This is a genomic window from Vibrio sp. TAP-3B (assembly GCF_057784735.1).
Window position 1 is genome coordinate 922,466 of record NZ_CM173496.1, and the last position, 115,343, is coordinate 1,037,808.

At 44.4% G+C, this 115,343-nt stretch carries 96 protein-coding genes, 2 pseudogenes and 1 riboswitch (1 of these 99 cut by a window edge); of the genes and pseudogenes, 46 read left to right on the top strand and 52 right to left on the bottom strand.

Annotated features, from left to right (window positions below; genetic code table 11):
• Nucleotides 1-1,312, bottom strand: the 5' portion of a protein-coding gene (locus AC3D28_RS18660) for a fructose-specific PTS transporter subunit EIIC (RefSeq protein WP_488536281.1). Its footprint begins 596 nt before the window's first position; only the first 1,312 of its 1,908 coding nucleotides appear in the window; its start codon is at nt 1,310-1,312; its stop codon lies beyond the left edge, outside the window.
• 381 nt (nt 1,313-1,693) lie between these two features.
• Here AC3D28_RS18660 and AC3D28_RS18665 point away from each other — a divergent pair, with 381 nt between their 5' ends.
• Nucleotides 1,694-2,536, top strand: a complete 843-nt coding sequence (locus AC3D28_RS18665; RefSeq protein ID WP_488536282.1) for a helix-turn-helix transcriptional regulator — start codon at nt 1,694-1,696, stop codon at nt 2,534-2,536.
• Between the two features lie 18 nt (nt 2,537-2,554).
• Here AC3D28_RS18665 and AC3D28_RS18670 read toward each other — a convergent pair whose 3' ends face one another.
• Together AC3D28_RS18670 and AC3D28_RS18675 are read right to left on the bottom strand one after the other, a co-directional pair.
• The gene (locus tag AC3D28_RS18670) at nt 2,555-3,331 is read right to left on the bottom strand and encodes a PTS sugar transporter subunit IIA (RefSeq protein WP_488536283.1); all 777 of its coding nucleotides are present in this window, start codon (nt 3,329-3,331) and stop codon (nt 2,555-2,557) included.
• A gap of 8 nt (nt 3,332-3,339) precedes the next feature.
• Entirely contained in the window at nt 3,340-3,642 is a 303-nt protein-coding gene (locus AC3D28_RS18675) for a PTS fructose transporter subunit IIB (protein WP_098413682.1), read from the bottom strand.
• A 281-nt stretch (nt 3,643-3,923) separates the two neighbouring features.
• On the opposite strand from AC3D28_RS18675, the gene AC3D28_RS18680 reads away from it, so the two are divergent.
• Nucleotides 3,924-5,801, top strand: a complete 1,878-nt coding sequence (locus AC3D28_RS18680; RefSeq protein ID WP_488536284.1) for a PTS fructose transporter subunit IIBC — start codon at nt 3,924-3,926, stop codon at nt 5,799-5,801.
• A gap of 82 nt (nt 5,802-5,883) precedes the next feature.
• The gene (locus AC3D28_RS18685) at nt 5,884-6,762 is read left to right on the top strand and encodes an NAD(P)-dependent oxidoreductase (RefSeq protein WP_488536285.1); all 879 of its coding nucleotides are present in this window, start codon (nt 5,884-5,886) and stop codon (nt 6,760-6,762) included.
• A 61-nt stretch (nt 6,763-6,823) separates the two neighbouring features.
• Here AC3D28_RS18685 and AC3D28_RS18690 read toward each other — a convergent pair whose 3' ends face one another.
• The 5 genes from AC3D28_RS18690 to malK form a co-directional block, all read right to left on the bottom strand.
• Complete coding sequence (locus AC3D28_RS18690; protein ID WP_488536286.1) at nt 6,824-7,441, bottom strand: glutathione S-transferase family protein; 618 nt, start codon at nt 7,439-7,441, stop codon at nt 6,824-6,826.
• A 20-nt stretch (nt 7,442-7,461) separates the two neighbouring features.
• Nucleotides 7,462-8,496, bottom strand: a complete 1,035-nt coding sequence (locus tag AC3D28_RS18695; RefSeq protein WP_488536287.1) for an NADP-dependent oxidoreductase — start codon at nt 8,494-8,496, stop codon at nt 7,462-7,464.
• 131 nt (nt 8,497-8,627) lie between these two features.
• Nucleotides 8,628-9,227, bottom strand: coding sequence for a TetR/AcrR family transcriptional regulator (locus tag AC3D28_RS18700; protein ID WP_488536288.1), 600 nt, complete (start codon nt 9,225-9,227; stop codon nt 8,628-8,630).
• 50 nt (nt 9,228-9,277) lie between these two features.
• Nucleotides 9,278-9,598: a N(4)-acetylcytidine aminohydrolase gene (gene yqfB, locus AC3D28_RS18705; RefSeq protein WP_488536289.1), complete on the bottom strand. Its 321-nt coding sequence runs from the start codon at nt 9,596-9,598 to the stop codon at nt 9,278-9,280.
• A 361-nt stretch (nt 9,599-9,959) separates the two neighbouring features.
• Nucleotides 9,960-11,078: a maltose/maltodextrin ABC transporter ATP-binding protein MalK gene (malK, locus tag AC3D28_RS18710; RefSeq protein WP_098413689.1), complete on the bottom strand. Its 1,119-nt coding sequence runs from the start codon at nt 11,076-11,078 to the stop codon at nt 9,960-9,962.
• A 672-nt stretch (nt 11,079-11,750) separates the two neighbouring features.
• Here malK and malE point away from each other — a divergent pair.
• From malE to malG, 3 genes are all read left to right on the top strand, one after another.
• The gene (malE, locus tag AC3D28_RS18715) at nt 11,751-12,929 is read left to right on the top strand and encodes a maltose/maltodextrin ABC transporter substrate-binding protein MalE (RefSeq protein WP_488536290.1); all 1,179 of its coding nucleotides are present in this window, start codon (nt 11,751-11,753) and stop codon (nt 12,927-12,929) included.
• A 78-nt stretch (nt 12,930-13,007) separates the two neighbouring features.
• A complete protein-coding gene (gene malF / locus AC3D28_RS18720) occupies nt 13,008-14,582 on the top strand; it encodes a maltose ABC transporter permease MalF (RefSeq protein ID WP_098413691.1) in 1,575 nt (524 codons plus the stop codon).
• Nucleotides 14,583-14,594: 12 nt separating this feature from the next.
• Nucleotides 14,595-15,485, top strand: coding sequence for a maltose ABC transporter permease MalG (malG, locus tag AC3D28_RS18725; RefSeq protein ID WP_098413692.1), 891 nt, complete (start codon nt 14,595-14,597; stop codon nt 15,483-15,485).
• A 434-nt stretch (nt 15,486-15,919) separates the two neighbouring features.
• Here malG and AC3D28_RS18730 read toward each other — a convergent pair whose 3' ends face one another.
• From AC3D28_RS18730 to AC3D28_RS18740, 3 genes and pseudogenes are all read right to left on the bottom strand, one after another.
• Complete coding sequence (locus AC3D28_RS18730; RefSeq protein WP_488536291.1) at nt 15,920-16,165, bottom strand: hypothetical protein; 246 nt, start codon at nt 16,163-16,165, stop codon at nt 15,920-15,922.
• Between the two features lie 180 nt (nt 16,166-16,345).
• A complete protein-coding gene (locus tag AC3D28_RS18735; RefSeq protein ID WP_488536292.1) occupies nt 16,346-16,831 on the bottom strand; it encodes an acyl-CoA thioesterase in 486 nt (161 codons plus the stop codon).
• Nucleotides 16,832-16,977: 146 nt separating this feature from the next.
• A pseudogene (locus AC3D28_RS18740) lies at nt 16,978-17,884 on the bottom strand (DMT family transporter).
• A 98-nt stretch (nt 17,885-17,982) separates the two neighbouring features.
• Here AC3D28_RS18740 and AC3D28_RS18745 point away from each other — a divergent pair.
• The 4 genes from AC3D28_RS18745 to AC3D28_RS18760 all read left to right on the top strand — a co-directional run bounded on the left by AC3D28_RS18745 (nt 17,983) and on the right by AC3D28_RS18760 (nt 24,066).
• Nucleotides 17,983-18,771, top strand: a complete 789-nt coding sequence (locus tag AC3D28_RS18745) for an AraC family transcriptional regulator (protein WP_098413696.1) — start codon at nt 17,983-17,985, stop codon at nt 18,769-18,771.
• Nucleotides 18,772-18,954: 183 nt separating this feature from the next.
• Entirely contained in the window at nt 18,955-20,595 is a 1,641-nt protein-coding gene (locus AC3D28_RS18750) for an ABC transporter transmembrane domain-containing protein (RefSeq protein WP_488536293.1), read from the top strand.
• Nucleotides 20,592-22,760 (top strand): ABC transporter transmembrane domain-containing protein, encoded by a 2,169-nt coding sequence (locus AC3D28_RS18755; protein WP_488536294.1) that lies wholly within the window; start codon nt 20,592-20,594, stop codon nt 22,758-22,760. The genes AC3D28_RS18750 and AC3D28_RS18755 overlap by 4 nt, the downstream gene beginning before the upstream one ends.
• A complete protein-coding gene (locus AC3D28_RS18760; RefSeq protein WP_488536295.1) occupies nt 22,753-24,066 on the top strand; it encodes an HlyD family type I secretion periplasmic adaptor subunit in 1,314 nt (437 codons plus the stop codon). The genes AC3D28_RS18755 and AC3D28_RS18760 overlap by 8 nt, the downstream gene beginning before the upstream one ends.
• Nucleotides 24,067-24,152: 86 nt before the next feature.
• Here AC3D28_RS18760 and AC3D28_RS18765 read toward each other — a convergent pair whose 3' ends face one another.
• The 3 genes and pseudogenes from AC3D28_RS18765 to AC3D28_RS18775 all read right to left on the bottom strand — a co-directional run bounded on the left by AC3D28_RS18765 (nt 24,153) and on the right by AC3D28_RS18775 (nt 33,066).
• The gene (locus AC3D28_RS18765) at nt 24,153-27,410 is read right to left on the bottom strand and encodes a VCBS domain-containing protein (protein ID WP_488536296.1); all 3,258 of its coding nucleotides are present in this window, start codon (nt 27,408-27,410) and stop codon (nt 24,153-24,155) included.
• Between the two features lie 66 nt (nt 27,411-27,476).
• A pseudogene (locus AC3D28_RS18770) lies at nt 27,477-27,563 on the bottom strand (cadherin-like domain-containing protein); the annotation flags it as partial.
• Complete coding sequence (locus AC3D28_RS18775; protein ID WP_488536297.1) at nt 27,547-33,066, bottom strand: VCBS domain-containing protein; 5,520 nt, start codon at nt 33,064-33,066, stop codon at nt 27,547-27,549. The gene AC3D28_RS18775 and the pseudogene AC3D28_RS18770, both read right to left, overlap by 17 nt.
• Before the next feature lie 333 nt (nt 33,067-33,399).
• On the opposite strand from AC3D28_RS18775, the gene AC3D28_RS18780 reads away from it, so the two are divergent.
• Nucleotides 33,400-34,230, top strand: a complete 831-nt coding sequence (locus AC3D28_RS18780; RefSeq protein WP_488536298.1) for a sulfurtransferase — start codon at nt 33,400-33,402, stop codon at nt 34,228-34,230.
• Nucleotides 34,231-34,251: 21 nt separating this feature from the next.
• Complete coding sequence (locus AC3D28_RS18785) at nt 34,252-36,531, top strand: bifunctional diguanylate cyclase/phosphodiesterase (RefSeq protein WP_488536299.1); 2,280 nt, start codon at nt 34,252-34,254, stop codon at nt 36,529-36,531.
• A gap of 72 nt (nt 36,532-36,603) precedes the next feature.
• Here the strand turns inward: AC3D28_RS18785 and AC3D28_RS18790 are convergent, their stop codons facing one another.
• On the bottom strand, nt 36,604-37,524 hold the full coding sequence (locus tag AC3D28_RS18790) for a M14 family metallopeptidase (protein WP_488536300.1): 921 nt from the start codon (nt 37,522-37,524) through the stop codon (nt 36,604-36,606).
• A gap of 172 nt (nt 37,525-37,696) precedes the next feature.
• Between AC3D28_RS18790 and AC3D28_RS18795 the strand changes: the two genes are divergently transcribed.
• Nucleotides 37,697-38,605 (top strand): DUF808 domain-containing protein, encoded by a 909-nt coding sequence (locus AC3D28_RS18795; RefSeq protein WP_488536301.1) that lies wholly within the window; start codon nt 37,697-37,699, stop codon nt 38,603-38,605.
• A gap of 85 nt (nt 38,606-38,690) precedes the next feature.
• On the opposite strand, the gene pyrC is transcribed toward AC3D28_RS18795, so the two are convergent.
• A complete protein-coding gene (gene pyrC / locus AC3D28_RS18800; RefSeq protein WP_488536302.1) occupies nt 38,691-39,719 on the bottom strand; it encodes a dihydroorotase in 1,029 nt (342 codons plus the stop codon).
• A 157-nt stretch (nt 39,720-39,876) separates the two neighbouring features.
• Complete coding sequence (locus AC3D28_RS18805) at nt 39,877-40,041, bottom strand: YqaE/Pmp3 family membrane protein (RefSeq protein WP_098413702.1); 165 nt, start codon at nt 40,039-40,041, stop codon at nt 39,877-39,879.
• 340 nt (nt 40,042-40,381) lie between these two features.
• Between AC3D28_RS18805 and AC3D28_RS18810 the strand changes: the two genes are divergently transcribed.
• A complete protein-coding gene (locus AC3D28_RS18810; RefSeq protein WP_488536303.1) occupies nt 40,382-42,199 on the top strand; it encodes an MOSC N-terminal beta barrel domain-containing protein in 1,818 nt (605 codons plus the stop codon).
• An 83-nt stretch (nt 42,200-42,282) separates the two neighbouring features.
• On the opposite strand, the gene nadE is transcribed toward AC3D28_RS18810, so the two are convergent.
• Nucleotides 42,283-43,113: an NAD(+) synthase gene (gene nadE / locus AC3D28_RS18815; RefSeq protein ID WP_488536304.1), complete on the bottom strand. Its 831-nt coding sequence runs from the start codon at nt 43,111-43,113 to the stop codon at nt 42,283-42,285.
• Between the two features lie 191 nt (nt 43,114-43,304).
• On the opposite strand from nadE, the gene AC3D28_RS18820 reads away from it, so the two are divergent.
• Together AC3D28_RS18820 and AC3D28_RS18825 are read left to right on the top strand one after the other, a co-directional pair.
• The gene (locus tag AC3D28_RS18820; protein ID WP_488536305.1) at nt 43,305-43,838 is read left to right on the top strand and encodes a nicotinate-nicotinamide nucleotide adenylyltransferase; all 534 of its coding nucleotides are present in this window, start codon (nt 43,305-43,307) and stop codon (nt 43,836-43,838) included.
• Between the two features lie 14 nt (nt 43,839-43,852).
• On the top strand, nt 43,853-44,335 hold the full coding sequence (locus AC3D28_RS18825) for a hypothetical protein (protein ID WP_488536306.1): 483 nt from the start codon (nt 43,853-43,855) through the stop codon (nt 44,333-44,335).
• Nucleotides 44,336-44,433: 98 nt separating this feature from the next.
• Here AC3D28_RS18825 and AC3D28_RS18830 read toward each other — a convergent pair whose 3' ends face one another.
• On the bottom strand, nt 44,434-45,042 hold the full coding sequence (locus AC3D28_RS18830; RefSeq protein ID WP_488536307.1) for an AraC family transcriptional regulator: 609 nt from the start codon (nt 45,040-45,042) through the stop codon (nt 44,434-44,436).
• A 189-nt stretch (nt 45,043-45,231) separates the two neighbouring features.
• On the opposite strand from AC3D28_RS18830, the gene AC3D28_RS18835 reads away from it, so the two are divergent.
• Nucleotides 45,232-46,347 carry a 1-acyl-sn-glycerol-3-phosphate acyltransferase gene (locus AC3D28_RS18835; RefSeq protein ID WP_488536308.1) on the top strand — a complete coding sequence of 372 codons (1,116 nt, stop codon included), beginning with the start codon at nt 45,232-45,234 and terminating at the stop codon, nt 46,345-46,347.
• Between the two features lie 69 nt (nt 46,348-46,416).
• Here AC3D28_RS18835 and AC3D28_RS18840 read toward each other — a convergent pair whose 3' ends face one another.
• Nucleotides 46,417-47,016 (bottom strand): hypothetical protein, encoded by a 600-nt coding sequence (locus AC3D28_RS18840; protein WP_488536309.1) that lies wholly within the window; start codon nt 47,014-47,016, stop codon nt 46,417-46,419.
• Between the two features lie 203 nt (nt 47,017-47,219).
• Between AC3D28_RS18840 and AC3D28_RS18845 the strand changes: the two genes are divergently transcribed.
• Nucleotides 47,220-47,492, top strand: coding sequence for a YnjH family protein (locus AC3D28_RS18845; protein WP_488536310.1), 273 nt, complete (start codon nt 47,220-47,222; stop codon nt 47,490-47,492).
• Nucleotides 47,493-47,567: 75 nt separating this feature from the next.
• On the opposite strand, the gene AC3D28_RS18850 is transcribed toward AC3D28_RS18845, so the two are convergent.
• The gene (locus AC3D28_RS18850) at nt 47,568-47,867 is read right to left on the bottom strand and encodes a YfcZ/YiiS family protein (protein WP_098413711.1); all 300 of its coding nucleotides are present in this window, start codon (nt 47,865-47,867) and stop codon (nt 47,568-47,570) included.
• Between the two features lie 496 nt (nt 47,868-48,363).
• Between AC3D28_RS18850 and AC3D28_RS18855 the strand changes: the two genes are divergently transcribed.
• Complete coding sequence (locus AC3D28_RS18855) at nt 48,364-48,825, top strand: TetR/AcrR family transcriptional regulator (protein WP_098413712.1); 462 nt, start codon at nt 48,364-48,366, stop codon at nt 48,823-48,825.
• A gap of 177 nt (nt 48,826-49,002) precedes the next feature.
• On the top strand, nt 49,003-49,350 hold the full coding sequence (locus AC3D28_RS18860) for a helix-turn-helix domain-containing protein (RefSeq protein ID WP_098413713.1): 348 nt from the start codon (nt 49,003-49,005) through the stop codon (nt 49,348-49,350).
• Nucleotides 49,351-49,439: 89 nt separating this feature from the next.
• Here AC3D28_RS18860 and lldD read toward each other — a convergent pair whose 3' ends face one another.
• Complete coding sequence (lldD, locus tag AC3D28_RS18865; RefSeq protein ID WP_488536311.1) at nt 49,440-50,579, bottom strand: FMN-dependent L-lactate dehydrogenase LldD; 1,140 nt, start codon at nt 50,577-50,579, stop codon at nt 49,440-49,442.
• A 316-nt stretch (nt 50,580-50,895) separates the two neighbouring features.
• The gene (locus tag AC3D28_RS18870; RefSeq protein ID WP_488536312.1) at nt 50,896-52,587 is read right to left on the bottom strand and encodes an L-lactate permease; all 1,692 of its coding nucleotides are present in this window, start codon (nt 52,585-52,587) and stop codon (nt 50,896-50,898) included.
• Nucleotides 52,588-52,749: 162 nt separating this feature from the next.
• Between AC3D28_RS18870 and AC3D28_RS18875 the strand changes: the two genes are divergently transcribed.
• From AC3D28_RS18875 to AC3D28_RS18895, 5 genes are all read left to right on the top strand, one after another.
• A complete protein-coding gene (locus AC3D28_RS18875; RefSeq protein ID WP_098413716.1) occupies nt 52,750-53,649 on the top strand; it encodes a LysR family transcriptional regulator in 900 nt (299 codons plus the stop codon).
• Nucleotides 53,650-53,779: 130 nt separating this feature from the next.
• The gene (locus AC3D28_RS18880; RefSeq protein WP_488536313.1) at nt 53,780-56,140 is read left to right on the top strand and encodes a Lon protease family protein; all 2,361 of its coding nucleotides are present in this window, start codon (nt 53,780-53,782) and stop codon (nt 56,138-56,140) included.
• 234 nt (nt 56,141-56,374) lie between these two features.
• Nucleotides 56,375-58,003: a methyl-accepting chemotaxis protein gene (locus AC3D28_RS18885; RefSeq protein ID WP_488536314.1), complete on the top strand. Its 1,629-nt coding sequence runs from the start codon at nt 56,375-56,377 to the stop codon at nt 58,001-58,003.
• A gap of 197 nt (nt 58,004-58,200) precedes the next feature.
• Nucleotides 58,201-58,476, top strand: coding sequence for a GNAT family N-acetyltransferase (locus AC3D28_RS18890; protein WP_098413719.1), 276 nt, complete (start codon nt 58,201-58,203; stop codon nt 58,474-58,476).
• 2 nt (nt 58,477-58,478) lie between these two features.
• Nucleotides 58,479-59,447 carry a phosphotransferase gene (locus AC3D28_RS18895; RefSeq protein WP_488536315.1) on the top strand — a complete coding sequence of 323 codons (969 nt, stop codon included), beginning with the start codon at nt 58,479-58,481 and terminating at the stop codon, nt 59,445-59,447.
• A gap of 323 nt (nt 59,448-59,770) precedes the next feature.
• On the opposite strand, the gene AC3D28_RS18900 is transcribed toward AC3D28_RS18895, so the two are convergent.
• From AC3D28_RS18900 to deoD, 6 genes are all read right to left on the bottom strand, one after another.
• Nucleotides 59,771-60,901, bottom strand: coding sequence for an HlyD family secretion protein (locus AC3D28_RS18900; protein WP_098413721.1), 1,131 nt, complete (start codon nt 60,899-60,901; stop codon nt 59,771-59,773).
• On the bottom strand, nt 60,901-61,281 hold the full coding sequence (locus AC3D28_RS18905; protein WP_098413722.1) for a DUF3302 domain-containing protein: 381 nt from the start codon (nt 61,279-61,281) through the stop codon (nt 60,901-60,903). The genes AC3D28_RS18900 and AC3D28_RS18905 overlap by 1 nt, the downstream gene beginning before the upstream one ends.
• Before the next feature lie 216 nt (nt 61,282-61,497).
• A complete protein-coding gene (locus AC3D28_RS18910; protein WP_488536316.1) occupies nt 61,498-63,081 on the bottom strand; it encodes a GGDEF domain-containing protein in 1,584 nt (527 codons plus the stop codon).
• On the bottom strand, nt 63,065-64,549 hold the full coding sequence (locus AC3D28_RS18915) for a hypothetical protein (RefSeq protein ID WP_488536317.1): 1,485 nt from the start codon (nt 64,547-64,549) through the stop codon (nt 63,065-63,067). Before AC3D28_RS18915 ends, AC3D28_RS18910 begins: the two co-directional genes overlap by 17 nt.
• Before the next feature lie 166 nt (nt 64,550-64,715).
• Nucleotides 64,716-66,203 (bottom strand): transposase, encoded by a 1,488-nt coding sequence (locus tag AC3D28_RS18920; RefSeq protein WP_488536318.1) that lies wholly within the window; start codon nt 66,201-66,203, stop codon nt 64,716-64,718.
• A gap of 62 nt (nt 66,204-66,265) precedes the next feature.
• Nucleotides 66,266-66,976 carry a purine-nucleoside phosphorylase gene (gene deoD / locus AC3D28_RS18925; protein ID WP_488536319.1) on the bottom strand — a complete coding sequence of 237 codons (711 nt, stop codon included), beginning with the start codon at nt 66,974-66,976 and terminating at the stop codon, nt 66,266-66,268.
• 392 nt (nt 66,977-67,368) lie between these two features.
• On the opposite strand from deoD, the gene AC3D28_RS18930 reads away from it, so the two are divergent.
• Genes AC3D28_RS18930 through AC3D28_RS18945 form a run of 4 tightly spaced genes read left to right on the top strand, consistent with a single transcriptional unit; the run spans nt 67,369 to nt 71,481 of the window.
• Complete coding sequence (locus AC3D28_RS18930) at nt 67,369-68,319, top strand: YbgA family protein (RefSeq protein ID WP_488536320.1); 951 nt, start codon at nt 67,369-67,371, stop codon at nt 68,317-68,319.
• The gene (locus AC3D28_RS18935) at nt 68,309-69,112 is read left to right on the top strand and encodes a MerR family transcriptional regulator (RefSeq protein WP_098413727.1); all 804 of its coding nucleotides are present in this window, start codon (nt 68,309-68,311) and stop codon (nt 69,110-69,112) included. Before AC3D28_RS18930 ends, AC3D28_RS18935 begins: the two co-directional genes overlap by 11 nt.
• Nucleotides 69,113-69,132: 20 nt before the next feature.
• Entirely contained in the window at nt 69,133-70,548 is a 1,416-nt protein-coding gene (gene phrB / locus AC3D28_RS18940; protein ID WP_488536321.1) for a deoxyribodipyrimidine photo-lyase, read from the top strand.
• 6 nt (nt 70,549-70,554) lie between these two features.
• Nucleotides 70,555-71,481 carry a L,D-transpeptidase family protein gene (locus AC3D28_RS18945; protein WP_488536322.1) on the top strand — a complete coding sequence of 309 codons (927 nt, stop codon included), beginning with the start codon at nt 70,555-70,557 and terminating at the stop codon, nt 71,479-71,481.
• A gap of 26 nt (nt 71,482-71,507) precedes the next feature.
• On the opposite strand, the gene AC3D28_RS18950 is transcribed toward AC3D28_RS18945, so the two are convergent.
• On the bottom strand, nt 71,508-71,762 hold the full coding sequence (locus AC3D28_RS18950) for an Lpp/OprI family alanine-zipper lipoprotein (RefSeq protein WP_488536323.1): 255 nt from the start codon (nt 71,760-71,762) through the stop codon (nt 71,508-71,510).
• A 545-nt stretch (nt 71,763-72,307) separates the two neighbouring features.
• Between AC3D28_RS18950 and AC3D28_RS18955 the strand changes: the two genes are divergently transcribed.
• The 4 genes from AC3D28_RS18955 (at nt 72,308) to secF (ending at nt 77,317) form a co-directional block, all read left to right on the top strand.
• On the top strand, nt 72,308-73,651 hold the full coding sequence (locus AC3D28_RS18955) for a DEAD/DEAH box helicase (RefSeq protein ID WP_488536324.1): 1,344 nt from the start codon (nt 72,308-72,310) through the stop codon (nt 73,649-73,651).
• Nucleotides 73,652-73,929: 278 nt separating this feature from the next.
• On the top strand, nt 73,930-74,409 hold the full coding sequence (locus AC3D28_RS18960; protein ID WP_488536325.1) for a hypothetical protein: 480 nt from the start codon (nt 73,930-73,932) through the stop codon (nt 74,407-74,409).
• Nucleotides 74,410-74,573: 164 nt separating this feature from the next.
• Nucleotides 74,574-76,412 carry a protein translocase subunit SecD gene (gene secD / locus AC3D28_RS18965; protein ID WP_488536326.1) on the top strand — a complete coding sequence of 613 codons (1,839 nt, stop codon included), beginning with the start codon at nt 74,574-74,576 and terminating at the stop codon, nt 76,410-76,412.
• 2 nt (nt 76,413-76,414) lie between these two features.
• Nucleotides 76,415-77,317 carry a protein translocase subunit SecF gene (gene secF / locus AC3D28_RS18970; RefSeq protein ID WP_488536327.1) on the top strand — a complete coding sequence of 301 codons (903 nt, stop codon included), beginning with the start codon at nt 76,415-76,417 and terminating at the stop codon, nt 77,315-77,317.
• Nucleotides 77,318-77,379: 62 nt separating this feature from the next.
• Here secF and AC3D28_RS18975 read toward each other — a convergent pair whose 3' ends face one another.
• The 14 genes from AC3D28_RS18975 to yjeH all read right to left on the bottom strand — a co-directional run bounded on the left by AC3D28_RS18975 (nt 77,380) and on the right by yjeH (nt 90,362).
• Entirely contained in the window at nt 77,380-77,646 is a 267-nt protein-coding gene (locus AC3D28_RS18975; protein ID WP_098414491.1) for a hypothetical protein, read from the bottom strand.
• Nucleotides 77,647-77,662: 16 nt separating this feature from the next.
• A complete protein-coding gene (locus tag AC3D28_RS18980) occupies nt 77,663-78,283 on the bottom strand; it encodes a LysE family translocator (RefSeq protein ID WP_098413735.1) in 621 nt (206 codons plus the stop codon).
• Nucleotides 78,284-78,817: 534 nt separating this feature from the next.
• Nucleotides 78,818-79,249 carry a YccF domain-containing protein gene (locus tag AC3D28_RS18985; RefSeq protein WP_488536328.1) on the bottom strand — a complete coding sequence of 144 codons (432 nt, stop codon included), beginning with the start codon at nt 79,247-79,249 and terminating at the stop codon, nt 78,818-78,820.
• A gap of 277 nt (nt 79,250-79,526) precedes the next feature.
• A complete protein-coding gene (locus tag AC3D28_RS18990; RefSeq protein WP_488536329.1) occupies nt 79,527-80,459 on the bottom strand; it encodes a Gfo/Idh/MocA family protein in 933 nt (310 codons plus the stop codon).
• Between the two features lie 140 nt (nt 80,460-80,599).
• Nucleotides 80,600-80,767 carry a hypothetical protein gene (locus tag AC3D28_RS18995; protein ID WP_488536330.1) on the bottom strand — a complete coding sequence of 56 codons (168 nt, stop codon included), beginning with the start codon at nt 80,765-80,767 and terminating at the stop codon, nt 80,600-80,602.
• Nucleotides 80,768-80,800: 33 nt separating this feature from the next.
• Nucleotides 80,801-81,097, bottom strand: coding sequence for an isoamylase early set domain-containing protein (locus AC3D28_RS19000; protein ID WP_488536331.1), 297 nt, complete (start codon nt 81,095-81,097; stop codon nt 80,801-80,803).
• Between the two features lie 228 nt (nt 81,098-81,325).
• Complete coding sequence (locus AC3D28_RS19005) at nt 81,326-81,769, bottom strand: DUF3429 domain-containing protein (protein ID WP_488536332.1); 444 nt, start codon at nt 81,767-81,769, stop codon at nt 81,326-81,328.
• 10 nt (nt 81,770-81,779) lie between these two features.
• Complete coding sequence (locus AC3D28_RS19010) at nt 81,780-82,325, bottom strand: glutathione peroxidase (RefSeq protein WP_488536333.1); 546 nt, start codon at nt 82,323-82,325, stop codon at nt 81,780-81,782.
• A gap of 108 nt (nt 82,326-82,433) precedes the next feature.
• Nucleotides 82,434-83,090 carry a 3,4-dihydroxy-2-butanone-4-phosphate synthase gene (gene ribB / locus AC3D28_RS19015; RefSeq protein WP_488536334.1) on the bottom strand — a complete coding sequence of 219 codons (657 nt, stop codon included), beginning with the start codon at nt 83,088-83,090 and terminating at the stop codon, nt 82,434-82,436.
• Nucleotides 83,091-83,201: 111 nt separating this feature from the next.
• A riboswitch (FMN riboswitch) is annotated at nt 83,202-83,343 on the bottom strand.
• A gap of 108 nt (nt 83,344-83,451) precedes the next feature.
• Nucleotides 83,452-84,069, bottom strand: coding sequence for an esterase/lipase family protein (locus tag AC3D28_RS19020; RefSeq protein ID WP_488536335.1), 618 nt, complete (start codon nt 84,067-84,069; stop codon nt 83,452-83,454).
• Between the two features lie 231 nt (nt 84,070-84,300).
• Nucleotides 84,301-85,542, bottom strand: coding sequence for a cytosine permease (gene codB, locus AC3D28_RS19025; RefSeq protein ID WP_488536336.1), 1,242 nt, complete (start codon nt 85,540-85,542; stop codon nt 84,301-84,303).
• A 614-nt stretch (nt 85,543-86,156) separates the two neighbouring features.
• Complete coding sequence (locus tag AC3D28_RS19030) at nt 86,157-87,503, bottom strand: magnesium transporter (RefSeq protein WP_488536337.1); 1,347 nt, start codon at nt 87,501-87,503, stop codon at nt 86,157-86,159.
• Between the two features lie 115 nt (nt 87,504-87,618).
• Nucleotides 87,619-88,941: an ABC1 kinase family protein gene (locus AC3D28_RS19035; RefSeq protein ID WP_488536338.1), complete on the bottom strand. Its 1,323-nt coding sequence runs from the start codon at nt 88,939-88,941 to the stop codon at nt 87,619-87,621.
• Nucleotides 88,942-89,099: 158 nt separating this feature from the next.
• Nucleotides 89,100-90,362, bottom strand: coding sequence for an L-methionine/branched-chain amino acid transporter (gene yjeH / locus AC3D28_RS19040; protein WP_488536339.1), 1,263 nt, complete (start codon nt 90,360-90,362; stop codon nt 89,100-89,102).
• 356 nt (nt 90,363-90,718) lie between these two features.
• Here yjeH and AC3D28_RS19045 point away from each other — a divergent pair, with 356 nt between their 5' ends.
• The 3 genes from AC3D28_RS19045 (at nt 90,719) to AC3D28_RS19055 (ending at nt 92,842) form a co-directional block, all read left to right on the top strand.
• Nucleotides 90,719-91,174 (top strand): Lrp/AsnC family transcriptional regulator, encoded by a 456-nt coding sequence (locus AC3D28_RS19045; protein WP_488536340.1) that lies wholly within the window; start codon nt 90,719-90,721, stop codon nt 91,172-91,174.
• A gap of 43 nt (nt 91,175-91,217) precedes the next feature.
• Complete coding sequence (locus AC3D28_RS19050; RefSeq protein WP_488536341.1) at nt 91,218-92,132, top strand: LysR family transcriptional regulator; 915 nt, start codon at nt 91,218-91,220, stop codon at nt 92,130-92,132.
• A 95-nt stretch (nt 92,133-92,227) separates the two neighbouring features.
• Nucleotides 92,228-92,842 (top strand): LysE family translocator, encoded by a 615-nt coding sequence (locus AC3D28_RS19055; RefSeq protein ID WP_488536342.1) that lies wholly within the window; start codon nt 92,228-92,230, stop codon nt 92,840-92,842.
• Between the two features lie 108 nt (nt 92,843-92,950).
• On the opposite strand, the gene AC3D28_RS19060 is transcribed toward AC3D28_RS19055, so the two are convergent.
• Both AC3D28_RS19060 and AC3D28_RS19065 read right to left on the bottom strand, forming a co-directional pair.
• Nucleotides 92,951-96,010 carry an efflux RND transporter permease subunit gene (locus tag AC3D28_RS19060; protein ID WP_488536343.1) on the bottom strand — a complete coding sequence of 1,020 codons (3,060 nt, stop codon included), beginning with the start codon at nt 96,008-96,010 and terminating at the stop codon, nt 92,951-92,953.
• Nucleotides 96,011-96,012: 2 nt separating this feature from the next.
• Nucleotides 96,013-97,104, bottom strand: coding sequence for an efflux RND transporter periplasmic adaptor subunit (locus AC3D28_RS19065; protein WP_488536809.1), 1,092 nt, complete (start codon nt 97,102-97,104; stop codon nt 96,013-96,015).
• Between the two features lie 259 nt (nt 97,105-97,363).
• Between AC3D28_RS19065 and AC3D28_RS19070 the strand changes: the two genes are divergently transcribed.
• Complete coding sequence (locus tag AC3D28_RS19070; RefSeq protein WP_488536344.1) at nt 97,364-97,960, top strand: TetR/AcrR family transcriptional regulator; 597 nt, start codon at nt 97,364-97,366, stop codon at nt 97,958-97,960.
• 495 nt (nt 97,961-98,455) lie between these two features.
• On the top strand, nt 98,456-99,805 hold the full coding sequence (locus AC3D28_RS19075; protein WP_488536345.1) for an alpha-amylase family protein: 1,350 nt from the start codon (nt 98,456-98,458) through the stop codon (nt 99,803-99,805).
• 93 nt (nt 99,806-99,898) lie between these two features.
• Here the strand turns inward: AC3D28_RS19075 and AC3D28_RS19080 are convergent, their stop codons facing one another.
• Nucleotides 99,899-100,192: an ArsR/SmtB family transcription factor gene (locus tag AC3D28_RS19080; RefSeq protein ID WP_488536346.1), complete on the bottom strand. Its 294-nt coding sequence runs from the start codon at nt 100,190-100,192 to the stop codon at nt 99,899-99,901.
• A 239-nt stretch (nt 100,193-100,431) separates the two neighbouring features.
• Between AC3D28_RS19080 and AC3D28_RS19085 the strand changes: the two genes are divergently transcribed.
• On the top strand, nt 100,432-100,725 hold the full coding sequence (locus tag AC3D28_RS19085) for a hypothetical protein (RefSeq protein ID WP_488536347.1): 294 nt from the start codon (nt 100,432-100,434) through the stop codon (nt 100,723-100,725).
• Nucleotides 100,726-100,829: 104 nt separating this feature from the next.
• Here the strand turns inward: AC3D28_RS19085 and AC3D28_RS19090 are convergent, their stop codons facing one another.
• The 3 genes from AC3D28_RS19090 to AC3D28_RS19100 all read right to left on the bottom strand — a co-directional run bounded on the left by AC3D28_RS19090 (nt 100,830) and on the right by AC3D28_RS19100 (nt 103,995).
• Entirely contained in the window at nt 100,830-102,788 is a 1,959-nt protein-coding gene (locus AC3D28_RS19090) for a monovalent cation:proton antiporter-2 (CPA2) family protein (RefSeq protein WP_488536348.1), read from the bottom strand.
• A complete protein-coding gene (locus AC3D28_RS19095) occupies nt 102,785-103,402 on the bottom strand; it encodes an NAD(P)H-dependent oxidoreductase (RefSeq protein ID WP_488536349.1) in 618 nt (205 codons plus the stop codon). Before AC3D28_RS19095 ends, AC3D28_RS19090 begins: the two co-directional genes overlap by 4 nt.
• 167 nt (nt 103,403-103,569) lie before the next feature.
• Nucleotides 103,570-103,995 (bottom strand): universal stress protein, encoded by a 426-nt coding sequence (locus tag AC3D28_RS19100; RefSeq protein WP_098413757.1) that lies wholly within the window; start codon nt 103,993-103,995, stop codon nt 103,570-103,572.
• Nucleotides 103,996-104,298: 303 nt separating this feature from the next.
• Here AC3D28_RS19100 and AC3D28_RS19105 point away from each other — a divergent pair, with 303 nt between their 5' ends.
• The 4 genes from AC3D28_RS19105 to AC3D28_RS19120 all read left to right on the top strand — a co-directional run bounded on the left by AC3D28_RS19105 (nt 104,299) and on the right by AC3D28_RS19120 (nt 108,216).
• A complete protein-coding gene (locus tag AC3D28_RS19105) occupies nt 104,299-104,964 on the top strand; it encodes a helix-turn-helix transcriptional regulator (protein ID WP_179885569.1) in 666 nt (221 codons plus the stop codon).
• A 24-nt stretch (nt 104,965-104,988) separates the two neighbouring features.
• Nucleotides 104,989-105,372, top strand: a complete 384-nt coding sequence (locus AC3D28_RS19110) for a RidA family protein (protein ID WP_488536350.1) — start codon at nt 104,989-104,991, stop codon at nt 105,370-105,372.
• A 37-nt stretch (nt 105,373-105,409) separates the two neighbouring features.
• On the top strand, nt 105,410-106,816 hold the full coding sequence (locus AC3D28_RS19115; RefSeq protein WP_098413761.1) for a cation:dicarboxylate symporter family transporter: 1,407 nt from the start codon (nt 105,410-105,412) through the stop codon (nt 106,814-106,816).
• Nucleotides 106,817-106,893: 77 nt separating this feature from the next.
• The gene (locus AC3D28_RS19120) at nt 106,894-108,216 is read left to right on the top strand and encodes a CoA-disulfide reductase (RefSeq protein ID WP_098413762.1); all 1,323 of its coding nucleotides are present in this window, start codon (nt 106,894-106,896) and stop codon (nt 108,214-108,216) included.
• A 368-nt stretch (nt 108,217-108,584) separates the two neighbouring features.
• Here AC3D28_RS19120 and AC3D28_RS19125 read toward each other — a convergent pair whose 3' ends face one another.
• Nucleotides 108,585-109,037: a septal ring lytic transglycosylase RlpA family protein gene (locus AC3D28_RS19125; RefSeq protein WP_488536351.1), complete on the bottom strand. Its 453-nt coding sequence runs from the start codon at nt 109,035-109,037 to the stop codon at nt 108,585-108,587.
• 406 nt (nt 109,038-109,443) lie between these two features.
• On the opposite strand from AC3D28_RS19125, the gene AC3D28_RS19130 reads away from it, so the two are divergent.
• On the top strand, nt 109,444-109,938 hold the full coding sequence (locus tag AC3D28_RS19130; RefSeq protein WP_488536352.1) for a YcxB family protein: 495 nt from the start codon (nt 109,444-109,446) through the stop codon (nt 109,936-109,938).
• A gap of 150 nt (nt 109,939-110,088) precedes the next feature.
• On the opposite strand, the gene acnA is transcribed toward AC3D28_RS19130, so the two are convergent.
• A complete protein-coding gene (gene acnA, locus AC3D28_RS19135; protein ID WP_488536353.1) occupies nt 110,089-112,851 on the bottom strand; it encodes an aconitate hydratase AcnA in 2,763 nt (920 codons plus the stop codon).
• A 427-nt stretch (nt 112,852-113,278) separates the two neighbouring features.
• Between acnA and AC3D28_RS19140 the strand changes: the two genes are divergently transcribed.
• Together AC3D28_RS19140 and AC3D28_RS19145 are read left to right on the top strand one after the other, a co-directional pair.
• The gene (locus AC3D28_RS19140; protein WP_488536354.1) at nt 113,279-114,307 is read left to right on the top strand and encodes a phospholipase A; all 1,029 of its coding nucleotides are present in this window, start codon (nt 113,279-113,281) and stop codon (nt 114,305-114,307) included.
• 435 nt (nt 114,308-114,742) lie between these two features.
• On the top strand, nt 114,743-114,946 hold the full coding sequence (locus AC3D28_RS19145; RefSeq protein ID WP_098414496.1) for a cold-shock protein: 204 nt from the start codon (nt 114,743-114,745) through the stop codon (nt 114,944-114,946).
• Nucleotides 114,947-115,343: the final 397 nt, after the last annotated feature.

The following is a 115,343-nucleotide window of genomic DNA, read 5'->3' on the forward strand; positions in this document are numbered from 1 at the left end:
TAACAAAGATAAACAGACCTGCGATGAACAGGGAGCCGGTGATTGGCGCAATCATGATGGGCACTAAAGGTCGAATGAATTTGTGGTAGTTAATCGACGTAATCCACTTCACGAAGTAACCCACCAATAAACCGGCGATGATGGCACCGATAAATCCAGTCCCAGCTTCTGCGCCGTAGAAAGAGCCATTATTGGCAATCCAACCCCCGATCAAGCCCGGAGTCAGGGCTGGGCGGTCAGCAATCGCGTAAGCAATATAGCCCGCTAAAATTGGGATCATCAGGGTAAAGGCCACCACACCCACATTGAGGATTTGGGTCCACATGCTGCCTTCTGGAATGGCCATGCCTGCTTCACTTGGCTCTCCACCCACAGCGAGTGCAAGGGCAATCAATAGACCGCCCGTGACTACGAATGGGATCATGTGAGATACACCGTTCATCAGATAACGGTATAGGTCTGAACGAGCTTGAGATGCTTTGTTGGCAACCGAAGTTTGAACGGTGCTGTTTGCTTCAGCTTGATAGGTTGGTGCGCTTAACGCCTCATTAATCAGCTTTTTTGCGTCGCGGATTGGAGCTTTTACGTTGGTCTTGACTACACGCTTGCCCGCGAAACGGCTCATGTCGACTTGTTTATCACATGCAACGATGATGGCATCAGCACGCTCGATGTCTTCTGCCGTTGGGCTGTTTTTCACCCCGATTGAGCCATTGGTTTCCACCTTGATGTCATAACCCATAGCCGCCGCCCCTTTTTCTAGCGCTTCAGCTGCTAAGTATGTGTGGGCAACCCCCGCAGGACAGCCTGTCACACCAATGATGAAACCTTGGTTTTCTTCTCTATTCATTGCAGGTTGCGGCGCTGGTTCTGCGAGCAGTATTGCCAGTGCTGCTGCGCTGTTTGGTGCGCTTAAGAACGCGTCGATAAAGCCGTCTTCAATCAGTTTGGAGGAAAGTTCAGCAAGCACTTCAATGTGATGGTTATCGCCACCGTCTGGTGATGCGATCATGAAGAACAGCTTGGAAGGCAACCCATCTTCTGCGCCGTACTCGATCCCCGATTTGCTCACGCCGATCACTACCGCGGGTTCAATCACGGCAGCGCTCTTTGCGTGTGGTATTGCAACGCCATCTTCAAATCCGGTATTACCTAATTCTTCGCGTGCATTTATATCGACTAAAAATTGTTGTTGATCAGAAATACGGCCTTGGGAATGGAGAACGGCAACCAGTTCTTTAAATACGTCTTCTTTTGAAGTCGCTTGAAGATCAAGCTTGATTAAATTTTCATTTATTAGTTTGGTGATCATTGGCGAACCCTTATAAAAACACTTTTTATTTAAGGGCTATTTTGAAATCAGCTTGAAAGAGACTGTAGTGAAGAAAAAATGCATTTGCTGGAGGATTGTAACGCTCTAACTATAGTGTGATTTAGATCGTTTGAGGGAGCAGGTTAACTGCATATCTGTGACATCGTAAATGACCGTTGATTACAAAGGTAGATTTATTTTTATCTTATTTTTAATTGGCTTAGACAAGTTTTTGGTCTCTACTTAACTAGAGAATTGGTGCGTTATCTGGATTTTTGTATCATTTGTTCGGAAGTGTGACTCGACTCAATAGCGAAAAATACTGGTCCAGTGTATACCGTTAGCCAATAGTAACCATCATGCATAGTTAGAGTGTTGTAAATGATTTTCCATGATTTAATTTCAGTAGTACTACATGAAAGAGAGCCATTTCATAATATTTGGTTTGCTGGAGATTTCCATTCACCACCTGAATTTAGCTATCAAGTGAATTTTCCTCGTTTAGAATTAGTACTCGATGGTGAATATATTAATGAAATGGAAAGTCATGATAGGAAGGTCACCCATATCGTTGCTAAAAAAGGTGATGCGATATTTATTCCGCCAAACTGTTGGAATAAGCCAGATTGGGATACGAATTGCTCTGTTGTCAGTATTCTATTTGGACGTCGACAGCTTGGGTTTAGCTTGGTGAGTAAACGCAAAGGTGAAACCAGCTTTTACGACATCCAGAAGCACAGCATTCAAACTCGTTCAGGATTTGCTATTGATAATATTTTAGAGGCGCTCAGTGCGTTGGCTCGTGAGAACACCAAGAAGCCGATGGATGAACTATTACTACAAGCGTTGCTGCAATACGTGAGGTCGATGTTAGATACGCCCATCGAACAGCAATCGCATAATCGTGTGCAAGATCTCTATCAAGGTATGTGTATCTATATTCAAGAGAACTTCCACCGTCCAATTACGCGAGACAGCATTGCGTCGAGGTTCAGTATTTCTTCAAACCATTTATCGCGCCTTTTTCGTCAGCAAGGTCATATGACGTTGGCCGATTACATTACTTGGGTAAGGGTGGATCGTGCGAAGTTTATGCTGAAGAAATACAACTTCAAACTGAATGAAGTCTCGGTGCGTTGTGGGTTTAAAGATGTGAACTATTTCTGTCGGGTATTTAAGAGCCGCACGGGCAGAACACCCACGGAGTATCGCGGCTCAATTTAAGGCTTTATTTTTCACGCTTTATGCCATCAGTCTCGACATGGCATACATCAACAGAGCCTGTAAGTCGACACTGCATTTTGTTAGCAGCAAACGTTCTGCCATTTGGTCAGTAAGCAGGTTTCGGGTGAGGTTGGTAGCGGCGATGATCTGTTCGCGAGTTGGTTTTTCTGGCATCACCAGTGCTATCGCGAGATGCACATTTCCCATTTTGGATGCCCAGTCCATTGGTTTTTCGTTGGCGATGACGGCGACGGAAATATGGTCGATTCCGGCAAACATAACATGAGGTAGGGCGATTCCCGGAGTGACGCAAGTCGAGGAGCGTTCCTCTCGTTTAATGAAAGCTAGGATCAGTTCGTCAGGATGGATGGGGTGGATCAGTTGAGCTAACCCTTTCAAACACTCAAATTTTGTGAGTTCGGTGTGCGCTTTGGCGTAATGCCACTTGATGTCGCAAGGGGGGCAAATTTGCGGTAAACGCTCTACCAGTTGGCTAGAAAACTCGTAGTTGATTTGAGAGCCAACCACAGTGAAGTGTTCGGCAATGATGTCTTTGATAACAAAACAGGCCAGCTCTGCATCAATGCCGATGGCGGTAATTTGACACAGATCGCCTTGTCGCAACCCTACTTGCAACACTGCCACGGACTTGGTGAGCTCTGCAATACGATTTTGCGTTATATTAATGATATGTAAGGTACTTTTGAATTTTTTTGCCACACGATTAAGCGGCTGAGCCACATGCGCACTCGCGTTAGCATGGTCGACAAAAAAAGTGATTTGGTATTCGTTCATCAGCAAATTTAATCGCGGCAGTGAACGAGAAACACTTTGTCCACGTTGAGCAATACATCTTCAATTGGGATTTGAATTTTATGTGTACCTTCGAACCGGGCTGGTTGTTCAATCTCAATATCGGACACAATTAAGACTCTGTCTGCTTGGGCGATATCATGAGGCGTGAGCGGATTTTCAATCCCCATCGCACCTTGCGTTTCGACTTTAATGTGCACCTTATGTTTTGGGGCTGTTTTTATTAAAGCATCTGCTGCCATATAAGTATGAGCGATGCCTGTAGGGCATGCTGTCACCGCTACGATTTTCATGTTCTATCCATTCTATTTTTTGTGGATACTAGCACAGCGAGAGTCGATTGAATTGATCTATACCGGATAAACGCAAGAGCTCTATCACAGTTTGCCTCTCATGTTACATTAATCCAGTTAATGCATTTTTAGTCCTATATATCAAAAGGAAGGTACTGATTAATCTATGCCCAAATAAATGATCAATAATGGACACAACCCAAGCAAGCTTGCCCAACGGGAGCCTATGTCTCAAGCTCAGTAGGGGGTATATTCGAGCGTGAATATTAGAAGGTACAACAATGGATATCACAACCCTGATTGAGCTGGAAACAATCTGTCTAGATTTAAAAGCTCAAACCAAAGAAGAAGCGCTTAAAGAGCTGGTTGATATGCTCGACGCAACCGGAAAGCTCAATGATCAAAACCAATTTTTGGCAGACATCTGGAAGCGGGAAGAGATCGGTAATACAGGGTTTGATGATGGCATTGCGATTCCACACGCCAAAAGTAGTGCGGTAGCCAAGCCTGCTGTTGTTGTCGGGATAAGCCGTAATGGGATTGATTATGGCGCAGATGATGGTGAGCTGTCTGATGTGTTTTTTATGTTGGCTTCGCCAGATGGGGATGACCACCACCATATTGAAGTCTTGGCACAAATTTCCTCGAAAATTATCGAAGAGGGCTTTGTCGAAAAATTGAAAGCAGCGAGGTCTCAAGAAGAAGCGCTTGAGATGCTCATCGATATTCAACCTCACTCAGTGGAGTTTCAGCCCAGTCCATTTGTCCTTAATTCAGAACCCTTAAGCCCGTGGGCGCAGAGACTTGCGCGAACTAAGGAACACTTATTATTTGGGACGTCACACATGATCCCATTCATTGTCGCTGGTGGTGTTTTATTGTCGTTATCCGTGATGATTTCTGGCCATGGCGGTGTGCCACAAGAGGGCATTCTGGCCGATATCGCCCAGATGGGAATGGCGGGCCTGACGCTGTTTACGGCGGTACTTGGTGGTTACATTGCTTATTCGATCGCCGACAAGCCGGGGCTCGCACCAGGTATGATCGGCTCTTGGATTGCCGTCAGTCATTACAATACCGGCTTCTTGGGGGCGATTGTGGTCGGCTTTTTTGCCGGATTTATGGTTTGGCTGCTGAAGAAAATTCAGTTGCCAGACAGTATGAGTTCGCTTGGTTCTATTTTCATCTATCCGCTGGTGGGCACGTTTGTTACCTGTGGCGCAGTCATGTGGGTGATTGGGGCGCCAATCGCAGACGCGATGACGGCCATGAACGGGGTGCTTACTGGAATGGCGGGCTCGGGCAAAGTGATGCTCGGTACGGTGCTCGGGGCAATGACCGCGTTTGATATGGGTGGCCCTATTAACAAAGTCGCGACGTTGTTCGCTCAAACTCAGGTGAATACTCAACCATGGTTAATGGGCGGGGTGGGCATTGCGATTTGTACGCCACCATTAGGTATGGCGCTCGCGACGTTGTTGGCACCAAGTAAATTTAAACGTGATGAACGCGAAGCTGGCAAAGCGGCGGGCATCATGGGGATGATTGGTATTAGTGAAGGTGCCATTCCTTTTGCCGCAGGCGACCCTGCTCGTGTGCTTCCGGCTATCGTGGCTGGTGGTGTGGTCGGGAACGTGATTGGCTTTATGTTCCAGGTTATAAACCATGCGCCGTGGGGGGGCTGGATAGTGTTACCCGTCGTTGATGGTAAAATTGGCTACATTATCGGTACGGTTGCGGGTTCTGTGACAACAGCTCTGATTGTGATCGCATTGAAGAAAACCGTCACAGAAGATAAAGATTATACGGGTGACTCTCAGATATACACGTCTGTACATGGCGAGGGAGAAGCCGATATCTTAGCGGTGACGTCTTGTCCTTCTGGCGTAGCGCATACGTTCTTAGCCGCTAAGTCTTTGGAAAAAGCGGCGTGCGCGCTTGGCATTAAAATTAAAGTTGAAACGCAGGGTGCGAATGGCGTTATCAACCGGATTACAGAAAAAGATCTCACCAAAGCGAAGTTTGTTATTTTTGCTCATGATGTGGCGATTAAAGAGCCAGAGCGCTTCAGAAAGATCAAGGTACTGGATGTCAGTACCAAAGATGCGATGCTGCATGCTGCGGCGCTGCTACAAACAAGAATATCGCATGCTGAGTGAAGGATAAATCACAAGTAATGTTTTGAATTCTTTAGTAACATGTTACTAAAGAATTCAGGTCGGCGAATAAGGGAAACGTGCAATGGAAAAACAACGAGTAGCGTTTATTGGTTTAGGGGTGATGGGCTACCCTATGGCGGGATATTTGAGTAAAGCGGGGTATGAAACGAAAGTTTATAATCGCACAAAAGCCAAGGCTGATAAATGGGCTGCAGAGTACAACGGCATTGCGTGCGAGACGCCGCGAGAAGCAGCAGAAGGTTGTGATATCGTCTTTACCTGTGTCGGCAACGATGATGATGTGCGTAGCGTTGTTTATGGAGAAGAAGGTCTCCTTGTGGGGTTAAAAGCAGGGGCGACGTTCGTTGATCACACCACGACATCTTCAGACTTGGCAGTTGAGCTTGCTGAAGCTTGTATTAAGTACGGTAATCACTTCATTGATGCGCCAGTGTCCGGTGGTCAAGCAGGCGCTGAAAACGGTGTCCTAACCATTATGTGTGGCGGTGAGCCAAGCGTCTTCGAGCGCGTTGCACCGGTGATGGATGTTTACGCAAAGCAAATTACGCGATTGGGTGAAAACGGTCAGGGTCAGCGCTGTAAAATGGTTAACCAGATCTGTATTGGTGGAGTCTTACAAGGTCTGAGTGAAGCATTGTTATTGGCGCAAAAGTCGGGTTTAGACATTGAACAAGTCGTCGAGACGCTAAAGCATGGCGCAGCAGGTTCATGGCAAATGGAAAACCGTGCCCTGACCATGGCGCAAGACCAGTTTGATTTCGGTTTCGCGATTGATTGGATGCGCAAAGATCTGGGTTTTTGTTTGAAAGAAGCAGAACGTGTAGGCCTTGATCTTCCTTTAACGAAGAAAGTGGACGAGCAATACGCTGACCTTCAGCGCGACGGTCTTGGCCGTATGGATACCTCTGTACTGATTAAAGCGGTAGCAAAAAGTCAGTAGTGTCTGAATGAATAACGTCCCTTTGATGCCATTTAAATGCACTACCAAAGGGACGAAAATATTAAGCGTACTTCACTTCAATCTGTTCAGCTTTTCCAAACGCAGAGTGCGTCTCAAGCTGTTTTCCATAACGTACAATGTTAGGGAAGTGGGTAGCTAAACCAAATTTATGAACCAACTCAACAATGAAAGACATCATAATGTCTGCACCTGTTAGGCGCTCTTCTACCAAGTAAGTTTTGCCTTCTAACGATTGCTCAAAGTAACCCAGCACGTTCATCGCTTCTTTGTCTGCATAGCCTGATAGAAACTGGGTCTCATTTGATTCTTTGCTCACGAAAATCTTCAATAGCATAGGTAAAATTGCTGAACTCTCAGCAAAATGCATCCATTGTAAGTATTCTGTATGCGCTTTGGTGCCACGTTTAGGTGCGAACGATCCGTCACTGTATTTCTCAATCAGGTATTCGGTCATCGCACCAGATTCAATGACAAATTCGCCGTCATCTTCTAGCAGTGGCGATTTACCCAGTGGATGAACACTCTTTAGTTCTGGTGGTGCCATGAAAGTGACTTTATCACGTACGTAAGGCACGATTTCGTAATCCACATTCAGCTCTTCAAGTAACCAGATGATGCGCTTAGAACGAGACTGATTGAGGTGATGGAGTTTAATCATTAATTATTCCCTTTTTATGCTTATAACGGATCGTTAATTTGTACTACAAGTTTGCCGAAATTCTTGCCTTCCAGCAGACCGATAAATGCTTCTGGCGCATTACCTAGCTCTTCTACTAGGTGTTCACGGTATTGGATCTTTCCTTCTGCCAACCATTGGTTAATATCTTGAGCAAACTCACCGTAACGGTGTCCGTAGTCATCAAAAATAATGAAGCCTTGGATTTTAATTCTCTTAGTCAGTATCTTACCCATTAACAGTGGTAAGTGATCTGTTCCTTGCGGCAGTTCAGTTGCGTTGTATTGAGAAACCAAGCCACACAGCGGGATACGCGCATTGGTATTGAGCAAGGGTAGTACCGCATCAAATACTTTGCCGCCAACGTTTTCGAAGTAAATGTCGATACCTTTGTCACAAGCGTTTTTCAGTTGCTTAGCAAAGTCATCGGCTTTGTGATCAATACACTCATCGAAGCCAAGGACTTCTTTTGCATAGCGGCACTTCTCTTCACCGCCAGCAACGCCAACAACGCGACAGCCTTTGATCTTGCCGATTTGACCAACCGTTGCACCCACTGGGCCCGTGGCGGCGGCCACAACAATCGTTTCACCTGCTTTTGGTTGACCGATGTCTAACAGACCCATATATGCAGTAAAGCCAGGCATACCCGCAACGCCTAGTGCATAAGATGGGTTTTGTGGCTCTTTACCAAGTTTAATCACCATTTCACCCGTGGAAATCGCGTAATCTTGCCAGCCCACTGTGTATGCAAGCACCCACTCGCCCGCTTCATAGTCTGGATGGTTTGATGCTTCTACTTGGCAGACCGTGCCACCAACCATGACATCATCAACAGCGACAGGATCAGCGTATGACTCCGCATCGCTCATACGCCCACGCATGTAAGGGTCTAAAGACAGATAAACCGTTCTCAGTAGCATTTCACCATCTTGAGGGATAGGTTTCGCTACTTCTTCGAGGCGAAAGTTTTCTTTTGTTGGCGCCCCATGTGGACGTGAAGCGAGGACGATTCTTCGATTGATAGGGTTTGTCATATTCATTTCACCTTTTGATTAGACCGGTCGTCTAATTTAATTTCAAAATGACCCGCCATAATGGCGGGAACTTTGTGGCGTTACAAAGGGAATTTCTCCTCAGTGAAACACGTGTTAATTGGTACTAATGCTTACGGGCAAGAGCGGGTGTTTTGCAACAAGTGTTGTGTATAGATCAGGCTTTGTGTTAATGCTGCCTGATCTTGATACAGCTTGTTAAGTAAACTCGCACCATTCCAAAGGTAGTATATTTGTCTTGCGAGTAAAGCACTGTCACCATTTGGAATCGAGCCGTCTTGAATGCCGACGTCAATACAATCAGCTATCGCTTGAATGGTTTTATCAGCACCTCGGCGCAATGCTAGGCGCATTGACTCCGACAGGTCTGAAACTTCTGCGCTTAACTTGACCAATAAACACTTGTTCGCATTACACACATCATCTTCCACTTTGACCATTTCTTCAAAGTAGCTCATTAAGCGTTGATGTCCATTGAGATCGGTATTGGTAAAGCGCGCTTTTAAGCGTTCAAAGTACTTAGTAAAGTAATCTTGAATCATCGCTTCACCGAATTGTTCTTTGGATTTGAAGTAATGATAAAAAGAGCCTTTGGGCACTGCGGCCGTTTTTAAAAGCTCAGAAAGCCCAACACTCGTAAACCCTCGGGTTACGATCAATTCGTATCCTACGTTGATAATGTGTTGGCGAGTGTCATTAGTCTTTGCGTTCATGGGGCGTACTATAGAATTAATTAGACCAGTCGTCTAGTCTTTGTTGGGTGTTATTTGATCAGTTCGTATTCAATAACAAAGAACGTCTCTGTATTTGGGTAAATTTCTCGGATCAATTTTTTTAACTTGGGTAACTCCATTGCTTCTTGTTCTGCATGGAACTCATTGATTTCATCAAATTTTAATGGTTTCACGGAAAGGATTTTGATATCGCAGACTTTGCGGTCTGTCTCCAAGGTAAAGACTTCCACTACTGTATTTGGCACGTAGTGACTTTCTGACTCATCGCGAATAGTGATGGTCTTTTTGCCAGATGTGATTAAAGGCGTTAGGAACTCAAAGAAGGTAATTTTAGTTGGATGAGATGACATTATGTACTCACTTATCTGTTGGTTTGGTTCGATTATATACCCAAATAACCTGTTCTGTGAGAATGATTCGTAGTGAGGAACAAACGAGTTTTGTCGATAAGCATGAAATTTGGAACTTGAGCTAAGTTTGGCGAGTTAAGAACAAAACAGGCATTGATTAGCAGGGAGTTAGAAAAAGGACTGAAGAGGAAGTCTTAATATCAAGTATAGGGTTCGCTGAGGGTAGGTTTTATCGGGATTTCGTCATTGGAGTATGAAGGATAAAGGATCATTTTCTTTCAAATTATGACACTCTGTAGTTGAAGAGAAATAAAGCAGTCCCTCTCCATCGAGAGGGACTGTTAGTAACAAACTCAGTTGTTTATTCTGCGTCTAGGCCGTTCTCTTTGTAGAGTCGGCGACATGCACGGCCATCACTATGGAACAGGTGACAACGATGTGCCGGAATACCAATTTCTAACTTATCGCCGGCTTCAACCGCTAAGGTATCTGGTTGACGGAAGATAACGTCTGCATCTGCGCCCTCAAGGTTGAGGTATACTTGAGTCTCGTTACCCAGCTTCTCGACAATCATCACTTCGCCGTGAATCGAAGCATCTGCTTCCGTGGCGCTTATCAAATGCTCAGGACGCACACCGAGGGACATACGGTCACCGCGATTAATGGTCGTGCCATCGACGGGAATCCAGAATGATACGCTGTTAGACAATTGAACTTTCACGCGATCTGATTCAACTTCATCAATAAATACACTCATGAAGTTCATTTTTGGTGAACCGATAAAACCGGCAACGAAACGGTTTTGTGGATAGTGGTATAGCTCGAGAGGTTTACCTACTTGGGATACATTACCACCGTCTAATACTACGATCTTATCTGCCATGGTCATTGCTTCTACCTGATCGTGCGTTACGTAGATCATGGTACAACCAAGTTGGCGTTGTAGTTTCGTGATTTGAGCACGCATGTTTACACGCAGTGCTGCATCAAGGTTAGACAAAGGCTCATCTAAAAGAAATACGTTTGGTTGGGAAACCAGAGTACGGCCGATAGCAACCCGCTGACGTTGGCCGCCAGAAAGCGATTTTGGTTGACGCTCAAGTAAGTGTCCTAACTGTAGGATTTCTGATGCTTGTTCAACACGTTTATCAATTTCGGCCTTGTTTGCTTTCGCTAGCTTGAGACCAAATGACATGTTGTCGTATAAATTCAGGTGCGGGTATAGAGCGTAAGACTGGAACACCATACCAACGCCACGTTTGGATGGTTCGACGTCATTCATGTGTTGGTCACCAATATACAAATCACCTGAAGTAATGTCTTCAAGGCCGGCAATACAACGTAACAGGGTAGATTTACCACAGCCTGATGGACCTACGAAAACAACAAATTCACCTTCGTTGATTGTTAGATCCACGTTTTTAGAAATCAGTACGTCGCCATACGCTTTACAAACATTTTTTAACGTGACACTCGCCATGTAGCTCGTCCTCGATCAATTTTTTTATTATTTACCGCTCATCATTATATGAATTATCAAGCGAGCAGTAACAGTAGAAATTGGTAAGTGGTTATGGTTAGTAAGAAAAGTAGGGTAGCACTTCAATAAAATGTCCTAAATAGAAGTGCTACCCATAATAGCCAAATACGAGTTTCACTCCCCCACATCATTCGTGTTGTCTCCCCCGTGAAATAATGACCACTAACAACACCAATAATGACATTCCACTCGCCTGGCAATGCAAAACCAGCACATCTTTTCCTAACCTGTAGGCACTGCTGGTAAAGGGTTCTTACCATCCACTCTTGGATGACTGCAGTTTCTAAGATTGTGCGTAGGGCTACATCCTCCTAATAAAAATAATTGCAGGGGGAGTAGACGGGGAGGAGTAAAAAAGGACAGGTAATGAAAGAGTTGGTCGGAAATCACATAATTGCCTTGTCTAAAGTTGAAATCGATCACAGGAAGTATCTATTTTGTGAGTTGAGTCTCTTACCCTTGTCGATTGAGATCACGAAAATACGTCATAATCGTAAAGGCGTAGGGATTAGGAGGATGAGACATATTGGATTATTTCAGAAGATATATGTCGGAATATGGCTGAACCTTAATGGACTAGCCCTACATCAAAAATATAAAAAGGATACGAACATGAAAAAGTTAAGCGCTCTAGCACTAGGTACTCTTGTTGCTTTGGGGTCTTTTGGTGCTAATGCTGCCATCGAAGAAGGACAACTTACTATCTGGATCAACGGCGACAAAGGCTATAACGGTCTTGCTGAAGTGGGTAAGAAGTTTGAAGAAGATACTGGTATTAAAGTGACAGTGGCTCACCCAGACGGCCTTCAAGATAAATTCCCTCAAACTGCTGCGACTGGTGATGGTCCTGATATTGTATTCTGGGCCCATGACCGTTTCGGAGGTTACGCAGAAGCTGGCCTACTAGCAGAAATCAAACCTTCTAAAAACATCCAAGAAGGCATCGTTGATTTTGCATGGGATGCAGTACGTTACGACGGTAAACTGATTGGTTACCCTATTGCGGTTGAGTCTCTATCTTTAATCTACAACAAAGACCTCGTGCCAAATCCACCAAAAACGTGGGAAGAGGTTGCAACGTTAGACGCAAAGCTTAAGAAAGACGGTAAGTCTGCAATCATGTGGAACCTAAAAGAACCATATTTCACTTGGCCTTTAATGGCGGCTGATGGTGGGTACGCGTTTAAATACACTTCAGAAGGTTATGACGTTAAAGATGCGGGTATCGCAAACGAGGGCGTGAAAGACGCCATGGACTTTGTAAAAGGCCTTGTCGACAAAGGTGTTATCTCAGCAGATATGGATTACTCAGTTTCTGAGTCTGCGTTTAACCAAGGTGAAGCAGCAATGACCATTAACGGCCCATGGTCTTGGGGCAACATCGAAAAGTCAGGTGTGAACTATGGCGTAACAACGCTTCCTAAGTTTCAAGGCCAATCTTCTAAGCCGTTTGTTGGTGTACTCACCGCAGGCATCAGCACCGCGTCACCGAACAAAGATTTAGCAGTAGAGTTCATTGAGAACTACCTACTCACTAACGATGGCTTGCGAATGGTTAACAATGACAAGCCTTTAGGTGCGGTTGCGCTTAACTCGTTCCAACGCGAACTGGATTCAGATACTCGTATTTCAGCGACAATGGATAATGCGATGAACGGCGAAATCATGCCAAATATCCCTCAAATGAACGCATTTTGGGGCGCGGCTAAGAACGCGATCATTAACGTTGTTGATGGTCGTCAAACTGTGGATGCAGCACTTGCAGATGCAGAAAAACAAATGACTAAATAATCCAGTAAGACCTTTTAAGGAGGGGGTAACTCCTCCTTACTTTTCAATGTTTATTTTATATTCGCTAGCAGGTTCCCTATGCAGTCAGTTCAAGGTACAAATGCTATGACAGCACCAGAAGCCAGCCTTCCGAGCAGTAAGAAAGTGTTCATGAAATGGTCACTTTTAGGTACTGTCGGTATTATCAATGGCTACGCAACTATCCTTATGTATTCACGCGGCGAGATTGCGTTTGCACTACTTACCCTCATTCTTACCGCTTTAGCGTTGTTCATTTTTGGTAGTAAAAAGACGTACGCACACCGTTATATTTATCCTGGCATTGCAGGGATGATCCTTTTCATCCTTTTCCCTTTGGCGTATACCATCGGTTTGGCGTTTACCAACTACAGCGCGAAAAACCAGCTCTCTTTTGAGCGTACGCAGAGCGTTCTTTTAGATAGAACTTATCAAAGCGGTGATAGCTACCCGTTCACTCTGTATAAAACCAAACAAGGCCACCAACTTGTGGTTGAAAAAGACGGTGAGTTACTCGCAACACCAAACTTCCAACTCGACGATTTGTCTGTCTCTGAACTTGACCTTGAACCTATTGAAGCTGCGAGTGGCGAAAAAGAGTCAATCAAAACGATCATTAAGAGCCGTAATGCGTTAAGCGAAGTTGACCTGAACCTTCCTAATGGCGAAGACATTCGTATGAGTGGCTTACGTAAGTTTGCTGCAGTTGTACCTTTGTACACTTTGCAAGAAGATGGGGAGACATTGTACAACAATCGCACTGAAGAAACGTTTCGTCCAAATATGGAAGTGGGTTACTACCAACCTGTGGATGAAAACGGTCAGTTCGTTGGTAATACCGTATCACCAGGTTTCGTGGTGAATATAGGCACGCACAACTTTGAACGTGTGTGGAAAGACGATGGCATCAAAGAGCCATTTATTAGCATTTTCATTTGGACGATTGTTTTCTCAGCACTGACCGTGTTGTTCACTCTAGTGATTGGCCTTGTCTTAGCCAGTGTCGTTCAGTGGGAAGCATTAAAAGGACGGGCCGCTTACCGATTGTTACTCATTCTTCCTTATGCGGTCCCTGCGTTTATTTCTATCTTAATCTTCAAAGGTCTGTTTAACCAAAGCTTTGGTGAGATCAACATGCTTCTGGAAGGTTTGTTTGGTATTAGTCCTGCTTGGTTCTCTGACCCATTCATGGCGAAGAGTATGATCTTGATTGTAAACACCTGGCTCGGCTTTCCTTACATGATGATTCTGTGTATGGGGTTGCTAAAAGCGATTCCAGATGACCTATACGAAGCGTCTGCGATCGATGGGGCGAACTTTATCACTAACTTTACACGCATCACCTTACCGATGATGTTGAAACCACTGACGCCACTATTGATTGCGAGTTTTGCTTTTAACTTCAATAACTTTGTGCTTATCCAGTTGTTGACAGGTGGTGGTCCAAACATGATTGGTACGTCAGAACCGGCAGGCTATACTGACCTATTGGTCAGCTACACCTACCGCATCGCATTCGAGGGTGCTGGGGGGCAAGACTTTGGCCTAGCAAGTGCAGTCGCAACATTGATCTTCCTGTTAGTTGGCGCGCTGGCTCTTATCAACCTACGTGTAACTAAAGTAGCTCAAGATTAAGGAGAGATTACCATGGCAATGGTACAAGGTAAGTCATTAAAGTATCGTGTTTGGGCTACTCATATTGCAATGTGGGCATTCTTGGCACTCATTATTTTCCCTTTGCTGATGATCATCGCAATTTCATTCCGTGAGGGTAACTTTGCAACGGGTAATTTGATCCCTGACAATCCAACACTTGACCACTGGAAACTGGCGTTAGGTTTCTCGGTCACCAACCCTGATGGCACGGTGACACCACCGCCATTCCCAGTTATGACGTGGTTGTGGAACTCAGTAAAAGTGGGTGGTATTTCTGCAATCCTAATCGTGGCGCTATCAACCACATCGGCTTACGCGTTTGCTCGTATGAAGTTCAAAGGTAAGAACACCATTCTGAAAGCGATGATGATCTTCCAAATGTTCCCAGCGGTACTGGCACTGGTTGCACTTTACGCGTTGTTCGACAAGCTTGGTCAGTACATCCCATTCCTTGGTTTAAACACGCATGGTGGTCTGATCTTCGCTTACTTAGGTGGTATCGCACTGCACGTATGGACGATTAAAGGCTACTTCGAAAGTATTGACTCTTCGCTAGAAGAAGCGGCTGCACTTGATGGCGCGACACCTTGGCAAGCGTTCCGCTTGGTATTGCTTCCACTGTCTGTACCTATCTTAGCGGTGGTATTCATCTTGTCGTTTATCATGGTAATTGGTGAAGTTCCTGTAGCATCTCTACTACTTTCTGATGTAGACTCGTACACACTTGCGGTGGGGATGCAGCAATACCTGTATCCACAAAATTACTTGTGGGGTGACTTTGCCGCCGCTGCAGTGCTTTCAGCAGTGCCAATCACTGCAGTATTCTTACTTGCGCAACGCTGGTTGGTTGGTGGTTTAACCGCTGGTGGTGTGAAAGGATAATCTCAAGTGGTCTTTGAGATTGACAAGAATAACTAGAAAAGGGCGACCATAGGGTCGCCCTTGTACTTAGCACTGATATTACACTTTTGGTTTGGCCGCCGATCAGTAATATCTTGCTTTTATTTGGCGTTACGCATAGCTGGCTGTTAGCTTAGTTCCTTACGATTTAACCACTAACAGTTTTTGTAACCATAACCTGAGTTTCGACTCAGGTTTTTTTATGCTTGCTAAAGAATAATGATTCAAAAGCAGGTTCAGACTAGCGGCTTTGCAATGGATTACACAAGGGCTGAATAATGCCCTGCGTAGCACTTCACATAAATAGGTCAAATGATATCAAAGAGAGATTGCTGCATCAGCGCGTCACTCTCGCGGAGCCGAGTATCTTTAAGTTATTAGGAGATAATCATAGTTAGGGGAGGAAGCAAAGAGGTTCAAAACTCTCGGTTGGAAGGGGCACATCCGACATATTGTAGTAAGGTATATAGACTCTCTTGCTGCAGGGCGACACGACGAAATAAATTGGCGAATGTTTCATCACCGCCGAAGCAAGCTTGAATATAATGGTTAATTTCTGTTTCGTTGTAACCTGCGACGTACATGGTTCTTACCCATTGGTACTCGACCGTTTTTAGATTGATCAACGTCTCTTCACTTAAGGTGGTTTCTTTTATTCTCAAGATCCTAACTCTTCTATTCAATACCTAAATAATAGGTGGATTTAAGCAGAGCAAGGTGAAGGATGTATGACAATAGAATTGAATTTGAAATAAATGTCATAATCACGACATTGCTTCATAGTTGAGGTTGAGAGTTTTGAACCGTGGCCGCTGAGTGTGCTGGTGCGGCCACTCCACAAGTTACTTAAGATACTTTACGTGAGCTTCCATTTCCTCGCCGATTTCTTTACGCATGTTCATTAGGCGAATGGCGGATTGCTCTAATGCTTTATCTTCTTCAGATTCAGGCGCCCATTTCGGGACATCGATTGGTTTCCCGTTTTCGTCCACTGCCACCATAATCACAATGCAGTGCGTTGTTAGGCGGTTTTTCATTTCTTTGGGGTCACTGGCCTGAACATCAATCGCGATGTGCATTGAGCTGCGACCCGTGTAAATCACTTTTGCGCTGACTTCGACAAGGTTACCAACATGGATTGGGGCGACAAAGCGAATGCCACCCGCGTAGGCAGTAATACAGTATTTGCCACTCCAAGCTGCAGAACAGGCGTAAGCTGCTAAATCAATCCATTTCATTACGGCGCCGCCGTGAACTTTTCCGCCAAAATTGACGTCACTAGGTTCTGCTAAAAAGCGAAGAGTCATCTCTCTTTGCCCACTGCTCATCTGTCATTCCTTTCTGAGTTACTTTGAACTCAATGTAGCAGCAAGAGCGAGTCACGGAAATAGCAAACGTAACAAAACGTTAACTTTTAAAAGGTGACAATAAAAACAGCCACGATCATTTCCATGGCTTTCTATTTGGTGTGGGATTAACCTGCGCTAGAGGGGAGCTCGGGAGCGGCAATCAGCTTTTTGCGTCGTAATTTTATTTGCGATAGCGCCACACCTAAAATAACCAACAAGCCGCCGATGATGTGGTAGATATAAACTTGTTCGCCAATCAAGGTCGCCGCGAGCGCAACTGAAACGACGGGCATTAAGTTCATAAACATGGCGCTTGAGTCTGCGCCAATTAAATCGATGGCCTTAAGCCACATAAGCGGTGCAAAAATAGAAGCCGCAATGCCCGCATAAGCGATGAGTGGTAATGCCTCTGGATTAGGCAGCAGTTGCTGGCTCGACAACCACAAAGGGGTCAGCATAATGACAGAAAAGAACCCCTGCATATAAACCAGTGTTAGGCTGACTAAAAGGCATTTCCCAGCGTTTTAACAGCACACAATACGTAGCATAAACGACGGCTGCAATCAGCATTAGCTTATCGCCTTGAGTGATATCTTGATGCAAAAAGTAGGTGATATCGCCATGTCCAAGCATAAAGGCTAAGCCACCGAGAGAAATTACCCCACCAGCAACACTCAACATAGAGATTGATTTACCGAGTAACGGCACACTTAAAAATACGCTGATGAGGGGAACTAAAGAGATGATCAGCGCCATATTTGATGCGGTTGTCGTTAAACCAGCGTAATAACCGAGCGATTGGTTAAGTACCATACCAAGCAAAGCCAGAAATGCCAGCTTAGTTAAATATGGACGGATAGCATGTCGTTGCTTTATGACGGCTGGTAAACAAAATGGGGTCAAGATTAATATCGCGACAAACCAGCGGTAAAAACTCATTGCACTTGGCTCAATTGCGCTCGCCGCCATTTTGTTCACGATAGAGTTACCACCCCAAATCATGACTGTAAAAAACGGAAGTAAATAAACCATAAAAACCCTAAAGCACAATAATGAATGGCGCTAGTCTGACAGGTCTTTATAATGAGAAGTATCTCTTAAACGACATCGTAAGCGATAGGAAGACAATTTTGAAAAAGAGTGCGAGAAATCTACATCCTTCGTTATCCATTGATCGGGCGCCATCAGATGTATTTATGAACTTCGAAGCGTTTCTTTCTAACACAGAAACGCGAATTCACAGCCATCCATGGGGGCAAGTGCAGTTGATCAGTGGTGGTATTCTGGAAATGGATGCAGAGGATACGCGCTTTCTGGCTCCGCCACATTTGGCGATTTGGGTGCCCGCAGAGATCCGCCATACCAGCTACAACCGCAAGCCGATCGAGTATTGCTCTTTGAATATTGCGCCTGAACTGACGGCTCACTTTCCCACTAAAACCAGCTTAATCAAAGTGACGCCAATTGTTTCAGCTATTATCGAGGATTTTCGTCAGCGTGATATTAACGTCGCGCAAAGCGTTGAAGATATGCGGTTGGTACAGGTTTTATTGGATCAATTGGCAAAACAAGAAGTAGAACACCACTTTCTTCCAACAACCAACAACAAGTATCTTGCACCGATCTTAAAAGCGGTAGAAGAGTCACCAACTGACGAAATTAGTTTAGCGGAGTGGGCTGCAAAAGTGCACACCACCGAACGTACGTTAGCGCGGTATTGTCAGAGTGAGTTGGGGATGAGTTTTACTGAGTGGCGTTTGCGAGTGCGTTATTTACATTCAATGAAGTTGCTGCGTAAAGGGCAAACGGTCAAGGAGGTGGCGTTGACCTTGGGTTATAACCAAGCCAGCCCTTTTATCGCTATGTTTAAAAAATACTCCGGAATGACACCGGAACAATATAAAAACCGCTTGTTATAGTGATGATATAATAGTTTGAGGCGAATAATGTTTGCACGATAAGACTTCGTTATCCTAGTCCAGTCATCAATCTAAGTATTGACTTCCTAGGTGAACAAAAAAACACTTTAAATCAGTTTGTTATCTTGCAAAACCTAGCATGGTGTACCAATCTTATTTCATCAGCATGGATAAGGATTGTGTATGCCTGTAACGTCAGTAAAAAACAAAGAGGTAGTAAGGAAAGTTTTACTGCCTTCTTTACTTATTAACCTCTTGTCATTAGCCGTTCCGTTAACGGTTCTCCAGATCTACGATCGAATACTCCCCAATCAAAGTTATGGAACTGCAACGCTGCTTTTAGCTGGTGCGACGCTGGCCGTCGCTATGGAAGCATTGATTAGATTTGTGCGTACTTGGCTTTTGTCAGCTGCGGCAAGTAATACCGAGAAAGCGACGTATCAAGCCTTGGTCGAAATAGTGACAAGCGCGTCATCAAAGCATCTTCGCCATCTAGGTATTGGGGGGGTGGAAGAGGGGCTGGGTTCAGTATCAAAAGTCAAAGACTGGTATTCCGGAGGAGTAATAGCAGGCTTTATTGATTTGCCTTTTGCGTTAATCTTTTTAGGGCTGGTAGCTTATATCGGCGGTGAGCTAGTGGCGATACCTTTGGCAGTTTGGTTCATTACATTCGGTATTGTTTGGTTATCTTCTATTCGTGTTAAAGGCTTGAGTGAAGAAGCTTCTCAAGATGAGCAGGAGCGAAAAGTGTTCTTGCTCCTACTGAGTCAAACTATTCAAGGAATTAAACGTCAGGCCGTTGAGTCTCGAATCTTTAATCAGTTTAAATCCTTAAATAGTGTTCGTTCTCAGTCTAAAGCGAGAGAAGAAGAACAGAATGCATTCGCACAGGAGTGTATTCAGCTTGCTGCACTAGCTACTTCAGTTTTACTTGTGATTACAGGCAGCTTGTGGGTGTTGGATGGCCAGCTAACGACTGGTGGACTAGCGGCATGCTCCATCTTATCGGGTAGAGCCGTCGCGCCTTTAAGTGCTCTGGTTGGGATTAGAATTAAGCTCAATTCAATACACAGTGCTAACCAGGCAATAGAAAAGTTGAGTGACCTTTCCGCTTCTGATTATCCGGCTTCTCAACAGTCGGTTTCCGAGCAATCTCATATCACCATTTCGGATTTTGAAACTCTGGAAATTAAGCAAGCGACTATTGAAAGGTATGGGGAATTAGCTCATGTGGATTTGAAGCTGAATAAAGGTGAGTTGGTACTATTAGAAAGTGAAGACCGTTATACCAGTAGTTATTTTTTATCGTCAATTGCAGGTGTTGATGATCTAAAGTCGGGTGAGTGTTTCATTAATGGAGTACCCGTTTCAACCACATTCGTAGCCAATATAACGGCATATTGTGGCGTTAAAGGGCAATTGGTGTCAGGCACAATCCTTGACAACTTGTGTGGCTTTAATCCCGACAGAGCACAAAGCGCCAATAACTATGCAAAGCGCCTTGGTCTAACCAAAGAAATTACCCGCTTACCTGATGGGCTAGAAACTAAAATTGGCCACACGAGCACTTCCTTATTGAGTATGGGCAACGTAAAAATGCTCAATATTGCGACTCAGTTGGCAAGTGATAAGCCAGTCATCATGTTAGAGCGACCGGATTCTTCATTAGATTTAGATACCCTTGCAAACTTGGCTACGGTGTTAGAACAAGAAGTGTCGGCCGGTCGCACGATACTGATGGTGAGCTATCATTCGAAGCTTCGTGAATTAGCCAGTCGAACCATTATGGTGGAAATTGAGACTAAGCAGGAGGCCGTCGCATGAGCAGTTTAGATGCTACTAAGAGTGCAGAAGCGAGTAATTGTTTAGAAGTGATGAATCATTTAGAAACGATGAGCCTTTCTGTTCTTAAGCAATTGGAAGTTAACGCTAATATCCAATTGTTTGCGAATCAGTGGATCGATGAGAATGGCGTTGAGTCAATAGACGATATGTTTGCTTTGTTCGATAGGTTAGCATTACCGTACCGCTTAGTTGCCGACTTAGATGAGGTAGGTGAACACAAATTGTTGTTATTGGTACTAAGTGAGAATGAATTGGTATCAGGTCACCGAGAATCAAAGCAGTTCATTGCTTCTGACTCCAATGATCATATTACACATGAACCCCAGTTTTGTATTGTTATAGAAGGCCCACCATTAGAGAAGGCCTCTCCCGATTGGGTTGGCGAAAGGTTACATGCGTTTCGCCCTATCATTCCTAAGTTGTTGTTGGTTAGTTTTGTCACTAACTTGTGTGCATTGGCCGTTCCATTCATCACTATGTCGATTTATGATCATGTTATTGGTGGTAACGCGGGGCACGAGCTGCAAGGTATCGCTATTGGTGCGGCTTTATTGTTTGTAATGATGGGCTGGTTAAGAACATTGCGTAGTCGAGTGTTTGCTTCGGTTTCAAATCGAGTAAGCCGCGAAATATCTCAATCTTTAGTTCAGCGTCTGCTTAGAAATAGCTATGTTCAAAATCAGCAAACGGCATCTTCTAGCCAACAGAACCAAGTGATGTTGTCCGAGCACATTTCAGCTGTGTTATCTGGGCCATTAGGAAGTGCTCTGTTTGATCTGCCATTCATTTTTATTTTTGTGCTTGCGATAGGTATTTTAGGTGGATGGCTGGTGCTGGTTCCCATTTTGTCTTTGTTTCTTTATTACTTGTTAGCAAAACGATCAATACGCTCAAGCAGCAAGCGTTCAATGCAATCGACAGTGGCGGGTACTAATCGTCAAAACATGACAAATGAGCTCTCAACTAAACTCGCTTTTATTCGCAGTGCGGGATTTTCACAACATTGGATTCAACGCTTCAAAAAGGCCAATCTTCTTGCATCTACGGTGACGTTCAATCAATCGGTTCTACAGAGTCGGTACACTTCTATTTATTACTTCATTGGCGTGGGTTCAACACTAGCAGTGATGGGCTTAGGAATAGAGCTTATTTTTGAACAAGTAATGACTCCCGGTGGCCTTATTGCTTCAATGATGTTGATATCCAAGGTGACTGGCCCAGCTCAGGTATTGGCGAACAGTGCGGTGCGTTTTAATAGCTTTAATCAATCTAAGTTGCAGGTGAACCGTATTTTGTCTCAACCGTCTGAGCGTGAATTTAGCTACCAACATCACCCGCTGCCAACGGTAGCGCCGAACTTGAAGTTAGATCAAGTGACTCTGCGTTATCCTAAGCAGAATCGCCCTGCATTGAACGGCGTTAGTTTTGACATTGAAGCCGGTGAAATTGTAGCGATCACAGGCCCTTCTGGAAGCGGTAAGTCAACATTGATTGAAGTGCTAGCCGGGTTACAGCCTATTCAAAATGGCATGGTTGAGCTTGAAGGTGTCAATCTTGTTCAATACGATCCACAACTTTATCGCCATTGGTGCTTTATTAGAGCCGCTTATCCTGATTTGCTGACGTTAACTATTCGAGAGTGGTTAAACGACGGGCATAAAGTCGAAGAGCAGAAAATGATCGCCGCGATTGACATGGTTGGGGGGAAACGTTGGTTCAACACATTGCCAAATGGGCTAGATACTTCCATTAGTAGTATCCAACCGGACAGCCTTTTTGACATATTGTCAGGCAACGTCGCACAGATCCTCATTGATGCGAAAGCGCTGGTTTATGACTACCCAATGTTCTTAATGGATAACCCTGTTCCTGATGCTTACCCAAATACTAAACGTATATTTGGTGAGTTTGTGCGATCGAAAAAAGGAAAAGCTACGGTGATCTACACCTCTCATGATCCGGATTTAATTAAGCTTGCCGATAAAGTGGTGGTACTGAATGAAGGCGCCGTGGTTTATGCGGGCCCATTAGAGCCTGAGCAGCCGCAAGAAGCGCGACAATCTCAAGAGCAACAACAATCACTTCAACTGAGTGTAGCCCAACAAGAACAATCAGAGTCTAAGCAAGGAGTCACTAATGGTTAAACCACCTATAAAGAAGGGCAAGCGCTACGGTGAACTTGTTGAATCACAAAATACGGCTCGTATATTAGCGCTAGTGACGTGGTCGGTTGCCCTATGTGTCGTCGTTTTTGCTACTTGGTCTGTGGTTACTCAAGTCGATGAAATTGCGAAGGCCAAAGGTGCGGTGATCCCAGAAGGTGAGAAGCAAGTCTTACAAAGTGCTATCGGCGGTCAGTTAAAGCAAATCTTAGTGAAAGAAGGCCAATTGGTTGAGAAAGGCCAGCCGCTTGTTGAGTTCGATGCAACTTTCCAGCGTACCGCTCTTGAAGAACTTAAGTCTCAACAAGTGACTCTTTTAGCAAGCATTGAGCGTATGAATGCTTTGCTTGAACAGCGCGAGCCAAACCTTGCGGAATTCGAGGTGGATTATCCAGAGATTGTCAGCCAACAAAAAGCGCAGTTGAACGCGCAAAAAGCCCTCTATTTCCAAAAACGCGTGGTACTTGAAAAAGAGAGTGAACAAATTGCAGAGCAGCTTCGAAGTGTCGAAAAATCATTACCTAGTTACGAAAAGCAGCTGGATGCCACTAAGCAAGAATTGAATATATTAGAAAAGGGCTATAAAGCGGGCAATATTTCACGTTTGCGTGTGCTTGAAATGCGCCAAAAGTTAGCCAGTATCGAACAGAAAATTGAAGAAGCTCGGGGTAAGAAATCGGTATTGATTAGGCAAGCTGACAGTAATGACCAAAAAATAGAACAGCTTCTCGCGGAAGCGAAAGCTAAAGTCAGTGATGATCGTTCTAAAGCTGTCTCTGACTTGTCAGCACTGAATGCTAGGGTACGTTCAAGCCAAGCTAAATTGACGAACACCATGTTAGTCTCACCTCTGCAAGGGTTAATACAAAGCCTTCCAAGCACACAAAATGGTGGTGTCATTCCGCCGGGTGGCACCGTAGTTGAAATTGTTCCTGTAGGTGGTAAAGCCGCCTTCAAAGCTCGCTTGTCTCCTCGAGATATTGGTTTTGTGAATGTAGGGCAACCGACTCGAGTCAAAATTGATGCGTTTGATTATAGTCGCTTTGGCGCTTTAAAGGGGGAGGTTGAAAGTATTTCACCGACCACAAGTCAAAGTGAAAAAGGGGAGGTGTACTACGAGGTCGTGGTTTCTATCGACAAACCTTATTTCCGAGACAACCCTGAAATATTTGCGATTTTACCAGGAATGACGGGCGAGGTAGACATCACCACGGGTGAGAAGTCCGTGTTCCAGTACCTTTGGAAGCCGATTTACACCAATGTGAGTGTGGCGTTTGGTGAAAGGTAATCGCTATAAAATGTCGATGAGAGTAAACGACTAAGAACAGCAAATAATAATAAGGGAGCACATCATGTGCTCCCTTTTGATTGTTGTTACGGGGTAGGGTCGATATCGGGTAATCCATCGATATCGTTGTGATGGTGGTGCTCATCCTCTTGGTTATGGTTGATGTTTGCATCATGGTGTTCAAGTGCGTCTGACATATCCAAGTGCGCTTGGTCATGTGTGGTTGTCTCTTGTTGGTCGACTTGTGCAAGTACGATATCCATATCCGCAGGTTGATCGTCAACTGTTGTCGATGTTGCATCGGGTTTAATGCCCAATGCATCCAGATAAGCTGCGGCACCATGATGGCTGACATCGTGATGTTGAGAGTCAGTAGCACTAACACTAACATGTTGCTCATTTGGAGCATTACTATCTTCTACGATAGTAACAGAAGCTTCAAACGTCAGAGGTGAGTCTGGTTCATCGTGTTGAACAAGCGGTGGCGGCGGCGGGTTTACATGGCTTTGAATGTGCCCTTGTAAATCTTCCGTGGTTACTGCAGTGACGCCCGTGACCGAGTTGTGCGTTGTTACTTCTGTCTCGAAGTAATGGTGCCCATTGGTCATTGGGTGATCTGAGACCATCACAAGGTGACCATTGGCCGGTACCGTGTAACTACCGTCATGGTTAGCATTTATGTTGTGCCCGTTGCTTTGAAGAGTTAGCCCTTGCTGTAAGTGGGTCAGTCGAATACTGGAAACTGACTCATCACCTGAAGATAGGTGCGCTTGAACATTCACAGGTACTTCATAGTGGTCATGGGTAACGAGAGGGAAGTTGGTTGGTAAATGACCTTTAAGCACCGTACCGTCACCAAGAATGATGTTTTCGATGCTTTCTAATTCCATATTACCCAATTTTTCACCATGATCATGCAAGCGTGGTGCATTGTTGCGATTGTAAGCCCCTAAAATCAGGGTATCACTACCATGTCCACCTTCTATCTCCTTGTCTGTCAGCCTTCCTCCGATATAAAGAATATCATTACCGCCTTCCAGCTCAGCTTCTTCGTTGAGCCGTCCATTTACGATGATGATATCACTATGCCCATGGCCTTTTATTTCATGATGACCACTCACCGTGGTTGCGTGTTGTCCTAATGAGCTTGCGTAGTTTTGTACTGTACCTGCGGTAATACCAGCGGTTACATGATGTGTATGCCTCGTATCCACGTTGACACTAATGGTTGGCGGTGTATAAGGCACAGGGTCCGTGTGACCGTTAATAGTCATAACAATCTCTTTCGAGACTTTACCACCATGTCCGTCGTCAACAAGCAAAGTAAACTTGTCTTGCAATGTGTCGTTATCGTTAAGGGCATTAACGATAGGGTTGTTATTATCTAAATGATAAACCCAAGTGCCACTATGCGAATCAAAAACAACATGACCATAGGCGGCGCTGTGTGTAGGATCTAGAGTTGCGGTGGTGGCATCACCATCGACATCATTGACGAGCAGTTGACCCGTCGGGTTAAGACCTGAATCTTCATCAACAGAGTGCAGGCCGATAACATGACTTACTTGTGGCTTCTCTGAAACTGTCGGCAAATCGTTGGTTCCGGTAATGGTGATCACGATGTCATGGTGTGTACCATCTGCAGATTGAACCGTGATGGTTTCCGTGTCGGTTTGCCCTTCGGCAAGCTGCTGAACGGTTGAATGGCTATTGTCTAAACTGTAAGTCCAATGCCCATTTGCATCAATATGAGCATGCCCATAACCTTTGCTGCCTGCTATTCCAGTGCCACCTTGAACCGCAATAAAGCCTGTTGTTCCATCAGGGTCATTCACTGTCAAGGTACCGGAAGCGTGAAGTGTGGCGTCTTCTTGAGTTTGCCCTGTTTCGTCTCCACGGAATGTTGCAGCGTCCGCGACACCGCCAATATTGATGAATATTGCCCCTTCTTTTGAATCAACATGCCCATCGTTTGCTGTGAATTGCACGGCACCTAGCCCACTGATACCAGTGCTAAAGTAGTTTGGAGTGGGGGTGAAGATGAGTGAAGAAACATCGGATGCATTGACGTTATCACCAACATTCACCGTTGTTCCATTCAGTATTAAGACACCATGGGCAACGTTGGTGATAGTGATATGGTTTAACGCATCCCCATCAACATCTGAATACTTAAAGTCGGCAGCAGTGAATGCATGTGGTGTATCTTCTAACGAACTAATGAATTTAGAGCCAACAGTCGGTGCGTCATTTACTGCGTTAATATCAATTACCATCGACGCGCTCAACGAATCTTGGTGCCCATCATTAGCGGTAAATTCAAAATTGGCATAATTTGCACCACTTTGATTGTGTAGTGGAGTGAACGTTAAATGCCCTGCAGATAAGTCACTTTTAGATATTTGCTGGTTGGTGGTGACAAGCGTGCCATTGAGCTTTACAAGCCCCTGAGCTGGCAGGCGAGTTATCGTAATGTGGTCTAATGCATCATGGTCAGAGTCGCTATAACCAAACTCGGGTATGGTAAAGGTATGTGTTTGATCCTCGTCGTTGGCTACAGTTTGAGGTGCGATTGTTGGCGTATGCTGAGCCGGAGGATTGACCTCAATGGTTAAGCTATTTTGAGATGAGTCATTTCTTGAATTGCCGCCAGTATCACCGACCCGATAAACCATGCTGGGTACCGTTCCAGTAAATCCAGCATCGGGCGTGAATGTATAGTGCCCATCTGCTTCAATAGCGAGCGTGCCAATTCCAGTCATAGAGTGTGGGTGTCCAGGTGTGACCGTGACATAACCTGCTACGGGGTCTTTGATTTGAATATCTTGCAGTAGTAGGTGTGCATTGGAATCCATATCGGTTGCAGCACCACTCACTCCTTCATGCGTTCCTGCACCAGAAATAAGATTGCCTTCGATAGTGCCACTATGTTGCACCCCAGAATCACTGAGGGTGTGCAGGATTGGATCGTCTGTCGTGCCATTTATGGTGACGGTGACCGAATGCTTAGTGCCATCTTTTGAGGTGATTTCAATACTGTCTGTGAGCGTTTGCCCATCATCTAAGTCTTGAATAGGTGTACTCGTGTTGTCTGCGGTATAAGTCCAAGCGCCACTAGAAGTAATGGTGAAGTGACCATAGGTTCCATCCTGCGATATTTGCGGTTGGCCTTTGAGATCTAACGCAGCTTCGCCTTGTCCGTCAACATCAGAAATGACGAGGTGGCCATTACAAATAAGAGCATCTTGAACGGGCGATGAACCTGCGACATTCACGTTGTGTTGAAGGTTGGTATCTTCACCGATGCTGCCGGAGTCACCGGTAAATGTTGCGGCATCATTCACGGCTGCAAGGGTTGTGCTCGCTCCCGTATGAGCGATGCCACCGTGCCTATCGGCAACATCGTAAGTAAAGTGGACCGTTCCGTTATAACTAGGGTCGGGGTTAAAGGTAAAACTGCCATCTGAATTTGATACTAAGTTACCGTAAGTCTGCAGTTAAGTTTTGAACGTGTAACCAACCTCTATCGTTAGTGTCAACATCGGTAGCATTGGCGATTAATTCAGCTTGTGTAATATGTATTGAAGTATCTTCCTTACCTGAAGGTAAAGTGACTTCACCACTAACGGTTGGTACATCATTATTGCCATGCACAACAACGGATACACTTTTCGAGATATGGCTACCATCAGTTGACACCGCCTCAACCGTAAAATGCTCCCAATATTCGTCGCCGTCTCCTAGTTTTGTTGCTTTGTTTTGGTCAACGTCATAATGCCATTGTCCATCTGCACTTAGATGGAACGTACCATACCGGCCATTAAGGCCGGCTGTTGGTGTATGTGTCCAACTTACCGTATCGTGGAGGTCAACATCGTGTGCGACTACATTGCCGGAAACTGAAGCACCTGTTTGGGCATTTTCTACGACATGACCAAGTTCTGATTTGGAATCGATTACGACCCCATCCTCTGTGCCGTTAACCTTAACCGTAATAGGAAATTCAGTACCATCGGTTGCTATTAGCTTTATAGATTCGGTTAATGATTCACCATGCTTTAATTCTTGAACGTGAACATTATTATTGTCGCCAATATAACTCCAAGAATGCTCACCTTTGTGAGATCCACTTGCGATAGTGAGGAACTGGAATTTGCCATAAGGAGTCGTAACATCTAGGTCACTACCTATATTCCATGTGTATTGTTGGCCTGCAAATTCGACAGTGACTTGAGTATTAGGGCTGTCTACATCAGTAATTTGTAGCGCTTGCCAATCTACAGCATCCATAATATTGGCATTCGTAAACGTATGAGTGGCGATATCTTCAGTTGCATCACCATGATCAACGCCAGAAATAATGGTTTTGTCATCGACTGCGGCAAGTGTCGTACTCGCTCCGGTATGCGTAACACCACCATGCGCGTCTTGCACATCATAAGTGAAGTGAACTTGGCCGTTATAGTCTTTAGTTGGAGTAAATGTATAGGTGCCGTCTTTATTGTCGAGCACGGTGCCATGATCGGCTTGCAGGTTCGAGAGGGTAAGTTTACCAGCGTCGTTGTTATCGACGTCGACGGTATTGGCCAGCAACTGTGCAGTGGTGAAGGTCTGCGTCTGGTCTTCTTTACCGCTGTTGAGCTGCACTTCAGATGAACAGTATGGGCGGTCGTTGTCACCATGAATGGTGATATGAATATCGTGGGTTGTACCATCAGCGGATTGCACCGTAATGGTGTCGGTTAATGATTCACCGTTACCTAAGTGATCAATGGCTCGGCCAGTAGCGGTTTGTCCGATGGAGGCGTAATAGCTCCAGTCGCCGTTACTTTGCATGATGACTTGGCCGTGCGCGCCTTGATAGGTGCCGTTTTGGGCATGACTTTCTCCAGTATCGGCATCCACGATGGTTAAGTGACCTTCGGTATGAATGAGAGCATTGCTAAGCTCGGCAATGTTGCCATGCGCATGATCGGGGGAGCGATCGTCAACACTGGTGCCGCTGGTGCTGCCATCGGGGGCGGTATAGGCGCGGCCTTCGTGGACCTCACCCGTATCATCTCCAGTAAATGTTGCGGCATCGGCCACCGCATCGATGTGTAAGGTATTCTGTGTTTCGGTTGAATCAGTATGCCCGTCATTCACGGTATATTTGAATGCAACGTCACCATTGAAGTCAGGAGCCGGTACGAATTGCAGTTTACTGATATCGGCCGCCGCAATGGCTTGCCCTGCGTGAACGTCATGTCCATCGAGCACAAATTTACCTTGCGTGGCAGGGGGTAAATCAGTGATTGAAATAGAGTGGAGGGTATCGCCCGTATCAATATCAGAGAAGCCAAACTGACTGGCCTGCATTTGGTATTGGGTATCTTCCATGCCATTGGTTAACACCACCTTGGTAGCGGTTGGTGCATCGTTGGTTCCCACCACATCAATGTGTAAGTCATAAGGTGTGCCGTCGTAGCTGTAAACACGATAAACCACGGTTTCCACTTGGCCTTGGGCGAGGTGCTGCAGGCGTGCGTTGTCGACGCTGTAACCCCAACCGCCAGAACTGCTGATTCTTAACATCCCACCGAAAGGGTCATGAATCGCGCGCTCACCAAAGGCACTGTATTGAAACTTATCTTGACCACTGTCCGGATCGACTACTTGGAGTGCGCCATGGGCGATCTCGGTGGTTACCCCTCGATTGTGCGTACTGTAAGCGCCATCTTCGGTCACGCTACCGGTGGTGATTTCTGTAATAATGGCTTTATCGTCAGTGGGCGTTAGGGTCGTGGTCGCCCCGGTGTGAGTCGTCCCTCCATGAGCATCCACGACATCATATGTGAAATGCACCTTACCGTTGTAGTTGGCGTTGGGAGTAAAGGTATAGGTGCCGTCTTTATTATCGAGCACGGTGCCATGATCGGCATGCAGATTCGAGAGGGTAAGTTTGCCAGCGTCGTTGTTATCGACGTCGACGGTATTGGCCAGCAATTGTGCAGTGGTGAAGGTTTGCGACTGATCTTCTTTACCGCTGTTGAGCTGCACTTCAGATGAACAGTATGGGCGGTCGTTATCACCATGAATGGTGATATGAATATCGTGGGTGATGCCATCGGCGGATCTAACCGTGACGGTATCGGTCAACGATTCACCTTTACCTAAGTGATCAATGGCTCGGCCAGTGGCGGTTTGTCCGATGGAGGCGTAATAGCTCCAATCGCCGTTACTTTGCATGATGACTTGGCCGTGAGTACCTTGATAGGTGCCATTTTGAGCATGGCTTTCCCCAGCGTCGGCATCCACAATGGTTAAGTGACCTTCGGTATGAATGAGAGCATTGCTCAGCTCGGCAATGTTGCCATGTGCATGATCGGGGGAGCGATCGTCAACACTGGTGCCGCTGGTGCTGCCATCGGGGGCGGTATAGGCGCGGCCTTCGTGGACCTCCCCCGTATCGACACCAGTGATCTTCGCAGAGTTGTTCACGCCTGTGATGGTGATTGAGAGGTTTTGGGTACTGCTCGCGTTATGCTCATCGGTCACTGTTACTGGGATAGTGAGTGTTTTCGTGACACCTGATGCCAAAGATTGGTAAGCGGAATGACTAGGATTGAAGTTATAGCTTCCGTCTGGGGTCATCAACAAACCATCGATTTGCGGTGTGCTGTAAGTCAATGTGGCGCTTGTATCTATATCTTGACCAACCATTTGCCCATGGAGAACGCTACCGCCTTCAGTAACAGAGTGAGCCTGAGCATTAATACTAGGGGCATCGTTAGTACCGTTAATCGTGACCTTAATGGTCGATGGTGTGCCATCAACAGACGAGACGGTGAAGGTTTCTTCTACTTTATCGCCGACATTCAATTGATTAAACGCGCTGTTGGCGGTGAAGTTCCAATGACCATTGGCATCAATAGTAAGGTCGCCGTTAGTGCCGCTGATCGCATCAGGAGTGAAGGCGTTATCCGGATTATCGACATCGGTACTGGTTAACGTGCCTGAAGTGGTAATGGCCGTATCGGTTTCATCTACCGCAACAGTGGCCGTGCTAACCGTCGCTTTATCATTGGTGCCATTGATGGTGACCTTAATGGTCGATGGTGTGCCATCAACCGAAGACACAGTAAAGGTCTCTTCCACCTTGTCGCCGACATTGAGCTGATTAAAGGCGCTATTAGCGGTGAATACCCAATGACCACTCGCATCGATGGTTAAGTCGCCGTGGGTGCCGGTGATCGAATCAGGGGTGAAGCTGTTATCTGGGTTATCAATATCGGTACTGGTTAAGGTGCCAGAAGTCGTTACCGCGGTATCCGTTTCGTCAACGGTCACGGTGGCACTGCTGACTGTCGCGGCATCGTTAGTACCATTGATCGTAACTTTGATGGTCGATAGGGTGCCATCAAACGAAGACACAGTGAAAGTCTCTTCCACTTTATCGCCCACGTTGAGTTGATTGAAGGGGCTGTTAGCAGTGAATGTCCAATGCCCATCGGCATCAATGGTTAAATCGCCGTGGGTGCCGGTGATCGAATCAGGGCTGAAGCTGTTATCTGGGTTATCAATATCGGTGCTGGTTAGTGTGCCAGAAGTCGTCACCGCTTGGTCAGTTTCATCGATAGCTACGGTGGCGCTGCTGACGGTGGCGGCGTCGTTAGTACCGTTAATCGTTACCGTAACTTGATGTGTTGTGCCATCGGCCGAATGAACGGTGAGGATGTCTGTTGCAATCGAACCTTGCCCAAGTCTTTGAACGGCTGGGTTCCCGTTGTCTAAATCGTATGTCCACGCTCCATTTTTCGTGATAACCAACGTACCGAAATTGCCCGTCATTTGTGATGCTTGAAAATGGTCTTCTCCAAGATCAGAGTCCGTTACCAAAAGCTGTCCTTGAACTTGTGTCGTTAGATTTTCTGTTACTGCGCCGACATCCACACCCGTAATCACAGCATTGTCGTCGTTTCCGCCAATCGTCATATCGATCGTTTGAGGCGTGCCATCTTTGGTGTGAATAGTGAAGCTTTCGTGTAATGAAGTGGCCCCGATTAACGCTTGAACATTAGAGAGTGAGTTATCAACTTGATACTGCCAGTGCCCCTCTGCATCGATAGTTAATGAACCATACTTTCCTGAAATGACCTCTGGCTTCACCGAACTTTCATTTTGGTCAGGGTCTATGACATCAATTTTTCCGTTCGCATGTAACAAGCCTTGTGAGTCAATATTGTGATCTTCTGTGACGACCGCTTTCAGGTCTCCAGAAATACTTGGCGTGTCTTGCTTACCTTCGACTGGTATCTGAACAATAATGCTCGAGCCATTAGATAGATGTAACAAAAAATGGTCAGTGCCTTGTTGGTGCTGATTCAACAGGATGTATTGAGAAGAATTTGGATTCAGGACAAACGTGTATTGACCATTTACATCAACATGGAGCTCTCCGTATATACCTTTTATGACTTCTGGTGTGAAGGTGACGGGTAAAGTGGGGGTTGTAGGTGCACTTGAATGAGTCGGTTGGCCGTTACTTTCTGAGGAGATGATCGGTATTGATACCGAAGGAATGTAATGGACTTGCGGATGAGAAAGCGTCGACAAATGATGAGACGGGACCACGTGAGTGTTTGAGCCATGGGGAGCATGACTTACCCTTGAGGTCGAGCTTACGTGGGCTTCACTAGTTTGAGCTTCTTGATGAGTAACAGCTGATGAATCCGCTTTACCATGGTCATCGGTGACGTCTTTTTCTATTTCTATCACGCTATTTAGTGTCACTAAATCTACCACATCGCTGGAATTGTCTACATCCTCGGCAGCGGCGTGTTTAGCCAACGATGGCAATATCATCATGAGTGACTGAAAAAGTGGGATATTCACTTTTAGATGTGAATGTAATCTGAGCTTCTTTTTTAGTTTCGGTTTCTTTTGCTCTAGTTCATTATTTTTCTTATTCTTGATTACTGTATTTTTTTTGCTTGTCTTGACGTTTTTGTTATTAGCCATTTTCTCATCCGTGAATCTTGAGTCTACTTTTTTAAGTAAAATACATAGGTAGAGGTTTCGCTAGCTAATTAGATAATTTTTAAAGAAAACTTCAGAAGGTTATGTGGTTTGGAGTTCTGGTTTTCGTTATGCAGATTTATAATACAATCATCAAAGCGAGAAAAATCTAACTACCTTATTGATTTTGGTAACCGATAGTCAGGTTCGTAATGGATACCTTTTCAAAAATGTGAGTTGGTTCATCGCTACAGTGGTGGTATTGAGGATAACAACGTTATAGCCGTTGTTTATCAGCATTTATGTACTGAAAAAATGATAAAAAGGATTGCAAGCATGCAAGCATTGATAGAGGTAACAGAACTCTGCGCTTTATTAGACCAACCAAATGTAAAACTTCTAGACGCAAGTATTGATTTTAACATTCCTTCTGAAAGGAAAAAGATCACTAATAAATGGATTCCAGGTTCGCTCCGGTTTGACTATGACAATGACTTTTGTCTGCCTAATAGTATCCTTCCCCATATGATGCCAACGGAAGAAGGATTCAATACCAGCGCCCAAAACCTTGGCCTTAATAACGAAGATCTGATCATTGTATATGACAACTCAGGAACATTAGCGTCTCCTCGAGCTTGGTGGATGTTTAAAGCTATGGGTCACGACAATGTCAAAGTGCTCAACGGCGGACTCCCCGCGTGGATAGATGCAGGCTTACCTGTTCAAGAGATGCTATCAACCCCTAAGCCACCTGGCAATTTCTTTGGCAAGTTTAACCAACACGCCTTTTTGGACGCCCAAACTGTATATAAACACTCTAAGAATCAAAGCGCGATTATTGTTGATGCCCGCTCAAAGGCGCGTTTTTATGGTGAAATACCTGAACCAAGAAAAGGGTTACGCAGTGGCCATATTCCACATTCCGTTTGTCTGCCGTTCCAAGCATTATTGGACAATGGTTTTATAAAACCAGACTCACAATTGAAACAGACATTTAGTGAAGTAACCCTGTATAGTGATAAATTAATCATTTTTAGCTGTGGTTCAGGTGTAACGGCCTGCATTTTATTGTTAGTTGCATACCAATTAGGTTTGCGCAACCTATCAGTCTACGATGGCTCATGGACTGAGTGGGGCACAGATCACGCATTACCAATCACATGTTAATCTAGGAGTTACCGAAGCATCATGGTCGGGGTAAAGAAGAATATTTGGACATTATATATAGCGCTGGTTACGGTCAGTGTCGTACTGTTCGTGTTATTCAGCCGCTATCATTATGAATCGACCATAGATAAATATAAAGATAAGCAGACTTTACAAGTGGAGTTGTTTGCTGCAACGGTAAAGTCACTTTTGAGTGGGCAGGAGTCATTGCTTGAGGTTGTAGGGCATCATTTAATTGAGCGAAATAGTCTGACGGCACAAATGCCTCCTATGTTGGATAAAATGCTTAGTGTCCATCCTGAAATCATAGGCTTGAGCTTAACTAATCCCGCTGGAGATTACATTGCAGTAAGCTCAAATTTGATCTTGGAAACGCTGCACAATTTGAAACAATATCCACTGACTCGTGATACATTTCTTGCTGCACTGAATTCCAATCGCATGGTTATTGGTCGAACATACGTCATGCCAGCACAAGAGGCTTTAGTGATTCCAATCCGAAAAGCGATTGTAAATAAAGATGGGCTCGTTCAAGCAGTGATAAATGCTAACTTCAATATGAACTCATCGTCTGTTTTTACTAACGATATCCACTTAAATGAAAACAATCGGGTTGTGCTCACTCGCAATGATGGCTACCTGACTTTTAGTTCGTCTGAGGATGTGACTTTAAACGACTATCTAAAACCTGTAGATGACTTGGATAGACAAGCTGTTATCGATCAAATTAATAAAGATTCAGGCTGGGATATAGCGCAACTGAAGAAGCTGACACGAGCGCTAAATGTTGTAGTAGACAATTCACGCATCAGTAAATTAATCACATTGAGATACCTTCCTGACTATCAACTTTGGGCATCGTCTTCGACAGACTTAAGTTATATTAAGCGCGGATTTTACGAGCAGCTTGCACTTTATTCTATCGCTTTTCTTATCCTTCAAGCCGCTTTTTACGTGTTAGTTCGCTCCATTGCGCATAACGAGGATAAAACAAAACAACGTTTACTGTATCAAGCGCATCATGATCATCTTACCGGTCTGCCAAACCGAGACTATCTGCGCGCAAATATTCAACACTGGTTGCCCGGTATCGGTGGGCCCTTCTCTTTGATGTATATTGATGTCGACAATTTTAAGTCTGTCAATGATACATATGGGCATGAATTTGGTGACGAAGTACTTAAACAAGTATCAGCGCGCTTAAGTGACTTTGCTTGCGAAGGAAGGTTAATCATCCGTAAGGCCAGTGATGAATTCATTTTTCTGACGGATCGAATTGACAAAGAGAGTGTTAAAGCGCAGGCAAAACAACTGATAAAAGCATTATCAGAACTGTATGAAGTGGGTGACAATCAGTTCCTACTCAGTTGTAGTATCGGTATTGCCTGTTATCCACAACATGGTGAAAGTTTAGATGAACTGCTTCTATCCGCAGATATTGCTATGCATCAAGCGAAACAGCAGCGTAATGTATACAGTCTATTCGACCGAGAAATGCAAGCGACACATGTACGTAAAATGAGAGTGGAGCAGCGCTTAAGGCTAGCGCTAGAAGAGCAAACATTGTATATGGTTTACCAACCACAATTATGTGTTAATGGTGAGGTTTATGGTGTCGAAGCTCTGATTCGTTGGCAAGATGATGAGCTTGGTTTCGTTCCACCTAATGAGTTTATCCCCGTTGCCGAAAGCTCTGGTTTAATGGTGCGCATGGGGGAGAAGATCATTGATAATTGCCTAAGTGATGTGGCTAAATTAACCGAAAATATTGATAAACCGATCCAGTTGTCTATCAATATTTCAGTTAAACAGTTTATTCATGTTGAATTTATCACTAACTTTATGGCAGCGATTGAACAACACGGAATAGACAGTTCAAGAGTCACTCTGGAGATCACTGAAAATCTATTTATTGAAGACCTTGAAAAGTTCGCGCCGATCTGCGAACGCTTACACACTCTAGGCTTCAAACTCGCATTAGACGATTTCGGGACGGGTTACTCTTCACTCAGCATATTGAGGACTCTACCCATTGATGAAGTGAAAATCGATAAAAGCTTTGTCGATGATATTGAGCATGATAAAAAAGCACTGAATATGATCAAAAATATCATTTCTATTGGAAAAAACTTTGAAATGAAAGTGCTGGCAGAAGGGGTTGAAACGCATCAACAGCTCAATGAACTAAAAGCCTGTGGCTGTGATTTAATCCAAGGTTATTTCTACTCACAGCCGTTATCGCTTGAGGATCTGATTGCCTTTACGAAGCAGAATCAAAGCAAAGAGACCACAGTAGAATAATGATGATTTCTTTGCTTGAGGTGTGTGATTCACAGAGAAGAGTTCAATTTTCTTAGTAAAAGTTCGGGCTTATCATTTTGTTTTGGCAACAACATAGTCTAGGCCGCCCACAACCGCCGCAACTTGAGCGTTGTTGCATTCTTCGTCGGTCACTTTTGAGCTGTCTGGGTACACTTCTGTTGTAGTGCCGTAAATGCAATGGGTTACGCCGCCACACAGACCTAGCTTCACCATCGGATAGTTAATCACGCCAAACTGTACAACAGGTGAGCCAATGATTTCGCCTTTTTCATCTGCTGGTGCAATGTGCGTCACTTTCGCTACTGACTCAATCACCGCTTTTTGAAAATCTGGTTGAGGGTTTTCACTATCTCCAACCGTGTAAAAGCCGTCTGGGATCAAGCCTTCGATGTACTCAATGCCATCACGAGCGGCTAACGCTGGACGGAATTCGGTTTCATCAGAATCGGTCGTCTCGTGCAAATCAAAGTGCATTAATACGTCGCCCAAATCCGCGACGAGTTTCATCAAATTGGAAGATTCTTCCGCTGGACTGTCTGCGTAAAATGAGCGGTTTGGATCAATGGCGTTTGGGTTCCAGCGGTTGATGACTTCGTAGCCCCAAGGGCTAACACAAGGCGCCACCACAATATTAAAATGCTGTGCGTAACGCTCAGCTTCTGTTTCTACAAACTTGAGCGCGCCGTGCACTCCACTGGTTTCGTAACCATGGACGCCGCCAGTCACTAAAACAATCGGTTTGGCTTCATCCCAGTTACGTGTCTTAATGCAAAATAGTGGGAAGCGAGCTTCGTCGTACGAGAGTGCGCCATATTGCTCAACATCAAAACGGTGGCGAAGGGTATCGATTTTGCTCACAACGTCTTCTTGATAGCTGCGCTTGACTTCGCGCTGTGCTAACCATGTTTTGCGTTCTGCGTCACCCCAAGGTTGGTTAGGGGTACCGACGGGGTAGGTGTATCCGCTTTTCATCTATACTGTTCTTTTATGTGCTGAAAGGTACGACAAGACTAGACTGGTCTTATTGTCAGGGCAATAGTAAACGCGACCAGTATCGGTATTCTTTGTAAAATCAGAACTTTGCCAATTGCTTTGGTGGTGTTACATTTTGTTACTTACCCAGCTTCATATAAGGGATAGAAAAATGGCAGGAGCAAGCTTACTCACATTGTTGGATGACATTGCCACAGTGCTAGATGATGTTGCCTTAATGTCAAAAATGGCGGCGAAAAAGACCGCGGGTGTATTGGGTGATGACTTAGCGTTAAACGCTCAACAGGTATCTGGTATTGCATCAGAACGTGAAATCCCAGTGGTTTGGGCTGTGGCCAAAGGTTCGTTTAAAAATAAATTAATTTTGGTGCCGTCGGCTCTCTTAATCAGTGCCATTGTGCCCTGGCTGATCATGCCGTTACTGTTAATCGGAGGCTTATTTCTTTGCTTTGAAGGTGCAGAGAAAGTACTTGAGAAACTCTTCCCGCATTCACACTCTCACGAAGAAGAGAAAGAAGAGGTTGTGCTCACAGGTGAACCGATAGAGGAGTATGAAAAACGTAAAATAACGGGGGCTATACGTACTGATTTCATTCTCTCTGCTGAAATCATCGTGATTGCGTTAGGCACAGTGACGGGGACAAGCTTTGTCACTCAGGTCTTAGTGGTGAGTTTAATCGCTGTGGTTATGACGATCGGTGTTTATGGTTTAGTTGCTGGTATCGTTAAGTTAGATGATTTAGGCCTTTACCTTGAGATTCGCTCGAAAGGAAAAGGCTTAATGGCAAAAGTGGGGGGCGCGTTAGTCGCCTTTGCACCAAAGTTAATGAAAATGCTCACTGTGATAGGGACGGCAGCCATGTTCTTGGTTGGTGGCGGTATCGTTGTTCATAACGTGCCGACCATTCACCATTTCGTCGAACCTATTATCATGGATTTTAGCCATTATTCCGTTGCCACCGCCGTTCTCCCGATTTTTTTGAATGGCGTTATTGGGCTTATTGCAGGTTTGTTAGTCGTGGCTGTATGGGCAGGGGTAGAAAAGATTCGTGGGAACTGATCAAAGCCTATTTGCCTAGAGGGAGAAAGGGTCATGAGTAATATCATGACCCTTATTAATATTCAGAGGGCCTGCAAAGCATCGACTATTTTATTTTCCACTCAATCTGTTGATTTGCACGGATAGGCATAACGATGTCATTCCCAAAAGGCATACTTTCAGGCACATCCCAAGCCGATTTTTCTAATGTTACCGTATCCGTATTACGTGCTATACCGTAAAAATCAGGGCCGTTGAAGCTTGCAAACGCTTCTAGGTTGTCAAGTTTGTCTGCTTTATCGAATACTTCCGCATACAGTTCCAGCGCTGCGTGTGCAGTGTAGGAGCCAGCACAGCCGCAAGCAGACTCTTTAGCGCCTTTAGCATGAGGGGCGGAGTCTGTGCCTAAGAAGAACTGCTTGCTACCGCTGGTTGCCGCTTCGATCAGCGCTTGCTGATGGGTGTTGCGCTTAAGAATAGGTAAGCAGTAGAAGTGAGGCTTAATACCGCCTACAAGCATGTGGTTACGATTAAAAAGAAGGTGGTGCGCGGTAATGGTCGCCGCAACGTTGTCTGAAGCGTTTTTCACGAAATTTACTGCGTCGGCGGTGGTGATGTGTTCTAGAACGATTTTTAAATTAGGGAAGTCATTAACGATAGGAGCAAGCACGGTATCAAGGAACGCTTTTTCTCGGTCAAAGATATCAACATCGTGATGCGTTACTTCGCCGTGAACTAAAAGCAACATGCCTTCTTCTTCCATCGTTTCAAGAACGTGATAAATGTTCTTTGCATTCGTGACGCCAGAATCAGAGTTGGTCGTTGCACCAGCAGGGTAAAGCTTCGCTGCGACAATTTTTCCTGTGGCTTTGGCTTTACGGATTTCGTCGGCTGTGGTGTTGTCCGTTAGGTAAAGCGCCATTAAAGGTTTGAACTGCTCGCCGTGTTGTTCTTTTAAAATTCTATCGCGGTAAGCTAAGGCGAGTTCGGTATTGGTAACAGGTGGGACGGTGTTGGGCATGATCAGGGCGCGGCCATTGTAGCGGCTGATATCGCGGACGGTGTCTTTTAGAACTTCCCCGTCGCGTAAATGAACGTGCCAGTCGTCAGGACGAGTGATAGTCAGTGTTGTCATTAATTGCTCCCACCATTTAAAAAGTTGTCTGATTGGAGCCTAAGCACTGGGTTGGCTTTTGAGCAAACGCTTGCGCTTAGGCGACAGGATGATAGAGGAATTGCCCTCATATTTCATCCCATTTTTTATTTGTCTATATTGATGGCAGGGTTGTTGTCTATTTCATCGTTAACCAGAGCGCGTGAATCGTACCTGGAAGGAAGAAGAAAAACGTTAGAATTAAGTTGATCAAGAAGTCTTTATTCAGGCCTTTTTCCATGTACACCGCTACAGGTGGAAGAAAGATACATAGCAGAATTAGAATCAGTTTTCTTGTATCCATGGTTAAACTCCAAGTTAATGAGTGAGGGTCGTCAAACAATCGGGTTTATTATGCGTGTTGCTTCATTTTGTGATCAAATAATATTTGGTCATATCGGTGTTAAAAGCGTGAATGTTTAGAGTGAGTAAGACTTATAGTTATAGCTAAATAATCTCAACATACCAAGCTAAGCGAAAATGATTCGCTCTACTGACGAACGGCAATTTATGTGCCTGATGTTTTCAAACCCCCAACTCGTTCAGAGTACAGTAAGCCAATGACAAGGTTCTGGGTTCTCCATCTCGACGTCATTTGGGTATACAATAATGCAACAAATAAAAACACGTGTAGGAAGAAGGCCATGTCGCAACCCGTTTTATCCCAAATTAATGTTTTTCCGGTGAAATCTGTTGGAGGGGTATCACTCTCGTCTGCATGGGTAGAAAAGCAAGGATTGAGCTTTGACCGCCGCTTTATGATCGCCAAGGCTGATGGTTCCATGATTACGGCGAGGAAGTATCCTCAAATGGTGACGATAAAGTCAGCATTGCTGGCGGATGGTGTGGTGTTTAGTAGCTTGGGCACTGAACCGCTTAAAATTCGCTACCAAGATTTTAAAATGCAGGAAACACCAGCCACGGTATGGAAAGATACCTTTGTCGCTTACACCACTACGGATGAAGCGGATGATTGGTTTAGCAAAGTATTAGGACAACGAGTCGAGTTACTATTTAGTGGCGAACAATCTAATCGTGTGCGTGAAAAGCTCGGCCATAATGTTAGCTTTGCCGATGGGTATCCGATTTTAGTGATCAGCCAAGCCTCTTTAGAGGAGTTGAATCAAAGAAGCTCTGAGCAGCACTCAATGGATCAGTTCCGCACCAATCTTGTGGTGTCAGACACCAGACCGTTTGAAGAGGACACGTGGAAACGCATTCGAATCGGTGAGGTAGAGTTTGAGTCTGTTAAGCCTTGTGAGCGTTGTATTCTCACGACCGTGAACACTCAAAGGGGCACGTTCCGTGAGAGCAAAGAGCCGCTAAGAACATTGCAGCAGTTCCGTGCTAATGAACGTGGTGGTGTGTTCTTCGGGCAAAACTTAGTGGCAAAAAATGAAGGTATTATCCGTCAAAGTGACCCAATAGAGGTTTTAGAGTACAAAGCCCCGGAGCTTTATCCAGATAACTCTCCGGTACGGATGACATTGACATGTGTTGAACGCGAAGAAATCGCTCGTGATTTTGTAACATTGTGGCTCGAGCCAAGTAAGGGGTCACTACCTAACTATTTGCCGGGGCAGCATTTACCAATTGAAGTGAATATCAATGGCAAGAAAGTAGGCCGACACTACACTTTGTCGTCCAGTCCCTCACGTCCGGGTCGTTATGCTATTTCCGTTAAGCGCATTGCGGGTGGTCGTGTATCCAATTCGTTACTTGATAACTTGCAAGTAGGGGATGTTTTAGAAGCGGAAAACCCAAACGGTGAATTCCATCTAAAAGCCCATCAATCCCAACCTTTGTTGTTGCTTTCGGCTGGCAGCGGCGTGACACCAATGTTGTCGATGGTACGCTATTTGGCGGATCATGATCAGTTGGAAAATGTGGTCTTCTATCATCAGTGTCGTACTGAGCACGATATTCCATGTCGTTCTGAACTAGAGCAACTTAAGCGAGACCATCCTGGTCTAGAGGTGAAAATTTGTCTGACTCAGCCCGCTACGGATTGGTTCGGCCTAAAGGGGCGATTAAGTCTTGCTCATATTAAGCAAATCAAAGAGGCCGAATTGCGCCAAGTATTCGTGTGTGGGCCAGATGGCTTCATGCAGAAAGCGAAGAACTTACTGCTTAAAAAAGGCCTGCCTGAAGAGCATTATCATCAAGAAGCGTTCGGTGTCTCGCCTATCACCACCAAGCCAGAGAAAAGCATTGAAATCGAATTTAACGGTTTCAAAATGAAGGGCAACAATCAGAAAACGCTATTAGAGCAACTTGAGGACGCAGGAAAGCTAGTTGGCAATAGCTGTCGAGCTGGGTTATGCGGAGCATGTAAAGTGCAACTAAAATCTGGGCAAGTGCACCATCCAGACGTCCCTGCATTGACGGATGAAGAGCGTTCAATGGGAGCTGTCTTAGCTTGCTGCGCGGTTCCTGAGACGGACGTCACAGTAACGGACTAGCTCACGCATATTCAGGAAAAATAAAAAAAACGCTGCTTACTCAAGCAGCGTTTTTTTATTCAAAAGCGTATTGTAAATATTGCTTAGTCGTAAATCGTTGGGATTGGTTGGCGCTTGTGTTGCGTCGCTTTAAAAATGGTAACTAGACGATCGCGCACTTGTTGTGGAACAGGCTTACCTTCCAAAAAGTCGTCAATCTGGTCATAAGTTAAGTTTAGCGCCTCTTCGTCTGCTTTTTGTGGCGCAAGCTCTTCCAGATCAGCGGTTGGCACTTTTTTCACTAGTCGCTCTGGGGCCCCCAGTGTCGCAGCTAACTCACGAACTTGGCGTTTGTTTAAGCCAAATAGAGGAGCAAGGTCACATGCACCATCGCCAAACTTAGTGTAAAAGCCAGTGATGTTTTCTGCTGAGTGATCAGTACCTAATACCAATCCGCCAACGTACCCAGCGATTTCGTATTGCGCAATCATACGAGCACGTGCTTTTACATTACCTTTTACAAAGTCGATTTTATCTGCATCAGAAGGAAGCAGGCCTGTACCTTGTAAAGCTTCGTCAGTCGCTGCATGCATACCGTCCACACCTTCTTTAATGTTCACAGAGACAGAATGTGTCGGTTTGATAAAAGATAAAGCAAGCTGCGCTTCATCTTCATCTTTTTGCTCGCCATATGGTAGACGTACTGCGACAAACTGGTATTTATCGGTACGATATTCTTCATTCAGTTGTTCTACCGCAATCTGGGCCAGGCGACCTAATGTGGTTGAGTCAACACCGCCACTAATGCCGAGTATCAGTGACTTACAACCTGCTTCCTGTAGCTTACGCTTCATAAAAGCAATACGGCGTTCAATTTCAAAATGCGGTTCAATAGAAGGGAGTACACGCATTTCATCACGGATGGATTGTTCCATTTAGGGGTCCTTTTCCTGTAAATATATCAGTCACCAAAGAGCGCCTTTTTGGGTGAACATTACAAAATGGTGAGAAACCATGCGATTGAGGCTCACGGAAGCGACTTTAGTATCAAAAGCTGTAAAGATTAGTAGTATCATACCGAAATCATCAGATTAGAAAACTCTCTTCAACGAGGTAATCACCGGATATGAAAAAAATTGCCATTTTTGGTAGCGCATTTAATCCACCCAGTTTAGGCCACAAAAGCGTAATTGAATCACTGAGCCACTTTGACCTTGTGCTACTAGAACCCAGCATTGCACACGCTTGGGGTAAGCACATGTTGGATTACTTCATTCGGTGCAAATTGGTTGATGCATTTATCAAAGACTTGGAGAGTTCTAATGTTCAGCGCTCTGTTGTGGAGCAAGCTTTGTACCAACCCGGACAAAGTGTGACAACGTATGCGTTGTTAGAAAAAATTCAAGAAATCTACCCAACCGCCGATGTAACTTTTGTTATTGGTCCTGATAATTTTTTCAAATTTGCTAAATTTAGTAGAGCAAAAGAAATTACAGAACGCTGGGCTGTTATGGCGTGTCCTGAAAAAGTAAAAATCCGAAGCACGGATATACGCAACGCATTGGCTGCAGGTGAAGATATTTGTGCCTATACAACACCATCCGTCCGGGCATTATTGCTTAACGAAGACTTATATAAAGAAACATTTTCTGGTAACTGAGAGGTCAGGTTTTCATGGTCAGAGTAGCCGTATTGAGTGCATGTGCACTGTTTGTGGTCACGCAAGCAAATTCTGCGTGTAACTACTTTTCTGATCGTTCCGTTGTGTTTAAGGATAATACCCTGCCTATCTGTGAAGAGGCTTTGGACTCCATCAGTGTGATGAGTGCGAACACTTTGAATTGGTATAACGCGGAAGTGAAATCCGATGAACCGATAGAAAACTATTGGGAAGAATGGGCTATTAAGCCAAAAGACACACCATTTCTGACCCAGAAACTAGAGAACAACCACTTTGGTCTGGGGGTATGGATGCCAGAAGAGTTCCAAGACGAAGAAAGTAAAATGGACACGGATGAGTGGTTACGCAGCCATGGCCTGATGTTCAGTATCGGTTTCGGCGATAAATCCGATGGTCAACCAAGAATGCGATTTGATTATCGTTGGCATGAATATTATGACGCTGACTGGATGATGCAGATTGAATTGCCATTCTAGTTTCTGCCATCAGTGAATAAGAAAAGGGATGGACATTAATAATGCCCATCCCTTTTCTTCATTTTAGGTGTAAAAAGCAGTTGTGTGAGAATCAAGTCTTACAGCGCTTCGCCAAACACTAAAAAGCAAAGTTGCTCATATTCCTCAGTATTACCCGCAAATAGCGCATCAACAATCTGAGCGTCTTTTTTACCCGACAGCTTCATTTTTCGTGCTTCGCGCAGCGTTAATACCAAATAAAGCTCTTTAGAAAGGTTCATGTCACCCCCAGGTTTCCATTGATTGATCGCTTTCGTTAAAGGTGATTGAGTCAAGTTTGGGGAGATTGTAAGGACCTCATGCTTTACCACTGTGAGCAAATCCAACTGAAGCTCGGAACGGTCTTCTGTTGTGGCTAGTCGTTCAACCAAAGATTTCAGTAGTGTTGAAGGTTTAACGAATCCTGCTTGTTGAGAGAAATCATCATTCAAACGCACAGAAAAATCACAACGATGCACATGAGTATTAGGTAAAAAGGTGAGGGAGCTCAAACATCCTTGAGGAATCCAAAAATATTGGCCTGGTTCAATAGCACACTCCTGCTTACCCAATTTAATGACGGCTAACCCTTCTACAACGAATAGTAGACTGTGTTTCAGCGCTTTTTTACGCGAAGCGACATCAAGAAAGGGGTAAGTAGCGTCGTGAAATTCAATTGCGTAGTTCATTATGAGTACCAGTGTTTTTTGGCGCTAAGGTTAACGTTAAACCTATATGATTCCAACCGTGTGAAAGATTTTTAACACTATAAAGTGTAGCCTAAGTGGTATGACCATGATAAAAGTATGGGCTGAAATGCTGCGGGGCAGCAAAAGTGTGCGTAAAATGTGCCAGCTTTTTTTGATATGTAATGAATAATGACTGCTAATACTGATCCTTATATTGAAATTCGTCCTTACAATGACGAAGAAATCCCAGCAGCGCTGGATCGTCTAATCCAAGATGATGAATTTATCACTGCGATTCTCGACCATCGCTTTGCCAATAAAGCCGTGTGGTTCAAGGCTCTCATGAGCCCGATCCTTCGCATTTACCTGAAAGCGAAGTGGAGCAAGCTAGATTCGGTAGAAGCAATTCAGATTGAAGTGAAAAAGTATCTTAAAGATACGCTGAATAAGACAACGGATGGCGTCACTTTTTCCGGTTTAGATAAGCTGGATAAAAATACGTCCTACTTATTCGTGTCTAACCATCGTGACATTGCCATGGACCCTGCGCTGGTGAACTATGGTTTGTATCAAAGCGGTCATCGTACCGTTCGGATTGCGATTGGCGATAACTTGCTGAAGAAACCATGTGCAACCGAGTTGATGCGTTTGAACAAAAGTTTCATCGTTAAGCGTTCAGCAAAGGCGCCTAGAGAAATGATGAAAACATTGGCACAGTTGTCTAGCTATATTAAACACTCGCTAGATACAGGGAACTCTATCTGGATTGCACAAAAAGAGGGGCGTGCGAAAGACGGCAACGATTTTACTGATCCAGCGATTTTAAAGATGTTTTATGTTGAAGGTCGCAAGCAAAAAATCAGCTTTGGAGAATACACCCGTTCTTTGAAGATCGTTCCCGTATCAATTGCTTATGAAAACGATCCATGTGATATCGCGAAAGCAAGAGAGTTGTTTGAGAAAGCTGAAAACGGTCGTTATGAGAAAGGTGAATTTGAAGATATTGAGAGCATCATTCAAGGCATTATCGGCTATAAAGGTCGCGTGCACGTTGCGTTTGGGGACGTTATTGACCAAGAGTTCGAAACACCGGACGCTTTAGCGGAGGAAATTGACCGCCAAATTCACAATAACTATAAGTTGTATCCGATCAACTTGTTGGCCGCAGGCCGTGAAAACTCAAGTATCATTACAGAGGCGGTCAAACGTCAGCTTGTCGATAAATTAGAGAAACTGCCAGAAGGTGCAAGACCATATCTCGTGGCAAGCTATGCGAACCCTGTAAACAACCAAGAAAAAGAGTAACAACGTTAGCCACCATTCAAGAGAGTTGTAAAGCCTCGGTTGCCACCGAGGCTTTTACTTTCTCGCGCTCTAAGGTGCGACAGCGCCGCCGAGAGTTAAGCTATTTGGCCACTTGGTGATCGTATTGCCCCCTAAGAAAATATTCCCTTTGACGGTCATGGTGTCAGGGAACGCTTTAAGAGCAGAGCCCCCGATATAGAGATTTCCCTCGACGACTAAGCCATTAGGCATCGCGGTGAGGGGAGTACGTATGACACTTAAATCCCCTTTAACCCGTAATTTCGCTGGAAGTCTTTTTAGAGGCGTATCCGTGAGGTTCAAATAGCCGCCAAGCTTGATACCTCTCGGCCAGTTCTCGATTTGACTGCCAAGTAAATTCGCATAGCCTTTTATTTTTGTACCAGAACGAATCGTTTTTAGTGCGCTATTTTTCGCCTCTAAGCTGCCCCCGACCTCAAGGCCTTTAGGCAGCATTTTCATCGGCGTCTGTGAGATGTTTAAATTCCCTTTAACTACCAACCCAGATGGCAATTGAGTGTAAGGCTTGTCTCTGAGGTCAAGGTTGCCGTAATTATCGATATGGCCAAATTTAGAATAGTAATCCAGCTCATATGCGAAGGAAGGTGTGTTGAGCACCATCAAGCTGAGAACAAGAGAAACAAAACGCATAGCCAGTTACTTTATTGAATAAAAAACACGACGGGTATCTTATACCTAAATAACCTCGAGATGCTAGGTTCAGTAAGTATGACTTGGCTTGTAGATGGGACAGAGTTTGAAAGAAAGATCAGCCAAGGTGTCAGTATATGAGCCTCTGCCAAGAACTTAAAAAGTGTCCTTGCTAGTATTACAGAAGTACTAGGGAGAGCTTCATGAAGTTAAGAAACGTTTTTATTTTTACTGTTGGCGTCACTGTGGCGCTGTTATCTGGTTCCGCTTTTGCGAAATCGTACAGCACATCCGAAACCAAAGCACTGATCGTGGCGGATGGAAAGTTAGGACAGCGTATTTGTTACTATGACGATAAGGCTTATACCGTCGGCGCGGTCATTAAAGTTGATGACGTATTAATTATGTGTACGGATGAAAACGATTTTGAAACGAACGGCTCATTGAAGTGGGTTATGTTGCCTAAAAGCAAGTAACAAATTACAGAGCTTCAGAGTTGGAGCAATTTGGTGATGAGACGTAAAAAGCGAGCTTTAAGCTCGCTTTTTACATTAACGTGCCAGTGAACGAGTTTTTAATTCAAAAATCAGTTTTTCAGCACTGACTTCAAACTTGAATCGAACATTGATTTGTTTTGATTCTTCTGTGATTTCAGAGAAGTTGTATTCAACGTTAGCACACACTGATTTAGCGAGTTCAATATATTTTGTGACCGCCGATTCTAGCTCGGGTTTGGTCTCAGCGAAAATCGTTACGTCGGCAACCTCGTCACCTTCTTTTATGATGAAGCCAATTTCACCAGCGCAGCCGCAAGCTTCACAAACTTGGTTTTCTTCTAATTTGACACTCATAACGAATCCTCTTGTAAAAACTAGGGGTATTCTATCAGGTATTTGATTTGTATCTACAAAAATGAAGAGTTTTGAATGAAAAAAGAACAAAATAGTATCTTGTTAAGTAAGGTATAAAAATTGGGTTACTCAGTTATCAAGAAGATTAATGTGATATATATCAATATTTAAAATCAATTAACCTACAGTCTGCTTGTATTTTGTTCAGGTCAGTTGAACTTATGGTCAATTTATAAGATTATTTTTAATAATTATCATTCTTAGCGTTTAGATTATTTAGATGGATTAACTCAATAATTTTTTGATAGTACTGATTTTTTTGCTTTATTTTAAATCGAATACATTGAAAAAAATCGCTGTAAGTTGCATGTTACACAGTGCCATTTCGATATGATTTAAGACCTAATTTTATGTTAGGAAATCACGCGAATAATGATTTTATTCTGGCCTCATATAATGGTGAGTTAGTTGGATTTACAAAGAGAAGAACTTAAATATGCCCAAGCGTAGTAAAGAAGATACCGAAGTCACTATCCAAAAGATTATGGATGCCGTTGTTGATCAGCTACTAAGACTCGGTTACGACAAAATGTCGTATACGACATTGAGTCAGCAGACAGGTATCTCGCGTACTGGTATTAGCCATCACTTCCCGAAGAAAACGGATTTCACTGCCGCCTTAGATGCCCGTATTTTTAAAATGTTTATTGAACACCTAGAGTTTGAGAAAGGGCTAAATGCTTTTTCACAAAGCTGGATTAAAGCGTTTGAAAACTCAGAGTTTTTAGCGATTTTACGACTTTTGTTCCATCATATTGTGATGGCTAAACATGCACAGGAATTCGCTACGAATTGTATTGACCGTTTGTACAAGGTAGTCGAAAACCAGTTTGGCTCTGGGGGCGACAGAGAGTTAGAATGGCTGTTGGGCCGCTCGTTGATTCATATGAGTAAGTAACCTAAACTTGAGATCATCAAAGCCAATATGAACCTTGTTGTTTTGTTCTAAAGTCACGCTGCGCTTGATGTGAGCGTCGATATTCAAACCGTGAATTATAACTTATCTGACTTATCGCTAACATTTATCTCAAATAAGTATGAGAGGGTAGTGCCACTTTAATTAGCGGAGGCAGATATGGAATTTACAGAGCTGGATCGAAGCGCGCTCTACGACATTTGGATGTCACAAAAGGCCAAAATGCACATTACTCAAATGGAGATGGCGAAACGTCTTGGTTTGAAGGTGCACGAATTTTCTGGTTTATTACGTGGTAATTCGCCATTGACGCTGAGTTTTGTAAAACAACTCTGCGAACAGTTACATGTACGTCCTAGTCTGGTGATCCCGTCTTTGACGGAGCGTGATATCTCTGCATCTGGATCGGTTTATTTACAAAACCGTGTGACCGTGGATGGCGACATCAGTAATGTCTTTATTGATGGCAACCAAGTGGTGATTGAGTACGTGCATCAAGTTAGCTAGCTTACCCGAATGGTAAGTTGAGCAGCACAAAAAACGAGCCACCGTTGGCTCGTTTTTTTGGTTGTAGAACAGTGCGTTTGGCCAGCAATCTATGGCATTTTCACTAACGAATCACGTGAAAGGTCAGCAATAGATTTCGCTCCTGTTAGCGTCATTGCTACACGCATTTCTTTGCCGTACAGATCCAGTAAATTTTCAACGCCTGCACCGCCTTGTGCTGCCAACGCGTACACAAATGAACGACCGAGCAGCGTACAGTCCGCACCTAGTGCCAGCATACGAACGACGTCAAGACCGGTACGAATACCCGAATCGACAAAGATCTTAAGATCGCCTTTCACCGCATCTGCAATACTTGGTAACGCTTTAGCACTTGAAAGCACGCCGTCTAACTGACGACCACCGTGATTCGAGACCACTATCCCATCCGCACCGAATCGTACCGCATCTTTCGCGTCTTCTTCGTCGAGGATACCTTTGATGACCATAGGACCATCCCAAAAATCACGAATCCACTCTAAATCTTTCCAAGAGATCGATGGGTCAAAGTTTGTACCTAACCAGCCGATGTAATCTTCCAGTTTAGTTGGTTCACCGCGGTAGGTTGAGATGTTACCCAGATCGTGTGGTTTACCTAGCAGACCCACATCTAATGCCCAACTCGGATGACGCATCGCTTGGAATACACGACGCATTGCAGCGTTAGGACCGCTCATACCAGAGTGCATGTCACGGTAACGCGCACCCGGAACAGGCATATCAACCGTAAATACCAGCGTTGTTACGCCCGCTGCTTTTGCACGCTCAAGCACGTTCTTCATAAAGCCACGGTCTTTCAGCACGTAGAGCTGGAACCACATTGGACGTTCAATCGCTGGGGCGACTTCTTCAATCGGACAAACCGAAACGGTCGACATAGTAAATGGAATGCCTTTCTTCTCGGCTGCTTTCGCCGCTTGTACTTCACCGCGACGAGCGTACATGCCGGTTAACCCAACCGGAGCCAGTGCGATTGGCATCGCAAGTTTCTCACCAAAAATCTCGGTTTCTAGGCTAAGGTCGCTCATATCGCGCAGGATGCGTTGGCGCAGTGCCACATCGCCTAAATCGTCAGTATTACGCTTCAGCGTGCGTTCGTCGTAAGAGCCGCCATCAATATAATGAAATAGAAACGGAGGAAGCTTGGCTTTCGCGGCAGCGCGGTAGTCAGTAGAAGCTGAGATAATCATAATGGTGTCCTAGCGGTTATTCTAAGCAAAGTTGTGGAGCAATTTGCTCTTTCGTTGAGCCTTCATCGCAAAGCAGTGAAGGCATCAAAATGAGTATAGTTACCTATGGTTCACTTACTTTTGAACTGCTGATGTTGGTAACTCATTTACATAATTGATTGAAAAATTTTGTTAAATCACTCAATCAGTTATACAAATTGGAAAGGATGACACAGCGGCCCGGGGGGATTGATGTAGCAAGCTCAATCAACATGTCGGGGTAGTAGTGCTGACCGCTGCGTCAAATTAGGCAGGGCAGTAAACCCTGCGCTTTGTGTTATTTCATCAAGACGTCCGTCATTTGGAAGCCATAAATCAGCACCAAACCAATAATGCCTGTCATGACAATGTAGTAGAACGTAGGGATTATCGTCTTACGTAACGTTGCGCCTTCACGGCCAAGCAGACCAACGGTGGCTGATGCGGCAACCACGTTGTGAATCGCAATCATATTACCGGCCGCTGCACCAACCGCTTGAAGCGAGACCACAATCACACTCGAAATGGACAGTGTTTGCGCCACTTCGAATTGGAACTGGCTAAACATCATGTTGGAAACCGTATTTGATCCTGCGATGAATGCGCCTAGCGCACCAACGGTCGCACTCAGTGCAGGAAATGCGGACCCTACCAAGTCAGAGGCAAAGTTCGCTGTCGTGACTGGCATACTTGCTAGGTCAGCGCCGTTAATCCCAGAGTTGATGAAGATACGCACCATTGGGATGGTAAATACCAATACAAAACCAGCACCAATCAATGTTTTGCTTGATTCACCAAATGCTTCACGCAATGGTTTTGCACTGCCGCTTTGCAACATGGCTGCAAGCAGAGCAACAAACACGAGGATGCCACCTGGCAGGTACAATGGCTGAATTGCGGCGCTAACGCCTGTCTCACCAAGAATATTGCTGAATGATAAGCTCACGCTTTGTACAAAGCCTTTAAGCTCAGGACTTACACGGCTTGCGACGAGAATAACCGCTAACATTACATACGGTACCCAAGCTTTCACAATGCTCATTGGTTTGCCTGGGTTGTCGTTAAGATCGATTTTTAGAGAGCCCAGCCACTCCGTTGGCCATTTGTCTTCGCTTTCGAAATCCCATTGGGTCTTTGGCACTAAGAAGCCTTTTTTCGCCGCTGTGACAACAATAGAAAGACCAACCAGACCACCAATGAGTGATGGGAACTCTGCGCCCAAGAAAACGCCTGTTAACGCGTATGGTACCGTGAAAGAGACGCCTGCGAATAAAGCAAATGGCAGGATATCTAGGCCTTCAGTCCAGCTTCTGTTCTTGCCAAAGAAACGTGTTAGCATTACCGCCATCAACACAGGGATCATGGTGCCTACTACAGCATGAATCACGGCAACGTGCGCGGTGATGTCTTGCAGGTACATTTCCCATGTTGCGCCTTGTGCGGCCAAAGACTCACTGATGTTATGGGTGTCTAAACCTTTGTTTACACCTACGATGATAGGCGTGCCTACCGCGCCGAATGACACTGGCGTTGACTGAATCATCATGCCCATTAGGACAGCGGCTAGCGCAGGGAAGCCGATTGCAACCAGTAGTGGTGCAGCGATTGCTGCAGGGGTACCGAACCCAGATGCGCCCTCAATGAACGAGCCAAAGCACCAAGCAATGATGATGGCTTGCACACGGCGGTCAGCTGAAATATCGGTAAATCCATTACGGATAGTGGTGATCGCTCCAGTGTGTTTTAAAGTGTTGAGCAAGAAGATGGCACCAAACACGATCCATAGAACAGAGACAGTAATGCCTAGCCCTTGGAATACAGAAGCCAGTACGCGATTGGCTGACATATCCCAAAACATTAGGGCAATAGCGACGGTCAAACCGAACGCAACAGGCATGGCTTTTTTAGCAGGCCAGTTGAGACCAACCAATAAGATGGCGGCAACAACAATTGGCGAAAATGCCACTAGGGCAAGTAGGGTTTCACTCATTTGTACATCCTTCGTACGCTGACTTCTCGAACGGTGTCAATCCGCTGTAGAGGTGACTTTTTGTTGTAATGGTTTTGTTAATTTGGCGTGAATTTACTCCTTTATTTTTTGTTGATATAGGGAAATAATGAAAATAATCAATTCCAAAAGTGACATAATCGTATGAGAGCAGATGATTTAATCTTGTTTTCTCAGGTAATCGAGCTAGGCAGTTTTAGTAAGGTTGCGGAGTCAAATAACCTTACAAATTCAGTAGTTAGCAAAAGAATAGCGAGGTTAGAAGAGGAGATAGGGGCACAACTATTATATAGAACAACGCGCAAACTGACGTTGAGTGAAGCGGGCAAAGTGTTGCTACACAGTGCTAAAAATGTGAAGCAGGCCACTCAGGAGGCTATGGATGCTGTTTCAGGCTTTGGAGAGAATGTCAGTGGTCATATCAAAATGTCTGTCCCTTGTATCTCAGGAGACCTCATTCTCGCAGACGCGGTTGCCGAGTTTTGTAACCTTCATCCGGGGTTGACGGTTGATATGTCGCTGGACAACCGCTTCGTCGATTTAGTCGCCGATAGCTACGATCTGGTCATCCGAACCGGATACCTTGCGGACTCCAGTTTAATTGCGCGACATATCCTCGACTCTCAATGGGTGGTATGCGCATCGCCTTCTTATATCGTAAAAAACGGCAAACCGATTGAGCCTATTGATCTCACCACTCATAACTGCCTGCAATACGCTTATCAAACGACGGGAGCTACGGATTGGGAGTTTAAAAGTGATGAGGGTAACTATATCGTCAAAGTGTCCGGTAGTTTTTCTACTGATAATGCCACCGCGTTACGTAAAGCAGCCTTAGGTGGCCATGGTATCGCTTATGTTCCACGTTGTTTGGTATATCACGATATTCGTAACGGTCAGCTGGTTGATGTTTTCCCAGATCTTGTCGGAAAAAAATTGGGCATCTACGCTGTATACCCCTTTACTCGTCAGCCTCCTAACAAAGTAAAATTACTTATCGAGCACATCCGCGAACGCTATTTAACTATCTCACACTATTTCTAGGTAGTTGATGGATTGAGAGTCTTTTGTGTTCATAAAACGCCCAATTAACCCGCAGTGGAAGGTAAATCACTTAAAATTAAACAAATAATCTCTACACTCAAATGACGAAAATAAGAAAAAGGAAGTGGATATGGCAATACTGAGGTTGGAAGCTAAGCAGCTATATTCTGTCGCGGATCTAGAGAATATGCCATATAAGTCGACCAAAGAGTTACCTCCAATTGATGAAATTGTGGGGCAAGAACGTGCTCAAAAAGCGGTCGAGTTTGCGATGTCCATCAAAGAGAAAGGATACAATATTTACGCTATTGGTCAGAATGGGTTAGGCAAAAGAACCATGATCCTGCGTTATCTTAATCGTCATAAACATGATGCTACCGCATTGTTTGACTGGTGTTATGTGGCGAACTTTGAAGATACCCGAACCCCGAAAGTATTAAAGCTTCCTTGCGGTATAGGGCATAAACTTCGAGTCGATATTGAGACATTAATGGCTAAGCTACTCAATGCGCTGCCACTGGCGTTTGATAATGAAATGTACTTTAGCCGCGCAGACCGATTAAAAAACCAACTGACGAGTAAACAACAAAATGAGTTGGATCGTATCAGTCGAGAAGCGAAAGAGCGCGGTATCAGCCTGACAATAACCACACAAGGTGATTATCAATTTGTTGCGATGAATGGCGATGAGTTGCACACCGAAGAGTCATTTGATGCGCTGAACAAAAAAGAGCAAGAGCAATTCAGTGATAGCATTGATGAGCTCGAAGTGAGATTGCGCTCAATGGTGCGAGAGCTAACCGAGTGGGAAGAAACTTACAGTGATAAAATCAAAAAATTAAATGATGAAGTCACTTTGGATGTCATTACTCATTTTATAAAAAAGTTAAAAGTCGATTACGCTGATTATTCCGAAATCAAAGCGTACTTAACCGAGTTACAGAAAGACATTGTTGAGAATGCCGATATTTTCCTTGATCAAAGTGGGGAGCAAGGAGAAATCGCGACTGCATCCTTGGATAAGAAATTACCACGTCGCTATAAGGTGAATGTGTTGGTAAGTCGCAATAATAGTGATTTCCCAATCGTGGTTGAAGAGAACCCGAACTATCACTCGCTGTTTGGCGCGATTGAAACCGCAACCTTCAAAGGAACGGTATTTACCGACTTCTCGTTGATCCGAGCAGGCAGTTTGCACAAAGCCAATGGTGGCGTGTTGCTTATTGATGCACAGAAAGTTCTAGAGCAGCCGTACGTATGGGATGGTTTAAAGCGTGCCCTTCGTGCGCGTCAATTGAGCTTTACGTCTCTAGAAAAAGAAGTCACGTTAACTGGAGCTGTGTCGCTGGATCCTGAGCCGATCCCGCTTGATATTAAGATTATCTTGTTTGGTGATTACCGAACATACCAATTGCTACAACACTATGATCCAGAATTTAGCGAGTTATTCCGAGTTACTGCAGATTTTGAAGATGAGATGAAGCGTACGTCGGAATCAGAGCTGCATTACGCACGTTTTATTTCGAGCGTGGTGAACGATAACAACATGCTGCATTGTGACAGAAAATCCATGGCCCGAATTATCGAGTACAGTTCACGTTTATCCGGAGATCAAACCAAGCTATCGTTGCATTCTGCCAATATTGCCAATCTGCTCCGTGAGTCAAACTACGTCGCTCGTCAGGCCAACTCCAACATGATTCGTATCGGTCATGTTGAAGAGGCGATGAAGAACCAAGAAATGCGAGTAAGCCGATTGCGTGATAACGTGATGGAAACGTTCGTCAACGGCACAACATTAATCCGCACCCAAGGTTCTGCAATTGGGCAGGTCAATGCTCTATCCGTGCTCAGTACCAGTGATTATATGTTTGGTGCACCGAACCGTATTACTGCAACCACATGTTATGGCGATGGTGGTGTGATTGATATTGAACGCAGTGTTGATTTAGGCGGCAGCATTCACTCGAAAGGGGTGATGATTTTGTCGGCTTATTTATCTTCTGTATTTGGTAAAACCGCTAAAGTACCACTCACTACCACCATTACGTTTGAGCAATCCTATGGTGGGGTAGATGGCGACAGTGCCAGCATGGCGGAACTATGTGCGGTAGTATCGGCTTTTTCTAAACAACCAAATCGGCAGGACATCGCGATTACAGGATCAATGAATCAGTTCGGTGAAGCTCAGCCAATTGGTGGCGTAAATGAAAAAGTTGAAGGTTTTTATGACGTCTGTGTGATCAAAGGTCGACATGAAGACCAAGGTGTTATTATTCCACGCTCTAATGTTCACAATCTGATGCTTCGCGCAGATATTGTTAAAGCCGTTGAAAAAGGTGAGTTTAATATTTGGGCTATTGACCATGTTACTGAAGCGATTGAACTGTTCACCGAGAAAGTCGCGGGTGAGCCAACAGATGAGGGGTCTTATCCTATTGATACGATTTTTGGCCTTGCTCAAGCCAAGCTCAATTCGTTGAGAAAGTAAGCAAAAAACAATGTAAATGTGAACATTTCTCATCATAAACAATCATAATTAGCTATAGCGCCAATATCTCGACACTTGTGGCGGGATATTGGCGATAACAGGCTGAAAATGTGGGCTTTTTGTACTGGACAAAAGTGTGATCCATCTCTAATATTCGCTGCTTGTTTATTCGTCTGGGAAATTTCCCGTCGCAAGGAAGCACATAGGCATCACGCATATAACTGAGGTCCAGCCATGCAGCTATCACTAAAAAATTTGTCGGTAAGGACGCAAATTTTGGTTCCGGTATTATTTACCGCTATTGTTTTGTTTATTTCTTTGTGGGTTACTAAAAACAATCTTCAGGCTGAGCAAGATGTTATTGCTTCAAACCAAGAGTCTTTGGTTTTTCATAAAGACACCTTGGCGCATATTGATGACCAAATTTATCCACTACGTATTACGGCGGTATACGCCATTTACGATCCTTCTCGTCGAGAACGTTTCCTCCAAGAACTGAAAGCGGGCTTAAAACAAGTTGACGCTGATTTAAATGCAATTGAAGCGCGTAATTTATTTCGCGAGGACGCGATTAAAGTGCGCGAAATGATTGAAGCTTATGTTCGCTATTCAGAGAGAGCAGTGGCTTTCTTTAACCAATATGATCAAGGTTTAAAGTCTAACAGTGAATATCGCGCATTTATTAAAGAGTATCGTAAGGTTGGCCGAGAAATGGCCCAACAAATCAATATCTTGTCTAAGCATGTTAATGATCAAGCTGAACAATCCACAATAAAAAGTCAGCAAAACAATGATCGCGTGCAAACCAACGCAATGTTAACGGTTCTTACGGTATTCGCACTCTCGTTAGTGGCCGCATGGTTCTTATCTGGCATGATCGTCTCACCGATTCAAAAACTTCAAGAAGTGATGCGTCAATTGGCGGCAGGAAATTTGTCTGTGCGCGCAGATGTAGAAGGTGATAACGAAATTGCGAAACTAAGCAAAGACGTAAACCAAACTGCAGAGCAACTGTATACCACGGTCGACCAGCTTACACGCATCAGTGAAGAAGTGGCGTCGGCATCGACTGAACTGGCGGCAGTAATGACGCAGGCAGAAGCGAACGCACAGCTAGAGCTAGCAGAAATCGAGCAAGTAGCCTCTGCAGTTAATGAGCTTGCAAGCACCGCAAACAATGTGAGTGATAATGCAACGTTTGCGGATTCGACAGCACGTGAAGCTGGCGGCCTTGCACAATCTGGTTTGACTATCTTCCAAGAGAGTGCTGAAGCAAGTACACAGATGTCTCAAGCACTGAATGATGCGGCCCAAGTAGTGTTGCGCTTAAAAGAACAATCTGAGCAGATCAATAATGTGATTGAAGTGATTCGTGGTGTCTCAGAGCAAACTAATTTGCTTGCGTTGAACGCGGCGATTGAAGCGGCGCGCGCGGGTGAGTCTGGCCGTGGCTTTGCGGTGGTGGCGGATGAAGTTCGTATGCTGGCTGCTCGAACACAAGATTCAACACAAGAGATCCAAACGATTATCGAAGAGCTACAAGCACAGTCAGGGCTTGCGAATGACAGCATGCAAGTCAGTCTTGAGATGCTTAATCGTAATAACGAGTTGACTCAACAAGCGAATGAAGCACTGGTGGGTATTACAGAATCGGTCGCCAACATTAACGATTCAAACACGCAAGTGGCAACTGCGGCAGAAGAGCAGTCTCAAGTAACACAAGACATCAATCGTAACGTAGTTAATATGTCTGAGCTGGTGAACCAAAACGTAGCGGGTATCAGTCAAAGTGCAAGCGCAAGCACTGAGCTATCACTTCTTGCAGAGAAACAGAAAGAGCAATTGAGTTTCTTTAAGTTATAATCTGTTGTTAACAAAGTAAGATTTTCTAAATCCCTGAGTAACCGCTCAGGGATTTTTTATTTTTTGACGCGCGTACTTTTTCAGCTCAATGGATAACTGGGTATTGTGGCGATATGCATGTGACCTAGCCTAGAATTGATACTATGCAGTGATATAGTTTGATTAAACAAATCAGTAGCAAAGTCAGAGAGAAAAATATGAATAAAGTGACTCATAAGACAGAAACGGGCACCTTTTGGGTTGATTTAGAGCAGGGCTATAAAGCAAAAGTGGTTTATCAAGTTGAGAATGATGTGATGAAGATAACGTCAACCGTTGTGCCTGAAGCGTTACGAGGTAAAGGGTACGGAGAAGTAGTGATGGGAGCGGTATTACCCGAGATCGAATCACTTGGTTATAAAATTAAACCAGTTTGCCCGTATGTCGTTTACTATATGGAGAAAAATCAAGCGTGGTCACACCTTCTCGCGTAACAATGAACGATAATCATCCTCTTTATCAAAGTATTGGAGAGGCACTCAAGCTTGGCAAACTCGAGTCGATCGAGAACATACAATCGTTATGGGGCGGTTATGGCGAGCTGGTTCGAATCGTTTTCTCAACATGCTCGATCATCGTAAAACACGTTAAACTGCCCAAACCTTCAGAACATCCAAGAGGCTGGAACACTGACCGATCTCATCAAAGAAAGCTGCACTCTTATCAGGTTGAAGTGAGTTGGTATGAGCATTATACCCGTTCGGTTGATGTACGTTGCCGTGTCCCGCAAGGGTTAAAAACGTGTCAAGCAGACAATGAGTGGCTGATTGTAATGGAAGATCTTGCTCAAGCAGGTTTCCCCAACGTCATCGCTGATGCAACTCAAAACCATTTGCGAGCTTGTTTAGCTTGGTTGGCGAATTTTCATGCTCGTTACATTGGCACTCAAACAGATCAACTTTGGCAAACCGGAACTTACTGGCATTTAGCGACGCGTCCCGATGAGCTGAAAGCATTAACCGACCACCGACTAAAACAGGCTGCTATCCGTATTGATGAGATCCTAAAGCAGGCTAACTATCCAACGTTAGTGCACGGTGATGCTAAACTCGCGAACTTCTGTTTTGACGCCAAGGGAACAAAAGCCGCCGCGGTTGACTTTCAATACGTTGGGCAGGGTTGTGCCATGAAAGATGTGGTGTTGTTTATGAGTAGTGCCGTGAAGCCTGAAGCATGTGCAGAGATGGAAAGTTGGGTTTTAGACACGTATTTTTCAGAGTTGCAGCGAGCGTTGCATTTTTACCAGCCACATCTAAACCCAAATGACGTCGAACAAGAGTGGCGCCCTCTGTTCGCGGTTGCTTGGGCGGATTTTCAACGTTTTGTGAAAGGCTGGAGCCCTGATCACTGGAAGGTTAACCCTTACACTGAAGGGCTGACTGCACGGGCGTTGGCACATTGGTAAAACTGAGTAAGTTTTTATGCTTTGCTCCTCCGATTTTTACTATTAACGTTAATCTAACCACCATTGTTCTTTTTTGGTTTTTCCCAGTATTGATTAGTTAAATCTATTTAAATTAGCTAGTTACGAGGGACGTCTTTGAGGGTGATTCAGTTAACTGACAGCGGTGCTTGCTGTCAGTTAACTTGAATCAATAAAAGGTTGTGTTACTTCTTATGAGGTAAAGGAAAACCGCGCGGCTAGGCGAGTTCATTAAACCGTCGCCGAGATTGCTAACCAAGCCTTCTTGCTGAACTCAAATATTTTAGGTTCATTGGGTATATAAGTTAATGATCTAGATAGAGATAGTTTTGCCAACTCTTCATGCGAATAAGTACTTTACGCATAACCGATACGTGCGAGAAACTTTCCGAGTAAACCGCTACTTCTACCGCGGTGCCCATTGGTAGATGATATTCACTTAAATCGTCGGTAATTTTTAACGTTACGAATACCCGGCCGCTTGTGCGTAAAGCCTCGGTTCCCAGCAGTGAGCCACGAGCTTGGAATTGACTTTCGCCAATCGCTGGTAGTACTTCAATGACTTCCCCTTTAAATACTTTGCCTGGTAAAGCGCGAAACATGAACTCTGCTTCAAATCCCGGCTCCAAACGCTGCAGCGAGTTCTGACGGAATGCCGCTGTATAGAGTTTGTCTTCGGTATGAACGAAGGTCATCACCGGAGCAAGTGGTAGTGGTACTGACATGACACCTGGGCGCAGCGCAAGTTGGGTGACGTAACCGTCAGTAGGCGCAGTAATCACGGTTTGCTCTAGGTTGAACTCGGCTTTTCTTAATTCAGCTAATAGCGAGGCAACTTGAGTATTTTCACCGCCTACTTCAGACTCAAGTGCGATTTGCGCTTGCTCTTGTTTGGACTGGGCGACGTTTAGCGCCGCTTGGGCTGCTTTGAATGCTTGACGACGAGTGTCCAGTTGTTGCTCAGTGAAGGCACCGCGGTCGAAGCCTCTTTGATAACGATCGAATTCGCGTTGTGCTTTGTCTCGCTCTGCAAGTGCTTTAAGCACAGCAGCTTGTGATTCTTGAACGCTCGATTCTAGTCCAAGAGCACCTTGGCTTGCTTCTTTTACTTTTGCTCGTAGTCTGTCAACTTCGGCCTGAAACGGAAGCGGGTCAATACGGAAAAGCACATCCCCTTGAGATAATGGTTGGTTTGGCTTTACAGGCACGTCAATAACACGACCGCGAACGCCAGATACGACAGGTGTCGTCGAGAATACTTGGTTACCAAGTTGTGTAAACGGGTGGTTATAATTCATCAACAAGATCAATGTTCCCACCAATACAACACCGCCAAGAACGGCAGTTGGTACCGTCCATTTGTTCAAAGGGATATTAAAAATTTTAAAAATGGCGATACAAAGGGCTGCGTAAGTCAGAATCAGTAATAAATCCATTATTCTTCCTCTTTACTCTGTTTAGCAGTTGTACTTTGTTGAACCTGCTGCTTTTTCAGTGTGGATATTTCTTCTTTTAACTCGGTCATTTCGTCAATCAGCGCTTCAAGGCGTTGATGAATGTCGTATGTTTCTTGTTCGAGTTTTTTGAAGCCCCAGCCGCGTTCTTTCCGCCATAACGTTGCCCATATCCATAAAAACGGCCACAGGGCGTGTAAAGTGAAAAGGCTAACCCAGCCAGCATAATGGATCGCGTCTTGATGTGGGTGTTCACGTTCTTTCGCGATTTCATATGGAATATCGTGGATGACGATAATTCCGTAAAAAATCACCAAAGCGACGAAAATGAGTAACCCAAGAGCAAAATAGTCTAGAAACATCTTACTTCCCTGTGTTTTTTGCAAATAGAAAAAGGTACACAAATTAATCATTTGAGTATTTGCCTTAACTATCGTTGGATCAAGAAGATTTTATGTATCAATGGCGTTTATGCGATGTCGAACTCGTCGATATTTGACGAATATGTAATGGAGAGGGGGCCAACAAAAAGTGGTTATTGCTAGAAGTGAGAGCGCCCCTGTTGGATTGTGAGGTGTTTAAAGCTCAGTACAGACTTGGTTTCGTCCATTGGCTTTGGCACGATACAGAGCTTTATCAGCGCGGTAGAAGGTTCGCTGAGTATTTTCTCCTTCGCGATGCAACGTAATGCCAATCGATACGGTTAATCCGCGTTCGCCAAGGATGTTATCCCAACGATGTTGATAAATGTGTTCGCGATAATTTTCGGCGTGCATTTGTGCGCGTTCTAGGTTGCTGTTTTCCAGAATCACAAGAAATTCTTCACCACCAAAGCGAACACAAGATGCCCCTTCAAACTTGAAGTATCCGGCTAATTTTTGAGACACGCATTTGATGGCTTTATCTCCAACAAGGTGGCTGAGTTCATCGTTGATGGACTTAAAGTGGTCGATATCAATGACCATTAGCGCAAATGTAGTATCGTACAAAAGCAGATCTTTGAGCTTCACCTCAAGCCAGCGACGGTTATGTAAGGATGTCAGCGGGTCGGAAAAAACGTCCTGCTGTAGCTGAGCCACCGTATTCTTGTGTTGCTTGGTGGTTTCCTTCAGCTCTTTGTTTTCAATTTCTGACAAAATTAGCTTAAGTTGCAGTTCAAAACGAGAAATTCGACGCAATTGCGCAGAGCCTAATTCTCCGATTGGAATGTCTTTAACGAGATCGGACTCGATACGAAAAGCCCGTTTTTCACAACGCAATGCTTTCTGAAACAAATTTTGAGAGGCGTACACCTTACTCATTGTGTTATAAAAATGTCGAGCGATAATCGGAGAAGCGTGTTTTTGAATTCGTTTATCGATGAAGCCTAACAGTAAGTTGCACAACGAGGTATGACCCAAGCCATTAAGGCAATACGCCGTTTCTATTTTCACCATGGTAGATAACCAATAAGTGGTTGCGCTACCTGTTGTGTATTGAATGTTCGAGATAGAGAGCAAGGCGAGGGTATAGTCTTTTTGTAATCGGTGCAATTGGGCGCGGTAGAGGTGAATTTGCGCAGCAAGATTTTTATCGCTGACGAGAATGCTCAATTCTTCACACTCACTTAGTAGCTCTTTGGCATTTTCCGTGTGATACAAATAAATATAGCAAGCAAGCTTATAGAGCTTATAGCGCAGGCGTAGTGAGCGACTGCTTATGGCGTGATCGATAGCATCAACCTTTCGGTAGTAGCGTAAAGCGCGATGGTGATCACCGTAGGCGTCACATAAGTTGCCCATCCCAATAATGGCTAAAACATACTCGTCAATATAGCCGTATTCCACGGCAATATTGGTAGAGGCCACATACTCTGTTAATGCGGCGTTGTAATCACCCACTTCAACCAAGCGGTCACTTAAACTTGCCTTAACCGATAAAATATCTTCGACGTCTTCAGGTAATGCAAGTAACTCAAGGGCTTTCCTGAGCTCGTCGATGCTGTCATTCAGTTGTTTTATTTCACATCGGTATTCCGCACTGATGATATAGCAATGCGCTTTTTCTTGATTGGTCGAGGCGATATGTAATCCAACATGCTCCCAAAGCGTGATCGCTTCTTCACCAGAGACCGCACAAGGATCGATGCCTGCCTCGGTCACTTTATTAAGCAGTTTGTCCATTGTTCATCACCTCAATATGACTTTCTTCTAATTGTTCTAAAGTGAATGGGAAGGTCAGGATATCTTGTAAATACAATGTCGGTTTGGGCCCGTTTAACCCACGTCGCTGCCATGGATAAATGCCCAACATGGTTTGAACGGTGCGATATAACTCTTCGGCTGCTCGGCCTTTTTCAGCAATCAACATGGCCAGTCTGTCACTAGAAATTCGTGAGATGAGATCACTGGAGGTCGTCAATGCATGAACTAGCTCAGTACAAACATCGAGAAATTCGGGGTTTGCATGTTGAATCATAATGATGGCGTGGTTGGAGCGTTTGAGTTCTGTTTTGAACAAAACTAATTGTTCCCACCAATAAGTCTCGGAGACAACATTGGAGAATTGTTTTTCCGGGTCGTATTCATGCTGGGAGCGGATACGGTTGATGAGCTTGCGCGCCCGTTGTTCTAGTTGACGTTTAGAGCCCCGAGCTTTATCCATGCTGACTCTATGCGTTTGTTCTTTCTGCATCTTCAATGCATGTTTACGGTACTTCTTAAACGCATTGAATGCCGACTCAAAATTGCCTTGCTCTTCGGCCACTCGTGATTGTTGGAAGCAAATTTGGCTAAGTAGTTCCCCATTGTCGAAATTAAGGGCAGACTCTTCAGCGGCGAGCAATAGCTCAGCGGCATTTTCCGTATTCTTTCGCAACAGTTCGAGCCGTGCACGGCTGATGAAAGAGTGGGCCTTCATCCAAGTAAGATCGTGTTCGACAGCCAAAAGGTGAGCTTTTTGAGTGGCTTTTTCTGCTGCATCGAGACGCTCTAAGCCGAGAAGAGCGAGTCCTCTAAAGTCCCAAATTTCCGCTTGCCAAGTGCTGTCTTCGTGAGCGGTGAGCACTTCCGTTGCGCCATCCAGCACGGTAAGCATTTCAACAAACTTATTCAGTAAATAATAATCCCAAGCTAATAGAATTCGAGCTTTACCCTCTAGCGACGCGATACGGACGTTATTTGCCACTTTGACTGCTAACTCATGCGTCGAAGCGGCAAGCTTATGCTCATTGGTGATGCGCCAAACATTACCAAGCCCAATTAAGGACTCAATTTGAATTTCAATATCATCAACAAGGGCGGATTGTTCGAGTGCGTTAATCCAGTATTGTTGGGCTGAGTAGTATTTTGCTTGTCCCCAGTACTGGAGAGCAAAGAGGTGAAGAATTTCAGGGAGGTGATCGTCGGTTTCGAGTTGGATCTGTTTGTTATAGGCTTCTTTGACTAACTTTAACCCTTGTCGGTAATCCATTAAGCACCAACAACAGTGGGCCATGATGAGTAATGCTCTGATCTCACCATCCACATAGAGAATCTGCTCCGCTCGGATACGGCATTGCTGAGAAATGCTGAAGGTGTATTCAGGGGCTGTTTTAATTTGCCTTGTGAGCTGCTTTAGCTCATCTTCTAGCTGAATTTGGTTTTTATCCAACGTGCACATCCATGACTATCGAACTGGAACTTACACCTAAATATGAAGTAATTAGATGTGTACTTCATTACGAGTGCTGCAGCATGAAAGCGAAATCGTAAATGATCAGGTGCCGTAATGTATACCGTCACTGCCCCTAATTGCCACATCTAAATGATTTAAATAGTTACGATAGGAGCTGCTTAATCGTCAGAGGTGTATCAGTGACTTCTAGCCTTTGCGCGGCAGTAAGACCTTGTTTGTCCTGATAACATAAATTATGCCAAGCTCTGAATATATCTAAAAGCGGTAAAATGCCAGCAGGTCGCAATTTGCGACGAGGCTCGTTAATAAAACTCTCAAAAAGAATCTGAAAACGGTTCTGATAAAACTGTACGTGTTGAGTGGTTGCGGTATTAAACCATTTTTCAGGCTCGTTTTGGTCGCCAGCGAGATAACAAATGCCTTTATTGATGCGGCGTTGTTCTGAGCCATCACTTTGGCTTGAAATTGCCCAACGGTCTCGCCACCAACTCATGTAGGCAATATCCACCTTGCCAAAAGGAATGGTCATGTCCCAATGTGCATCTTCTTCAACATACATAAGATCGACGTTTCTCTCTTGAATGCGAGATAAACAAACACTTAACGCTGCAGAACGAAGTAATGGATCTTGTGGCATATAGATAGATACGCGCTTATTTGGGCTACACATATCAAGTACATGTAAATAGTGTGCGTACGATGTGTAAGGTGGACGAATCAGTGCTCCTTTCGAGGGGTAGTGGAATACAGAAAGGTTACCTAGTGGGTCTTCAACATTGCCACGCGCTAATATTGTTTGATATTTCTGGTCGATACGTTCACGAAGTTTCTTTGAAGGTTCGACGGGAGGCTCACTTGCTTCTGCTGTGTAACCTTGAGACACAAAACGAGATACCTCGTCATATGGGTTATGATCGAGCGTCGCAATTGGCTCTTCATGGGCAGAGTAATTCACATGTTGGCAGAGTATGTAGCCAGAATGGGCTTCACCAGAAGCTATCCAGTATACGCCGTTGTTGCTGTTCGGCTGCAGAGCGACATAGTTAGAAGCCAGTTCATAGTGCGGAGCGTGGTTTACCCATCGTGCATCAATCGTCGCGAGCTTACGACGGCAGCGACTCGCAATATGGTCAACATGATCGTAAAACGTTTTGGGGTTGATGCTGAGCTTACGGCAGATCTCGCGTACCGAGTAACCAGTGAACAACAAGCCCATTAAATTTTCTTGGAATTGCAGCTTTTTGTTTGCGCCGGACCATTTATCGACAAAAGTACTTTGGCAAGCCTTGCAGCGATAACGTTGACGGTCACCACTGTAACCAAAAGCGTGGTAGAGGTGTTTGTGTGTATGGACAGACAATCCGAAATTGTCGCAATCATCATTACGACAAGCAGGTAATCCATCACTATGGAAGAGTCTGAGACGATGCAGTTCGTTTACAACATCGCGATTATTAAGTAAAGGGGGGAAAGATCCGCATTCACGACAGACCATCGCCGGACGTTTAGGGTTAGCATGTTGCAGAACGTAACGCTTTGCATCACTCAATCCAAAGTTGTCACACGCCAATGTTTTACAAAAGTTGAGTTGTAACCCATCTGCGTCTTTTGGCAGTTTGCCGTTAGACACAATCGCCCCCTCGGGATAATTAGGCAGCCAGTCTAGAGCCAGCTGCAAATTATTACTTATTATTAGATGTTGATTGCCGTTTCTAGCGCAACTTTCATCATGTCGTTGAACGATTTTTGACGCTCTTCTGAGCTTAGTTTTTCGCCACGGATGATATGGTCAGAAACTGTTAGGATCGTCAGTGCTTTCGCGCCTAGATCTGCAGCAACGCCGTAGATACCCGCCGCTTCCATGTCTACACCTAAGATGCCTAATTTTTCCATTTTCTCGAAGAGGTCGGCTTCAGGTGTGTAGAATAGATCTGCAGAGAATACGTTACCTACTTTTACGGGTACTTGTTGAGCACGAGCTTGGTTTACGGCTTCTTCTAGAAGACCGTAGTCAGCGATTGCTGCGAAATCATGGTTGTTAAAACGGATACGGTTAACTTTAGAGTCTGTAGAAGCCCCCATACCGATAACCACGTCCATTAAGTTTACGTCGTCACGTACTGCGCCACAGCTACCTACGCGGATTACGTTATTCACGCCGAATTCTGCGATCAGCTCGTGAACGTAGATACAGCAAGAAGGGATGCCCATGCCGTGACCCATAACAGACACTTTCTTACCCTTGTAAGTGCCAGTAAAGCCAAACATGTTACGAACGTCACAAACTTGCTTCACGTCTTCAAGAAACGTTTCTGCAATGTATTTAGCACGTAAAGGGTCGCCCGGCATAAGAACCGTTTCAGCGAAATCACCAGGTTGTGCGTTGATGTGTGGGGTTGCCATAAGTGCTCTCCAAAGTTTTTTTGATAAAACGCCTCTATTATAGAACGCTATTACCAATTCTGTTGAACTTGTCAGTTTTCATTGAGGCAATCATATCGGGACGTATAGAGAGTCCTTGAGAGATTAGTCACAAAAACCACGCTTTTAGAAATTATAACACCCATTGATAACCAAATCTGTTGAAAGCAAAAAGGCAATCGATTTGCTTTTGGGCGATTTGTTGACTACGCACCCAAAAACGATATTAAAAAAATCAAAAAGTTTTAAGAAACCGGGGAGAAAAAGCGATTCCAAGAAAATAAAACGATTAAATTGTACAATTAATTTTCTTGTACAATCTCAATTGACTTGCTATAAGTTATACAACAAAACATTTTGTATAGGGTGTCATCATGGAATCTTCAATCAAGGTAGGTATCAGTTCTTGCGTATTGGGAGAGCGTGTTCGTTTTGATTCGGGCCACAAAGTCAGCAACTTTGTGACCAAAGAGCTTAGTCCGTATTTTGACTTTGTTTCGGTATGCCCAGAAGTTGGCGTTGGAATGCCTGTACCGCGTCCAACGATTCGTTTGATTTCCAATGAAGAACGCGTGGCGTTAGTCGAGACTAAAAACCCCGATAATGACCATACTGACAATATGCTTGCCTACTCTGACAATAAAGTAGATGAGCTGCAAAGCGAGCAATTGTGCGGTTATATTGTTTGTGCCAAATCGCCAACCTGCGGCATGGAACGAGTCAAGGTTTACAGCAAGAATAGTGCAGCGAAAGAAGGTGTAGGACTGTACACCCAAACCCTAATGCAGAAAATGCCTTGGCTGCCCGTCGAAGAAGATGGCCGTCTTAACGACCCTGTATTGAAAGAGAATTTTATTAGTCGAGTATTTTGTCTTAATGATTTTTATAATTCGATGTCTGCAGAACCGACTCGAGGTAAGCTTATTGACTTCCATTCACGGTATAAATTGACGTTGATGGCTCATCACCCAGAGTCTTACCGCTCGCTTGGTAAATTGGTGGCAAATGTCGCCAATTATGAAATCGACGAATTTTATAGCGAATATCGCTTAGGGTTGATGAAAGCGTTAGCTAATCGCGCTAGCCGAAAAAACAACACGAATGTACTGATGCACCTGCAAGGGTACTTTAAACGTTCTTTAACCAAAGAAGAAAAAGAAGAGCTAGCCACGGTCATTCATGATTACCGTACTGGTACCTTACCGCTGTTAGCCCCTCTGACATTAATTAAACACTATTTAAATACTTACCCTGATGAGTATTTAGCAAAACAGAAATTTTTAGAACCGTATCCGCAGGAGATGAGATTACGTTATGGTTTGTAGTTCAGAAGAAAAACTATACGCGATCCGAGATGTCGCAGAAATCACGGGTGTTAAGCCCGTAACGTTGAGAGCATGGCAGAGAAGGTACAATCTGATTCAACCTCAGCGAACTGAAAAAGGACATCGACTCTACCGACAGCAAGATCTCGACACCATTTGTGAAGTCCAGAGTTGGCTCGCGAAAGGGATCGCGATTGGGAAAGTGAAAGGGTTGTTGGGTAAAAGCGCTGATGTTGAAATGAGTACAGAAACACGCACTCTTGAAGAAGTTGGAACAATGCTTTTCGCACTGTCGAAGTTGAATCGAGGAAAGACAGAGAGCTTACTCGCATCGGTGTTAAAAGAGTACCCACTAAAACTCGTGATTGAGCAGTTTATTAACCCTATCTTTGATGCTCTAGAGATGGTGAAAGGCTCATTGCGTTCTTTGGAGATGGGGTTATTTCAAACTTGTCTTATTACTCGACTCGCGCTGGTGGTGGAGTCGGAAAACAAAGCGGCGTCAAAGGGGAAGTGTTTACTGATCAGTTTTGAACAAAATAGAGAGGCGGAGAGCTGGATTCAAGCTGCCCAGTTATGCGAGCAGGGATATCACACAACATTGATAGATAAAGTCGACGATGTATCCGGGTTGGTAGAGCATGAGGCTGTGAATGACTATCAATTGGTTTATTTACTTTCTAATAAAGCACTTCCTGCAAAACAAGTCGAATCAATAAAAGCGCTTCTCGCACGGTTAGCAGAGCGAGTTCAGTACTCTGAGGTGATTGAGAAACTTCACCTGACAGAATAAAGCAAAAGGAAGGAGACACCATGATTTTAGTCTGGTTTAGACGTGATTTACGAACGTTGGACCACACCGCACTGAAGGCTGCCCTAGATTCAGGACAGCCTGTTGTCGCTTGTTTTATCGCCACGCCAGAGCAATGGCGAGAGCATCATATGGCGCCGATGCAGGCCGACCTGATCGCTCGTCGACTCGCGTGCCTTAACCAAGAGTTGGCTAGTATCAATATTCCTTTGTTGTACAAAGAAGTGCCTACATTCTCTGACTGCACAAAAGTGATTTGTGAATGGACAAAATCATTCGGCATCACGTCGGTCATGGCGAATATTCACTATGAAGTCAATGAACGAGCGCTCGATACGCAGGTGACGGAAGCGTTAAACAATCACAATGTTGGCTTTGAGCTGTTTCACGACAAATGTGTGCATGCACCCACGACGGTTCTTAATAAACAAGGTGAGTACTTCAAGGTGTTCACGCCTTTTAAGCGTGCATGGTTAAAGCAGTTTCAACGGCTTGCTGTTGCAAAACCTTACGCGCAAAAGGAATTAAATTCAAAAACCTTGGAACAGTTAGAGCTGTATCGATTTAATTCAGAGTTCACATTCAGCTATCCCAGAGAATCCAGTGATCATTGGTTGGCTTCCACCAATGATATTTTAACGCAGTTAAGAACATTCGTTCGTGAGCGAAGTGATTCGTACCAAAGTGAGCGTGATTTTCCTGCTATCGAAGGAACCAGTCAGCTTTCTCCTTACCTTGCGATAGGGGCATTGTCCCCGAGGCAATGTATAGCTAGGCTGTACGCCGAAAACCCACAGAATGACCTCACGGAAGGTAAATCAACGTGGTTGAGTGAAATCATTTGGCGTGAGTTCTATCAACATTTACTGGTGTTTGAGCCAAAGCTAGTAAAAGGAAAAGGCTTTATTGGTTGGGAAGAGCACATTCAATGGTCTTACGATGAAAAAGCTTTCGAACGATGGAAAACAGGAAAAACAGGGTACCCTATAGTCGATGCAGCGATGCGTCAGTTAAACCAGACTGGTTGGATGCATAATCGCTTACGTATGGTGGTAGCGAGTTTTTTAACGAAAGATCTGCACATTGATTGGCGTTGGGGAGAAGCTTACTTCATGAGTAAGTTGGTCGATGGCGACTTTGCTGCAAACAATGGTGGCTGGCAGTGGTCGGCATCAACGGGTTGTGATGGGCAGCCTTATTTCCGTATTTTTAACCCGATAAGCCAAGGTGAGAAGTTTGATTCTGATGGTCGATTCGTACGTTATTGGGTCCCAGAAATCAAAAGTGTTCCGAACAAATACATTCATAAGCCTTGGACTTGGGAAGGATTTTCTTTACTGGAATATCACAAGCCGATGGTTGATCACAAGACAGCAAGAGAGATAACCTTACGGCTGTTTAAAAGCGCCAAGGAATAGAGTGAAATGCTTAGCAAAAAGCGATCAATGAGTTTCGCGAAACGAAGCCTATTATTTGTGTCGTTGTCTCTCGTGAGTGGATCGTCATTTGCTAAAATGTACGAACTACCAGAGGACGGCAGTCGTTTAATTGGTCGTATTGAAAATCATGTAGTGCAAGAGGGTGAAACCATGGCCAATATCGCCAAGCGCTATGATGTGGGCATGCTAGGCTTAATGGCCGCTAATAAAGGTGTGGACCCATTCCTACCTCAAGAAGGGCATGTGCTTACTATCCCAACTCAACTCATTCTTCCTAATGTTCCTCACCAAGGCATTATCATTAATTTAGCCGAGTTACGGTTGTATTACTTCCCGCCAGAAGAAAATATCGTACACGTATTTCCCGTCGGGATTGGTCGGATTGGGCGTGATACACCCGTTATGATGACGCGTGTAAGTCAAAAGCGGCCGAACCCGACATGGACGCCGCCATCCTCTATTCGTGCTGAATACAAAGCTAAAGGCATCGACCTTCCAAGGGTGGTGCCTGCTGGACCTGACAACCCTCTCGGTATGTTTGCTCTGCGTTTAGCTTACGGTCATGGTGAGTACCTTATTCACGGCACTAACAAAGACTTTGGTATCGGCATGCGAGTCAGCGCTGGCTGTATCCGTATGGAGCCTGGAGATATCGAATGGCTGTTCGAAAAAGTGCGTCACGGGGAAGAGGTAAATATCATCAACCAACCAGTGAAAGTGACACTGGAACCAGACAGAAGTGTATTTGTTGAAGCGCATGAGCCGTTAACTCGCAGCAATGGTGAGAAAGATCACCTACAGGTACCTAAAGAGTTAAGGTGGTGGCTAGACGAGTTTGGAAGGAATAATGTGAAAGCGAAGGCGGCAATTGCTGCTCAGAATGGAGTACCAATCGAAATAACCGCGCCTTAACAAGTGTTAAGACGCGGTATTCAGTCTTACTTAGTGTAAGACTGGGCGATATTGTCAATACGCTCGTTCGCACGCTCTGCTTCTTCTTGAGCTGCCATTGCTGCTGCACCTGATTTTTGAACGTCAGATCGAAGAGATTGTACATCTTGGCTTAGTTGGCTAACTTGGTTGCTTAGTTCGTCTAGTTTTGCTGCATTTGCTGTTACTGCTTCATCAGAAGAAGCACAACCTGCGAGTAGAAATACTGAAGTTGCTGCAGCTGCGATCAACGTTTTGTTCATATAAGAACTCCTTGCTTATAGTGAAAGTCCCACTACTAACGATTATTTATACAGTAGCGAGGTTGAATTATGGGTACATTTTATCAGTATATGGTGTAGCAAAAGTCAAAAAAATCCAAGAATTTCATGGAGTACCTGACGTTAACTTTTACCTGAGCATAACAAACGAAAGTGATTTGCCTTCCCTTTTGCCAACACAACAGCTTATAACAGGTGTTTTGCCACGTTCCTGATATCAATAATTTAGACGATATTGGCCCAAATGAAAGTTTCTAGCCTCAAATAGCTGTAAATCGCACAATTTTTAAGGTTTGATCGGCGTTTTGACGAGCATTACTTTATTGGTTGATGACTAAGCTAACAGTACAGAAGGGATTTGTTGTTTGTTACTGAGACGCAGGTTTTCTCTTATTTTCACTACGATGAATTAGTTTGTGTGATCTCTATCTATACTCCTACGATTTGCGGTATTATATCGCGCTTTTATTTTTTGCTGCGTTAGAGCGGAAACGACACTACAGAGCGCTCAGACGCTGACTGATTTATTGGAGAACACTTTGCAATTTAAAGATCTCGGCCTAGACAACCGATTGTTGAAGAACCTAAAACACTACGATTTTAAAAAAGCGACTGAAATTCAACAGCAGGCGATCCCTGTTTCGATCGCAGGCAAGGATCTATTGGCATCGTCGAAAACGGGTTCGGGCAAGACTTTGGCTTTTGTATTGCCAATGCTTCACAAGTCTCTAAAGAATAAATCGTTTTCTGCCAAAGACCCACGCGCAGTGATCCTTGCTCCAACTCGTGAACTTGCGAAGCAGGTGTATGGCGAGCTTCGTTCAATGCTGGCTGGACTGTCTTACGAGGCTGCGTTAATCGTAGGTGGTGAGAACTTTAACGACCAAGTGAAAGCGTTGCGTCGTTACCCTAAATTTATCGTGGCGACCCCTGGGCGTTTGGCGGATCATTTGGAGCATCGCTCATTGTTTCTAGACGGTTTGGAAACGCTGATTCTTGATGAAGCCGATCGCATGTTGGATTTAGGGTTTGCGCCGGAGCTTCGTCGTATCCATAAAGCGGCTAAGCATCGTCGTCGTCAGACATTAATGTTCTCAGCAACGCTTGATCATGGGGACGTTAATGATATTGCATCTGAAATGCTGAATAACCCGAAACGCATTGCCATCGGGGTTTCTCACGAAGTACCAACAGATATCACGCAAAAGTTCTATCTTTGCGATCATTTGGATCACAAAGAAGCGATCTTAGAACGTGTTATTGAAGAAGCTGAATATCGTCAGATCATCATTTTTACGGCAACTCGTGACGATACCGAGCGTCTCACCACGAAGCTGAACGAGAAAAAACTCAAGGCGGTGGCGTTGAGTGGTAGTCTAAACCAGACGCAACGTAATACCATCATGAGCCAATTTGAGCGTGCGGTATTTAAAATTCTTGTCACTACGGACGTTGCGTCTCGTGGTTTGGATATCTCAAAAGTAACGCATGTTATCAACTTCGATATGCCTAAGCATACAGAAGAATATGTGCACCGTATTGGTCGTACGGGTCGTGCTGGCAATAAAGGTGATGCGGTTTCTCTTGTTGGTCCAAAAGATTGGGAGAGCTTTAAACGTGTGGAAGCATACTTACAACAAGATCTGACTTTCTCTGAATTTGAAGATCTGAAAGGTAAGTTTAAAGGCCTGAAACCACGTAAGCCTGATTTACGTAGCAAAAAGAACCCGACGAAAAAAGCACGTCCTCAAGAGAAAAAGGCAGCGAAGAAACCGGTTAAGCGCGATAAGAGCTTCTATAAAAACGTATCTGTGGGTGATGATGTTTTCATCCCAAAGAAGAAGCCGGCGGCACCAAGCTCAGAAGATTAACCTCTCCTCTGTTTTAATAACCTGACGCTATTTGTTAAAAATCCGAGTATTCGTACTCGGATTTATTTTATTGTTGGCATCACTCTGAAGCGGTTGTTTAATTAGGTTCTAAAAATGAAGTCAATCACATGTCTATGACTTGCATTCGCTGCATTGGCTTTGGTGAGACTGTTTCCGTGGAATAACACATGACTTTTTCGTTGTGCAGCATACTTATTAGGAATATTATTAATGCGTTGAGTGAGTGATCTCAACTCGTTCAGGGTTAGTGAGTTCTTATGTCTCAGATTTGCTTGAAAAAATTGCTTTTTATGCTGCTTGCGATGGTGTTGCTACCAGCGCATGTTTTTGCTGCGCAAATCGATCAGAAAGCGCATTTACCTTACTTTTCTAAGCTGCAACCATTTGTTGCGAGTATTGCTTTTGCAAATACCTCAATCGATTTTTCTGAGGTCTCAGAAGAAACGACGCAGTCTCCGATTTCTGAAAGTCACGCAAGACTCGATACGCTAGCCCTATTTAACACTCAACGTTGGGTTTCTCACTTACGTGAAGGCCTTGATGATGAGCATGTTGACGTTGTTGGTGACCTAAACACGCCTTTCTATGCTGACGCAGGTTATGCCTACAGCCTGATGGATATCAATTGGCGTCAAAACCAGTCCACTTTTTATCATTTCACAAGCGATCATCGCATTTCTGGTTGGAAAGAGACCAACGCAATGTACGTTGCACTCAATAGTCAATTTTCTGCCTAAACACCATCTATTTGCACCATTGTGCACTCTTAACACGACGATTGTATTCAACAGGGCGTAACCGTCCTGAGCATTTCATACCCTGAATTTATTCTGGGGGCATCTGTCGTGTGTTAAGCCTTGTTATTAAAAGCTTCACTTCATCGTGAAGGGATGATGTTTACATGAAAAAAACACCAAAGCAGCAAAAGAACAGAAAGCTGATGAATCACTATTCAGCTTGGAAATATGTCGTATTAATCACGACGGTCATTATCTTAACGTTAAGCGCGATTCCGACTTGGTTCGGTGAGCAACCATCGATCCAGCTAACGTTTTCAAACCAAAACAGCAGTGAAATGTCGGTTGTTCAGTTGAATCAACTACTGAAAACCAATCACATCTCAGCAGACAAAATCATCGAAAAAGATGGCAAAACGACCATTGTATTCGATGATGAAAATGCGCAAAGCAAAGCTCGTGCGTTACTAAACAATGAGCTAAATAAAGAAGACAGCATTACCTTCTCATATGTGTCTGTTGCTCCAGAGTGGCTGAATGAGATGGGTTTTAGCCCAATCAAACTCGGCCTTGACCTTCGCGGTGGGGTACAGTTCCTCTTGAATGTCGACGTAAATAAAGCATTTGAGGAGCAACGTAATGCTTTGATCGATGAGATCAAAGCAAGCCTACGAGATCAGCGCGTGCGTGGTGTACAAATTCGCGCAGAAAGTGGTAACCGCATTGCGGTAAACAGTGAGAGTGATTCCGCCCTAGCTGAAGTCAATCAATTCTTGCGTCAAAACTATCCAGGTTGGGTGGTGAAAAGCTCATCTCGCGGCTTTGTTCTTGAGCCAAGTGAACAGAATATTCAAGAGTTCCAATCAACGACATTGCAACAAAACTTAAAAATTATGCGTGGTCGTATTGAAGAGCTAGGCATTACGGAAGCATTAGTTCAGCGTCAGGGTAAAGACAGCATTCGTATTGAGCTCCCAGGTGTACAAGACCCAGCACAAGCGAAAAACGTTATTGGTGCCACTGCGAGTTTGGCATTCTACGAAGTGAAAGAGGCAGGCCAAGCGCGAAGCGGCCAAGATCTTGTGCTGAAAGATAACGATGGCCGAACTGTTATTCTGGAGAAACGACCAGTCCTAACGGGTGAGCACATTGTTAACGCTCGTGCAGGCGTCGACAATATGGGGATGTCAGAAGTTAACATCTCGCTTGACCACGCGGGCGGTAAAAAGATGAGTGATTTCTCTGCCACGCATATTGGCAAGCCAATAGCGACGGTTTATCGCGAATACAAGACAAACGACCGTGGCGTAACAGAGCGCAGCGAGCGCGTTATTAGCGTTGCGACTATTCAATCTCAACTTGGTAGCCAATTCCGTATTACCGGCGCTGGCAGCATGGACGAAGCGCAGCAGTTAGCGCTATTACTTCGTGCGGGTTCGCTAACCGCGCCGGTTACCATCGTAGAAGAGCGCACTATTGGTGCTTCTTTGGGGGCTGAAAACATTGAAAATGGCTTTGCAGCACTTGCTTTAGGTATGGGTCTAACACTGACCTTTATGGCGCTTTGGTACCGCCGCTTAGGTTGGGTGGCGAACGTGGCGCTTTGTGCCAACATGCTTTGTTTGCTGGGCTTAATTGCCTTGTTACCAGGTGCGGTGCTAACGCTGCCAGGTATTGCCGGGTTGGTGTTAACTGTCGGTATGGCAGTGGACACCAACGTGATTATCTTCGAACGTATTAAGGACAAAATGCGTGAAGGCCGCAGTTTCGCTCAAGCGATTGATCTGGGCTTTGATAGCGCGTTCTCGACCATCCTTGATGCCAACATTACTACCATGATCACCGCCGTGATTTTATACGCCATCGGTAACGGTCCCATCCAAGGCTTTGCCTTAACACTCGGATTAGGTTTGTTAACCAGTATGTTTACAGGCGTATTTGCCTCTCGAGCAATGATCAATTTAATTTGGGGCCGAGATGCCCGTCGTGATGTGAGGGTTTAATCATGGTCGAAATGCTAAAACAAAATATTCGTAAAATTCGCTATTTCACTACGCTAGTTTCCATCGTTTTGACGGTGATCGCACTGGTTGCTCTAGGCTTTAAAGGGTTGAACCTAGGCTTGGATTTCACTGGTGGTATGGTGACAGAAGTGAAAGTCGATAAGCCGTTAACCAACCACGATCTGCTTGATGCACTGCAACCAAAACTTGGTGAATCAACCTCTGTCACCCGCACAGGTGAAGATGGTCGTTGGCTTATTCGTTACTCCGCCCCAGAAGAAGGACAAACTCTGCCAAGTGTGGAAGAGGTATTAAAGCCAGTTTCACATCAAGTTGATGTCGTCAGCAACAGTATTGTTGGTGCTCAAGTTGGTCAGGATTTGTTTGAGCAAGGCGGTTTAGCACTATTGATTTGTGTGCTGAGCATTCTTGGTTACTTGTGTTTCCGTTTTGAGTGGCGATTAGCGAGCGGTTCTATATTTGCTCTGGCTCATGACGTAATTGTCGTTCTTGGCTTCTTTGCTGTTACCCAGATGGAGTTCAACTTAACGGTTTTTGCTGCCGTGTTGGCAATTTTAGGCTACTCATTGAATGATTCGATCATCATTGCAGACCGAATCCGTGAGCTACTGATCGCGAAACAAAGTTGGAAAATGGAAGACATCAATGACCAAGCTGTCATCGCGACATTCTCTAGAACGATGGTGACTTCAGGCACAACACTGATTACTGTTGGTGCATTATGGATGATGGGCGGAGCACCGCTAGCGGGTTTCTCAACCGCGATGTTTATTGGTGTGCTATCCGGTACATGGTCGTCCATTTCCATTGGTACCGTATTGCCAGAGCGGTTCAAACTCGAACCGAAGCATTACTTGCCTGTTGAGATTGATACCGCGCCGTAATGCGAGGTGCTGAAGGTAAAAAAGTAAAACGCCACTCAGTTTGAGTGGCGTTTTACTTTGTGCTATTTCACACGCATCAAGCGGTGTTTGACGTGACCTAAATCGAACTCAATGATTTGAGAGCGCTTCATCGATTCAACCAGGCGCAGCATAGATGCGTGATAACCTTTCTTTTTCATCCATTGCAATGGCTCAGAAAAGCTGTCCTCGTTTACGATGTAAGATTCACCTTTGTGTTCTCCGGCATAAACGTTTACGACCCAAACCCGGGTCTGAAAGTCTAATGCTTCACTTATGTTTTGCGTGATTTTTCTTAGGATATTTTTCATCATTTTCAGCGTTGCTTTAGCTCAGTAATAGCCAAACACCAACTCCCATCATTAAAGTGCCCGCGATACGGTTCATTAGGCGTACATTCTTTGATTGACCCAACACGCGTTTCAACCCTTTACCACCCGTGGCGTAAAGAGACATACAAATGAACTCAAAAAGAAGAATGATGGAGACAAGCACGATCAGCTGTGGAGCAAGAGCCGCATTTTGGTCGATAAAAGGCGGCAGCAGAGAAATCATAAATGCCCAGCCTTTTGGGTTTGCGATAGCGGTAACGAAGCCTTGCATGATGAGCGCGACATTGCCACTTTTGGGTGTCTCCAAAGTATCGACATTTATTGCCAACTTACCTCGAGATCGCCACATTTCTACACCAAGGTAGAGTAAGTAGCCGCCACCAATAAACTTTAGTGCGATAAACATCCAAGGATAGTTGAGCATGATCGCTGCGATCCCTAGTACAGCCGAGACTGAAACCAGCGCGACACCGACCAGTTCACCAATCATCATCCATAATGTGCGGCGATAGCCGATACTCATGCCTAGCGTTAAAGCGAGCGTCATGCACATCCCAGGGGTGATGGAAACGAAAAAGAAAGTAGGGATGAACATACTAAGTAATGCAAAATTCATAGATATTTTGGAATTAGTAATTAAAGATAGCTCACAAAGATAGTGCAAAGCGAAGAAGGATGCTACTACAAAGAGAGAGGATATTTCAGTTGAGTGCGGTATAAGTTTTGACGGCAGCTTTATGGATTGAAGAGCATCATCGTCAGCCTTTTTCTTTACTGGCCCTTGATTGAAACACAACAAAAAGAACGAATGGTTTTATTTTCTTAATTGCTCTTTCTGCCAATGACTGTTCATTTGTCTACACTTATAGTTCGGCTTTTCGTAAACATATTGTGAAAACGCAAGTAAACGACCAGCATTTGGGTTGAAGCGATGATGGTACAATCAAACCATTTGATTGCTTATTAATCACAAAAGAGTGGAAGTTAATAAAAGAGAAAAAGATAGTGCTGGGTTAAGGATACACTTCAAACCACAAAAGGTGACGGTATGAACATGGAATCAACCATTATTGAATATACTGTGGCAATTATAGGCTTACTTATGACAGGCGTGACCCTCTGAGCAAAACAGCCCAGAGGGTAGAAAGCGTTATCGATTAATGTTGTAGCGAGCCGCAGCGGCTTCTTCTGACGAGACAACCGTTTTACCAATCGGCGCGAGAGAAATTACCGCAAGTTTCAAGTGTTGGAGCGCAAATGGAATACCGATTATCGTGACAAAACACGCTGCGGCGGAGAGCACATGACCGACAGCCAGCCAAATGCCTGCAAACACAAACCAAATTACGTTACCTATCACACCAAGAGGGCTAGTGCCAATGTCCATCTCGTTGGACAATTCATCACGCGAAATGGCTTCTTTGCCGAATGGGAAAAAAGAAAAGTTACCCATAACGATACAAGCGCGTCCCCATGGTATTCCGATGATGCTGATGAACGCTAGGATACCGAAAAACCACCATAGCAATCCCATAAACACGCCACCAAATACAAACCAGATGATGTTGCCGAGTGTTCTCATTCTATTTCCTACTTCTAATATGTGATGATGTATCATGCGAATGCCACTCCTAACACTCCTAAATAGGTGCGAGCAGCAATTCTAACCTCAATTTTTGAGCAGCTTAATCGCTTTAAGCTTAACAGAATATGAATGTTTTCAATCAAAGTTTATAGTGAGATTGAGGTATCTAAAACCTTACACTCCAAACTTAATACCTTCAGGTTCTTCATTTTTAACTCGTGGTTAGTATAGGAAAGGAACCCGTGTTTAGCGCCGATAAATAAGCCGAATCCAGTCAGACTTTGATCGCTTTCTCGACATAGTGATAAATCCGCTGAGCAAGTTGGTGGCTGGCAATATTGCGGTGTACGACTTCACTGGCGAGTGTCCCGGATTGAATGACGTCAAACCAATCGAGCAACATCGAGTGGAAACCTTTGCCTGTAAGCATTGGCGTCCAGTCTTTCAAGTTAACTTTTTGCTCTTGGTTGTTTTGCCACCGCTTACCTTCAACAAAAGAATCAAACTCGACTGCTGTGTTGGAGTAACAAGCTTGAACGCGCTCTGTTGTCATACCGAAGTGGCGGTTCATTGAAGCATGTAGCAGGGTCTCGCCTTGTTGCCACTGAATATCCAAACGTGCTAATTGGTTGCCATCAAACTGATGCGTAATATATGCATCTTGCAAATCGGCTTTGGCGGTTACGTTCACGCTATCGAGCGGATGGATAAAGTCATCAAAAATAAAGGTACGAATATCCCCTGGCAGTTGGTGTCGATTTTTTTCCCAACGTAATGATTTCAAGCCAGAGATATTACCTTGCTGTACCCCCTGCATATGTTGGTTATACAGCGGGATATGACGGCGATTGAACCCGACGTACAGCGGTTGATTTACTCGCGCCGCGATATCGTAAAGCTTTTCTACGGCTTCTGCACTGTCAGCCAATGGCTTATCAACAAAGGTGGGAATGCCTTGGAGTAAAAAATATTCCGCGATTTGAAAGTGGACGCTTGTCGCAGCATGGATCATCACCGCATCCACACCGAAGCCAACGAGCTGTTGGTACTCTTGGCAGGTTTCAGTGATACGATATTGTTGCGCGAGTGTCTTAAGCGTGTCTGAATTGCGAGTGCATAATACCAGTTCAATATTGGGAAGTTGCGTGATAACAGGAAGGTACGCTTTCTGAGCAATGTCTCCCAAGCCAATGATGCCTATTTTCATCTTGGTCCTTATGTTTCGATGTGTGGATAGCAGATTGGTATTATAACGCTCAACGAAGTGATTAGTTTAAATGTCTTTGTATAAAAAAGCCTGACTCACATTTTGGTTTAGGCTTTTTGTTTTCGTTTAGAAAAAAGGGCTTAGGCAGACTGACAGGTTTTAAATAAGTCGAGGTGCGCGTCATAAGCATTGGTGACAATTTTTTCTAACGCTTTGAGTTTGTTGATGGTTTGTTCCAACACAAAATCGGTGTAACGAATCGTATGGTCGTTTGAGTTGAGGTCTATCAGAAAACAAAAAAGGCGCATTATGTGCGCCTCAAGAAGGTATGACTACGGGGTTTATTCCGCTGTGGAAACGACGCTGTTGTCGCTACCAAAAGTGTTAGGTATGTAAGCGTCAGCTTGTGGATCGTTGTCCCATTTTGCTTCGTTGAATAAGTAGCGGAACTCTATATTTTGTTCCTTGGGTAAACGTGTTTTAAATTTAAACTGACCACTTTTCTTTACGAGTTTCATTGGCTCCGGTTGCCAGTTATTAAAATCCCCTGCAATTTGAACTGATTCCCACTGTTTTTTGTCTAGCTCGAAAGTAACTTCAACTTCATCTTTCGTTTTAAAGAATCTCTTTTTCAGCATTGATCTTTCCTTGTTCGTGCAAAAATTGTTCTAACCATTGTTCGAGATTTATAATTACTCGGGTTTTAGAATGATTTCAAGTTTTATCGCATTAACGCTGGTATAGAATAAAGAAAACATTTGAATAATGAATGGCTTATTTATCTTTACGCTTGTATGGAAAAGGGGGGAGTATTATCGATCGTCGACGATTGCGACAATAATAGCCACAGGCATGGACAGATGAGGTCATACAAAAAGCGCCAAGCCATGCATTAGGACCACACTCAAGGTCAACTTGCTTCTCATTCCCTGATAGCCTTTTGGCTCGGACTCATGTTCTACTTTTCTGGTCAGTTTTTCTGCGTACCAAACCGCAACGTACCCAGAGACTAGGAGTAGGATTGCCACAGCATCATGATTGTGTGCTTGTAATAATGCTCCCCAAGCGAGCAAAACAAATAAGTTACTCAGCACTAACACATTGTGACTGAGGCGATGGTAATAATGATCGATGCCGTTGCCCCAAAGGATACCGGACAAAAAGCTCAAGATGACCGCACTGTAAGTGATAAAAAGCTGTTGACCACTTAGGTTGAACAATGTCTTATCTGTAGCGATCAGCAGCAAACTAAGCACGAATGGTACTAAACCTAAATAGCCGAGTTGTAGCATGGTTGAGCGTGTTGTCATGGTCGATACCCTACAATTGTTGATCTATCATATTGGTAAGCGTAGTACTAGTTGGTGATGTTGAGCTCGGAAAAGTCGCGATTACTTTGCCCTCAGAGTTGATAAGAAACTTGTAAAAATTCCACCTAGGAGTAATGCCCGCTTGAGTAGTGATCTCGGTAAACACAGGGTTTGCATCCGAACCTAAAACAGAAGAGCGAGCCATCATAGGGAAGGTGACGCCATAATCGAGGTAACAAACTTTTGCTGTATTGCCTTCACTCCCTTTATCTTGTTTAAAGTCATTACTCGGGAAACCAACGACGACAAAGTTTTGATGCTTGTATGTCTGATACAGCACTTCTAATTGCTCGAATTGTGGAGTAAAGCCACATTGACTGGCGGTGTTGACAACTAATAGTGTTTTGCCTTTGAAGCTTTCGCATAAGTCAATTTCTTCTATGGAATTAAGTAACCTTTGCTTACCTTGAAGAATATCTGGACAAGTTGAAGCAAAGGTGAGGGGACCCACCCCGATTAATCCTACAGCAATGAAATGGGTGAATATTCCTTTCATGTTAGCGCTCCTTCGTTTTTACTCAGTATAACTACTCATCAATAGAAGAATTCGATCAAAAAAGCCGCACAATATAGGTGCGGCTTCATTCAGTATGAATATTTGGTACTACGCGAGCTTTAATTCAACTTGGTTACGGTAAGTCACCATGTCTTCAATGGTTAAAACGGGCATGTTGTGACGTCGGCCAAACGCGATAATTTCAGGGGTTTTCGCCATCGTACCATCAGGATTGGTGACCTCACACAGTACGCCAGCAGGTTGTAACCCTGCCATTTGCATCAAATCAATCGTGCCTTCTGTATGGCCGCGGCGAGTCATGACGCCACCAAGGCGAGCGCGGAGAGGAAATATGTGACCCGGACGAGCAAGGTCTTCTGGCTTTGCATTCGGGTTTGCTGCCGTTTTTATCGTGGTAACGCGATCTGCCGCAGAAACGCCTGTTGTCACACCAACTTTCGCTTCAATTGACACGGTAAATGCGGTTTGGTTTGCGCTGTTATTGTTTATCACCATCGGCGGTAGTTCCAGTTTATCTGCCTGAGCATCCGTAAGGCACAAACAAACGATACCACTGCATTCGCGGATCATCAGCGCCATTTGTTGGTCAGTAAGATGCTCGACGGAATAAATAATGTCGCCTTCATTCTCGCGATCTTCATCATCAAGAAGAAGTACACCGCGACCTTGTTGTAATGCAATGAGTGCGTTTTCAACGCGAGTGATAGGCTCGCCAAATTCGGCAAGTAGTGATGACTGATTCATGGTTAACTCCTAACTATTACCAGAATCAGGGCGGTATGAGAGATCGGCATAAATGCGATCCAAAAAGAAGCGCACCAGAGCGGCTCACAATGTGAGTCAGTATTGGCGTATTCTTATTCTCTTTCATCCGGACTATAACCGTCGGCTCTGGCCTCTCACCAGATCTGCTGACCTCGACGAATCGAGCGCTCGCGGGCTGACTCAAAAAGAGTATACCGCCGGTGGGGAATTTCGCCCCGCCCTGAGAACAATTAATAAAATGCGCCACTTCACCTTTAGTCGGAGGGAAAGTGGCGTTGGGATAATACTGCTAACGGAATAACTTGGAAAGCGGATTTAAATAGTACAACGGAAAAGTGTGCTATCGACGGAAATAACCAGTGCGGATGAAGTGGTCTATCTGCTCAGGAACAAATGTATTGTAGATGAGACTAGTATGGGTTTGTTTGGCTTCAATATGGTCTTGCATGCCCTCTAATCGAGTTTCTTCAACCGTGACGGTACCATCGGACATCGTATTATCATCACGAATTAACAACGGACGAGCGCCGATTGGAACCGTGCCAGCAATGCTACCAAGCTTTTGAGGGAACGCCCATTTGTCTTGATGTTTGTTTAAGCCGTGATTGGGAGAATTACCCAAAATAGCCCCTAGTCCAAGGTTTTGAATTCGATCAACAATTGATGCACCTTTTAGGGGAGAGCCAATCGCAATAACGTGAGAAATGAGCTTGGTGGTTGGCTTTCTACTGGCAAGATATCGTTTGATCATCAAGCCGCCCAAACTGTGCCCAACCAGAACATTGGTTGTCAGCGGGTTGAGTGCTTGATCAATAGAGTTGAACAATGCCGCTTCGTTAATTGATACCGTGTTGTAACTCAACACGTGAGTTTCATAGCCGAGTTTACGTAGCTTCTGACTAAGAGGCTGCATGACCAACCCATGCATATAAAGACCATGTAATATGATGACTTTCATAATGACCCTAGATGTATGATGTTCTCATAATCCTACTCCATATTGAATGTAACTACTTGTCTTTTATCCGTAACTGACGCATATCAGCAACTGAAGCCCCACTTTCTATTGAAACGAACAATAGGGGACCTGGTTGCCTGTTTACTACACGTTAATTGACCATCTTAAATTAAAAATTTGTGGGCGATATTTCGTGGCGTTGACGTATCACGCATTATGTGCGTGACGCGGTCACATGAATTCCTGTGTAGCCCGTGTCTTTCTATTAAGCAGAGGATTAAGAATCAGGAAGCTGATAGTCGCGGCAAGGACCGAGTTGATAGGAACAATGCCCGGTAGGGAGAGTCCACTCCCTACCCCCACTACCACGGCGGTAATGCCAGCCCAGTTTACGGTTGGAAATTGAGTGGATTCAAAATTGACGTAACGTTTACGGTTCATTAAGAAATCCGCAATGATCACGCCTCCAATCGGCGGAATAGCAAGCGAGAGAAACGTTAACCATTCTACAAAGTTGTTGTATAACCACAGCGCGCATAATGTGCTGACCAAGCCGCTGGCCATTGAGATGTATTTGCTTGGAAACCTCGTGATGTTGGAGAAACCAAGACTCGATGCGTATAGCGCGTTATCGTTTGTTGTCCAGATATTTAATCCCAAGACAATGACCGCTGGAATGAATAAGCCCTGTGCCAGCATGACTTCCGAAATGTCTGACTGACCAGTTACTGACGCACCAACAGCACCGAAGAGAAACATTAACGTGTTGCCAATAAAGAAGGCGATCATAGTGATCATTACTGCCCCCTTTGGTTTTTTAGCGAAACGAACAAAATCAGCGGTCAAAGTCCCTGCGCTAATGAATGACCCGACGACCATCGCAAGCGCAACAGAAAAGTCTAACGGTTCGGTTGGCTGAGCTTTTTGTAGTTCGGCAATGCCGCCAATGCTATTGACTGCCTCAACCATAGAGTAACCACCGAGTAGGGCAATAGTGGGAACGGCAATCGCAGACAAGATCATAAGAGCGGAGATCCCAAAGTAAACCGTTGAAGTCATCAGCATGCCAGAAACGATGATCAGCGTATCGGTGTTAATTCCGGTCGCTTTATGCACTGAAACTGAAAATATGGCAACGCCAACACCAAACCAACCCACTAGAGTCGCGCCAAGCAATGCGGAAGGAAGCCAAGAACCTTTAGAGCCAAAAGAGAAACGAGCAAGAAGATGAGTGGAAAGACCAGTGGATGCGCCAATGTAACCGAGGAAAGAAGTGTAAATACCGAGGATTAAATTACCAATGAGAACCGCGAGGAAAAAGTCATTAAAAGAGAGTCCAGTGCCGAGTGAACCGCCCGTCCACATACTTGCAGAGAAAAAGGTGAGTCCTAACATCACCATAGTGAGTGGAGCCATGCCCTTTCTCGCTGAATTAGGAACTGGTTTAAGACTGTAGTTATTGTCTCCAGCCATTACTACCTCCGCAAAGCCAATAAAATATTCAATTATTGCGCCTGATTTCAAGTAAACGGGGCGTATTATGGTTATATAAATCAGTTAGTCAATAATAACTTATATTTAAACGTTTGCTTGTTAGGTTTTTACTTTTTTGGTTCTATAACAGATGTTTACAATAATAAACTTTAATATTTAAAAAATTTTTACACGTGTTTTTAGGTCTTGTTTAATATGGTTTTTATATAAAATAAGAGTTTCATGTCTTTTATGCGTTTTGTTGATTAAATTTATCTATAAACGGAATTTAGTCTGCCGAATCGGCGGAAGGTAGAAAATAAGAGCAGAAAGGTAAGAGTGCTAAGCAAAAAAAAGCCAACCGCAAAGAGTGCGATTGGCTTATATATATGTGAACAAATCGAGTTCACTAACAACGTCAGTTGGCTAGGTGACCCTCGGCTTAAGAAGGGTCATCATCATTTAAGCATTTACTGTGCCAACATTTGAACGTCCGAAAAGCGTGGTTTCTCTGACATACGTTGCTTAAGTTTGATTCATTTTTGCAATTTGCAGTTGCGTTATGCAAATTATCTTTATTGTGCTAATGATTGTTTGGTTAACAATATTAATATTTACATCATGACTAGGCTTGCCGTGCCCAAGAAGGCAAAAAAACCGACCACGTCAGTAACCGTTGTTAAAATGACGGAGCCAGCAAGTGCTGGATCCAATTTAAACTTATCCAAAATGATGGGTATTAACACTCCAAACAGTGCGGCTGTAATAATATTGACACTAATGGCTAATGCTATCGTTCCACCTAATAAGGGCGATTGGAACCACAACCCAGACAAGCCACCAATGATCAAAGCCCAAGCAATACCATTAAGAGACCCTATTCCTAATTCATTTTTTAACAGTTTGAAGCGGTTACCCGGCGTAATCTGGTTGAGTGCCATTGCACGCACCATCAGCGTCAGTGTTTGGCTACCAGCAATACCGCCCATTGAGGCGACGATTGGCATGAGAACTGCTAATGCGACGACTTGAGCAATCACCTCTTCAAACAGACCAATAGTGACAGAGGCTAAAATAGCGGTAAGCAGGTTAATACCAAGCCAAACGCCACGCTTTTGTGAGCTTTTGAGTACCGGAGCGAACAGGTCATCACCTTCATCCATACCAGTACCTGCCATTAAGCGTGCTTCGTAAATTTCTCGTTGGGTACTCAATGCAAATTGCCAATCCACTTCACCGATCAGCGTTTGGTCTGCATCAGTCACAGGAAGCGCAGGCAGAGCACTGTGCTCTAGCGCCTCGACGGCTTCTGGTAGTGCCATCTTACTGTCGAGTATGGTGACGGTCTCAATGGCGAGGTCGGTCAGCTTAATATTGGGTTCGCTTCTCAATATTTCGTAGTAATTTACGGCCCCTCGAAACTGCTTATTGCGGTTAATTAAATACACATGTTGAGGCGTATCGTAACTGTAGCGCTCTAGCAGCTGTTTGGCTGTGCCGACTGTAATATTGAAAGGAAGTGTGATGATTTTACGCTCAGCCCAGCGGCCCAGCTCTTCATCTTCGTATTCATTTGCTTGATCATAAAGTTCAAGCTCATCTTTCTCGATTAATGCCAAAGCTTCGTTAATGATTGACTCTGGCAGTGAATCTGCCCATTCGATGAGCGAGAGGTTATCGAGTTTTGCGAGTGTGAGTTTCAGCTCAATGTCTGACAGCGCATTAATGATCGAAAAGCGAACGTCCGCACGCATTTCTGTCAGAACGTCGATGTGCAGCTCTAGCGGTAATGCTCGCCACAACCGAATACGGTCATCTATGGGAAAAGCTTCGAGGATCAAAGCAACCGCACTCGGCTCTAAGCCAGCTTCGATAGCATCATTGAGAGTGGCGATTTGGTCTGCTTCTTCGGCTTGGCCAATCTGTTGTATTAAAATGGAGAGGTCTTGAAACTTGCTCACCGAGCACCTCGATAGTTAATTGGTTTATTGAAGTATGGTATGGCATACAATTCCAGTACAACAGTATGCACCAAACTTTGATCAAGGTATTCGAAAGTTTCAGAAAAACAATAGGCTATTGAATATCGGTATTGAGATAAGGCTGCACTAATTTCCGAATATTTACTTTTGCGCCGATGCGCGCAGCCAGTAAGTACATTCCTCCAATTTTCCGATGCAAAAATATCGCATCAGCAGGCGGTGTGTGCCAATAATCTTGTTCCATACTCAGAATGGTGCCAGCCTCGCGAAGTTTTAATGCTAAGTCACTGGCTTTAAAATCATAGGCTTCATCAATTAGCATTGGTTCGCATGCCATCTTAACTAAGTTTAAAACGGCGTTGCGTTGCTCAGGCATGATATTTTGACTGAAAAAACCGATTTGCTCTAAGGCGTCATTCAAGCCTTGCTCATCATTATTCACAACAGATGCAAAGACCTGACGATAACCAGTGCTAAATTGTTCACTGTATTCGCGTGTGGCACCAAAATCCAATAAACCAATCTGGCGTGTGTTCTCGACATACAAGTAGTTAGCAAAGTTAGGATCGGTTTGCACCATTTTTAGCTCGAACAATTCGCGGAAGAGCAGTTCCAGTAGACTGTGCATTACAAAATCACGAGTGCTCTGGTTGAAATGTGCCATTTTTTCAATAGAGTTGCCTTCGATGAATTCCATTGCCAGTACCGAATCAGAACAACTTTCGGTGTGGATTTTAGGCACGATGAAATGAGGACAATCTTTCAGTGCGTCGTGATAGCGTATGGCAAATTGCGCTTCGCGTTTATAATCCGCTTCGTCGTGCAGCTGCTTTTTCGCTTCTTCAAGTAGTCCTTTGTAATCAACCGACTCAGGGATCAACCCGACCACTTTGAGCAGCGTACCAACATTGTCAACGTCACTATCGATACTTTTACGGATACCCGGATATTGTACTTTCACTGCTAGGCTGTCTCCTGCATCACTGTAGGCTTGGTGCACTTGGCCAATGGAAGCACTGGCCATCGGCTTAAAGTTGAAAGAGAGAAACTGTGTTTTCCAATCGACTCCCAGTGAATTTTCCATTACCCCATTAAGTTGTTTCGCTGGCATGGGATCGGCGTTAGAGCGAAGGCGAGAAAGGATGTCCGCGAGCTCAGGCTCCAGCACATCGCCAGCGTCCATCGATAACATTTGACCGAGCTTCATCGCTGCGCCGCGAAGGTGAGCAAGTTGATCGGTCAGTCTCGTAATGTTTTGTGGCGTTAAGATGAGATCTTTGGCTTTCGGCCTATTGCCTTTGGCGATTTGCTTGGTGCCTTCTGCAATTACATTGCCTGCGACACGTGTTGCAAGCGAAGCAAACTTACTAAATCTTGAAATGCGATGGGTGGGTAGGTTTCTTTCCTTTGCCGACATGAATCCTCTCTCCATTTTTTTTATTTGTTCATAATTTTTTGTTATACGGTGAAAAGGTAAGCCTTGATACAAATAAAAGAAATCCGTCACTGTAACCAGCGGTGAACAGAACATCGCGTGTGACTTTTAAGTCGTGCTCTTTATCGTTAAGGAGAGGGTCATTCGACCAAGCGTGTTTGACGTCTGTGTCGCCATTGCTTCCAAGGCAATGAAAGCAGAGCAAAAATACCCAGCGCGTAAAGCATTGACCAGCCCAAGCAAATAAAAACCCCCGTACAAAGTAAAAGAGAAAGCCCCGCGAGTGCTTTGCCAAACCCTTGTAGCAATCTAAAAGCCGATAACATAGCGAGTAAATAAACCAATACAAATACGCTATTCGCAAGTTTGAGGAAAAACTCTAAATCGAGCTGTGAAAGTGTCCCCATAATGCAAGAAATTAACAATATACCACCGACCAGTAAGGTGGCAGAAAAAGGTACACCACGGCGTGAAATTCTCGCTAAGGTACTCGTAGGACGGTGCTCGCGGGCTTGCGCCCAAACCATTCTAGCCAAACTTTGTGTGTACAAGTTAACGCTAGCGAAACAAGCCGAGAAACCGATAATACTGATGACCCACTTCGCTTCATGACCTAACAAATGCGCACTAAGCCAAGGAATAGAGGCGTTATCAAATTGTGGGCTACCATACGCCCCAAACTTTAAAATGACCACGGAACAGGCCCAATAGGTAGCGCCAGCAATAAAGCAACCGACAACAATAGCAATAGGAAAGTCTCTTTGTGGATTTTTAAATTCCTCTCCCATGTGAGCAAAGGCCTCAATACCGACAAAACACCAAAACATCACCCCAAGAGCTGCGGTAATCGGCCAAATCGACGCTTTTGTGAGAACTGGCATCACGAGATCGGCGCTATTGATTTCACCTTTCCATATAAAGGCCACCATTAACGCGAAGACGCTCAGAGCAATGATAGTTTGTAAGTGGCCTGATGATTTAGTGCCCATTAAGTTAACGAACACAAGCAGTAAAACGGTAAGAACTTGAGCAAATAAATTATTGCTAATGGGGGCGGGCAGTATTTGCTGTAGGAAGCCTGCTGCTAAAGCAATAGCGGCAGGTATTCCCACGGGGATGACACTAACGAAGAGCCAAGCTACGCTACTTTCCAATTTAGCATTAAACGCTTTACGAACAAAAAATGCCGTTCCGCCAGCGTTTGGGTATCGCTTACCTAATTGAGCAAACGTAAGTGCAATTGGGCAGATGGCGATAAACAATAATATCCACGCCCAGAGTGAAAAATGACCTGCTATACCAGCGGCGATGGCTGGAATCATGAACAGGCCTGTTCCCATTAAAGTCGTGGACAATTGCGCTATGCCAGATATGAGTGAAATGTCTTTTTTGAGCTGTTCCATGCTTATTTCTAGAAATCCAATAATAAGAGCGCTGTTTTATTGCAGCGTTTCGTTGCTAATACATACACATAACTTCGCCTATTTGGGCAGGCTTTGAAACCGAGTTTGACATCAAAATACGAGTCATCGTTTTCACATTCAAAATGTTATTGTTCGGTTACATGAACTTGCCACATTGCTTTGGGGGTCAGTATGTCGAAGTCTTTCGCTGTAAGCATATCTAAGTTCTGAAAAACAAAATGATTTACTAAGCCGTCGATATGACGGTTGTTTTACATGTTTCCAACAAAATGTTGGTTTCTTATGCAGTTAGAATAGGTATAGAATGAAATAAAAGAAGGAAATGCGGTAAACTTATGGACAAGTTTGATCACAAGATCATTGATCTCCTCCGGCACAACGCTCGGCTATCGGTTACTGAAATCGCTGATAAAGTGAATTTATCGCGCTCTGCTGTGACTGCGCGTATTCGCAAGCTAGAAAATGACAAAGTTATCTTAGGTTATCACGCTGAAATTGCGTCTACCGGTGGGGACTCCATTTGTGCCTATTTTGCGTTAAAGTTTGATAAATCGACGTCAACTTATTATTGCGAATCATATGCTGACGAATTATATAAAATTGATGGCGTAAAATGGTGTCATGCTATCAGTGGTGAGACCGATATGATGGTGTTTGTCGAGGTCCCAAACATGAATCGCTTAAATGAAATTAGAGACCAGATTCAACGGTATCCCGAGCTTCGACATCTGATGACTCATACCGTTTTGGCTGAATTCTTTAATACGACTGGAAACCAGTTCGTTAAGTGAGCGCAAGTGATCAGTTTTTCATCCTGAACTTTCTAGAACGAGTATGCTAAATAACATTAACTTGAATCTGCTCAGGTCGTTACATGTCCTCTTGGAAGAGTGCCATGTAAGTCGAACGGCTGAACGATTACACATCACCCAGTCTGCCGTCAGTCGTCAGCTCGCACAATTGCGAGAGCTCTGCGGTGACCCACTACTTATTCGTCAAGGTAATCAACTGATCCCAACACCGCGAGCATTAATGCTAAAGAGTAAGTTGGATGCGTTATTAGCAGAGTTCGATCATTTGTTGAATGACAAGCCTTTTGACCCGCAAGATTGGCAAGGTGAGTTGGTTATTGCGTCCAGTGATTACGTGGCACAATATGTTTTGCCTGATATCGCATCTCATCTGAGTGAGCGGGCTCCCCAACTGGATTTGGCGTATCGGCTTTGGCAGTTAGAGTTTATTGATAAGCTGCATGACTTGGGCATACACCTTGCGTGTTCTATGTATCCAACCAAGCCAGAGGGGGTATCTAGCATTAACATTGGCTCTGATAAGTCCGTGTGTGTGATGAAAGCGTCACACCCTCTTGCTGAGTATTCCTCTATTAGCGCAGAACAGCTTATTAGTTATTCTCATATCAAAGTGACGGGCGGAGGGGATAAAGATTCCAGCACTGATCTTGCTTTGAAAGATTTGGACTTAGCGCGTCATATTACTTTTAAAGTGCCTTTTTTTTCTGCTGCGGTTAATCGCTTAGTATCAAGTGAACACCTTATGGTCGTTCCTGAGCATATTGCGAATAATTTAGCCAAGCACTGGCCTTTGGTTAACAAGCCTTTACCTCTCGATACATCAATCCATGAATATTGGCTGATGTGGCATCCTAAATACGATAATGATCCTGCCCATCGCTGGGTACGAGAGCAAATGCGTGCGGTGATGCAAGTTTCGGAATATTCTATCCACTAGATTATGATTTTAACTCATAACGTTGATGAAGAACTTTGATTTCTAATTATATCCCTTTCCTTGATAGATTAAGCCCAAATGAAGCGAGGTTATTTATGACATTAACAGTTTGGTTATCCCTTTTTACCGTGTGTCTATTAGGGGCTATGTCTCCGGGGCCCAGCTTAGCGGTTGTGGCGAAACATGCTCTGGCTGGTGGACGTATTAACGGATTGGCAACGGCTTGGGCACATGCTTTTGGGATCGGAATTTATGCGTTTATTACTTTGATTGGTCTGGCGGTGGTTTTACAGCAAAGCCCGATATTGTTTAAGACGATCAGTTTGGCTGGTGCCGCGTATCTCGCATACTTGGGTTTTAATGCGCTCCGTTCAAAGGGGGGCGTAGCCGCGAAGTTGGGGGCTGCTGAAGAAACGACGGCGTTTCAATCTGCACGAGAAGGCTTTTTTATCTCTATCTTGAGTCCTAAAATCGCGCTTTTTTTTATTGCATTATTTAGTCAGTTTGTCGCCTTAGGTAACGACTTAAGCAACCAAATGATAATCGTTACCACGCCATTTTTGGTTGATGGTTTATGGTATACGTTTATCACCTTAGTATTATCGAGCTCTAAAGTGGTGGAGCGTATTCGATCTAAGGCGGTATTCATCGATCGTTTGTCTGGAGTCGTGCTTATGCTCCTAGCATTACGAGTCGTGGTCACGATATAAGATAACGTTGTACCACTAATCCTACCAGTCGGTTAGGTTTGGCTCGATGGTGTCTTGAGCAATAAAAAGGAGTGAACTTAGGCGCTCACTCCTTACGTGTGTCCCACTCTATATGGCTGCGTTGTCCTCGATATTCACTTTGAACAATACCGCATAAAAGAGCGGTATCACCACTAAAGTTAGGATGGTCGCAAACAACAGACCAAACATAATGGTGACTGCCATACTCTTAAAGAACGGGTCTATAAGTAGCGGGGCGACACCTAAAATGGTGGTCAAAGCCCCGAGAAGGACAGGTTTTGCACGGCTTAACGAAGCCTCGATAATCGCAAAATAAGGTGTTGTCCCGTCTCGTATTTCAGCATCTGCTTGGTCTACTAACACAATGGCGTTTTTCACCATCATACCAATCAAGCTTAAGAAACCGAGAATTGCCATGAACTCGAACGGAGTTTGGAACACTATCAAGCCAATTGTGACACCAATTACCGCTAGCGGGGCTGTCATCCAGATGACCAGAGGTTGACGCAAAGCGTTGAACATAAACACAACCGCCAAGATCATCGCAGCAAAACCGTATGGCGCTGAAATGGCGAGGCCTTCATTTGCGTCTTTCGACGCTTTATATTCACCATACCAAATCAACTCATAGCCAGCGGGCAGTTCAATTTCTTCGATTTTATTGCGAACTTGATTAAAAGCGTCTGCCGTCATGACTCCTGGCGCTGGGTCTGCCTGAACCAAGATTGTCGGCATACGATTGATGCGGCGTAACATCGCATCTTGGTAAACGACACCGACAGAATTGACGAGCTGACTGACAGGAATGAAACTCTCTGCTTGTGCGCTGTAAACTTCGGTGTTTTCAATCGCTCTTTCATGGTTGCGCTCACTTTCTGGTGCGCGTACCACAAGAGGGATTAAGTCGTTACCTTCACGGAATACTCCCACATTTCGACCAGACAACGTCTGCTCGATGGCGGCGTTGATCTCTTGTGTCGTCAAGCCGTAGCGCTGCGCTTCTTGCGCCGAGTAGATTGGCTTTAATACGGGGACTTGTTGGCGCCAGTCATCTTGAACCGCAATCAAGTTAGCGTCGTTAAGCATGATCGCTTTTGCTTGCTCTGCTAACTGACGCAGAACTTTGCTGTTTGGGCCTTTGAAGCCGGCTTCAATTTTTTTACCGCCACCACGACCAAGCATAAATTTCCACACTTTGATCGATGCATCAGGGTACTTGGTATCGAGTTCAGACTGGAGCTCGCCAATGAGTGGGGCTATTTTGGTGTAATCATCGATATCGATCAGTAATTGGCCGTAGCTTGGGTTTCTTGCTTCTGGAGAGTAAGTCAACATAAAGCGCAGACCGCCGCCACCAATAAAACTGGTGATGTTGGTGATGCCGTCTTTTTGTTTTACGTCTTGTTCAATATTCGCCACGAGCTTTTCAGTTCGACTGATATCTGAGCCCTGTGGTAGGTAAACATCGACAACAAACTGGGGACGTTGCGACTCAGGCATGAAGCCCGGTGGAATATACTGTGTTCCCCAAAGCGCCGCAAACAGTGCGCCGATCACAACCATACAACTGACCAGTCGGTGATGCAGCACCCATTGTAATACCCTGCGGTAAGCTTCGACCATTTTGGAAGGACGAGGTGTGCCTTGTTCTGCTTTCACTTTTAAGAAGTCGTGGCAAAGCATTGGCGTGATCGTAACAGCAAATACCCAACTCAGCAGCATTGAATAAAGGATGACCCAAAATAGCGAGCCGGCGTATTCCCCCATGTCTGATGGTGACAAACCAATCGCACTGAAAGCAAAAATTCCCACGACAGTACCACCCAGTAGCGGCCATTTAGTGGAGTTGACGACGTCAGAAACAATCTGTTGTTTGTCGGCATTAGGTTCTTTTTTTAGGCGAACAAGCACGCCATCGGTCACCACAATCGCATTGTCTACCAACATGCCGAGCGCGATGATCAACGCACCGAGAGAAATACGTTGCATAGCAATGTTTTCTATCAACATTACGCAAAGAGTCCCCGCCACGGTGAGTAGCAAGACAAAGCCGATAATGACGCCAGAGCGCATCCCCATAAACAGCAGAAGCACCACAAAAACAATGGCGATGGCGGCAATTAAGTTGTCGATAAAGTTAGTAACGGAGTCTCGAACCGAATCTGATTGCATTGAGATGGAATGCAGCTCAATCCCGAGTGGGCGTTGATCTTCTAGCTCAGCAAGGCGAGTTTTGACTGCATCACCCATATCAACAACGTTACCGCCGGAGATATTGGAAATACCGAAGCCGATCGCATGTTGACCGTTGTAGCGCATTAACATGGACGGGGATGTTTGGTAGCCACGCGTAATTTCTGCCACGTCACCCAAAGCGACGACGGCGTTACCTTGTCCTACCGAAACTTGTAGGTTACGTAGATCGTCAAAGGTGGTCAGGGTTGAACGCGGAATGACAGGAATGTTCATGACGCCGTTCTCTAGATTACCAGCAACAGTGACAACACTTTGCTTTTTAAGTACTTGAAGAACGTTGTTGACTGAAACACCGAACTCCGTCAGGCGGGCACTAGAGATTTCAATAAAAATGGTCTCTTGCTGTTCTGCCAGCGTAGCGGCCTTTGCAACCCCAGGCACCAGCACAAGCTCTCTTCGCAACGAATCGACATAATCTTGTAACTGTTTATTGGTAAAGCCTTCACCTGTTACCGCAAAAAACAAAGCATATACATCAGAAAAGTCATCATTAACGAGCGATGGGCCTGCTCCTGGTGGCAACTGACGCTGTACATCAGTGACTTTGCGCCGCAGTTTGTCCCAAATTTGTTGCAGTTGAGCCTCTGTTTTGGAGAACTCGAGCTTAATCTCTACCGTGACTTCTGAACGACCTTGCAAAGAAACCGAGGTGACCTCTTCTAGCTCTTGCAAAGATTGAACGGCCCCTTCAATGACATCGGTGACTTCGTCCGCGACTTCTTGGGTTGTGGCACCCGCATAGGGAGTAATGATCACCGCTTTACGAATGACAAATTCTGGGTCTTCGAAACGTCCTAGTTTTAAGTAGCTGATATAGCCACCAATTAAGATCAGTGCGATCAGCACCCAAACACTGGTGCGTTTGGCGATGGTGTAACGTGCAATATCCATCCTTACGCTCCATTTTCTTCAGAGTAAGGGCGCACTTCCATGCCTTCTTTGGCTGATAAAACGCCGGCAATAATAACTTTTTCGCCTTGTTCTAGGTTGTTTTTAATCACAATGCGATCTTTATAAACGGTGCCCACTTCCACGTATCGTTTTTCTACTTTGTTACCGCTGTTTACCACCCAGACAAACTGTTTACCTTGATTATCAGGCACGATTGCGGTGAGTGGGAGCGTAATCAAATTTTGGTTGGTATTATGATCGTCTTTCGCTGGGAACACTCGCACCGACATTCCGGGCAAAACTCGATAACCCTTTAAATCATCAAAACCAAGTACCACAGAATAAGTTTGAGAATCGGTATTCGCTTGCGTTGAATAGGTGCGCAGAGCGAGATCAAATTGTTGATCTTGAATGGCGGGTAACTCTGCAATTGCTTTGGTATTTCTCACGCCTGATAACATGACCTTGTCTGGAATATCAATCACAACTTCAAGATCGGTCACGTCTTGCAGCGTCAATAATGGTTGGTTCGCTTGGATCTGACCATAGTTTTCAATTTTTTTGTCGCCAATCACACCATCAAACGGCGCAAATAATTGCGTGTATTCAACCTTACGCTTCGCGTCTTCTACTCGGTTTTTCGCTAAATTGTAGCGGGTAGTCATAGCGTCAAGCTCAGACTTAGAGATCGCTTGGGTTTTATCAAAAATGGCTTTTGAACGTTGGTATTCTTGCTCCGTATTTTGTAATTCTAGCTGAGCAGAGGCGAGGGTATTTCTGGCATCTCTGTCATCAAGCGTTGCAAGCAATTGGCCTTTTTTGACGCTATCGCCTTCATCGACCTTAATTTCTGTCAATAGGCCGCCAATTCGGAATGCGAGATCAGCTCGTTGAGAGGCTCTCACCACACCATTAAATACGAGATCAGAAGCTCGTTGCGGTGAGACCACTTCAATTAAAGCGGGCTGGATAACCGGCGTGTCGGTCTGAGTATTCGTTTGTTCGCCACAACCAACAAGCAGAAAAGTTGAAGCTAACAGACCAGTAAGCACGATGCGCTTAATATGAGCTAGCTTTTCTAGGTGGAAAATCATCATTGAGTTCCTTGAATAGTTGGAGTGTAAAAATCAACATTCATAGCATTGACCTAACAATCATAACGCTTTGAAGCGATTAAGCTTTTATATGAAATGCAGCCTATGGTTAGGGATGAAGAGTTACGAATGTTTATCTGTCGTTACTTTGACCAGAGCATATTACTAGTAAATCCCAAAAAGTAAACTTCAAGTATACTTTTTGTTTGGTGACGATATACTACGTTCTCTTAGGCAAAAGATGGTTGGGGTTAGTGCGATGAAACTTTCAGAGAAAAAGCGTTTAGCGTTAATTGAAGCTGCGCAGCGAGAGTTTATTGAGTTTGGTTTTTCATCGGCAAACATGGATCGAATATGTGAACGAGCAGGAACATCAAAACGAACGTTGTATCGCCATTTCGAAAGCAAAGATTTGCTGTTTCTAGAGTCGATTAAAGTGGTATTACAACTGCAAAACGCTCGTTTAAAACTTGAGTATTCGCCAAATATTGAGGTGGCGACTCAGTTGCGTGACTATCTACACGTAAAATTGAACTCTATTTATGAAGATTTCGGGTTGCCTTTAGCCAGAATGGTGATCAGCGAATTTATTCGTATACCAGAACTCGCTGAAATGTATATGCATCAACTGCATAGCCAAGATGAATTACTTAAGGCGTGGTTTGAGAGAGCAATCGCGGATGGCAAGCTGAAGCCTTTTGATCCTTTGTTGATGAGTAATATGTTGATGCATTTATTGAAAGGCCAGTTTTTGTGGCCCCAACTCGTTGCCAACCAGAATGTGCCTAATTTTCAGCAAAGAGAAAAAATGATAGAAGAGATTCTTACCTTGTTTCTGGACGGATATAAAACCTAATCGTCGATGGAATGGAACGTGAAGATATTCTTGCGACACGCGGCCACCTCTGGTGCGCAAAGAAAAAGCGGAATAACGAAACGTAACAACGAATTTTTCACCCTAAACGTGATCCACATACCAACTCTGCCTTCTTAACCAATGGTTACTCAATCGAGTTGTTGAACCATTTTTCGCCAATGTATTTGAGTAAGGGCGTATACGATAATTTCTTTTTGAAAATAAATATTATTAATAAATCGATATAAAACAGACGGTTAGTTTTATTTTATGAATAGCTTATCGTTCATTAAGCGTCGCTTAGTCAGGAAGGGAACGCCCTTCGTTTCCTTCATGGAGGAGAAGCTACGCCTTGATTTTCAGCCTTAAGTTAGGCGTAAAAAGGGGGAGGGCGTAATTCGAATAGCACTTATAATTTTGACTATTGAATCCACTTACAATCACGAACAACCAAACAACGAACAGTCATTGAGTGGAAGCGAGTAGGAGAAAAATATGAGTGGCTTACAGGAAACACAATCAGCAGGAGCCAATGTTATCCTGCATGCATTTGATTGGAAGTATGCTGAGATTGCCCAACGTGCACAAGAGATTCACGAGTTAGGTTATGGGTCAGTGTTAGTCTCTCCGTCGATGAAAAGCGCCCAGGATGATCGCTGGTGGCAACGCTATCAACCCCAAGATTATCGTGTTATCGAGAATGCGCTTGGTGACACTAACGATTTTATCCATATGGTTCGCGAACTAGAACGCGTTGGTGTTCTTGTGTATGTCGATGTTGTGTTTAACCACATGGCGAACGAAGCTCACCTTCGGCAAGATCTGAAATACCCACGCCAAGAAGTGCTGGAAGAATATCAACAAAATACAGCGAAATACCAATCACTGAAACTGTTTGGGGATTTGTCTGAACCGCTGTTTGAGCAAGAAGATTTTGTCAAAGCGTTTGGCATTAGAGATTGGAAAGACAAGTGGCAGGTTCAAAATGGCCGTATTACCGGGGGGCCAGCGGACCCGGGCTTACCGACCTTGCGGGTGTGCGAGCATGTGGTTGAGCAACAGCGCGCCTATTTGCTAGCGTTAAAAGCGATAGGCGTAAAAGGCTTTCGTATTGATGCGGCGAAACACATGACGCTAGAACACTTGAAACGAGTGTGGAGTGAAGATATCACTCAGGATGTCCATATATTCGGTGAAATCATTACCGATGGTGGGGCGACCAAAGAAGAGTACAGACTGTTTCTTGAGCCTTATTTGCAGGAAACCCGTTTGGGCGCGTATGACTTTCCGTTGTTTTCGACCATTTTTAAAGCGTTCTCAAAAAAGGGCAGTTTTAAATCATTAATTGACCCTTATTGTTTTGGGCATGCTCTGTCTCCAGGTCGTGCGATAACGTTTGTGGTGACGCACGATATTCCGAACAACGACGTTTTCCTTGAATTGGTCATGGAGGAAGAGAATGAATGGCTAGCTTATGCGTACATTTTAGGGCGTGACGGTGGCGTACCTTTGATTTATACCGACCACGATACCAGTGGTATTAAGGGGAAAGATGGCAAGCCAAGATGGCAACAGGCTTGGAATGATCCCCGCATGGCTAAGATGATAGCGTTTCATAATTTAGTGCATGGTCAGCCAATGGTGATCTTAGAAGGTAATGACGACATGTTGGTGATCAAGCGTGGTGATAAAGGCATAGTGGTGCTGAATAAGTCTGTGCGTGAGCAATCTTTATCACTCAAGACGAATTCGGACTGGGCCGATATCGTGTCAGGCTTCGTCTTTCTTGCTGGTAAAGAACTTAACGTTCCCCCGAAATCTGCGATGTTGTTGGTCGCTAAATAGCAATAAAAACGAGCTCAGCGGAGCTCGTTTTATGTCTCAATAAACTTAACGGTCGCTTTTGATTGTGAACAAATACATGTCGGTATGCGAGCGTTACAAGCAGGCATCGACGCAGCATTCTGCCTTTAGAAAACCAATGACATCATCTAAACACTCGTACTCTGCAACACAGAAAAGTATTCGACCTTCGCGGCGTTGAGTGAGAAGCCCTGCAGAGGCTAAGCTTGAGATATGATGGGAAAGTGTTGAGGCAGGAATGCCAAGCTTCTCTTGTACACCGCTTACCGCGATGCCTTTATAACCGGCTTTCACGACTTCTTTATAAATGCTTAAACGGGTAGGGTGACCCAGCTTTTTTAGTGCTTTAGCAACCGCTTCAAGCTCCATACAAACCTCTAAAAAATGACCGACAGTTATGTTGTTTCGATAATAGGGAAACTCTTGGTAAATGCCAACTCTTCTAGGTCATGAGCATTTTAATTCAGACGAGACGTCGTCGCACAGAATGGAGAAGTTATGGCTTCTAATGAGGCAGATCAATCTTCATTATTATTTCATCCCACGTTCCCACTCACTCGTCTATACTCATTGGTGTAGTTGTCACTCGGCACACAAAGGAGGCAGCCATGATTGCAGTTCATAGAGACTATCGTTTATCGAACCGTTCAGGTTTACATGCCCACGTTGAAGTGAATCCAGTCGGGAAATTAGAGGTTGAGATTGTTGAGCTTCAAGAGCGTCACACAACAGAATTTGATAATTTATCTTTTGAAAGCTGTGGGTGTGAAACACGAATCTGTGGTCAAGACGAGACAACTCCGTGGCAGGTCAATCTTGCGGTTACAGATGCGTTAGAGCTTTCTCATTTAGTTGAAGAAGCGAACGAAGAGTATGAGATTTTAATGAATGATCTAATGTGATCTTGATAGAAGGTCACTCTTTATCCAACACGGCGTTTGGCTCTACACTGAAAAGAAAAACCTCTCTAAACAGAGAGGTTTTTTTGATTATTGAGCCGCTTTAATTAGGTAAGTTCTTCCCTTGTCGGTGTTAAGTCTTGCACGCTGTCACCGTCAAAGTTTTCAGCATAATCTTTTGGTGGCGGTGTCCAACCGCGTTCGGAACGCGACAGTTTATCGTGGCGATCCTTTTGCATTTCTTCTGCCATTTTTCCTTCTAGTTGGATAAAAAGTTGGCGGAAATTATTGTCGTAGCGTTCGCTCCCGGAGTCCTCTTGCCAAGCTTTGTAGAGTAATTCAGACTTGCGAGCTTCGACGCGTTTGTATGTGGCCTTTTGTTGCTCGACAAAAAATGGATGAATACCCAGCGCTTTCATCGTATGTCCTCCCATTTCCAATGCAGAATGGTAGGTTTCTGACTCAATGATATCTGCGCCAGCTTGCCGCAACAGATAGCCATGACCGCGGTCAAAAGCACGCGCAATGACAGTGACTTTCGGATAAGTATGTTTTACGTACTTGACCAGCTCAACGCTGGATTCTTGATTGTCAATCGCGACGACAAGTGCCGCTGCATGTTCAATGCCGGCCGTGTGTAGCATGTCTGGTCGAGTCGCATCGCCAAAATAAGCACGTGTGCCAATCTGACGCATGTTATCAACTTGGTTTGCTTGGTGATCAAGCACGACTGTAGTGACACCATTTGAAATCAATAGCCGATTAACTATCTGACCAAACCGGCCTATTCCAGCAATGATTACGGTGCCTTTTTCTTCAATTGAGTCACTTTCTCGCTCATTAGATTGATTTTCAAAGCGTGGCAATATCACTCTATCAAATACAATAAATAGCCCCGGAGTTAGGAACATGGAGATAGCCACGACAAGCGACAATGTTTGCGACAGTTCGAACGGAATAACGTGATTTTGAACAGAGAAGCTGAGCAATACAAAACCGAACTCACCCGCTTGAGCCAAGCTCAGTGTGAACAACCAACGGTTACTGCCTTTCACTCGGAAGATAAAGGCCAATGCAAACAGCACGAGAGCTTTTAATAGCATTACTCCAATGGTTAGCACCATAATGAGCCAGAACTCACCAAACAAGACCGAGAAGTTGATCCCGGCACCGACGGTGATAAAAAACAAACCAAGCAGCAAGCCTTTAAAGGGTTCGATGTTCGATTCTAACTCATGGCGAAACTCACTGTTCGCCAATACGACGCCAGCAAGGAATGTCCCAAGCGCTGGAGATAAGCCAACTAGGCTCATTAATGCTGCGATACCGATCACCAGCATGAGCGCTGTCGCTGTAAAAATCTCACGCAAACCAGAGCTCGCCACATAGTTGAGTAAAGGTCGACTCAAGAAGTGGCCACCCACGACGACAATAGCAATCGATGCGGTAATGACGATTCCGTAAGCCCAACCGGGTAACTCTGTGACAAGGCTCAGCTCCTCATGATGTGTAGCTGCAGTTTGCGCGGCCGATTGCGCTTGCTCGACTAATTCAGGCAGTGCTAATAGAGGGATGAACGCCAACATCGGTATGACAGCAATATCTTGGAAAAGCAAAACGGAGAACGCATTTTGTCCGCCTTCTGTTCTTGTTAAGCCTTTTTCGCTAAAGGTTTGCAGGACAATTGCCGTTGAGGAGAGCGCAAAAATAAGACCGATGGCTAAGGCGATCGTCCAAGGTTGGTCGAAATATAATGCAATCCCCATGATCGCGGCAATTGTCCCGCCGACTTGAAGACCGCCTAGACCCATTAGACGGTTTCGCATTGACCACAGCATTTTAGGCTCGAGCTCCAAGCCCACGAGAAACAGCATCATCACAACACCAAACTCAGCGAAGTGCTGAATGGTTGTTGTCTCTTCACCGACTAAACCTATGATTGGCCCAATCACCACCCCAGCGATAAGGTAGCCTAATACAGAACCAAGGCCAAAACGCTTGGCGAGCGGTACGGCAATAACGGCTGCAACTAGATAGACGAAGGCTTGTAAGAATATCCCAGTCATGAAGCCACCTTAATCAGTGTCGAAAGTGCGCTATTCAGTTTGATCAATGAGGCGGCGGCTTTAATATCCAATTTATCTTCAACTAAGGCGGTTAATAGGTTCTTGTAGCGCTCGACGTGACGCGGAATCCGTCCCTCTTCTTCAGCTGTTCGTGCGCCAAATATCGCGAGAGGAGCGATGTAGTGCATGCCAGTTAATGCTGACATCTGTTCAATCGGTGCTAAAAGTTCTCGAATCGTAAAGTGGTTATAGCCTTCAGCTTTGTAGGCTTCCTCTTTACCGCCTGCCGAAAGCACACAAAGCATCGTCTTACCTTGCAGCTCTGTACCATCAGGGCCATATGCAAAACCATATTCCAACACGAGATCTTGCCACTCTTTTAAAATTGCCGGAGTTGAATACCAATACAGTGGGAACTGAAAGACCACCACATCGTGTTCGCGCAAGCGTTGTTGTTCACGATCAATATTAATATCGAAACGCGGGTATTCACCATAGAGGTCAACACATGTCACGCCTTCAATTTTTTGAGCTTCTTTAAAAAGTGGCACATTCACTTCTGAACGATGCTGGGAGGGATGAGCAAAGAGAATCAGTACTTTTTTGTTTATCATAAGGAGCCTTGCTATCAGCATAACCATGTCTGGAGGGGCTGGCTGGGGGAGTAACAAAATGTAACTCATAAACCATCACCAAGCGAGCTTAGAAAAGAGCGAACACTATTTGAATAAAAACCACCAAGCAGTCTGGTGGTTTTTGGGAGTGTTCGATTTAATAGGATTTAATCGTAAATCGGCACGACGAGGATATCCACTGGTGACTTATTGATGAGGTGTCTTGAGTAGGAAATGATTTTGCTCCAGAAATCATGATGATGACCACAAATCAGTAGGTCGACTCCTTGCTCTTTGATCGTGACTTCGAGTTTGTCTGCCAAATCCCCCGTACCCACAAAGAAATGCTTGATCGGGTAGTCCATGTAATCGATGAATGTGCGTAAGCACTCCATGGAGTGTTCATTTAGGGGCTTTTGATCTGGATGCTCTTTTATATCAACGAGCTCACGATAGATTTCTCCATGAGTCCCATCAATATGGATGAATGAAATATCGGAGTCGAGATAGTTTGCCATGGCTACGGCTCTGTCGATAAGCACAGTACTCTCATCGGACAGCTCCAGTGCGACAAGGATATGTTTGTATTTCATTACCACGCCCTTATGTGGGTTATATTTATTCTAAGCATAGTATGAGTTGGGCAAATTTTGTGTTGATAAGATCGCGAAATTTGAATTTAAATATGTAAACTTTGATAAGGTTTAAGGAATTAAACCTTATTCGCTTATTTTGGGTGATCCTGTTCAAGTTTTGTTCGTTATTTATCACTAAATTTTTATTATTATTGATGTTTTTAATGCGCTTGACGGTTTACACAAGTTTACTGCATCTTGCTGAAATTCTACCAAAGGAGTAGTTTCCAGTTATTGAGTTCAAAAATGTAAACCCAAATCATGAGTGTAAAACAAGTTCGCTTCACCGATGAAGACAGAGAGTGTTTAAGCAATTACTTCCGCTTAGCAGAGACCATTGCCGATTTGATAGGTCCTTACTGTGAAGTGGTCATCCATTCATTTGAAAGCTTAGAAAACTCAGTCGTGAAGATCGTCAATGGACATCACACTGGTCGTGAAATCGGTTCACCCATCACCGATTTAGGTTTACGCATGTGGAGTGCTTTCGAAAAAACAGGCGAAGTGTCTCCGAAGAGCTATTTCACCAACGCGGCAGACGGTTCTCTACTGAAGTCGACTACCTGTGTGTTGGCTGGTCCACAGCAAAAACCAATCGGAATGCTGTGTATTAACATGAATTTGTCATTTCCATTCCCAGAAATCGTCAAGACACTCATGCCTCAGTGCAATGTGCCTCAAACTATTGTGAGCGAGACATTCAGCAAGAATGCGAACGACGTGATTCAGCAAGCATTGAGTTCAGCGACGACTGAGGTTGATCAAGACGAGTCTATTTCTCCCAAAGGTCGCAATAAAGCCATTATTCGTTGTTTATTTGATAACGGAGTATTCGAGCTAAAAGAGACGACGACACAAGTATCAGAGCAACTTGGGATCAGCCGTCAGGCGGTTTACAAGTTTATCCGTGAATTTAAATCAGAATAAAACCAATAATTTAGGAGTTACATCGTGAAACAGATCATTGTCACAGAACAAGCACCTGCCGCTATCGGCCCTTACTCACAAGGTACGGCTTACGGCGAAATGATTTACACCTCAGGTCAGTTACCTCTCGTGCCTGAAACCATGCAATTTGTAGAAGGTGGTATCAAGGAGCAGGCACGTCAGTCTCTCGAAAATTTAAAAGCCGTGTTAGAAGCCAGCAATGCAGGACTAGACACGGTACTTAAGACAACGTGCTTTTTATCTGACATGGAAAACTTCGTCGCCTTTAACGAAGTGTATACCGAGGTGTTTGGTACCGAGAACGCACCTGCTCGCTCTTGTGTTGAAGCAGCACGACTACCAAAAGACGCACTGGTTGAAGTTGAAGCCGTCGCATACAAAAAATAACCGATTTAGGTATTAATGGGTATCATAGGAGATTCTCATGAGCGTTTCATTTATTGGATTAAGCATACTGTTCTTTGGGTTCTACGCATTACTGTCGAATTTCAAAAAACAAAAGAAAAGCTTTAACTTCCGCGTACTGAGTGCGCTTGCTGCTGGCTTATTGTTCGGTGGCGCAATTCAACTGGTTTTCGGGGTCGGTAACGTAGCAACCTCAGGTTTTGCTGAACTGATTTCTGTGTTCGGCAAAGGCTACATCAAACTTCTTCAAATGATCGTTATCCCGCTCGTGTTCGTGGCGATGATCTCTTCGATCATGAACGTTGAAGGCGGCGGCGCGCTATCTCGCATCGCACCAAAAATCATCGGTATTCTACTTTTCACTTGTGCAATCTCAGCAGCGGTTGGTATCGCAAGTATTTACCTCTTTGGTATTGATGCAAACGCACTAGTGAGCACAATCGGCACAAACAGTGCAATTGAAGCTCGTGGTGATTCACTGGTAGCAACACAAGGTGCTATGGCAAGTAGTGGCCTGTCTGGGATGGCTTTATCTATCATTCCAACTAACATTTTCGACATGCTCACGGGTTCTCAACGTACTTCTACGCTATCGACAGTACTGTTCGGGATGTTTCTGGGTTTCTGTATTCTGCAAGTGAAAAACCGTAAGCCTGAAAAAGTACAGAACTTTGTTGATTTCATTAATGCAGCGAAAGAAGTTGTACTTTCAATGGTACGTGAAATCCTGAAGCTAACGCCTTACGGTGTATTCGCGCTGATGACCACGTTCATGATGACGAACGATCTCTTTGCTCTAGCAGAAATGGGCCGTTTCTTACTCGCAAGCTACGTAGCCATCAGCGTTATGTTCGGCATCCACTTCGTCATGGTATCAATGTTCGGTCTTTCTCCTGCTAAATTCATGAAGAAAATCTGGCCAGTACTTGTGTTCGGTTTTGGTTCTCGCTCAAGCATGGCAGCTATCCCGCTCAACGTTGAAACACAAACTCAACGCTTAGGTGTCGATGAAGAAACTGCAAACATGTCAGCGACATTTGGCACCAGTATTGGTCAAAACGGCTGTGCGGGTATCTACCCAGCGATGCTTGCTATCATGGCGGCACAAGTGATGGGGATGCCTGTTGATTTAGGCTTCATCCTACAACTGATTGCCGTTATCGCAATTGCTTCATTCGGTATTGCAGGTGTCGGCGGCGGTGCAACGTTTGCAGCCGTAGCAGTACTGACCATCATGGGGCTAGACATCACAGTGGTAGCGATTCTTGTGTCTATTGAAGCACTGATCGACATGGCACGTACGGCACTAAACATTTCAGGCTCTATGTTGTCAGGTGTTCTAACGGCTAAGAAGAATGGCTCACTGGATACTGAGCAATATAACGCAGACGCGAGTGCAACCACAGCAAAAGAAGCCGCTGTGTAATTTTAAACTTCACTAAGGGCACTCAATTATGGGTGCTCTTCCGTTTTTCTTGAGTCCAGGTTATCTAGGTAGTAAATATGAAAGTTGTTGTCGTAGGCGGTAGTGCCGCTGGTATGAGTTTCGCAGCAAAATACAAACGTAATCAGCCAACCGATGAAGTGATTGTACTGGATAAGCGAGATTACATCTCGTTTGGGGCGTGTGGTTTACCATACTTTGCCGGAGGTATGTTTGATGATACTGAGCGCATGATTTCTCGTACGCCGGAACAAGCCATCAAATCTGGTTTAGATGTGCGTGTAGAAACGGAAATGGTGTCGTTTGATCGTATTGAAAAGCAAATTATTGTGCGCCATCAAGGCGAAGAAAGCGTCATTGATTACGATATGTTAGTCATCGCGACAGGTGCACGTCCAATCGTACCATCATTCGGTGAATTCAACCCAGAACACGTATATACACTGACAAGTATGGAAGATGGCCTAGCAGTCAAAGAAGCGCTTAAAGATAATACCAAACAACGCGTGTGTGTGATTGGTGCAGGATTCATAGGGCTTGAAGTATTCGACGCGGCACATGGTCTAGATAAGCATGTGACTATTATCGAACGCGAACAGCACATTATGAGCCGTCAGTTTAGCCCAGAGATCATTGAAGTGGTTGAAGGTGCGATTCGTGAATCAGGCGCAGAGCTCAAAACTGGTTGCGGCGTCTTGGCGATTCGCGATGCTGAGCAAGGCGGTTATATTGTAGAAACCGATAACGGTAATGTAGAAGCTGATATCGTGATCTTGTCACTCGGTTTCAGACCAAACACTGAAGCATTCGAATTACCAAAAGCAGCAAACGGCGCGTTGTTAGTGAATGAATTCGGTGCGACTGAAGACGCATATGTCCATGCGGTTGGTGATTGCGCAGTCGTCCACCATATAGCATTAGGTAAACCTGTTTATGTTCCATTAGCAACGACCGCGAACAAACAAGCTCGTATGATGGCAGATAAACTAGCGGGTAAAGACACCTACATGACCGGATTCCTTGGGTCATCTTGCCTGAAAGTTCTAGATTATGAACTGGCGTGTACAGGTGTGTCTGAATTACTCGCACAAGAACATGATTTGCCAGTAAAAGTATCGACCATTTCGGATAAGAACCAAACTGATTACTACCCAGGCCAAGAAGACATCAAGGTGAAACTGGTTTATCACCCAGAAACGAACGTTTTATTAGGTGGTGAGATCGTAGGTAAGAAAGGAGCAGTTGGTCGTATTAACGCACTGGCTGTCGCTATCACTGCGAAGATGACCACTCAACAGTTGGGCTACATGGACTTCTGCTACGCCCCACCGTTTGCCCGTACATGGGATGCATTAAACGTGGCTGGTAATGTTGCGAAGTAAGCAAGCTCATTCGTAAGTGATATGCCATACACAGCAGGCATTCAAGGATAAACAAAACCATACACACTATGTCTCTTAGTGTGTATGGTGTGTATGTTTTTTTATAACTCAATAGAACTGTTGGTTCTCACTTAACCCAATACCATTTCGCACTGTAATTCCGTTAAGGTTTAGCTGGGAGCGAGGTGGTTTTTGTACTTGTTTTAGGGGCATGTACGCGTGAACTGCACAATTCATGCTAGACACTAAACCCAGTGACTTTTCCATCTCTGAGTTAATTTAGGTAATGCTAATTTAGCCAATTGACTGACGATTTTGTTCAGTGCAGAGTTAGCAGGTTAATACTGACTCGTGTCATTGAATGGAGGTTAGTGTTTATACCTAAAGGTATTATTATCATCAATAATTTCAACTTTGACGGGTACTGTTCCATTCTTAACGTTGCCGATTTGTGCAAATGCCTTGTAAGAAAGGTCGATAACTCGGCCTTTTACATAGGGACCTTTATCGTTAATTTTCACATCGACAGACTTGTTATTGGCTGTATTTGTCACCCTCACGATAGTCCCAAATGGCAAGGTTTTATGAGCCGAAGTGTAGGCATTCATGTTATAGGTCTCACCACTTGCCGTAAGTTTTCCGTGAAACTGGCTGCCATACCAAGAGGCTTGACCAATCAGAATATGTGATTTGGCATAATCTTTGGTTTTTGAACCACCGGTTGCCGAGGTTGAGGTGCATCCAGCTAATATCATAACAACGAGAGCGGTAAAAATAATATTCACTTTTTGCCAGTGATTTGGGTAATTGATTCTCTTCATGTTCATCTGTTTTTGTAGTGGTTGACTCAGTTATATGAGCTAAGCATAGTAACTGCTCAGTCAAGGCTATCATTTGATATGATCTCTCAATATTTCCATGAACGACGCTTTTTTCGGTCATATTCATGAAAGGTTTTATTATTGAACACGTCAAATTCAATGATGCCTTAAGCACGTTATGTCAGGTTGTTGATTTTGCGATCATTCGATGCAGATACGCCACTTACCCGAAACCAAAACTCGTTTGTGTCCTGTGGCAACGGCGAGAGTAGACACGGTCGGTATTATTGATTTACAAAAGAGGTGCAAAACAGCTAAAGAAAAGCACCGAGAAGCTATACAATACACAAGTTGCGAGATCGCAGCATGGAATACTCACTCACAGAAAACCTCAAAGTAACCTCATATGTCTAAAGATTTTGATTTCACCACAGAATACACTCTCGATAAGCGCTTTTTTGAAGAGTGTTATGATCAAACTAGTCGTCCTGTTAAATTTCCCAAGGCCTATTTCAAAGCAATATTTTTTCTCATTTTTGGTGTGATTGTCGTTAAATTTGATCTATTACCTAACAGTTATCTTGGTTGGTTTTTTATTACTTTGAGTATTATTGAAGTGCTCAGTGTTTATTTTAAGAGAACTTGGTGGGTGTGGCGACAAACGTACAGTGCAGGGCCTAACAGCAAAGTGGTATTTCAAGTTGATTCTAACGGAGTCAGTTATAAAAGCGGTAAAAATACCCGTAACATCGCTTGGAGTGAAATTGACCAACTGCAACAAAGCGATTTAGGTTTTATTCTTCATATAGGTAAACAGCGCCAATATGTCAGTAAATCTTGCTTAAATGATGAGGCGATCGCGTTCATTGAAGAGCAGTATGCAGTATCAAAAATGAACTAACGCCAATATGTGAAAAATAGAGTCATAATACGAAGTTCGCATCAAGGTTTATGTTTAAAAGTTTGTTAATGGAACGATTCCGCCGCTTCTGAACATATTGGTTCAAAATACCCTCAAGCAATTGGTTTGAGGGTATTCTCTATGACTCATCTAAGTAGATGATTTTTCTTTTAACATCTTGCGCACCACATAATGCAGGATACCACCATGTTTGAAGTAGGTGGCTTCAGTGCTGGTGTCGATGCGCGATAACAGATTGCAGCTCGTATGCGTACCATCTGGATGGTTTATAAGCATGGTGTATGTCTGTCCGGGGTGAATTTCTCCTGATAGACCTTCGATGTTTATGGTTTCTGACCCAGAGAGCCCAAGGCTTAGGCGATCGGTACCTTGTGGAAACTGTAAAGGTATCACGCCCATACCGATCAGGTTGGAGCGGTGAATTCGCTCATAAGACTCGGCCACTACTGCCTTCACTCCTAACAATCGGGTCCCCTTTGCTGCCCAGTCTCGGCTTGATCCTGTTCCATACTCTTTCCCGGCTATCACAACCAACGGGGTGTTATTTTCTTGATACTTCATGGCGGCATCGTAAATCGTCATTTGCTCACCAGTGGGAATATACGTGGTGTGGCCGCCTTCTACATTCTGCAGCATTTCATTTCGGATCCGCACGTTGGCAAATGTTCCTCGCATCATGACTTCGTGGTTTCCTCGCCGAGATCCATAAGAATTGAAGTCTTGAGGTTTCACACCATAAGATTGTAAATATATGCCTGCTGGAGTGTCTGACTTAAATGACCCCGCTGGAGAGATATGATCGGTCGTAACCGAGTCACCCAGTAGCGCTAATATATTCGCATTTTTAATGTCTTCAATCGCGTCAGGTTGCTCTTGCATGCCGACGAAAAATGGTGGCTGTTGAATATAGGTCGATTTATCGGACCAAGTGTAGACTTTACTTTGCGGGACTTTGAGTGCTTTCCAGTTGTCATCACCTTCAAACACTTCACCGTATTCTTTATGAAACATTTCGGTTTTTACTTGCACCATGGCTTCATCAATTTCTTGCTGAGTTGGCCATAGATCCTTGAGATAGACGTTATCTCCATTAGCATCAATACATAAGGGATCTTTGGTTAGGTCAAGCCGCACATTGCCTGCAAGTGCATACGCCACCACCAATGGTGGCGAGGCCAGCCAGTTCGTTTTCACTAGTGGATGAACACGACCTTCAAAATTACGGTTCCCCGAAAGCACTGAAGCAACGGTAAGATCGTTATCCACAATGGCTTTTTCTACGACAGGCGGCAAAGGACCGGAGTTACCAATGCAAGTGGTGCAGCCATAACCCACCAGGTTAAACCCTAGTTGGTCTAAGTGTTCCTGAAGTCCCGTGATTTTTAGGTAATCGGTGACGACCTTGGATCCCGGAGCAAGAGAGGTCTTAACCCAAGGCTTGGTTTGCAATCCTTTTTCTATTGCTTTTTGGGCCATGAGTCCAGCGGCGATCATGACACTAGGATTTGACGTATTGGTACAGGAGGTGATGGCCGCAATGACCACCGAACCGGGAATCAGATGCGTTGTCACACTGTCAATATCCAAATTAGGGTTGGCGATCTGCTGAGTGTTACTGTTAGAATTATTCTGATCTTGGTTTGGTGTGATTTTCTTATCTTGTTTCTGTGTTTTCACTTCAGCTGTCGTCATCACAAGGTCGAATGCGGACTTAATATTCTTAAGCGAAACGCGGTCTTGGGGACGTTTAGGCCCAGCGACACTTGCTTCCACTTTATCCATATCAAGCTCGAGGCGATCCGTGTAGGTCGGTTCATGATTTGGCTCGCGCCACAACCCTTGAGCCTTGGAATAAGCCTCAACTAAGGCTATCTGAGAGGCTTCTCGGCCAGTCAGCTCCAGATATTTTAATGTTTGTTCATCGACCGGAAAGAAGCCACACGTAGCACCATATTCAGGTGCCATATTGGCAATAGTCGCTCGGTCAGCGACGGGCATATCTTTCAATCCGTCCCCATAGAACTCGACAAACTTACCAACAACCCCTTTTTTGCGTAACATCTCGGTCACGGTGAGCACGAGATCGGTCGCATTAATCCCCTCACGTAATTTGCCGGTAATTTTGAAGCCGACAACCTCGGGGATCAGCATCGACACTGGCTGGCCTAGCATGGCGGCTTCGGCTTCGATGCCGCCAACCCCCCAGCCTAGAATACCCAAGCCATTAATCATCGTCGTATGCGAATCGGTACCCACAAGCGTATCAGGATAGGCAAGAGTCTTGCCATCGTATTCTTGATACCAGACGGTCTTACCCAGATACTCGAGATTTACTTGGTGACAGATACCTGTTCCTGGGGGAACCACGCGGAAGTTATCAAAAGCTTGCTGCCCCCATCGTAAAAATTCATAACGCTCTTGGTTTCGTTGCATTTCAATGCTGACGTTATCTTTAAAGGCTGAAGTATCACCGAAATGGTCGACCATCACCGAGTGGTCAATCACTAAGTCTACGGGGGTTAAGGGGTTAATTAATGCTGGGTCTTGACCTGATAAACTTACCGCTTCCCGCATCGCTGCCAGATCGACTACGCTTGGAACGCCAGTAAAATCCTGCATGAGGACTCGAGCCGGTCGAAATGGGATCTCGGTATCAGAGCGGCGCGCTTTTAGCCACTCAGCCATGGCATTTATATGCGTTTTAGTGACAGCAAAAGAGTCTTCATTACGCAAAAGATTTTCTAACAGAACTTTCAGGCAGAAGGGGAGTTGGCTTAGATCTCCTAATGCGTTTTCCGCTTCAATAAGGCTGTAATAGTAATAGTGCCGATCGCCCAAGGTGAGGACCGATAATGTATTCAGACTGTCTTTACTCCATTGTCCACTTGGCATGGAATGCCTCCTTTTGCTGTACGTGATACGACTCTTTATGAAGCGTAGCCACCTTCGTTGATTGACCAACATATGTGCTAATCATTTAGTATGACAAACTTTAGGAAAAATGTCGGTCGCTCTATGTAAAAGCCGGAGCAACGCTGATGTCTCGTGGAAACGAAGTAGAGAGCATTGAACGAATCAAGCCGTTGACTATCGTAATCTTATGCCGAAGCCTTGTTACAAAACAACCAACGGAAAACAGCACAATAGAGGCCTACTTAGGCCTGCATTTTCAGGTTGAACTGGTATAGGTATAAATTGTCACTTTTATCTAAGGTGCAAAGTGAGCAAATATTTAACATTATCTAAACGTGAGAATGGCAAGTGGCTTACTGAGCAAGTTACAATGGGGTGGTTGAATCAAGAATGTTAAGGATTTCAGATGGTTTCGAAAGTGACAGGAATGTCGGTGCTGAGTTTGTTAGCAGCACCGTTTGCGATGGGAGAGACCGCCAGTGCGTATGATTTATGCCTGCTAGAAGCAATCAAACAGGGCAATGGTGAAGAAACGATCGCCCGTATTCGTAATCAGTGTGAACTGGAAGTCGTAACGAGTACTGCGCAAGTCGGCTCTGTTAATAATCAGTCTGAAGCTCCTCAGGAAAGCTTAGTAGACAAACGGTTGGAATCAGAAAAGCAAACCGCATTCGAACCTTTTAGTTTGGTTGCACATCGTATCAACTATATCCTTCCGGTGACTTATAGTGACCGAGTAAATAAACGTGCTTACACTGACACCAAGTACGGTGATAAACTGCGTAAGGAAGAGGCTGAGTTCCAAATTAGCTTCAAAGTGCCGATGAACTACGATGATTTGTTATTTGAGGGCGATGGTCTGTTCTTTGCTATGACACTCAAATCATTCTGGCAGGTGTACACGGGAGCAGCGTCGCGTCCGTTTCGAGAAACCAATTACCGGCCCGAGCTTTTCTATTATACCCCAACAGACTGGACTCCATTTAATGGTTCTACTTGGCTAGGCTTTGGCATTGAGCATGAATCTAATGGCCAGAGACAAGAGTTATCACGCAGTTGGAACCGTGTTTACGCCAACTTGACCTTTGCGAAAGACAATTTTGTGGCTTCCATTCAACCTTGGTGGCGTTTACCTGAGGATGAAAAAGCGTTTCCTAATGATCCCAAAGGAGACGACAACCCAGATATTGAAGATTATATGGGGCGCTTTGAGTTATCGAGTGCCTACAAATGGAATGGTTACGAAGTCACTTTTTTAGGTCGTGAGAACTTTAAAACGCATAAAGGCTATGCTGAGGTAGGCGTGCTGTTTCCGATTTGGGGAAAACTTCAAGGGTATGCGCAATATTCTACTGGGTACGGGAAGAGCTTAATTGACTATAACCATAATCAGCAACGTATCGGCATTGGGATTGCTATTAATGGTGTACTGTAATGTGCTGTGACAGGATATTATTTTTTTGTCCTAAATCTGCAACGCCGTGACAAACTATAAATTACAGAGAGAGTTACGCGTTATAACGCCAGATATATGTTTAGGATCAAAGTGTACGTAACGCATTGTAATCGAAAATAGCAGCGTGACTAAGAACGTTGAAATGAACCTTTTCTTTCCATCCGAAGGGTCTGTGCGACATTTTAATGCAACACCTCAAATTTATTGAGAAATCTACTTGCTCATTGACCAAATTGAGCTAAAAGTTAACTATAGTTTTTTATTGCTCATGCTTAAGATCATCGGTGATTGCTTTTAATTCTTAACCAATTGGTATGATTTTGAACAATATAAAACTTTAAAGAAGGCAAATCTTGTCATGGTGATAGCAAGGTTAGCCGTTGATGATTCACCGAAAAAATGAAGATTGAGAATATGAGTACAGGCATAGTTAAGTGGTTCAATGGCGATAAAGGGTTTGGTTTCATCACTCCGGACGATGGTAGTAAAGATTTATTCGTTCATCATTCGGAAATTAAAATGAGTGGTTATAAATCACTTAATGAAGGTCAGAAAGTAGAATTTGAAGTAGGGCAAGGGCAAAAAGGTCCGTGTGCAGTTGATGTTAAGCCTATTTAAATCACGCACTGATACGTAATTTTATCATCAAGCAGTCCCATAAAGTGTCTCTTTGGGTCTGCTTGTTATTATCTCTTACCGTTACATAGCTTAATTTTGAAATTGCAGTAAGAAGTTACTAAGCGCTTTTATCCCTCCTTTTTTGTATTAGAACCCATTCGAGTTAACGGTAAACGTCTATCTCTTTCTTACCTTTGATGACTTAGGGAGATGGAAAAGTCTGCTATTCACAGACCTTTCGTGATACTGAACTGGCTCATTTTACGTTAAATTACATATTCAAAGTTTAATTTACCAATAATCTAACGTGGGATGTTAGTGACTTATTAGGTGCGGTATTTGCTCAATGAGATAAAACGATAACGGTACGATTAAACTGAAAAGCGGAAGGCTGTAC

Coding starts and splice junctions, on each gene's coding strand:
- AC3D28_RS18665 (WP_488536282.1), top strand. CDS start 1,694: ATGATTTTCCATGATTTAATTTCAGTAGTACTACATGAAAGAGAGCCA.
- AC3D28_RS18670 (WP_488536283.1), bottom strand. CDS start 3,331: ATGAACGAATACCAAATCACTTTTTTTGTCGACCATGCTAACGCGAGT.
- AC3D28_RS18675 (WP_098413682.1), bottom strand. CDS start 3,642: ATGAAAATCGTAGCGGTGACAGCATGCCCTACAGGCATCGCTCATACT.
- AC3D28_RS18680 (WP_488536284.1), top strand. CDS start 3,924: ATGGATATCACAACCCTGATTGAGCTGGAAACAATCTGTCTAGATTTA.
- AC3D28_RS18685 (WP_488536285.1), top strand. CDS start 5,884: ATGGAAAAACAACGAGTAGCGTTTATTGGTTTAGGGGTGATGGGCTAC.
- AC3D28_RS18690 (WP_488536286.1), bottom strand. CDS start 7,441: ATGATTAAACTCCATCACCTCAATCAGTCTCGTTCTAAGCGCATCATC.
- AC3D28_RS18695 (WP_488536287.1), bottom strand. CDS start 8,496: ATGACAAACCCTATCAATCGAAGAATCGTCCTCGCTTCACGTCCACAT.
- AC3D28_RS18700 (WP_488536288.1), bottom strand. CDS start 9,227: ATGAACGCAAAGACTAATGACACTCGCCAACACATTATCAACGTAGGA.
- yqfB (WP_488536289.1), bottom strand. CDS start 9,598: ATGTCATCTCATCCAACTAAAATTACCTTCTTTGAGTTCCTAACGCCT.
- malK (WP_098413689.1), bottom strand. CDS start 11,078: ATGGCGAGTGTCACGTTAAAAAATGTTTGTAAAGCGTATGGCGACGTA.
- malE (WP_488536290.1), top strand. CDS start 11,751: ATGAAAAAGTTAAGCGCTCTAGCACTAGGTACTCTTGTTGCTTTGGGG.
- malF (WP_098413691.1), top strand. CDS start 13,008: ATGCAGTCAGTTCAAGGTACAAATGCTATGACAGCACCAGAAGCCAGC.
- malG (WP_098413692.1), top strand. CDS start 14,595: ATGGCAATGGTACAAGGTAAGTCATTAAAGTATCGTGTTTGGGCTACT.
- AC3D28_RS18735 (WP_488536292.1), bottom strand. CDS start 16,831: ATGAGCAGTGGGCAAAGAGAGATGACTCTTCGCTTTTTAGCAGAACCT.
- AC3D28_RS18750 (WP_488536293.1), top strand. CDS start 18,955: ATGCCTGTAACGTCAGTAAAAAACAAAGAGGTAGTAAGGAAAGTTTTA.
- AC3D28_RS18755 (WP_488536294.1), top strand. CDS start 20,592: ATGAGCAGTTTAGATGCTACTAAGAGTGCAGAAGCGAGTAATTGTTTA.
- AC3D28_RS18760 (WP_488536295.1), top strand. CDS start 22,753: ATGGTTAAACCACCTATAAAGAAGGGCAAGCGCTACGGTGAACTTGTT.
- AC3D28_RS18775 (WP_488536297.1), bottom strand. CDS start 33,066: ATGGCTAATAACAAAAACGTCAAGACAAGCAAAAAAAATACAGTAATC.
- AC3D28_RS18780 (WP_488536298.1), top strand. CDS start 33,400: ATGCAAGCATTGATAGAGGTAACAGAACTCTGCGCTTTATTAGACCAA.
- AC3D28_RS18785 (WP_488536299.1), top strand. CDS start 34,252: ATGGTCGGGGTAAAGAAGAATATTTGGACATTATATATAGCGCTGGTT.
- AC3D28_RS18790 (WP_488536300.1), bottom strand. CDS start 37,524: ATGAAAAGCGGATACACCTACCCCGTCGGTACCCCTAACCAACCTTGG.
- AC3D28_RS18795 (WP_488536301.1), top strand. CDS start 37,697: ATGGCAGGAGCAAGCTTACTCACATTGTTGGATGACATTGCCACAGTG.
- pyrC (WP_488536302.1), bottom strand. CDS start 39,719: ATGACAACACTGACTATCACTCGTCCTGACGACTGGCACGTTCATTTA.
- AC3D28_RS18805 (WP_098413702.1), bottom strand. CDS start 40,041: ATGGATACAAGAAAACTGATTCTAATTCTGCTATGTATCTTTCTTCCA.
- AC3D28_RS18810 (WP_488536303.1), top strand. CDS start 40,382: ATGTCGCAACCCGTTTTATCCCAAATTAATGTTTTTCCGGTGAAATCT.
- nadE (WP_488536304.1), bottom strand. CDS start 43,113: ATGGAACAATCCATCCGTGATGAAATGCGTGTACTCCCTTCTATTGAA.
- AC3D28_RS18820 (WP_488536305.1), top strand. CDS start 43,305: ATGAAAAAAATTGCCATTTTTGGTAGCGCATTTAATCCACCCAGTTTA.
- AC3D28_RS18825 (WP_488536306.1), top strand. CDS start 43,853: ATGGTCAGAGTAGCCGTATTGAGTGCATGTGCACTGTTTGTGGTCACG.
- AC3D28_RS18830 (WP_488536307.1), bottom strand. CDS start 45,042: ATGAACTACGCAATTGAATTTCACGACGCTACTTACCCCTTTCTTGAT.
- AC3D28_RS18835 (WP_488536308.1), top strand. CDS start 45,232: ATGACTGCTAATACTGATCCTTATATTGAAATTCGTCCTTACAATGAC.
- AC3D28_RS18840 (WP_488536309.1), bottom strand. CDS start 47,016: ATGCGTTTTGTTTCTCTTGTTCTCAGCTTGATGGTGCTCAACACACCT.
- AC3D28_RS18845 (WP_488536310.1), top strand. CDS start 47,220: ATGAAGTTAAGAAACGTTTTTATTTTTACTGTTGGCGTCACTGTGGCG.
- AC3D28_RS18850 (WP_098413711.1), bottom strand. CDS start 47,867: ATGAGTGTCAAATTAGAAGAAAACCAAGTTTGTGAAGCTTGCGGCTGC.
- AC3D28_RS18855 (WP_098413712.1), top strand. CDS start 48,364: ATGCCCAAGCGTAGTAAAGAAGATACCGAAGTCACTATCCAAAAGATT.
- AC3D28_RS18860 (WP_098413713.1), top strand. CDS start 49,003: ATGGAATTTACAGAGCTGGATCGAAGCGCGCTCTACGACATTTGGATG.
- lldD (WP_488536311.1), bottom strand. CDS start 50,579: ATGATTATCTCAGCTTCTACTGACTACCGCGCTGCCGCGAAAGCCAAG.
- AC3D28_RS18870 (WP_488536312.1), bottom strand. CDS start 52,587: ATGAGTGAAACCCTACTTGCCCTAGTGGCATTTTCGCCAATTGTTGTT.
- AC3D28_RS18875 (WP_098413716.1), top strand. CDS start 52,750: ATGAGAGCAGATGATTTAATCTTGTTTTCTCAGGTAATCGAGCTAGGC.
- AC3D28_RS18880 (WP_488536313.1), top strand. CDS start 53,780: ATGGCAATACTGAGGTTGGAAGCTAAGCAGCTATATTCTGTCGCGGAT.
- AC3D28_RS18885 (WP_488536314.1), top strand. CDS start 56,375: ATGCAGCTATCACTAAAAAATTTGTCGGTAAGGACGCAAATTTTGGTT.
- AC3D28_RS18890 (WP_098413719.1), top strand. CDS start 58,201: ATGAATAAAGTGACTCATAAGACAGAAACGGGCACCTTTTGGGTTGAT.
- AC3D28_RS18895 (WP_488536315.1), top strand. CDS start 58,479: ATGAACGATAATCATCCTCTTTATCAAAGTATTGGAGAGGCACTCAAG.
- AC3D28_RS18900 (WP_098413721.1), bottom strand. CDS start 60,901: ATGGATTTATTACTGATTCTGACTTACGCAGCCCTTTGTATCGCCATT.
- AC3D28_RS18905 (WP_098413722.1), bottom strand. CDS start 61,281: ATGTTTCTAGACTATTTTGCTCTTGGGTTACTCATTTTCGTCGCTTTG.
- AC3D28_RS18910 (WP_488536316.1), bottom strand. CDS start 63,081: ATGGACAAACTGCTTAATAAAGTGACCGAGGCAGGCATCGATCCTTGT.
- deoD (WP_488536319.1), bottom strand. CDS start 66,976: ATGGCAACCCCACACATCAACGCACAACCTGGTGATTTCGCTGAAACG.
- AC3D28_RS18930 (WP_488536320.1), top strand. CDS start 67,369: ATGGAATCTTCAATCAAGGTAGGTATCAGTTCTTGCGTATTGGGAGAG.
- AC3D28_RS18935 (WP_098413727.1), top strand. CDS start 68,309: ATGGTTTGTAGTTCAGAAGAAAAACTATACGCGATCCGAGATGTCGCA.
- phrB (WP_488536321.1), top strand. CDS start 69,133: ATGATTTTAGTCTGGTTTAGACGTGATTTACGAACGTTGGACCACACC.
- AC3D28_RS18945 (WP_488536322.1), top strand. CDS start 70,555: ATGCTTAGCAAAAAGCGATCAATGAGTTTCGCGAAACGAAGCCTATTA.
- AC3D28_RS18950 (WP_488536323.1), bottom strand. CDS start 71,762: ATGAACAAAACGTTGATCGCAGCTGCAGCAACTTCAGTATTTCTACTC.
- AC3D28_RS18960 (WP_488536325.1), top strand. CDS start 73,930: ATGTCTCAGATTTGCTTGAAAAAATTGCTTTTTATGCTGCTTGCGATG.
- secD (WP_488536326.1), top strand. CDS start 74,574: ATGAAAAAAACACCAAAGCAGCAAAAGAACAGAAAGCTGATGAATCAC.
- secF (WP_488536327.1), top strand. CDS start 76,415: ATGGTCGAAATGCTAAAACAAAATATTCGTAAAATTCGCTATTTCACT.
- AC3D28_RS18975 (WP_098414491.1), bottom strand. CDS start 77,646: ATGAAAAATATCCTAAGAAAAATCACGCAAAACATAAGTGAAGCATTA.
- AC3D28_RS18980 (WP_098413735.1), bottom strand. CDS start 78,283: ATGAATTTTGCATTACTTAGTATGTTCATCCCTACTTTCTTTTTCGTT.
- AC3D28_RS18985 (WP_488536328.1), bottom strand. CDS start 79,249: ATGAGAACACTCGGCAACATCATCTGGTTTGTATTTGGTGGCGTGTTT.
- AC3D28_RS18990 (WP_488536329.1), bottom strand. CDS start 80,459: ATGAAAATAGGCATCATTGGCTTGGGAGACATTGCTCAGAAAGCGTAC.
- AC3D28_RS18995 (WP_488536330.1), bottom strand. CDS start 80,767: ATGCGCCTTTTTTGTTTTCTGATAGACCTCAACTCAAACGACCATACG.
- AC3D28_RS19000 (WP_488536331.1), bottom strand. CDS start 81,097: ATGCTGAAAAAGAGATTCTTTAAAACGAAAGATGAAGTTGAAGTTACT.
- AC3D28_RS19005 (WP_488536332.1), bottom strand. CDS start 81,769: ATGACAACACGCTCAACCATGCTACAACTCGGCTATTTAGGTTTAGTA.
- AC3D28_RS19010 (WP_488536333.1), bottom strand. CDS start 82,325: ATGAAAGGAATATTCACCCATTTCATTGCTGTAGGATTAATCGGGGTG.
- ribB (WP_488536334.1), bottom strand. CDS start 83,090: ATGAATCAGTCATCACTACTTGCCGAATTTGGCGAGCCTATCACTCGC.
- AC3D28_RS19020 (WP_488536335.1), bottom strand. CDS start 84,069: ATGAAAGTCATCATATTACATGGTCTTTATATGCATGGGTTGGTCATG.
- codB (WP_488536336.1), bottom strand. CDS start 85,542: ATGGCTGGAGACAATAACTACAGTCTTAAACCAGTTCCTAATTCAGCG.
- AC3D28_RS19035 (WP_488536338.1), bottom strand. CDS start 88,941: ATGTCGGCAAAGGAAAGAAACCTACCCACCCATCGCATTTCAAGATTT.
- yjeH (WP_488536339.1), bottom strand. CDS start 90,362: ATGGAACAGCTCAAAAAAGACATTTCACTCATATCTGGCATAGCGCAA.
- AC3D28_RS19045 (WP_488536340.1), top strand. CDS start 90,719: ATGGACAAGTTTGATCACAAGATCATTGATCTCCTCCGGCACAACGCT.
- AC3D28_RS19050 (WP_488536341.1), top strand. CDS start 91,218: ATGCTAAATAACATTAACTTGAATCTGCTCAGGTCGTTACATGTCCTC.
- AC3D28_RS19055 (WP_488536342.1), top strand. CDS start 92,228: ATGACATTAACAGTTTGGTTATCCCTTTTTACCGTGTGTCTATTAGGG.
- AC3D28_RS19060 (WP_488536343.1), bottom strand. CDS start 96,010: ATGGATATTGCACGTTACACCATCGCCAAACGCACCAGTGTTTGGGTG.
- AC3D28_RS19065 (WP_488536809.1), bottom strand. CDS start 97,104: ATGATTTTCCACCTAGAAAAGCTAGCTCATATTAAGCGCATCGTGCTT.
- AC3D28_RS19070 (WP_488536344.1), top strand. CDS start 97,364: ATGAAACTTTCAGAGAAAAAGCGTTTAGCGTTAATTGAAGCTGCGCAG.
- AC3D28_RS19075 (WP_488536345.1), top strand. CDS start 98,456: ATGAGTGGCTTACAGGAAACACAATCAGCAGGAGCCAATGTTATCCTG.
- AC3D28_RS19080 (WP_488536346.1), bottom strand. CDS start 100,192: ATGGAGCTTGAAGCGGTTGCTAAAGCACTAAAAAAGCTGGGTCACCCT.
- AC3D28_RS19085 (WP_488536347.1), top strand. CDS start 100,432: ATGATTGCAGTTCATAGAGACTATCGTTTATCGAACCGTTCAGGTTTA.
- AC3D28_RS19090 (WP_488536348.1), bottom strand. CDS start 102,788: ATGACTGGGATATTCTTACAAGCCTTCGTCTATCTAGTTGCAGCCGTT.
- AC3D28_RS19095 (WP_488536349.1), bottom strand. CDS start 103,402: ATGATAAACAAAAAAGTACTGATTCTCTTTGCTCATCCCTCCCAGCAT.
- AC3D28_RS19100 (WP_098413757.1), bottom strand. CDS start 103,995: ATGAAATACAAACATATCCTTGTCGCACTGGAGCTGTCCGATGAGAGT.
- AC3D28_RS19105 (WP_179885569.1), top strand. CDS start 104,299: ATGAGTGTAAAACAAGTTCGCTTCACCGATGAAGACAGAGAGTGTTTA.
- AC3D28_RS19115 (WP_098413761.1), top strand. CDS start 105,410: ATGAGCGTTTCATTTATTGGATTAAGCATACTGTTCTTTGGGTTCTAC.
- AC3D28_RS19120 (WP_098413762.1), top strand. CDS start 106,894: ATGAAAGTTGTTGTCGTAGGCGGTAGTGCCGCTGGTATGAGTTTCGCA.
- AC3D28_RS19125 (WP_488536351.1), bottom strand. CDS start 109,037: ATGAAGAGAATCAATTACCCAAATCACTGGCAAAAAGTGAATATTATT.
- AC3D28_RS19130 (WP_488536352.1), top strand. CDS start 109,444: ATGTCTAAAGATTTTGATTTCACCACAGAATACACTCTCGATAAGCGC.
- acnA (WP_488536353.1), bottom strand. CDS start 112,851: ATGCCAAGTGGACAATGGAGTAAAGACAGTCTGAATACATTATCGGTC.
- AC3D28_RS19140 (WP_488536354.1), top strand. CDS start 113,279: ATGGTTTCGAAAGTGACAGGAATGTCGGTGCTGAGTTTGTTAGCAGCA.
- AC3D28_RS19145 (WP_098414496.1), top strand. CDS start 114,743: ATGAGTACAGGCATAGTTAAGTGGTTCAATGGCGATAAAGGGTTTGGT.